The organism is Agromyces sp. H66 (assembly GCF_004959775.1).
Taxonomy (GTDB): domain Bacteria; phylum Actinomycetota; class Actinomycetes; order Actinomycetales; family Microbacteriaceae; genus Agromyces.
Window position 1 is genome coordinate 55148 of sequence record NZ_SJZG01000010.1, and the last position, 86501, is coordinate 141648.

General features: G+C 70.1%; 78 protein-coding genes and 3 pseudogenes. 59 read left to right on the forward strand and 22 right to left on the reverse strand.

The window, feature by feature from the left end; genetic code table 11:
- Positions 1-118: 118 nt before the first annotated feature.
- Entirely contained in the window at positions 119-235 is a 117-nt protein-coding gene (locus tag EZM51_RS15720; RefSeq protein ID WP_136709259.1) for an FAD-binding domain-containing protein, read from the reverse strand.
- Positions 236-347: 112 nt separating this feature from the next.
- Between EZM51_RS15720 and fdhA the strand changes: the two genes are divergently transcribed.
- On the forward strand, positions 348-1571 hold the full coding sequence (gene fdhA / locus EZM51_RS15725; RefSeq protein ID WP_136709260.1) for a formaldehyde dehydrogenase, glutathione-independent: 1224 nt from the start codon (positions 348-350) through the stop codon (positions 1569-1571).
- Between the two features lie 144 nt (positions 1572-1715).
- On the opposite strand, the gene EZM51_RS15730 is transcribed toward fdhA, so the two are convergent.
- Entirely contained in the window at positions 1716-3104 is a 1389-nt protein-coding gene (locus EZM51_RS15730; protein WP_136709261.1) for a deoxyribodipyrimidine photo-lyase, read from the reverse strand.
- A 25-nt stretch (positions 3105-3129) separates the two neighbouring features.
- Positions 3130-4575 (reverse strand): MFS transporter, encoded by a 1446-nt coding sequence (locus tag EZM51_RS15735; RefSeq protein ID WP_248305698.1) that lies wholly within the window; start codon positions 4573-4575, stop codon positions 3130-3132.
- Positions 4576-4631: 56 nt separating this feature from the next.
- Here EZM51_RS15735 and EZM51_RS15740 point away from each other — a divergent pair, with 56 nt between their 5' ends.
- The gene (locus EZM51_RS15740) at positions 4632-5591 is read left to right on the forward strand and encodes a DUF5937 family protein (protein ID WP_136709262.1); all 960 of its coding nucleotides are present in this window, start codon (positions 4632-4634) and stop codon (positions 5589-5591) included.
- Positions 5592-5600: 9 nt separating this feature from the next.
- Here EZM51_RS15740 and EZM51_RS15745 read toward each other — a convergent pair whose 3' ends face one another.
- A complete protein-coding gene (locus tag EZM51_RS15745) occupies positions 5601-6251 on the reverse strand; it encodes a GntR family transcriptional regulator (RefSeq protein WP_136709263.1) in 651 nt (216 codons plus the stop codon).
- A 151-nt stretch (positions 6252-6402) separates the two neighbouring features.
- On the opposite strand from EZM51_RS15745, the gene EZM51_RS15750 reads away from it, so the two are divergent.
- From EZM51_RS15750 to EZM51_RS15760, 3 genes are all read left to right on the forward strand, one after another.
- On the forward strand, positions 6403-7071 hold the full coding sequence (locus EZM51_RS15750) for a TRIC cation channel family protein (RefSeq protein ID WP_136709264.1): 669 nt from the start codon (positions 6403-6405) through the stop codon (positions 7069-7071).
- 92 nt (positions 7072-7163) lie between these two features.
- Complete coding sequence (locus EZM51_RS15755; protein ID WP_136709265.1) at positions 7164-7511, forward strand: hypothetical protein; 348 nt, start codon at positions 7164-7166, stop codon at positions 7509-7511.
- Positions 7508-7930, forward strand: a complete 423-nt coding sequence (locus EZM51_RS15760) for a MerR family transcriptional regulator (RefSeq protein WP_136709266.1) — start codon at positions 7508-7510, stop codon at positions 7928-7930. Before EZM51_RS15755 ends, EZM51_RS15760 begins: the two co-directional genes overlap by 4 nt.
- Positions 7931-8006: 76 nt before the next feature.
- Here EZM51_RS15760 and EZM51_RS15765 read toward each other — a convergent pair whose 3' ends face one another.
- Together EZM51_RS15765 and EZM51_RS15770 are read right to left on the reverse strand one after the other, a co-directional pair.
- A complete protein-coding gene (locus EZM51_RS15765) occupies positions 8007-8801 on the reverse strand; it encodes an alpha/beta hydrolase (protein ID WP_136709267.1) in 795 nt (264 codons plus the stop codon).
- A complete protein-coding gene (locus EZM51_RS15770) occupies positions 8798-9427 on the reverse strand; it encodes a YqaJ viral recombinase family protein (RefSeq protein ID WP_136709330.1) in 630 nt (209 codons plus the stop codon). Before EZM51_RS15770 ends, EZM51_RS15765 begins: the two co-directional genes overlap by 4 nt.
- A gap of 176 nt (positions 9428-9603) precedes the next feature.
- Here EZM51_RS15770 and EZM51_RS15775 point away from each other — a divergent pair, with 176 nt between their 5' ends.
- A complete protein-coding gene (locus EZM51_RS15775; protein WP_248305699.1) occupies positions 9604-10557 on the forward strand; it encodes a hypothetical protein in 954 nt (317 codons plus the stop codon).
- Positions 10558-10656: 99 nt separating this feature from the next.
- Here EZM51_RS15775 and EZM51_RS15780 read toward each other — a convergent pair whose 3' ends face one another.
- Complete coding sequence (locus tag EZM51_RS15780; RefSeq protein ID WP_211195944.1) at positions 10657-11844, reverse strand: ROK family protein; 1188 nt, start codon at positions 11842-11844, stop codon at positions 10657-10659.
- Positions 11845-11960: 116 nt separating this feature from the next.
- Here EZM51_RS15780 and EZM51_RS15785 point away from each other — a divergent pair, with 116 nt between their 5' ends.
- From EZM51_RS15785 to EZM51_RS15845, 13 genes and pseudogenes are all read left to right on the forward strand, one after another.
- A complete protein-coding gene (locus EZM51_RS15785; RefSeq protein WP_136709268.1) occupies positions 11961-13067 on the forward strand; it encodes a Gfo/Idh/MocA family oxidoreductase in 1107 nt (368 codons plus the stop codon).
- On the forward strand, positions 13064-14584 hold the full coding sequence (locus tag EZM51_RS15790) for a sugar ABC transporter ATP-binding protein (protein WP_248305700.1): 1521 nt from the start codon (positions 13064-13066) through the stop codon (positions 14582-14584). Before EZM51_RS15785 ends, EZM51_RS15790 begins: the two co-directional genes overlap by 4 nt.
- On the forward strand, positions 14581-15666 hold the full coding sequence (locus EZM51_RS15795; protein ID WP_136709269.1) for an ABC transporter permease: 1086 nt from the start codon (positions 14581-14583) through the stop codon (positions 15664-15666). Before EZM51_RS15790 ends, EZM51_RS15795 begins: the two co-directional genes overlap by 4 nt.
- Complete coding sequence (locus EZM51_RS15800; RefSeq protein ID WP_136709270.1) at positions 15663-16883, forward strand: ABC transporter permease; 1221 nt, start codon at positions 15663-15665, stop codon at positions 16881-16883. Before EZM51_RS15795 ends, EZM51_RS15800 begins: the two co-directional genes overlap by 4 nt.
- Positions 16883-18088, forward strand: a complete 1206-nt coding sequence (locus EZM51_RS15805) for a substrate-binding domain-containing protein (protein ID WP_136709271.1) — start codon at positions 16883-16885, stop codon at positions 18086-18088. Before EZM51_RS15800 ends, EZM51_RS15805 begins: the two co-directional genes overlap by 1 nt.
- 106 nt (positions 18089-18194) lie before the next feature.
- On the forward strand, positions 18195-19064 hold the full coding sequence (locus EZM51_RS15810) for a sugar phosphate isomerase/epimerase family protein (protein ID WP_136709272.1): 870 nt from the start codon (positions 18195-18197) through the stop codon (positions 19062-19064).
- Complete coding sequence (locus EZM51_RS15815; protein WP_136709273.1) at positions 19061-20092, forward strand: sugar phosphate isomerase/epimerase; 1032 nt, start codon at positions 19061-19063, stop codon at positions 20090-20092. The genes EZM51_RS15810 and EZM51_RS15815 overlap by 4 nt, the downstream gene beginning before the upstream one ends.
- A gap of 193 nt (positions 20093-20285) precedes the next feature.
- Positions 20286-20693, forward strand: a complete 408-nt coding sequence (locus EZM51_RS15820; RefSeq protein WP_136709274.1) for a hypothetical protein — start codon at positions 20286-20288, stop codon at positions 20691-20693.
- Positions 20694-20726: 33 nt separating this feature from the next.
- A complete protein-coding gene (locus EZM51_RS21120; protein WP_136709275.1) occupies positions 20727-21788 on the forward strand; it encodes an alpha/beta fold hydrolase in 1062 nt (353 codons plus the stop codon).
- A 185-nt stretch (positions 21789-21973) separates the two neighbouring features.
- A complete protein-coding gene (locus EZM51_RS15830) occupies positions 21974-23215 on the forward strand; it encodes a class I SAM-dependent methyltransferase (RefSeq protein WP_211195945.1) in 1242 nt (413 codons plus the stop codon).
- Between the two features lie 309 nt (positions 23216-23524).
- A pseudogene (locus tag EZM51_RS21250) lies at positions 23525-23860 on the forward strand (helix-turn-helix transcriptional regulator); the annotation flags it as partial.
- Positions 23861-23975: 115 nt separating this feature from the next.
- Positions 23976-24722, forward strand: coding sequence for a response regulator transcription factor (locus EZM51_RS15840; protein WP_136709276.1), 747 nt, complete (start codon positions 23976-23978; stop codon positions 24720-24722).
- The gene (locus EZM51_RS15845; RefSeq protein ID WP_248305701.1) at positions 24719-26263 is read left to right on the forward strand and encodes a HAMP domain-containing sensor histidine kinase; all 1545 of its coding nucleotides are present in this window, start codon (positions 24719-24721) and stop codon (positions 26261-26263) included. The genes EZM51_RS15840 and EZM51_RS15845 overlap by 4 nt, the downstream gene beginning before the upstream one ends.
- 136 nt (positions 26264-26399) lie before the next feature.
- Here EZM51_RS15845 and EZM51_RS15850 read toward each other — a convergent pair whose 3' ends face one another.
- The 4 genes from EZM51_RS15850 to EZM51_RS15865 form a co-directional block, all read right to left on the reverse strand.
- The gene (locus EZM51_RS15850; RefSeq protein WP_136709277.1) at positions 26400-26903 is read right to left on the reverse strand and encodes a MarR family winged helix-turn-helix transcriptional regulator; all 504 of its coding nucleotides are present in this window, start codon (positions 26901-26903) and stop codon (positions 26400-26402) included.
- Positions 26904-26912: 9 nt separating this feature from the next.
- Positions 26913-28643: an MDR family MFS transporter gene (locus tag EZM51_RS15855; protein WP_136709336.1), complete on the reverse strand. Its 1731-nt coding sequence runs from the start codon at positions 28641-28643 to the stop codon at positions 26913-26915.
- A gap of 198 nt (positions 28644-28841) precedes the next feature.
- Complete coding sequence (locus EZM51_RS15860; RefSeq protein WP_136709278.1) at positions 28842-29231, reverse strand: RidA family protein; 390 nt, start codon at positions 29229-29231, stop codon at positions 28842-28844.
- A 95-nt stretch (positions 29232-29326) separates the two neighbouring features.
- On the reverse strand, positions 29327-30460 hold the full coding sequence (locus tag EZM51_RS15865; RefSeq protein ID WP_136709279.1) for a M14 family zinc carboxypeptidase: 1134 nt from the start codon (positions 30458-30460) through the stop codon (positions 29327-29329).
- A gap of 417 nt (positions 30461-30877) precedes the next feature.
- Here EZM51_RS15865 and rplJ point away from each other — a divergent pair, with 417 nt between their 5' ends.
- The gene (rplJ, locus tag EZM51_RS15870; protein WP_136709337.1) at positions 30878-31393 is read left to right on the forward strand and encodes a 50S ribosomal protein L10; all 516 of its coding nucleotides are present in this window, start codon (positions 30878-30880) and stop codon (positions 31391-31393) included.
- A gap of 50 nt (positions 31394-31443) precedes the next feature.
- Entirely contained in the window at positions 31444-31833 is a 390-nt protein-coding gene (gene rplL, locus EZM51_RS15875) for a 50S ribosomal protein L7/L12 (RefSeq protein WP_067947898.1), read from the forward strand.
- A 116-nt stretch (positions 31834-31949) separates the two neighbouring features.
- On the opposite strand, the gene EZM51_RS15880 is transcribed toward rplL, so the two are convergent.
- Positions 31950-32978, reverse strand: coding sequence for a LacI family DNA-binding transcriptional regulator (locus tag EZM51_RS15880; RefSeq protein WP_136709280.1), 1029 nt, complete (start codon positions 32976-32978; stop codon positions 31950-31952).
- Positions 32979-33245: 267 nt separating this feature from the next.
- On the opposite strand from EZM51_RS15880, the gene EZM51_RS15885 reads away from it, so the two are divergent.
- The 6 genes from EZM51_RS15885 (at position 33246) to EZM51_RS15905 (ending at position 38279) form a co-directional block, all read left to right on the forward strand.
- Positions 33246-34604: an ABC transporter substrate-binding protein gene (locus EZM51_RS15885; protein WP_136709281.1), complete on the forward strand. Its 1359-nt coding sequence runs from the start codon at positions 33246-33248 to the stop codon at positions 34602-34604.
- A gap of 96 nt (positions 34605-34700) precedes the next feature.
- Positions 34701-35669, forward strand: coding sequence for a sugar ABC transporter permease (locus EZM51_RS15890; RefSeq protein ID WP_136709282.1), 969 nt, complete (start codon positions 34701-34703; stop codon positions 35667-35669).
- Positions 35666-36649, forward strand: a complete 984-nt coding sequence (locus EZM51_RS15895; RefSeq protein WP_136709283.1) for a carbohydrate ABC transporter permease — start codon at positions 35666-35668, stop codon at positions 36647-36649. Before EZM51_RS15890 ends, EZM51_RS15895 begins: the two co-directional genes overlap by 4 nt.
- A 170-nt stretch (positions 36650-36819) precedes the next feature.
- A complete protein-coding gene (locus tag EZM51_RS21255; protein WP_282568151.1) occupies positions 36820-36951 on the forward strand; it encodes a hypothetical protein in 132 nt (43 codons plus the stop codon).
- Positions 36952-37163: 212 nt separating this feature from the next.
- Positions 37164-37745, forward strand: a complete 582-nt coding sequence (locus EZM51_RS15900) for a hypothetical protein (RefSeq protein ID WP_136709284.1) — start codon at positions 37164-37166, stop codon at positions 37743-37745.
- Positions 37746-37754: 9 nt separating this feature from the next.
- Entirely contained in the window at positions 37755-38279 is a 525-nt protein-coding gene (locus tag EZM51_RS15905; protein WP_136709285.1) for a GNAT family N-acetyltransferase, read from the forward strand.
- 216 nt (positions 38280-38495) lie between these two features.
- Here the strand turns inward: EZM51_RS15905 and EZM51_RS15910 are convergent, their stop codons facing one another.
- Positions 38496-38783, reverse strand: a complete 288-nt coding sequence (locus tag EZM51_RS15910) for an LPXTG cell wall anchor domain-containing protein (protein ID WP_136709286.1) — start codon at positions 38781-38783, stop codon at positions 38496-38498.
- A 238-nt stretch (positions 38784-39021) separates the two neighbouring features.
- Between EZM51_RS15910 and EZM51_RS15915 the strand changes: the two genes are divergently transcribed.
- The 6 genes from EZM51_RS15915 to EZM51_RS15940 all read left to right on the forward strand — a co-directional run bounded on the left by EZM51_RS15915 (position 39022) and on the right by EZM51_RS15940 (position 47686).
- Complete coding sequence (locus tag EZM51_RS15915; RefSeq protein ID WP_248305706.1) at positions 39022-40974, forward strand: ABC transporter ATP-binding protein; 1953 nt, start codon at positions 39022-39024, stop codon at positions 40972-40974.
- Positions 40975-41056: 82 nt separating this feature from the next.
- Entirely contained in the window at positions 41057-42385 is a 1329-nt protein-coding gene (locus EZM51_RS15920; RefSeq protein ID WP_136709288.1) for an FAD-binding oxidoreductase, read from the forward strand.
- Positions 42386-42666: 281 nt separating this feature from the next.
- Positions 42667-44034, forward strand: coding sequence for a cystathionine beta-synthase (locus EZM51_RS15925; protein WP_136709289.1), 1368 nt, complete (start codon positions 42667-42669; stop codon positions 44032-44034).
- Positions 44035-44067: 33 nt separating this feature from the next.
- Complete coding sequence (locus tag EZM51_RS15930; protein WP_136709290.1) at positions 44068-45234, forward strand: cystathionine gamma-synthase; 1167 nt, start codon at positions 44068-44070, stop codon at positions 45232-45234.
- Positions 45235-45365: 131 nt separating this feature from the next.
- A complete protein-coding gene (locus EZM51_RS15935) occupies positions 45366-46745 on the forward strand; it encodes an amino acid permease (protein ID WP_248305702.1) in 1380 nt (459 codons plus the stop codon).
- On the forward strand, positions 46742-47686 hold the full coding sequence (locus EZM51_RS15940) for a cyclase family protein (RefSeq protein ID WP_136709292.1): 945 nt from the start codon (positions 46742-46744) through the stop codon (positions 47684-47686). Before EZM51_RS15935 ends, EZM51_RS15940 begins: the two co-directional genes overlap by 4 nt.
- A 27-nt stretch (positions 47687-47713) precedes the next feature.
- Here the strand turns inward: EZM51_RS15940 and soxR are convergent, their stop codons facing one another.
- The gene (soxR, locus tag EZM51_RS15945; protein WP_136709293.1) at positions 47714-48169 is read right to left on the reverse strand and encodes a redox-sensitive transcriptional activator SoxR; all 456 of its coding nucleotides are present in this window, start codon (positions 48167-48169) and stop codon (positions 47714-47716) included.
- A 95-nt stretch (positions 48170-48264) separates the two neighbouring features.
- Here soxR and EZM51_RS15950 point away from each other — a divergent pair, with 95 nt between their 5' ends.
- Positions 48265-49683, forward strand: coding sequence for an MFS transporter (locus EZM51_RS15950; RefSeq protein ID WP_136709294.1), 1419 nt, complete (start codon positions 48265-48267; stop codon positions 49681-49683).
- A 68-nt stretch (positions 49684-49751) separates the two neighbouring features.
- Entirely contained in the window at positions 49752-50582 is an 831-nt protein-coding gene (locus EZM51_RS15955; RefSeq protein ID WP_136709295.1) for an aldo/keto reductase, read from the forward strand.
- A gap of 301 nt (positions 50583-50883) precedes the next feature.
- Here the strand turns inward: EZM51_RS15955 and EZM51_RS15965 are convergent, their stop codons facing one another.
- Positions 50884-53463 carry a cation-transporting P-type ATPase gene (locus tag EZM51_RS15965; RefSeq protein WP_136709296.1) on the reverse strand — a complete coding sequence of 860 codons (2580 nt, stop codon included), beginning with the start codon at positions 53461-53463 and terminating at the stop codon, positions 50884-50886.
- 76 nt (positions 53464-53539) lie between these two features.
- Between EZM51_RS15965 and EZM51_RS15970 the strand changes: the two genes are divergently transcribed.
- The 8 genes from EZM51_RS15970 (at position 53540) to mmsB (ending at position 65226) form a co-directional block, all read left to right on the forward strand.
- A complete protein-coding gene (locus EZM51_RS15970; RefSeq protein WP_248305703.1) occupies positions 53540-55003 on the forward strand; it encodes an MFS transporter in 1464 nt (487 codons plus the stop codon).
- A 434-nt stretch (positions 55004-55437) separates the two neighbouring features.
- A complete protein-coding gene (locus EZM51_RS15975; RefSeq protein WP_248305707.1) occupies positions 55438-56457 on the forward strand; it encodes a LacI family DNA-binding transcriptional regulator in 1020 nt (339 codons plus the stop codon).
- Positions 56458-56754: 297 nt separating this feature from the next.
- A complete protein-coding gene (gene araB, locus EZM51_RS15980; RefSeq protein ID WP_136709298.1) occupies positions 56755-58644 on the forward strand; it encodes a ribulokinase in 1890 nt (629 codons plus the stop codon).
- On the forward strand, positions 58641-59381 hold the full coding sequence (locus EZM51_RS15985) for an L-ribulose-5-phosphate 4-epimerase (protein WP_136709299.1): 741 nt from the start codon (positions 58641-58643) through the stop codon (positions 59379-59381). Before araB ends, EZM51_RS15985 begins: the two co-directional genes overlap by 4 nt.
- Positions 59378-60901, forward strand: a complete 1524-nt coding sequence (araA, locus tag EZM51_RS15990) for an L-arabinose isomerase (RefSeq protein WP_136709300.1) — start codon at positions 59378-59380, stop codon at positions 60899-60901. The genes EZM51_RS15985 and araA overlap by 4 nt, the downstream gene beginning before the upstream one ends.
- A 291-nt stretch (positions 60902-61192) precedes the next feature.
- Positions 61193-62263 carry a multiple monosaccharide ABC transporter substrate-binding protein gene (chvE, locus tag EZM51_RS15995; RefSeq protein ID WP_211195951.1) on the forward strand — a complete coding sequence of 357 codons (1071 nt, stop codon included), beginning with the start codon at positions 61193-61195 and terminating at the stop codon, positions 62261-62263.
- Between the two features lie 146 nt (positions 62264-62409).
- Complete coding sequence (gene mmsA, locus EZM51_RS16000) at positions 62410-63939, forward strand: multiple monosaccharide ABC transporter ATP-binding protein (protein WP_136709302.1); 1530 nt, start codon at positions 62410-62412, stop codon at positions 63937-63939.
- 42 nt (positions 63940-63981) lie between these two features.
- The gene (mmsB, locus tag EZM51_RS16005) at positions 63982-65226 is read left to right on the forward strand and encodes a multiple monosaccharide ABC transporter permease (protein ID WP_136709303.1); all 1245 of its coding nucleotides are present in this window, start codon (positions 63982-63984) and stop codon (positions 65224-65226) included.
- Positions 65227-65389: 163 nt separating this feature from the next.
- On the opposite strand, the gene EZM51_RS16010 is transcribed toward mmsB, so the two are convergent.
- Positions 65390-65782, reverse strand: coding sequence for a VOC family protein (locus tag EZM51_RS16010; protein WP_136709304.1), 393 nt, complete (start codon positions 65780-65782; stop codon positions 65390-65392).
- Between the two features lie 137 nt (positions 65783-65919).
- Here EZM51_RS16010 and EZM51_RS16015 point away from each other — a divergent pair, with 137 nt between their 5' ends.
- Positions 65920-66807 carry an LLM class F420-dependent oxidoreductase gene (locus EZM51_RS16015; RefSeq protein WP_136709305.1) on the forward strand — a complete coding sequence of 296 codons (888 nt, stop codon included), beginning with the start codon at positions 65920-65922 and terminating at the stop codon, positions 66805-66807.
- A 103-nt stretch (positions 66808-66910) separates the two neighbouring features.
- Positions 66911-67495, forward strand: a complete 585-nt coding sequence (locus EZM51_RS16020) for an HhH-GPD-type base excision DNA repair protein (protein WP_136709306.1) — start codon at positions 66911-66913, stop codon at positions 67493-67495.
- A gap of 15 nt (positions 67496-67510) precedes the next feature.
- Here the strand turns inward: EZM51_RS16020 and EZM51_RS16025 are convergent, their stop codons facing one another.
- Entirely contained in the window at positions 67511-67831 is a 321-nt protein-coding gene (locus tag EZM51_RS16025; RefSeq protein WP_136709307.1) for a hypothetical protein, read from the reverse strand.
- A 393-nt stretch (positions 67832-68224) separates the two neighbouring features.
- On the opposite strand from EZM51_RS16025, the gene EZM51_RS16030 reads away from it, so the two are divergent.
- The 5 genes from EZM51_RS16030 (at position 68225) to EZM51_RS16050 (ending at position 74284) form a co-directional block, all read left to right on the forward strand.
- The gene (locus tag EZM51_RS16030) at positions 68225-69211 is read left to right on the forward strand and encodes an ABC transporter substrate-binding protein (RefSeq protein WP_211195946.1); all 987 of its coding nucleotides are present in this window, start codon (positions 68225-68227) and stop codon (positions 69209-69211) included.
- Positions 69212-69366: 155 nt separating this feature from the next.
- Positions 69367-70995: a sugar ABC transporter ATP-binding protein gene (locus EZM51_RS16035; protein ID WP_248305709.1), complete on the forward strand. Its 1629-nt coding sequence runs from the start codon at positions 69367-69369 to the stop codon at positions 70993-70995.
- The gene (locus tag EZM51_RS16040; RefSeq protein WP_136709309.1) at positions 70992-72038 is read left to right on the forward strand and encodes an ABC transporter permease; all 1047 of its coding nucleotides are present in this window, start codon (positions 70992-70994) and stop codon (positions 72036-72038) included. Before EZM51_RS16035 ends, EZM51_RS16040 begins: the two co-directional genes overlap by 4 nt.
- Positions 72039-72166: 128 nt before the next feature.
- Entirely contained in the window at positions 72167-73117 is a 951-nt protein-coding gene (yjfF, locus tag EZM51_RS16045; RefSeq protein WP_211195952.1) for a galactofuranose ABC transporter, permease protein YjfF, read from the forward strand.
- Positions 73118-73243: 126 nt separating this feature from the next.
- The gene (locus tag EZM51_RS16050) at positions 73244-74284 is read left to right on the forward strand and encodes a LacI family DNA-binding transcriptional regulator (protein WP_248305704.1); all 1041 of its coding nucleotides are present in this window, start codon (positions 73244-73246) and stop codon (positions 74282-74284) included.
- A gap of 124 nt (positions 74285-74408) precedes the next feature.
- Here EZM51_RS16050 and EZM51_RS16055 read toward each other — a convergent pair whose 3' ends face one another.
- Complete coding sequence (locus tag EZM51_RS16055; protein WP_169053942.1) at positions 74409-75206, reverse strand: alpha/beta hydrolase; 798 nt, start codon at positions 75204-75206, stop codon at positions 74409-74411.
- 507 nt (positions 75207-75713) lie between these two features.
- Between EZM51_RS16055 and nrdH the strand changes: the two genes are divergently transcribed.
- The 7 genes and pseudogenes from nrdH to EZM51_RS16090 all read left to right on the forward strand — a co-directional run.
- A complete protein-coding gene (gene nrdH, locus EZM51_RS16060) occupies positions 75714-75947 on the forward strand; it encodes a glutaredoxin-like protein NrdH (protein WP_136709313.1) in 234 nt (77 codons plus the stop codon).
- Positions 75948-76094: 147 nt separating this feature from the next.
- On the forward strand, positions 76095-76547 hold the full coding sequence (gene nrdI, locus EZM51_RS16065; protein WP_136709314.1) for a class Ib ribonucleoside-diphosphate reductase assembly flavoprotein NrdI: 453 nt from the start codon (positions 76095-76097) through the stop codon (positions 76545-76547).
- A 32-nt stretch (positions 76548-76579) separates the two neighbouring features.
- Positions 76580-78685 carry a class 1b ribonucleoside-diphosphate reductase subunit alpha gene (nrdE, locus tag EZM51_RS16070; protein WP_211195953.1) on the forward strand — a complete coding sequence of 702 codons (2106 nt, stop codon included), beginning with the start codon at positions 76580-76582 and terminating at the stop codon, positions 78683-78685.
- 45 nt (positions 78686-78730) lie between these two features.
- Positions 78731-79750 (forward strand): class 1b ribonucleoside-diphosphate reductase subunit beta, encoded by a 1020-nt coding sequence (gene nrdF, locus EZM51_RS16075; RefSeq protein WP_136709316.1) that lies wholly within the window; start codon positions 78731-78733, stop codon positions 79748-79750.
- A 260-nt stretch (positions 79751-80010) separates the two neighbouring features.
- A complete protein-coding gene (locus EZM51_RS16080; protein ID WP_136709317.1) occupies positions 80011-80964 on the forward strand; it encodes a hypothetical protein in 954 nt (317 codons plus the stop codon).
- On the forward strand, positions 80961-81488 hold the full coding sequence (locus tag EZM51_RS16085) for a Pycsar system effector family protein (protein WP_136709318.1): 528 nt from the start codon (positions 80961-80963) through the stop codon (positions 81486-81488). Before EZM51_RS16080 ends, EZM51_RS16085 begins: the two co-directional genes overlap by 4 nt.
- A gap of 117 nt (positions 81489-81605) precedes the next feature.
- Positions 81606-81974, forward strand: a pseudogene (locus EZM51_RS16090) (winged helix-turn-helix domain-containing protein); the annotation flags it as partial.
- 225 nt (positions 81975-82199) lie between these two features.
- On the opposite strand, the pseudogene EZM51_RS21130 reads toward EZM51_RS16090, so the two are convergent.
- Positions 82200-82417, reverse strand: a pseudogene (locus EZM51_RS21130) (GntR family transcriptional regulator); the annotation flags it as partial.
- A gap of 146 nt (positions 82418-82563) precedes the next feature.
- Between EZM51_RS21130 and EZM51_RS16105 the strand changes: the two are divergent.
- Together EZM51_RS16105 and EZM51_RS16110 are read left to right on the forward strand one after the other, a co-directional pair.
- A complete protein-coding gene (locus EZM51_RS16105) occupies positions 82564-83322 on the forward strand; it encodes an alpha/beta hydrolase (protein ID WP_136709319.1) in 759 nt (252 codons plus the stop codon).
- A complete protein-coding gene (locus tag EZM51_RS16110; protein ID WP_136709320.1) occupies positions 83309-83674 on the forward strand; it encodes a nuclear transport factor 2 family protein in 366 nt (121 codons plus the stop codon). The genes EZM51_RS16105 and EZM51_RS16110 overlap by 14 nt, the downstream gene beginning before the upstream one ends.
- 58 nt (positions 83675-83732) lie before the next feature.
- Here the strand turns inward: EZM51_RS16110 and EZM51_RS16115 are convergent, their stop codons facing one another.
- The 3 genes from EZM51_RS16115 to EZM51_RS16125 form a co-directional block, all read right to left on the reverse strand.
- Complete coding sequence (locus tag EZM51_RS16115; RefSeq protein ID WP_136709321.1) at positions 83733-84755, reverse strand: LLM class flavin-dependent oxidoreductase; 1023 nt, start codon at positions 84753-84755, stop codon at positions 83733-83735.
- Positions 84756-84874: 119 nt separating this feature from the next.
- Entirely contained in the window at positions 84875-85495 is a 621-nt protein-coding gene (locus EZM51_RS16120; RefSeq protein ID WP_169053943.1) for a DUF4328 domain-containing protein, read from the reverse strand.
- A 441-nt stretch (positions 85496-85936) separates the two neighbouring features.
- Positions 85937-86501 (reverse strand): VanZ family protein (locus tag EZM51_RS16125; RefSeq protein ID WP_211195947.1); only part of this gene is annotated, 565 nt, incomplete at its 5' end.

Sequence of the window (86501 nt, forward strand, 5' to 3'; positions counted from 1 at the left end):
CACGCTCGGAACGGCGTGCAGAAACTCGCCCCGGGCCGTGGTCAGAAACGGCGAAGGGCGGGAGGCGAGGGGAGTTGGAATTCAGGCAACCATGAGACCGATCGTGCACAGCATACCGTCACCCGGTGCCGACTTCGGGCACCCATCGCCGCAGTACTCGCCGCACGGCGAAACAGTCCTCGCCGCGCCGCCAGTCGATGAGCAGGTTCTTCGTGAGGAACGACGCGACGGTCATGCACGATCACGAGAATTGTCCGCAAGGCTCGCAGCCGTACCCCGTTCGGGGGTAGCGTCGTAACTCAATCAGGAAATCTGACCAGCACGAATGCGTTCGAGGGGGAGCAATTATGTCTGGAAACAGGGCGGTCGCCTATCAGGGGCCGGGCGTGGTCAAGGTCATCGACACCGACTACCCCGATTTCGAGCTTCACGACGGACCGGGTGTGAATCCCGCGAACATCGGCCGGAAGATCCCGCATGGGGTGATCCTCAAGACCGTCGCGACGAACATCTGCGGGTCCGACCAGCACATGGTGCGCGGTCGCACGACAGCGCCCGAAGGGTTGGTGCTCGGTCACGAGATCACCGGCGAGGTCGTGGAGGCCGGCCCCGACGTCGAGTTCATCAAGGTCGGCGACCTCGTGTCGGTGCCGTTCAACATCTCGTGCGGACGCTGCCGCAACTGCAAGGAGGGCAAGACGGGCATCTGCTTGAACGTCAACCCCGATCGGCCGGGCAGCGCCTACGGCTACGTCGACATGGGCGGATGGGTCGGCGGGCAGGCCGAGTACGTGCTCGTGCCCTACGCGGACTGGAACCTCTTGAAGTTCCCCGACCGCGATCAAGCGCTCGAGAAGATCCTCGACCTCGCGATGCTGTCCGACATCTTCCCGACCGGCTTCCACGGCGCGGTCACCGCCGGGGTCGGCGTGGGTTCCACCGTCTACATCGCCGGTGCAGGACCGGTCGGGCTGGCAGCGGCGGCCGGTGCGCAGTTGCTCGGCGCGGCCGTCGTCATCGTCGGCGACCTCAACGAAGACCGGCTCGCGCAGGCCCGCAGCTTCGGCTGCGAGACCGTCAACGTGGGCCAGGGATCCGTGCCCGACCAGCTCGAGCAACTCCTCGGTGTGCCCGAGGTGGATGCCGCGGTCGACGCCGTGGGATTCGAGGCGCGCAGCGAAGGTCACGGTGCCGACGCGAAGGAAGCACCGGCGACCGTGCTCAACTCGCTGATGACGGCGACCGCTGCGGGCGGGGCCATCGGGATTCCCGGACTCTACGTGACGGGTGACCCGGGGGCCGTCGACGAGGCCGCCAAGGTCGGATCGCTCTCGATCAGCCTTGGCACCGGGTGGGCGAAGTCACTGTCGTTCACCACTGGCCAGTGCCCCGTCATGCGCTACAACCGGCAGCTCATGATGGCGATCCTGCACGACAAGGTCCACATCGCCGACGCCGTCAACGCCAAGGCGATCAGCCTGGACGACGCGCCGCAGGGGTACGCCGAATTCGACGCCGGCGCCGCCACCAAGTACGTCCTCAATCCCAACGGGTACATCAAGGCAGCCTGACCCGGGTGCGCATGAACGCCCGGAGCAGCAGAGCGCTCCGGGCGTTCCCTCTGCGTGCAGTCGCGCGACGGTCAGGCGGTTGCCTGCCGGACGACGTCTCCCTGCCACGAATCATCCCGCTACTCCGGCCGGCGAACCGTGCACTCAATCGATCCCGGTGGTCTTCGTGCCTGCCCCGCGCGCGGCCTTCACGTGCTCGTAGGCCGCGAGCGCGGCGGCCCGACTCTCGCGCAGGTCGACGATCGGCTCGGGGTACGCGTCGGTGCCGACCTCGGTCACCCAGCGCCGCACGTATTCGCCGCGCGGGTCGAACTTGGTCGCCTGCAGCTCGGGGTTGAAGACGCGGAAGTACGGCGCGGCATCCGCCCCCGAACCGGCGACCCACTGCCAGTTGAACGCGTTCGCGGCGGCATCGGCGTCGACGAGGGTGTCCCAGAACCACTCCTCGCCGCGCCGCCAGTCGATGAGCAGGTTCTTCGTGAGGAACGACGCGACGACCATGCGCACCCGGTTGTGCATCGCACCCGTCGCCCACAGCTCGCGCATGCCCGCGTCGACGAGCGGCACGCCGGTGCGGCCCCGCTGCCACGCGCGAAGCGCAGCCTCGTCGAGCGGCGGCCACGGGAACGCGTCGAACTCCGGGCGCCAGTTGCGCGTGGCGAGGTCGGGCGCGTGGAACAGCACGTGCCACGCGAACTCCCGCCAGCCGAGCTCGGCGAGGAAGCGCGCGGCGCCCCCGCCGCCGGCCCGTCGCTCGCGAACCGCGTGCCAGACCTGGTATGGACTCAGCTCGCCCCAGCGCAGGTGCGGCGAGAGGCGGGAAGTCGCCGCGAGCGCCGGCCGGTCGCGGCCCTCGTCGTAGCCGTCCAAGTCGTCGGCGATGAACTCCTCGAGTCGGGCATGGGCGGCGTCGGCGCCCGGCGTCCACGTCCGGCGGAGCCCCTCGGCCCAGTCGGGTCGGGTGGGCAGCAGGCCCCAGTCGTCGAGCACGTCGCCCGCGGCATCCGTGCCCTCGATCGTCTCGGGAGGCGGGAGCGGATGTCGCGGCGCGGGCGCCGCGGTGCAGGCACGCCAGAACGGGGTGAACACCGAGAACGGCGTGCCCTGACCGGTGCGGATCGTCCACGGCTCGAACAGGAGGCTCGCCGCGAAGCTGCGCGCGTCGATGCCGCGGCCCGCGAGTTCGGCCTTCAGTGCAGTGTCGAGCTCGCGCTCGGCGCCGCCGTAGCGCCGGTTCCAGAACACCGCCCCGGCGCCGGTCTCGTCGACGAGCGAGCGGATGACGCCCGCCGCCGCTCCCCGACGCAGCACGAGCGTGCCGCCGATCCCCTCGAGCGACGCCGAGAGCGCGGTGAGGCTGCCGTGCAGCCACCACTTCGCCGCGCCGCCGAGCGCACGCACGCCGGGCGATTCCTCGTCGAGCACGTAGACGCACACGACGGGGTCGCCACGGAGGGCGGCGGCGGCCAGCGCCGGGTGATCGGCGACGCGCAGGTCGTCGCGGAACCAGACGATCGTCGGGGTATCCGCCATGCGGCGACCATAGCCGACGGCGCGGTCAGGCCGCAGCCGAGGCCGCCCCCGCGGCCGTCCCCGCCGCCGCAGGCCGCGCCGCCGCTCGTGCCGCAGCCCGGGCGATCGCCCACGTGCCGAGTCCCGACGCGAGGAAGATCGCGGCGAGGATCGCCCACCCGGCGAGCCCGTGCGCGAGCGCCGTCGACGTCACGACGAGCGGCGCCGCGAGGGCGCCGACCGAGTAGCCCATCCCGAACACGCCCTGGTAGGTGCCCGCCCGCACCGGGTCGGCGAGCTCGAAGCTGAGTCCCCAGCCGCCGGCCTGCGAGAGCACCTCGGCGAACGCGTGGGCGAGGGCCGCGACGACGATGACGGCGATCGCGAACCCCATCGGCAGTCCCGCGGCCGACGCGTACACGAGGCATGCGGCCGCCATGAGCCACGCGGCGATCGCCGACACGCGGCCTGCCGTGCGCAGATCGTGGGTGCCGCGCGAGAGCGGCACCTGGAACAGCACCACGATGCCCGTGTTGAGGATGATCACGGCGGCCACGAGCACCTCGGGCGCCGCGGTCTCGTTCGCGATCCAGAGCGGCACGCCGATCTCGCCGACGCCGAACTGCATGCCGAAGATCGCGCTGAGGGCGGTGAGGGCGAGGTAGCGCGGGTCGCGCCAGGGCGAGTGGGCGCGCAGGGCGCGCCGTTCGGCGCGGGCGGATGCCGCGACATCCGTCGATCCCGTCATCGTCGTCACGGGTGCGCTGAGCGGCCGGCTCGGCGCGTCGACCGAGGCGGGCAGGCGCATGAGCTGGATGACGCTGACGAGATACATCAGCCCGGCGCCGGCGATGGTCCACCGATAGGCGTCGGCGGTGCCCGCGACGAGGGCCAGCGCACCGATGCCCGAGCCCACCGCGATCGCCACATTCGTGACGGAGCGCAGCACCGCGCGGGCGTGAACGCGGCGCGCGCCGTCGAACGCGCGCGCGATGATCGCCATGCGCGTGGAGTTCGACGCCTGCCCGACGGCCCCGACGAGCACGGCGATGACGAGCGCGGTGACGAAGTCCTGCACGAAGACGTAGCAGACGAGGCCGATGCCGTCGAGCGTCGAGAGCACGACGAGCAGGCGCCGGGCGCTCAGGCGGTCGGCGAGCCATCCGCCCGCGAGCGAAGCCAGCACGCCCGCCCCGCTCGCGGCGGCGAGCACGAGGGCGACCTCGTGCGCCGCGAGCCCGACGATGAGCGTGAAGTAGAGCACCGTCACGGCGAGGAACACGCCGCGGCCGACCCGGCTGATCAAGGTCGCGATGACGAGGATGCGCAGCACGGGGTCGTCGACGGATGCCGCGAGGCGTCGCACGAAGCCTCGGGGTGCGGCCGGGGCATCCGCTTCGGTCGTGGCTCCGGCGGAGGCGACTGCGTCGTCGTCGGGCTCGGGATCGATGGCGGGGAAGGTGCCGGTGTCGGGGGAGGGTGGATGGCTCACGGATCCGTTCTCCCAGAACCGAATGACGCGTCGAAATCGATGTAGCGTAGTGCTACATGTTGCGCTACCTGCTCACCGAGGACGACGTCGGCGCCGTGCGATTCGGCATCTCGCCGCTGAACGAGCTCGCCCTCTCGTTGCGGGCCATCCATCAGCCTGAGCGGTTCCCGTTGCAGCTCGGCTGGCTGCGTCGCACCGAGCAGGCCCGGGCACGGCTCGACCTGGCCACCCTCTCCGCGCTCATCGACGAGCGCATGTGGACGCCCGACTTCCTGAACCCCCGGCCGTCGTCGCCGCTCACGAGACTCGACGACGAGTTCACGGCGCTCCTCGCGACCCCGCCAGAAGTATTCAGGGCCGACCTCGTCGCGGTGCACGGGCGCGTGCCCGAGCCGTTCCTCGGGTCGACGGACGCGGCGCTTCGAAGGATCGTGCGCGCCCTGCGGCAACTCTGGGAGACGTGCTTCGAACCGTACTGGCCGCGCATGCGCGCGGTGCTCGAAGCCGACGTGGTGTACCGCGGGCGTCAGGTGGCGCAGTCGGGCCTCGCTGCGATGCTGAACGGGCTGTCGTCGCGCATCTCCTACGAGCACGGCGTCGTCTCGGTGCGGCTCTCCGATCCGCGCGAGCGCACCTACGCGATCGACGGCAATGGGCTCACGCTCGTGCCGACCCTCTTCACGAGGCGGGTCTCCGTGCCCGTCGGCGAGGGCCCGCCCACGATCATGTACTCGGCGCGAGGCCAGGGCGCCCTGTGGGAGGCCGAACGGATCGCGAACCCAGCCGCCGTGGCCGCGGTGCTCGGCGAGACCCGGGCGCGCCTCCTCGCCGCGCTCGGCGACCCGGCGTCGTCGACCGAGCTGGGCGTGCGGCTCGGCGTCACCGCCTCGGCCGTCAACCAGCACCTGCGCGTGCTGCGCGACGCGGGGCTCCTCGTGAGCACGCGGTACGGACGCAGCGTGCTGTACCTGCGCAGCGAGCTCGGCACCGCGCTGCTCGAGGCCCGCACCGGGTAGGGCGCCCCGTCAGTCCGCGGAGACCGGGAGGCTGTGCCAGGTCTCGAACGCGACGGCCGCCGCCCCCTCGACGTCGCCCGCGGCGCACAGCCGGATCAGCTCATCATGGCGGTCGGGCGAGCGCCGGCCGTCGGCCGACGCGAACCGCACTCGCTCGATCCGTCGCAGCACGGGCATGAACTGCTCGAGGACCGTGGCGATCGCCCGGTTGCCGGCGACCGTCACCGGGATGTCGTGCAGCTCGTCGTCGGCACGGAGCGCCGCGTCGATGTCGCCGGCGTCGATGGCGGCGGCGAACCGGCGGGCCGCGTCGCGCATCGCATCGAGGTCCGCGGCGGTGAAGTGGTCGACGGCCTCCCGGACGGCGAGCTCGTGCATGGCGGCGACCACGTCTCGCGCGTCCCGCGTCGCACGCACGTCGAGCGAACTGACGACCGTCGACCGGCCGGGACGGGCGACCACGAGCCCGCCCTGGGCGAGGCGGAGGAGTGCTTCGCGCACGGGAGTGCGACTGACGCCGAGCCACGTCGCGAGCTCGCCGTCCTTCAGCTGTTCGCCGGGAGCGAAGGTGCCGTCCACGATCGCGTCGCGGAGGCGCGTGTAGACGTCGTCTCGCAGGAGAGAGCGGTCGACGGGTGGGCGATGCGTGGGAATGGGCACACCACATATTGCACACAAAATCAGGAGGATCGATAGTGAATGCAATATATTACATACGCGGAGCGTTACCAGTCGTCGGCCATGTGATCCGAAGCGGCGCACGCACCACGAAAGCGGGGCGTTCGCCACATCCACCCGGAAGGACCTCGCAATGACCGAGATCATGCCGTTCGTCATCCCGCTGTGGGCGGAACTCGCCGCCGTCGGGCTCGGCGCGCTGCAGGGCGCGCTCTTCGCCGGCGCGTTCACCGACCGCCGCATCGACGTGCTCGGCGTGGTGCTCATCGGCATCGGCGTCGCGCTCGGGGGAAGCCTGCTGCGCGACATCCTGCTCGGCGAGCCTCCGGTCGTCATCCGCGGTGAGTGGTACCTCCCCGTCGCTGCGGCGGTGGCGCTGATCGGGATGTCGCTGCAGCGGGCGTTCGCCCGCCTCGACACCGTGATCCTCGTGCTCGACGCCGTGACGATCGGCCTCTTCGGGGCGATCGGCACGTCGAAGGCCCTCGCGCTCGGCGTGCCCGCCGGCCCCGCGGTCTTCGTGGGCGCCGCGGCGGCGGTCGGCGGCTCCGTGTTGCGGGACGTGACGCTCAACGTGCCGGTTGCGCTCTTCCACGTCGGGTCGCTCTACGCCGTCGCCGCAGCCGCGGGCGCCGTGCTGCTCGTCGTGCTCGTGGCGGGCGGCGTCCCGGCGCTCTATGCCGCCATCGGGGGCGTCGTGGTCACGACTGTGATCCGACTCCTCGCCGTGCGGTTCGGTTGGAGCTTCCCCGAGCAGCAGGCGCTCGTCGTGCGGCGCCGTCGGCGCTCCCGCCTGGCGTAGGTGCACTCGAGGACGGGGCGGGCCCATCGGTCGCCCCGCCCGTGCGCCATCGAGTTGCATTCGGTACTCGGGTACAGGTTTACCGTGGAGTCATGAGTACGGAAACGCTGAACTGGGTCCCGTCGTCATGCACCCTGCCGACGGTCGAGCGGCCGCTCCGAGAGCGGGAGTTCGAGCGCCTCTTCGCGTCGGAGCTGCGCGACGTGACTCGAACCTCGGCGACGAGCGCGGAGTTCGCGCTCACGTCGCGGAGCGTCGCCGCGGCTCGCGACCTGGCCGGCCGCGAGACCTCCTGCTGCTCCTTCTTCACCTTCGACATCCGCGACGACGGCGTCGAGGCCGTCATGTCCATCGCCGTTCCACCGGCGCACACGGCGGTGCTCGAGGCGATCGTCGGCTCGGCGCTGCGCGCCCGCGATTCGAGAGCGGCCGGAGCATGACCCTCCGCGCCGGAGAGGTCGCCCAGCGCGCCGGTGTCAACCTGCAGACGCTGCGCTACTACGAACGCCGCGGCATCCTCTCGGAGCCCGACCGCAGCCTCGGCGGTCACCGCCGGTACGACGACGACACGGTGCTCGTGCTCCAGGTGGTCAAGGCCGCGCAGGCGCTCGGGTTCTCGCTCGACGAGATCGCCGAGCTCATGGACATCGGGTCGCATGCGCACCGCCGTCGCCCACGGCTCGCCGACCGGGCACGTGCGAAGCTGGTGCAGGTGCGCGAGAAGATCGCCGCCCTCCAGCAGATCGAGGCGACCCTCGAGCGTGCGATCGAGGCAGGGTGCGACGACCTTGCCGTGTGCGCCCTCGAGGAGGACTGCCCGATCCCGTTCCCATCCATCGCGGCGCGAAGCGCGAGTTGACCGCCGGTCGTCGGTCGCCGTGCGCCGGCCGCCGTGCGTCGTCCGCCGTCCGCGCGGACGCCCGGGAAGCGCGGGTTCAGCCGCGACGCAGCCAGCGCGCCACGCGCTCCCGCAGCGCCGCCGTCTGCGCGGCCGGCCCGTCGTCGCGGCCCGGGACGAGCTCCATGGGCGTGCGCAGGCCGCCCGCCCACTGCTCCGCGACGGCGACGGGATGCACGGGGTCGCGCATGGCGCCGACCACGAGCGAGCGGATGTCGCGGGCGCCGAGCTCTGCGAGCTCGGACTCGGCGTCGAACGCGCGGTTGCGCGGGATCTCGACGAGTCGCATGGCCCGGCGGGAGGCATCCGGTGCCTGGAACTGGGCGAGGAGCGCCCGCCCGCCCGCCGGCGACACGGCGGCGACCCGCTGGTAGACCTCGCGCTCCTGGAACTCGGCGGCCCCGGCGGGACCCGCGTCGGCGAGGATCTGCCCGATGACGGGGAACGGCCGCAGGTGCTCGGGAAGCGACCGGTCGTCGAACGACGGCCGCACGAACACCGCGCGCGCGACGGGCAGCAGGCCCGCGAGCGCGATGCGCAGCGCGATCGCCGCGCCCATCGAGATGCCGATGATCGTGACCGGCTCCGATGCCGAGCGCGTCCCGCGCCCCGCGTCGGCCATCGCCGCGGGCACCTGCTCGCAGACCTCGACGGCGAGACGGTCGATCGCGAAGTCCGCGGGTTCGCCGACCGCGAGGAAGCCGCCGTGCGCCCGCACGTCGGGGGCGATGACGATCTCGTCGCCGCCCGAGACCTCCTGCACCACCGGCTCGAAGAGCCCGAGCGGCTGGCGCCGGTCGGCCCCGAGCCCGTGCAGCAGCACGGTCGTCACGCGAGCGCTCCGGGGCGGTAGATCGCGCGGGGGTCGGGCACGGGATCGCCGGTCGGCCGCAGCGCGGCGAGCAGCTCGTTCGCGAGGTGCACGAGGATCGCGATCTGGTCGTCGTCGCGATCGACCCACCGGCACTGCGGTTCCGCGCCGACCGGCACGAAGTCCTCGTGGTGCTCCCACACGACGAGCGTGCGCTCGGCGCCGAGCACGTACTGCTGCCACCACACCTGACGCAGGTAGGTGCGCGGAATGGCGCGCCAGGGTCGCGACGTCGTCTTGATCTCGCACAGCTCGAGTGCGCCCTGCGCCGTCACGCGCAGGCCATCGGGCGTGGCGAGGTGACGGCGATCGCCCTCCGCGTGGAACAGCAGGGTCGACGGGGTGATGCCGTGCTCGCTGTTCGCCCACGCGGCGATCACCGGCTCCCGCGTGCGACCGTGGTCGGTGAAGCGGCTGCCGCCGAATCCGCGCGTGCCGTGCAGCTTCTCCCACGCCGCGCCGCGCACCGATGCCCGGGACGCCAGCTTCGCGGCATCCGTCGCCGTCACCCCTCGGGAGCGGGCCCGGAGCCACGCCACACGGTCGCTCGCATCCGCGACGATCCGCGTCTCGTGCGGATGCCGGATGGGCGTCGGCGGCCGGTGCGCCTCGGTCGCCGCGCCCTCCAGGTCGAAGAGGGCGAAGGGGGTATCGGGCACCCCCAGAGCGTACCGCGCACCGGCCCCGGCGCATGGGGCGACGCGGCGTTGTGCGACCCTTCGCCGCGGCCTCGGCGAGGATCATGGTGTGAGGGGGCGACGAGATGACGGATGCCGCGATGGATGCCGCGATGACGGATGCCGCGCTCCGGTGGCTGCTCGACGAGCACACCGACGTGGCGGTGCGGTACCAGGCGCACCGCGATCTTCTCGGGCACCATGACGCCTCGCTCCGTCGCCGGATCGCCGTGGAGGGGGAGGGTGCGGCGCTGCTCGCCGCGCGCGGACCGAACGGCCACTGGGGGCGCGGGTTCTACCAGCCGAAGTGGACGTCGAGCCACTACACGCTGCTGGAGCTGAGGAACCTCGGCCTGCCGCCCGAGACGCCCGCGCCGAGGGAGACGGGCGCCATGATCCTGGCCGAGGAGCGGGGGCGCGACGGCGGACTCAACCCGAGTCGTACCATCGGCCAGAGCGACGTCTGCATCAACGGCATGGCCCTGAACTACCTCAGCTACTTCGGTGCGGCCACGGGCGATCTCGCGAGCATCGTGGACTTCATCCTGTCGCAGCGCATGCCCGACGGCGGCTTCAACTGCCGTTCGAACCGGTCGGGCGCCACGCACTCGTCGGTGCACACCACCGTGAGCGTGATCGAGGGCATCACCGAGTACCTCCGCGGCGGGCATGGGCACCGCGCCGACGAGCTCGCCGCGGCCGCGGCATCCTCGGTCGGATTCCTGCTGCGGCACCGGCTCTTCCGGAGCGAGCACACCGGCGAGCCGATGCACCCGGAGTTCGTGCGGCTCCACCATCCGGCGCGCTGGCACTTCGACATCCTCCGCGGACTCGACGCACTGCGGGACGCCGGCGTCGCGTACGACCCGCGAATGGACGACGCGATCGAGATCCTTCGGCGCCGTCGGCGCGACGACGGGCGCTGGGCGGCGAGCAGCGCCTACCCCGGGGCGACGCACCTGCCGCCGGTCCGTGCCGGCCTGCCGCACCCGTGGGTGACGCTCGGCGCGCTGCGCGTGCTGGGCGCGTACGGCTCGTAGCCGCCCGCCGGATGTTCCCGTTCGCACCCCACGTCTCCGATGGGACGGCAACACCACGCGGGAACGGGAAGATGCGGCGGGAGGTGCGGTGCCTCGCCCTCAACGCGCGGCGAGCGCGTCGATGCCCTCGGGGGAGAGCGCGTGGTGGATGGCGAGCATGCTCGCACCGAGCACCGCGGCGTTCCCTGCGGCCGCGGACTGCACGATCGAGAGGTGCTCGGTCGCCAGCGGCATCGAGCGGGTGTACACGATCTCGCGAACGCCGGCGATGAGGTGCTCGCCCGCGCGGGCCATCGATCCGCCGATCGCGATGACCGACGGGTTGATGAGGCTCACGCAGGCGGTGAGCACCTCGCCGATGTCGCGTCCGGCCTGGCGCACCGCCTGAATGGCGTCGAGATCGCCGCGCTTCACGAGCTCGACGACGTCGCCGCCGGTCTGCACGTCGACACCCTGCTCCCGCAGCGAACGCGCGATGGCCGGGCCCGAGGCGAGCGCTTCGAGGCATCCACGGTTCCCGCAGTGGCAGGGCACGTCGGCGCCGCGCGCGACGCGCACGTGGCCGATGTCACCGGCGATGCCCTGCGCCCCCCGCTGCAGGAGACCGCCCGAGATGATGCCCGAGCCGATGCCGGTGGCCACCTTCACGAACACGAGGTGCTCCACGCTCGGCCAGGCGACCGCGCGTTCGCCCAGCGCCATGATGTTGACGTCGTTGTCGACGAGCACGGGGACCTCGAGGTGCTGCTGCACCCAGCCCGGCACGTCGAATCGATCCCAGCCGGGCATGATCGGCGGGTTCACCGGCCGGCCCGTGGAATGCTCGACCGGCCCGGGCACGCCGATGCCGATGGCGGCCAGGTCGTGGCGATCGCGACCGAGTTCGTCGATGAGGGCGAGGCCCACGTCGACCATCCAGCCGAGCACGGCCTCCGGTCCGAGTGCGATGTCCTTGCGTTCGCTCCGCTCGGCGAGCACCGATCCGGCCAGGTCGGTCACCGCGATGTGGGCGCGCGACGCGCCGAGGTCGGCCGCGAGCACGATGCGAGCGGCGGGGTTCAGGGCGAACTGCGACGGCGGCCGACCGCCCGTGGACGCGGCATCCGCCACCGGGGTGACGAGCCCGAGCCGCATGAGCTCGTCGACGCGGGCCGCGACCGTGGATCGGGCCAGCCCGGTGGACTGCGCGAGGGCGGCCCGGGTGCGGGGCACGCCGTCGCGGAGCAACTGGAACAGTTCGCTCGCCCCCGAGCTCCCGAGCGCCGATCCACGGCTGATGTCGACCATGCTCCGAGTAAAGCACACCGGCTTCCACGACACGGTGAGGAGTCGGATGTCACAGAACAGACATCTTTTGACGAACCACTAGCAAAAGTTGCCTCAGATGTGTCAGCATGGCGGGCATGACAACGGACGTCACCGCCCCGGTCCGCACGCTTCGTGCCGGCTTCGTCGGCGGCGGATTCATGGCCGCCGTGCACTCCAGGGCCGCTCGCGCCGCGCGCGCCGACCTCGCGGGCGCGGCATCCTCCTCACCGAGCCGTTCCCGAGAAGCGGCCGACCGACTCGGCCTCGACGCCGCGTTCGACTCGGTTGACGCCCTCGTCGCGGACCCCGACATCGACGTCGTCCATGTCTGCACCCCCAACGCCCTGCACGCTCCCATCGCGAAAGCGGCGCTCCTGGCCGGCAAGCACGTCATCTGCGAGAAGCCCCTCGCGACCAGGTCGACGGATGCCGCGGAGCTCGCCGCACTCGCCGCCGAGCGTGGACTCGTGGCGGCCGTGCCGTTCGTGTACCGCTTCCACCCGATGGCTCGCGAAGCGCGAGCGCGCGTCGCGCGCGGCGAGACCGGACGCCTCATCAGCGTGCACGGCGCCTACCTGCAGGACTGGCTGGCCGGCCCCCGCGACGACGACTGGCGCGTGGACGCGGAACTCGGCGGGCCGTCGCGGGCGTTCGCCGACATCGGGTCGCACCTCGTCGACCTCGTCGAGTTCGTCACGGGCGACCGCATCGTGCGCCTCAATGCGTCGACCCGCACGGTCTACGAGGCGCGCGCGACGCACGTCGACATCGCCACCGAGGACCTCGCCGCCGTCGTCATCGAACTGGGCTCGGGAGCGGTGGGCACGCTGCTCGTCTCGCAGGTCGCGCCGGGCCGCAAGAACGCCCTCTCCATCGAGCTGGCGGGCAGCGACGCGAGCGTGCGCTTCGAACAGGAACGCCCCGAACGGCTCTGGGTGGGCCGCAGCGGCGGCTCGGGCCTCGTCGACCGCGACCCGGCTCGTCTCGCGCCCGATGCCGCACGCCTGGCGATCGTGCCGGCGGGGCATCCGATGGGCTACCAGGACGCCTTCAACGCGTTCGTCGCCGACGCCTACGCGGCCATCGGCGGGTCGACCCCCGAAGGGCTGCCCGGATTCGACGACGGCCTGCGTGCGGTGCGCGTCACCGAGGCCGTGCTCGCGTCCGCGGCATCCGGCGACTGGACCGAGGTGGCGTCGTGAGCGCGAACCTGGCCGAGTCCGGGCCCGTGCTCGTGGCCGAGGGCCTCGAGAAGTCGTTCTTCGGCGTCACCGTGCTGCGCGGCGTCGGCCTCACGCTGCACCCGGGCGAGGTGCACGGGCTCGTCGGCGAGAACGGCGCGGGCAAGTCGACGTTCATGAAGATCCTCGCGGGCGTGTACGAGCGCGACGCGGGTACCGTCGTGCTCGGCGGCCGTGAGGTCGACTTCTCGCACCCCGTCGAGGCCGCTCGCTCCGGTCTCGCGACCGTGTTCCAGGAGTTCAACCTGCTGCCCGAGCGCACGGTCGCGCAGAACGTCTTCCTCGGCCGTGAGCCGCGGCGCGGCGGTCTCGTCGACCGCCGGGCCATGGTGCGCGAGACGCGCGCGCTCCTCGACGACCTCGGCGTCGAAGGCGTCGATCCGGATGCCCCGGTGCGCACGCTCACCGTCGCGGAGCAGCAGATCGTCGAGATCGTGAAGGCACTGTCGGTCGATGCCCGGGTCATCCAGATGGACGAGCCGACCGCGGCGCTCGCCGACCACGAGGTTGAGCTGCTCTACGCGATCGTGCGGCGGCTCGCCGAGCGCGGGGTGGCGATCCTCTACGTCTCGCACCGGCTCAAGGAGATCTTCGACCTGTGCGACACCATCACGGTGCTGAAGGACGGAGCGCTCGTCTCGAGCGGCCCGGCGTCGGAGCTCGACACCGACGAGCTGGTGCGCCGCATGGTCGGCCGGCCGATCTCGGCCTACTTCCCCGACCGCGAGGAGGGCACCGGGCTCGGCGCGTCGCGCCTCGAGCTCCGCGGCGCGGGCAACGCCTACGTCGACGACATCGACCTCGAGCTGCGCGCCGGCGAGATCGTCGGCGTCGCGGGGCTGCAGGGCTCGGGCCGCACCGAACTCGTCGAGGCGCTGTTCGGCATCACGCCGTTCACGCGCGGCGAGCTTCGGCTCGACGGGCGCCCGGTGCGCATGACCTCGCCGCGGCAGGCGGTCAGGGCCGGAGTCGCGCTCATCACCGAGGACCGCAAGGCCCAGGGCCTCGCGCTCAACCAGTCCGTCGCCGACAACGCGCTGCTCGTCATCCGGTCGGTCTTCGCCCGCCGCACGAGCGACGTGCGGCGGGAGCTGCCGGGCGTGCTCTCGTCGCTCGAGGTCGCCTCGCGCGGCATCGACCAGGAGGTGCAGTACCTCTCGGGCGGCAACCAGCAGAAGGTCGTGCTGGCGAAGTGGCTCGCCACGAAGCCCCGTGTCGTGCTCCTCGACGAGCCGACCCGCGGCATCGACGTCGGGGCCAAGGTCGCCGTGTACACGCTCATGCGCCGTCTCGCGAAGGAGGGAGTGGCGATCCTCATGATCTCGTCCGAGCTGCCCGAGGTGATCGGCATGTCCGACCGCATCGTCGTCATGCACGACGGGCGCGCATCCGCCGAACTCCCCGCGCGCAGCGACGAAGCGACGATCCTCTCGGCCGCGACCGGCACGCTCCGCGTGGGCGGGGAGGAGGCGCCATGAGCGGTCCGGCAGGCAACGCCACCCCGACGAGCGCCACGCCGACCGCACGTCCGCGTCGCCGACCCCTCGACGCGAGCCTCATCGTGGGCATCGCCCTCGTCGCGGTCATCGTGATCGGCGCCGTGCTCGTCGCGAGCGTCGGGCGCAACTTCTTCAGCCCCGGCAACATCCGCGACATCCTCACCGGCATGAGCGTGCTCGGCTTCGTTGCGATCGGGCAGACCCTCGTCATCCTGTGCGCGTCGCTCGACCTCTCGGTGCCCTACGTCGTGAGCCTGTCGAGCCTCATCGCCGCCGACCTCATGGCGGGCGACCCGGCGAACATCCCGCTCGCAGTGCTGGCCGTGCTCGCCGTCGCCGCCCTGATCGGGCTCGCGAACGGGCTCATCGTCACCGAGCTCAGGGTGAACGGCTTCATCGCCACGCTCGGCACCGGCCTCATCATCAAGGGCTACCTCGACTCGAGCTACAAGGGCACCAGCGGCGACGTGCCCTGGGAGTTCCAGCTCATCGGCGCGACGGGCCTCGGCCCCGTGCCGGTGTCGACGCTCATCATGCTCGCGGTCGCGCTCGGCGGGGCGTTCTTCCTCGCCCGCACCCGCACCGGCAACCACATGTTCGCGGTCGGCGGCAACGAGCAGGTGGCACGCCTGTCCGGCATCCGCACCGCACGACCGCTCATCGTCGCGCACGTGCTCTGCTCGGTCACGGCCGCGCTCGCCGGTCTCCTCCTCGCGAGCCGCCTCGGTGTCGGCAGCCCGACGGTCGGCACGCAGGGCGGCTACGACCTGCTCTCGATCGCGGCGGTCGTGCTCGGCGGCACGCTGCTGCTCGGCGGTCGCGGCTCCGTCTGGGGCACGATCGGCGGCGTCGCCATCTTCGCCGTCGTCGACAACGTCATGAGCGTCATGCAGGTGAACCCCTTCCTGAAGGACGTGGTGCGCGGCACCGTCATCGTCGCGGCCGTCGCCGTCTACACGAGCCGTTCGCTCGATCGGCGCAGGCCGAGGTTCGGCGGCGGTTCCGGCGCCACGACGGCCGCGAGTCCGCAGCGTGGCGACCGAGAGGAGGTGCAGGCATGACCGCCGTGACGCCGGAGCGCCCGAGCGCGGGGCGCCGCCTCGCCGGATTCGCGCGCCTGCTCGTGAGCCCGCGCGGTGCGGTGTTCCTGCTCCTGGCCGTGCTGCTCATCGCGATCACGGCACTCAACCCGTCGTTCGCCGAGCCGGGCCAGTTCATCCGGTTCATCCAGCGGGTGGCGCCCGTCGCGATCGTGGCGATCGGGCAGTACTTCGTGATCGTCGGGGGCGAGTTCGACCTGTCGATGGGATCGGTGGTCACCGCGCAGGTCGTCATCGCCGGCAACCTCATCGGGCAGGACGACGCGAGATCGGTGCCGGTGCTCGCGCTCATGCTCGCGTTCGGTGCGCTCGTGGGTCTCGTGAACGGCCTCATCGTGTCGTTCCTCAAGGTGCCGAGCTTCATCGTCACGCTCGGCATGATGCTGGCACTCCTCGGCGCCACGCTGTACTGGACCGGGGGCGCGGCGACCGGCAACCCGGCCGACGGGTTCCGGCAGATCGGCCGCGGCGGCATCGGCGACCTGCCGGTGATCGGCGTCCTGCCGTGGTCGGTCCTCATCCTCGCGGTCGTGCTCGCCGCCGCGATCTGGTTCGCGCGCCGCCCGTTCGGCCGCACGATCATCGCGCTCGGCGACAACCCGGTGACCGCCCGTTACTCGGGTACCCGCACCTGGTGGGTGAAGACGTCGACGTTCGTCCTCTCCTCGCTCTCGGCGACCGTCGCGGGGGTGCTCCTCGTCGGCTATGCGGGCGTGCACCCGAGCGTCGGCCGCGGCTACGAGTTCACGGCCATCACCGCGGTCGTGCTCGGCGGCGTCGTGCTCGGCGGCGGACGCGGCTGGGTGGTCGCCGCCGCGGCCGGCGCGTTCGCGCTCGAGGCCCTGTTCACGCTGCTCAACTTCGCGGGCGTGCCCTCGACGTATCGCGACGCGGTGCAGGGCGCGATCATCATCCTCGCCGTCGCGTACGCGGCGACCACCGTGAGCGCGCGCCGACGCGGGCGCGCCCTCGAGGCGCCGGCCGACGCGCCGTCGCCCGATACGGAACCGTCGCCCGATACGGAGCCGTCGCCCGACACCACGCCGGCCACCGGGCCGGCCCCAGAGACTTCGCCGGCGCCCACGGCGAAGGAGCCCGATCCGTCCCCGGATCCCGCTCGTCCTGCACCCATTCCCTCGACGCAGAGGGCTGACAACGAAACCAAGGGAGGTTCGTGATGCGACGCAGGTTCACTGTGGCATCCGCCATGGTCGGCGCTCTCGCGCTGATCGCGCTCGCCGGCTGTACCACCGACCCCAACGTGACGGCGCCGACGGATGACGCCGACGCCACGGAGGAGTCGGTCGAGTGGTTCGACCAGGAGCTCTACGACAAGCAGGACGCCGAACGCGGCGTCACGCCGGAGGGGCCGGAAGGCCAGCCGTGGCTCCAGTACATCAACGCCGAGTTCGTCGACACCTCGCAGCACGCGAGCGAGGGGGCGAAGAAGGCGTGCTTCGCGAACGCCTCGATCTCGAATCCGTGGCGGCAGACCGGTTGGATCACGATGAACGAGCAGCTGAAGGTGCTGCAGGAGCAGGGCGTGATCTCCGAGATGGAGACGCGCGACGCCCAGGACTCGGATGACACCCAGATCGCCGACATCGACTACTTCATCAACGAGGGGAACTGCGACGTCTTCGTCATCTCGCCGAACTCCACGGCGGCGATGACCCCGGCGGTCGAGCGTGCGTGCGACACCGGCAAGCCGGTCATCGTGTTCGACCGCGGCGTGCAGACCGACTGCCCGACCACGTTCATCCACCCGATCGGCGGCTTCGCGTGGGGGATCGACACGGCCGAGTTCCTCATCGACGAGCTCGACGAGGGCGCCAAGGTCGTGGCGCTGCGCATCCTGCCGGGCGTCGACGTGCTGGAGCAGCGCTGGGCCGCGGCCGAGAAGCTCTTCGACGAGGCGGGCATCGAGGCGGTCGACTACTTCACGGGCGCCGACCCGACCGAGATCAAGAAGATCATCTCCGACGAGCTCGCCAAGGGCGACGTGCACGGCGTGTGGATGGATGCCGGTGACGGCGCCGTCGCGGCTATCGAGGCGTTCGAGGACGCCGGCGTCGACTATCCCGTGATGACGGGTGAGGACGAGATGAGCTTCCTCCGCAAGTGGAAGGAGACCGGGCTCACGGGCCTCGCGCCGGTGTACTCGAACTTCCAGTGGCGCACGCCGCTGCTCGCGATCCAGAAGATCTTCGCGGGTGAGGAGGTGCCGAAGGAGTGGGTGCTCCCGCAGAGCCCGATCACCGCCGGAGAGGTCGACCAGTACCTCGAGGCGAACGACGGCATGCCCGACGGCCACTACGCGAAGTTCGGCGGCGAGGACCTGCCGGGCTACCCGCAGGTCTGGCAGGATCGCGTCATCCCGTAACCCTCAACGCCACCACCACCGAGAGTGCACTCCCAGCCCTTCCGAGGGCGAAGAGTGCACTCTCGGAACTCACTACTCGATCACTGGGCATTCGCGAGGAGGCCGCATGCGTCGCACCATCGGCGTGAACACCTGGGTGTGGACGTCGCCGCTCGACGACGCCGCGCTCGCCGCCATTGCGGCGAAGGCCGCTGGCATGGGCTTCGGGGCGATCGAGCTGCCGATCGAGCAGCCGGGGGACTGGGCTCCGGATGCCGCGGCCGACGTGCTCGCCGAGCACGGGCTCGCGCCCATCGTGATCGGCGCCATGGGGCCCGGCCGCAACCTCGTCGCCGCGCCCGGGTCCGAGATCGTGGCGACGCAGAACTATCTCGTGCACTGCCTCGGCGTCGCAGAGCGGCTCGGGTCCCCGGTGGTCGCCGGACCGTTCACCGCGGCCACCGGACGGGCCTGGCGCATGGACGCCGAGGAACGCGAGGCCCGCTACCGCGAGCTGCGCACGAGCCTCGCGCCCCTCGTCCGGCAGGCGGAGGCACGCGGCATCCGTCTCGCGATCGAGCCGCTGAACCGCTACGAGACCAGCCTCGTGAACACGGTCGAGCAGGCGCTCGAGGCGCTCGGACCGCTGCTCGGCCCGGGCCTCGGCCTGGCGCTCGACAGCTACCACCTCAACATCGAGGAGAAGCACGTCGGCGATGCGATCCGCGCGGCGGGCGAGCACCTCGCGCACGTGCAGGTCTGCGGCAACGACCGCGGGGCCGTGGGCGACGATCACCTCGACTGGCCCGGATTCCTCGACGCCCTCGACGAAACCGGCTATGCCGGTGTGCTCGGGCTCGAGAGTTTCACGGGCGAGAACGCGACGATCGCGGTCGCGGCGTCCGTGTGGCGGCCGCTCGCGGCATCCCAGGACGAACTCGCGGAGCGCAGCATCCGCTACCTGAACGCACTGCAGGACGAAAGGGACGTGACATGACCGCTTCGACGGGCTCGGCGACCGATTCCCACCCTGTAACTCTCTTCACCGGTCAGTGGGCCGACCTCTCGTTCGAGGAGGTCGCCCGGCTCGCCGCCGAATGGGGTTACGACGGGCTCGAGATCGCGTGCTCGGGCGACCATCTCGACCTGAAGCTCGCCGAGGAGGAGCCGGGCTACCTCGACGAGCGCCGCGAGATCCTGAAGCGGCACGGGCTCGAGGTGTACGCGATCTCGAACCACCTGACCGGACAGGCGGTGTGCGACGACCCTATCGACTTCCGGCACGAGGCGATCCTGCGCCCGTACACGTGGGGCGACGGCGACGCCGAGGGCGTCAGGCAGCGGGCCGCCGACGACATGAAGCGCTCGGCGCGCGTGGCGCGGGCGCTCGGGGTCGACACCGTCGTCGGCTTCACCGGGTCGAGCATCTGGCCGTACGTGGCGATGTTCCCGCCCGTGCCGGCGTCGGTGATCGAGGGCGGGTTCGAGGACTTCGCGAATCGGTGGAATCCGATCCTCGACGTGTTCGACGCCGAGGGCGTGCGGTTCGCGCACGAGGTGCACCCGTCGGAGATCGCGTACGACTACTGGAGCTCGGTGCGCACGCTCGAGGCGATCGACCACCGTGCGGCGTTCGGGTTCAACTGGGACCCGAGCCACATGATGTGGCAGGGCATCGACCCGGTCGGCTTCATCCTCGAGTTCCAGGACCGCATCTACCACGTCGACTGCAAGGACACCCGGCTTCGACCGCAGAACGGGCGCGCGGGCGTGCTCGGCTCGCACCTGCCGTGGGGCGATCCGCGACGCGGCTGGGACTTCGTCTCGACCGGGCACGGCGACGTGCCATGGGAGGACGCGTTCCGCGCGCTCGACGCGATCGGCTACACGGGCCCGATCTCGGTCGAGTGGGAGGACGCCGGCATGGACCGCCTGCACGGCGCCAGGGAGGCGGTCGGGTTCATCCGCTCGCTCCTCTGGCCGCGGCCCACCGTCTCGTTCGACGCGGCGTTCTCGAACCAGTAGCGGGCGGATGCCCCGCCGCGGGCGCTGCTCGGGAGGCCCACGCATCGCGAGAGCCGCCGAGCGAGTGGCCCGTTCGGGCCATCCGACGATGGCCCGAAGACGCGATGCCCCCGGGTGCCGCTTCGCGGTGGAATCGATGACAACCGACCGACCCCGTCATACCGGGGCGGGACAGCTACACCAGGGAGTCATCATGTCCGAGACCGTCACCGCCGACATCAGCCGCGCTCGCGCGTCGATCGCATTCGGCCGCGAGCACGGGTACTACCGCGTGCTCTTCGAGGCGGGTCCCGTGGACGCGGCCGGCTTCGCGGAACTCGCGGGGGTGTCCGAGCACCATGCTCGAGCCTGGCTCGACGAGCAGGTCGAGGCGGGCGTGCTCCGCGCCGTCGCCGCCCCGAGCGGCGACCGGGAGGAGCTGCTGCTCCCCGGCGAGCACGTGCCGATCCTCCTCGGCGACCGGGGCGGCCACGAACTCGACGGCGCCCGGGAGCTCCTGGACGAGCACCGCGACGAGCTGCCCGCGGTGCTCGGCGCCGAGCACGAACACCGGCGCGTGCGCGCCTTCGCCGACCACGCCCGCCTGATGCGCGTGGTCTAGGCCGAGCATCCCTCGCCTTCCTAGACTGGGGGCGTGCAGCCCGAGGACCAGGTCATCCGCTACGCGGAGTTCGACGGGACGTCGATCGCCTGGTCCGCGGTCGGCTCCGGGCCGCTCCTGATCGTCGGCGGGTGGTGGTCGAGCCACCTCGAGCTCGACTGGCGCAACCCCGGGTTCCGGCGGTTCGTCGGGGAACTGGCGCGGCATCGCACCGTCGTCCGCTACGACCGGCCCGGCGCGGGCGTGTCCGATCGCGGGGTGATGCCGGCACGCTCGCTCGACGAGGAGGTCGAGACGTTCGAGCGACTCGTCGAGGTCGCCTCGCCGGGTGCCGGGCCGATCTCGCTTTTCGGTGCGTCGTCGGGCGGCGGAGTGGCCTCGCTGTTCGCGGCGAGGCATCCCGAACGCGTCGATCGCATGGTGCTGTACGGCACGTACGCCCGCGGCGTCGATCTCGCGCCGCCCGCCGCGCGCGAGGCGATGCTCGGCGTCATCGAACAGCACTGGGGGCTCGGCTCGCGCGTGCTCGCCGACCTGTTCCTGCCCGATGCGACGGCCGAGGAACGCGACGAGTTCGTCGAGTTCCAGCGTCGCTCCGCCTCACGCGAGGTCGCACTCGCGTCGCTTCGCGCCGTCTACGCCTTCGACGCCTCGGGCCACCTCGGCGACGTGCTCGCGCCCACGCTCGTGCTGCACCGGCGTGCCGACCGCGCGATCCCGTTCGCGCTCGGCAAGGACGTGGCGGGCCGCATCCGCAACGCGCGCTTCGTCGCCCTCGAGGGCGACGACCACTTCCCCTGGCGCGGCGACGTCGACGCCGTCGTGCGCGAGACGCTCGACTTCCTCGGGGTGCCCGTCGAGACGCCCCGGCCGAATGCCGCGGGCGCGGCCGGCGCCGGCGCCGCGCGGCTCACCGAACGCGAACGCGAGGTGCTGCGCCTCGTCGCCCGCGGCGAGACCGACGCCGAGATCGCGGCGCGCCTCGTGCTGTCGGCGCACACCGTGCACCGGCACATCGCGAACATCCGCACCAAGCTGGGGGTGCCGTCGCGCACCGCCGCGGCCGCATGGGCGCTGCGCAACGAGCTCATCTGAACCCCTCGGGTGGGCGCACCTGCCGCCGCCCACCTGCTCAGGTGAGCGAACGGATGCCCCGGCCTGGCCGCTTCCGGCCATGGCGGGTTGGCCGGTTCGGGCGATTCCCCGGCCGCGCGCATCGGCGTTGACTGTGTCCCCGTGCCGGGGATCCGCCCGGCCGTATGACGATGCAAGGAATCACCATGTCCGACACCCTGACCACCGGCGGTGCAGCACGCCCCGAGGGCGACCCGCACGTCCTGGCCGAGGATCCGGCCGTCACCTCGTTCCCGGCCGACGTCACGACCTCGCCCGAGGCCGAGGCCGACGCCGCAGCCCGGGTCGGCGCCTACGCCCAGCAGCTCGTCGGCATGCTCGGCGGCGCCGCCGAACTGCTCACCATCGAGATCGGCCGGCGGTTCGGTCTCTACCGTGCGTTGCACGAGCACGGGCCCATGACCGCCGACCGACTCGCCGCGTCCGCCGGCATCGCCCCGCGCTACGCGCGCGAGTGGCTCGAGCAGCAGGCCGCCGCCGGCCACGTCGCCGTCGAGGTGTCGGGAGACTCCGGACTCGACCGCCGGTTCAGCCTGCCGCCCCTCCACGTGCCCGTGCTCGTCGGCGAGACGCACCCGGCGCACGTCGCCCCGGTCGCGAGCCTCGCCGCGGGCGTCGCACTGGCCTTCCACGAGGTCGTCGCCGACTTCGGCCAGGGCAACGGTGTCGCCTACGACGAATACGGCGCGGAGCTCCGTCGGGGACTCGGCGACCTGCACCGGCCCAGGTTCACGCACGAGATGCGCGGCTGGGTCGACGCGTTGCCCGACCGGGCCGCGGCACTCGACGCGGGTGGCGCGGTGCTCGACGCGGGCTGCGGCACGGGCTGGTCGACGATCTCCCTGGCGAACGCGTTCCCGAACGCGCACGTCGTGGGCCTCGACCTCGACGAGGCCTCCATCGAGGAGGCCAGGGAGAACGCCCTCGCTGCGGGCGTCGCCGACCGGGTCGCATTCGTGCTCGGCGACGCCGCCGACGCCGGGGCCGTGCAGCGTGCCGCCGCCTCGGCGCGAGGTGCGGGGGAGCGCGCCGACGGGGCATCCGGTTTCGACCTCGTCACCATCTTCGAGGCGTTGCACGACATGGGACGGCCGGTCGACGCGCTCGCCGGCATCCGCGCGCTGCTGCGACCGGGTGGCGCGCTCCTCGTCGCCGACGGGCGCGTCGCCGACGAGTTCCACGCGAATGCCGAACCGGTCGAGCGGATGCTGTACGCGCTCAGCGTGCTGCACTGCGTCCCTGCGACGACCGCCGAGTCCGACGCGGTCGCGAACGGCACGGTGCTGCGCGCGCCGACGCTGCGACGGTGGGCGGCAGAGGCGGGCTTCGGGCCGGTCGACGTGCTCGACATCGAGAACCCGTTCTGGCGCTTCTACCGCATCGGGTGAGTGCGCCCTTCCTCGCGTCCGACGGCGCTTCTGCACTGGGGCCGTGGAGCCCGGTGATCAGCTGATCCGCTACGCCGAGCTCGCCATCCTCGAGGCCCGCGTCGCCACCGCCGTCGGCGACGCCGAGGTCGCCGTGTTCGGCGTGTCGTCGGGTGGCGCGGTCTCGTCGTCGTTCGCGGCGAGGCATCACGGAGCGGGTGTCGGCGCTGATCCTGTACGGCTCGTTCGCGAACGGCACCGACCTCGGCCCGCCCGCGGTGCGCGAGGGGCTCGTCGACGTGATCCGCGCCCACGGGGGGTTCGGCTCCCGTGTGCTCGCCGACCTCTTCCTCCCCGACGCGAGCATCGACGATCGCGACGAGTTCGTCGACTCCACCCCGCACCTCGGGCTCATCCGCGCGCCCGCGCTCGTGCTGCACCGGCGCGAGGACCACGCGATCCGGTTCGCGCTCGCGGCGGACCTCGCGGCGCGGATTCCCGGCGCGCGGCGAGCTCACCGATCGGGAGAAGGAGGTGCTGCGCCTCGTCGCGCGGGGCGAGACCGACCAGGCCATCGCCGGCCTCCTCGTGCTGAGCCCGCACACCGTGCATCGGCACCTCGCGAACATCCGCACGAAGCTCGGCGTCCCGTCCCGTGCGGCCGCGGCGGCGTGGGCGCTTCGCCACGGACTCATCCGACGCGACCCGACGCGGCACGGGCGCGGAGCATCCGCCCACCCGGCTCATAGGAAACGCATAGGGCGGCGCGGATACTGGAGGCATGAGCACCACCGCGACATCCCAGCACCGCGCCCCGCAGCTCGCGAAGGGCGACGGCTCCATGGTGCGCGTCCTCGTCGTCGACGACGAGCAGTCGCTCACCGACCTGCTGAAGATGGCGCTGCGGTACGAGGGCTGGGACGTGCGCACCGCCGCCGACGGGCTCACCGCGGTCAAGGTCGCGCGCGAGTTCCGCCCCGACGCGATCGTGCTCGACATCATGCTCCCCGACATCGACGGGCTCGAGGTGCTGCAGCGGGTGCGCGCCGACGGAACCGAGACCCCCGTGCTCTTCCTCACCGCGAAGGACTCGCTCGACGACCGCATCGCCGGCCTCACCGCGGGCGGCGACGACTACGTCACCAAGCCGTTCAGCCTCGAAGAGGTGGTCGCGCGGCTGCGCGGACTCATCCGCCGATCCAGCCTGACGCTCGCCAAGGCGAAGGGCCCCGTGCTCGTCGTCGGCGATCTCACGCTCGACGAGGACTCCTACGAGGTCGCGCGCGGCGGCACGCCCATCGAGTTGACGGCCACGGAGTTCGAGCTGCTCCGCTTCCTCATGCGCAACCCACGCCGCGTGCTCTCCAAGGCGCAGATCCTCGACCGGGTCTGGAGCTACGACTTCGGCGGCCGTGAGTCGGTCGTCGAGCTCTACATCTCCTACCTGCGCAAGAAGATCGACGCCGGTCGCGAGCCGATGATCCACACCGTGCGCGGCGCCGGCTACCTGCTCAAGGCCGCTGGATGACCAGGCCGGGCGATCCCGGCCACGCCGCGGCGGCGCGCGAGGAGGCGACCTCGCACGTCCCGGCTCAGGTGACCGGGCCGATGGCGGATGCCGCGCTCCCGCGTCACCCGGTGACCCTGCACCGGCGACTCCTCGTCATCGTGGCCGCGTTGCTCGTCGCCGTGAGCGCCGTCATCGGCGTGGCGACCGTGGCCATCTTCCACGGCTCGTCGGTGGAGCGCCTCGACGCGAGTCTCCGCGCGACGACGACCCGTGCCGACCAGGTCGACGTCCCGGCGCTTCCGCCCGATCCGTCGGTGCGCGCCGAGGAGTTCCTGCGCGTTCCCGGCCAGCCCGTCGGCACGCTCGCGGCGTTCGTCAGCGACACCACGGTGTTCGCTCGGTACATCTCCGCGGGCGGCGAGGTTCCAGAGCTCGACGTCGCCGCCACCCGCGCCCTGACGGAGGTGCCACTCGACGGCAGGCCGCACACCATCACGGTGGGCTCGCTGGGCGAGTACCGCGCGCTGGCCCTCTCGCTGGAGGCCGCGCCCGAATTCCGTGCCGTGCTCGCCCTGCCCATGGCCGACCTGAATGCACAGACGACGCAACTGGCCTGGACGGTCGCGCTCGTGGCGCTCGCGGGCCTTGCCGTCGCACTCGCGATCGGTTCCGCCGTGGTGCGGCGCGCGCTGAGCCCGCTCGCCGACGTCACCAGCACGGCGCAGCGCGTGTCGGATCTGCCGCTCGACCGCGGCGACGTCGCGCTCGCCGAGCGCGTGCCGGTCGGCGACGAGCGCACCGAGGTCGGCCGCCTGGGCACGGCGTTCAACCGCATGCTCGGACACGTGGCATCCGCGCTCTCGGCCCGCGAGCAGAGCGAGCAGAAGGTGCGCCGCTTCGTCGCGGACGCGAGTCACGAGCTCCGCACGCCGCTCGCCTCGATCCGCGGCTACGCCGAGCTCACGCGGCTGCACGGCGGCGAGCTCCCGCCCGACGTGGTGCACGCGATCGGCCGGATCGAGGCGGAGTCGTTGCGCATGACCGAGCTCGTCGAGGACCTCCTGTTGCTCGCCCGTCTCGACGAGGGCCGCGAACTCGCCGCCCGGCCCGTGGACCTGCGTCAGCTCGTGGTCGACTCGGTCGGCGACGCGCAGGCTGCGGGCCCAGACCACGACTGGCGCGTCGCCGTGCCCGACGAGCCGGTGACCGTCATGGGCGACGCGTCGCGGCTGCACCAGGTGCTGGCGAACCTGCTCGCGAACGCGCGGGCGCACACGCCCGAGGGCACGGAGGTCGTGGTTCGCCTGCAGCGGGTGACGGATGCCGCGCCCGACCGGGTGCGCCTCACCGTGACCGATGACGGTCCGGGCATCGACGCCGGCGTGCGTGCGAACCTGTTCGAGCGATTCGTGCGCGGCGACGCCTCCCGGTCGCGCCGAGCGGGGAGCACCGGTCTCGGGCTCGCCATCGTGCGCGCCGTCGTCGAGGCGCATGGCGGCACGGTCGCCGTCGAGAGCGAGCCCGGTCGCACCGAGTTCACGGTCGACCTGCCCGCCTGATTCGCGGGTCGCGCGGGGAGGCGGAAGCGCGAGATGATGCCAAGTGCACCGTTCCCCGGCCAGCACGGTGCATTTGGCATCATCTCGGCGCCCGACCGGGTGAGGCGCCCGAGCAGGCCAGACGGGTGCTCGGGCGTCAGCCCTCGTCGCCCGAGCCGGGCGACGGCTCCTCGGCGACCATGACCTCGTTCGCGAGGCGGCCGAGCAGTCGCGCGAGCTGTTCGACGTCCTCGGCCGGCCAGGTTCGCAGCTTCGCGTGGGTCTGGCGCTGCATCCGGGAGGCCTTCTGGCCGACGCGCTCGATCGCCTGGGGCGTGGGCCGGATGATCCGGGCCCGGCCGTCCGTCGGGTCGGCCGCCCCCTCGGCGAGGCCGAGCGCCTGGAGGTGCCGGATCTGGCGGCTCACGACGCTCTTGTCGATCTCGAGCTCGGCGGCGATGGCCCCGGCGTGCATCGGCCCGCGACGCACGATCGCCGACAGGATCTTGTAGCCCACCGGTTGCAGGTCTGGATGCACGGCGGCGGCGGCCTCCTTCCACACGGCTCGCGCCCGCACGAAGAGCAGCCGGAGCTGCTCCTCGACCGAGGCGATCTCGTCGTCGGAGGCCGTGCGCGATGCGGCCGCGTCGGGGGCGGTCATGGGGCGATCCTATTGCCCGTCGGAACGTGGTCCGCGCGCGACGGATGCCTCGTCCACCACGTCGAGGGCATCGGTGGCGGGATCGTGCGCGAGACCCACCGGGGTGAGCGCGACGGATGCCGCGGCGGTGTCGATCACGGCGTCCGCAGCATCCTCGAATTCCCGGACGTGCTCCTCGTGTCGATCGGCCGGGGTCGCGGTCGCGGCATCCGCCCGCTCCTCGGCTTTCGCCCGCTGGATCGCGTTCTGGGTGCCCAGGGTCACGTTGGGGAGGAAGAGCACCGCGACGAGCGTGACGATCGCCAGCGGGACCGCGGTCAGGAACACGCTGCCCACGCCGGTGCCGTAGGCGGACTCGACGATGACCCGGAGGAACCCCGGCAGCTGGCTGATCTGGGGGATCGTGCCGCCGTCGAGCGTCCTGGCCGCCTCGAGCTGCTGCTCTGGTGAGAGCCCGCCGATTCCCGTGGCGATGTGCTCGGCCACCACGGTGCCGAGGATCGAGCCCATGACCGCGACGCCGACGGCGCCGCCGAGGCTGCGGAAGAACGTCACCGCACTGGTGGCGACGCCGAGGTTCCTCACCTCCGTCGTGTTCTGCACGATGAGCACGAGGTTCTGCATCAGCATTCCGACCCCGGCACCGAGCGCGAACATCGAGACGCCGACGTACCAGAAGTCGGTGTCGTACTCGAGTCGCGAGAGCAGGATGCTGCCGATGATCATGAGCACGCTTCCGGCGACCATGAAGCCCTTCCACCTGCCGCGCCGGCTCACGAGCGCGCCGATCACGGTGGAGGCGATGAGCAGGCCCGCCATCATGGGGATCGTGAGCAGACCGGACTCGGTCGGAGTGGCGCCGCGCGCGAGCTGCATGTACTGGCTGAGGAAGACCGCGGTGCCGAACATCGCAACCCCGACGGAGATCGAGGCGATCACGGCGAGCGTGAACGTGCGGTTCCGGAAGAGGCCGAGCGGGATGACCGGCTCCTTCACGCGGAGCTCGACCATGATCGCGATCGCGAGGAGGAGCACCGCGCCGCCCACCATGACGAGGCTCGGTACCGAGATCCACTCGAACTCGCTGCCCGCGAACGTCACCCAGAGCAGGAGGAGCGAGACGCCCGCCGAGATGAGCACGATGCCCACATAGTCGATGGAGACCTTCTGCCTCGGGCGCTTGGGCAGGTGCAGGGTGCGCTGGAGCAGCACGAGGGCGACAACGGCGATCGGCAGGGCGACGAAGAAGTTCCAGCGCCAGCCGAGGCCGTCGGTGAGGACGCCGCCGAGCAGCGGCCCACCGACGGTGGCCACCGCCATGACGGCGCCGAAGAGCCCGGCGTACTTCCCGCGTTCGCGCGGGCTGATGATGTCGGCCATGACGATCTGGCTGAGGGCCACGAGCCCGCCCGCGCCGATGCCCTGGAAGACGCGCATCGTGATGAGGGTTGCGGTGTCCTGCGAGAAGCCGGCGATCGCCGAGGCGAGCACGAACACCACGAGGGCCAGCTGCAGCAGTAGCTTGCGGTTGAACAGGTCGGCCAGCTTGCCCCACACGGGCGTCGACACGGTGGTCGCGAGCAGGGTCGCCGTGACGACCCAGGTGAAGGCCGACTGGTCGCCCTCGAGGTCGGAGATGATGACCGGGAGCGACGTGCCGACGACCGTGTTCGCGAGCATCGACACGAACATGCCGAGCAGCAGGCCCGAGAGCGCGGTGAGCACCTCCCGGTGGGTCATGCCGTTGTCGGAGAGCGCGGCGGGCGCGGAAAGCGCGGCGGGCGCGGCATCCGTCGGCTTCGGAGCGCGAACGCGGGAGGGCTTGGCCATATGACTCCAGAATTGATTGATTGGAGTCAACTATAAGGAACTAGTGGACTTACGTCAACTATCGAGGTCTCGGCAGCCCGGCCGGCGTGGGTCTGCGGACGTCGCGGCTCATCCCACCACGGCGACGGCCTCGATCTCGACCAGAGCCTCGGGCCGCCCGAGGCTCGCGACATTGAGCACGGTGACGGCGGTCGCGTGCCGGCCCCATACCCTCGCCGAGGCGGCATAGCCCGCGTTCGGGTCCTGACCGGCCGCGAGGTAGATCGCGAGCCGTACGACATTCGTCTGATCGGCCCCCGCCTCGGCGAGCACCGCGAGCACGTTCCGCAGCGCCTGCTCGGTCTGCGGGCCGAGTCCGCCCTCGACGATGGCGCCCGAGGCATCCGTGCCGTTCTGGCCGCCGACGTAGAGCGTGTCGTGGCCGCCGCGAACGAGCACCCCCTGGCTGAAGGCCGGGTTCGCAAACAGCGACGACGGGTTCAGGTGTGTGATCTCCATGCTGCGTTCCTATCCCGACCCGCCGACGCTCCGGTCGAACGCCGCCGGGGGCACTCGATCCACTCGAGTGCCCCCGGCTCAGTCGTGCGCCGTCGTCATTCGTGCTCGTGGGGGTTCGTCACGAAGTCCCCTCGCTCGCGGATGTCGTCTGCGGGTGCCGTGCTCGCCGTCCACAACGAGCCCTCGGCCGCGGCCGTGAGCACGGCCATGCCGGCGACCTCGGCGTGCTTGGCGAGGTGCCCGACGGACTTCTGGCCGATGCCGCCTCGGACTTCGAAGAGCACCGAGGCGGAGCCGAGCAGGCCATAGGCGTTGCGTGCAATACCGGGAGTCGTCGTGCTCGGATACCTCGTGATGTTCGCCCAGCCGTAGTCCTCGAGCGAGGTCAGCATGACCGACACCGCGCGCTTCGACGTCGTGATCGTCGACGCGAACTCATCGGCGATGCCGAGGCGTGCGGCCTCCTCGGTGGCGTTGGGCCACATGATCGAGCCGGTGATGAGTCGGCCGTCCTCGTCGACGTAGGACCCCTGGTGGTGGAAGTCCACGACCACCTGCGGCTGGCGTTCGTCCCAGAGCAGGCGCATGGCGACGGCCTCGTCGACCGGGTTGTTCGCGTCGAGTCCGGGCTGATACGAGTGGTCGTACGCGCTCTCCGTGTAGGAGTGGTACCGGTTGATGTCGTACCCGCGTCCGCCCTGGTAGAACGAGCAGAAGGCGGAGCAGGTCGGGTCGTAGTTCTGCCGCCACGGGGTGGTGAGACCCTGCGAGTCGACCACGTCGCCGTCGAACCCGTCGACATTGACCCGCGGCACGATCGTCACGGTGAGGGCCTCGCGAATCGCCTGCGCCTGCGTGGAGTTCCCGGCGAGCGCCCGGACGATCGAGAGCATCCCCTCGCTGACCACGTATTCGTTGCCGTGCTGGTTGGCGACGAACATGATGTCCACAGGACCGTCACCGACCGTGACGACGGGGATGTCGCGCCCGAGGTTGGACTGCAGCGGAGCGGGCGCGACATCGATCGTGCCGCCGGAGCTGCGCTCGATCGTGCGCAGCGTGTCCCAGAGCTGCTCGTATCCGTGGATCGCCTCGACGTTCTCTTCGCCGTCGTCCCAGGGCCCGCCGGGCACCGTGACCGGGTCGGCCAGCGCGGGACCGGCCAGACCCACGAGGGTCACGGCCACGAGGGATGTGCCGAGGGCTGATCCGATGGTTCGCAAACGCATACCGTCTCTCCTTCTGATGTGTCAGTGCACTGCACATGAAGGGGCGGGGGAGCGAGCGCAGGGGGCCCCGTTCGGTGCGTTCAGTCTGGCAAGCGAGTTCGAGCGAGGTCAAGGCCGACCTCAGCGGATGTCGGCGAGAAGGCGTCATCACCAGGGGGCTCCGATTTTGCGACGGATGCGGCATCCGCTACTGTGGATGGAGCCGAAGACCGCTGGTTGTCGTGCGCGCCGCAAGGCGAGCCGACCGAAGTCTTGCGAAAGCAAGTGCCCGCGCAGGTGTGACGAAGACTTCCCGATCGTTCGGGCCGAGCTCCGCGCAACTGCGCCGGAGCTCTTTTCTTTCTCCCATGAGTTTGCCCAGCGCTCCCAGGCCGTGCACCGCCTCCGCGGTGCGCGTTGAATTCACAAGGAGTGGCCATGGCGAACAAGGAAGCCTCGGTTGCCGAACTCACGAACCTGTTCGAGAGCTCGACCGCCGTTCTGCTGACCGAATACCGCGGCCTCACTGTTGCCCAGCTCAAGACGCTGCGCAAGTCCATCAGTGGGGACGCGAGCTACGCCGTGGTGAAGAACACGCTGACCAAGATCGCGGCGAACAACGCCGGCATCTCGTCGTTCGACGACGAGCTCGCCGGACCGTCGGCGATCGCGTTCGTGCACGGTGACCCGGTCGCCGTCGCGAAGGCGCTGCGTGACTTCGCCAAGGCGAACCCCCTCCTCGTGGTCAAGGGCGGCTATTTCGATGGCAAGCCCCTGACCGCCGAAGAGGTAGGCAAGCTCGCCGACCTCGAGTCCCGCGAAGTGCTGCTGGCGAAGCTCGCCGGCGCCTTCAAGGCCTCGCTGTTCGGAGCCGCATATCTGTTCAACGCACCGCTCTCGAAGGCCGTTCGCACGGTCGACGCGCTGCGTGAGAAGCAGGAGTCCGCTGCGTAGGCGCGAGCCTCTCAAGCGGTGAGTAACCAGGAAATCTAAGGAGAAGAATCATGGCGAAGCTGTCCACTGAGGAACTGCTCGAGCAGTTCAAGGGCCTGACCCTCATCGAGCTCTCGGAGTTCGTCAAGGCGTTCGAGGAGACCTTCGAGGTCACCGCGGCCGCCCCGGTCGCCGTTGCCGGCCCCGCTGCCGCAGGCGGCGGCGCCGCTGCCGAAGAGGTCGAGGAGAAGGACTCCTTCGACGTCATCCTCGAGGCTGCCGGCGACAAGAAGATCCAGGTCATCAAGGTCGTGCGCGAGCTCACCTCGCTCGGCCTCGGCGAGGCCAAGGCCGTCGTCGACGGTGCTCCCAAGGCCGTGCTCGAGGGCGCGAACAAGGAGACCGCCGACAAGGCGAAGGCTTCCCTCGAGGAGGCCGGCGCGACCGTCACCCTCAAGTAGTCGCCGCCCGCGAGAGCGGGAACGCAGCTTGAGGTGACCTGCGTCACCTGAATGAACGGATGCCCCGTGGCCGATCATCGGCCGCGGGGCATCCGTCGTATTGGGCGCGGCCGCCTTCAGCGCGGCGCAGACGTCGTGCTCGAACGCACCACCAGCCGGGTCTTGAGCGGCGTGTCGTCGTGCTCGGGGGCGCCGTCGTCGGACACCTCGCCGAGGAGGCGCATGACGCGGGCGACGGCGATCCGACCCTGCTCGCCGGGGTACTGCTCGACCGTCGTCAGCCCGAACAGCTCGGCGTACTCGTGCCCGTCGATGCCGACGATCGAGAGCTGGCTCGGCATCGCGATGCCGAGCCGCTCGGCCGCGCGCATCGCACCGAACGCGACCTCGTCGGATGCCGCGAAGATCGCGGTCGGGCGATCGCCGGGATGCCCGAGCAGTTGGAGGGCCGCCGCGTAGCCGCCCGGGAGGCTCATCTCGGCCTCGACGACGCCACCCGAATTGCCGGCCGGTGCGAGGCCCGCGGCATCCATCGACTCGAGGAATCCCGAGCGGCGGAGCCCCTGGACGCTCCGCGCCGCGGCACCCGAGCCGGCGCCCGCGAGATGCGCGATGCGCGTGTGACCGAGCTTCAGGAGATGCTCGGTGGCGAGGGATGCCGCGGCGCGATCGTCGATGGCGAGCCGTGGCGCGCCGGGCGCCGTGCCGCCGAGCGCGAGGATGGGCTTGGCTCGCCGCGTGATGACCTCGACCTCGCGTTCGGTCAGGTCGACGCCGACCGCCATCACCGCATCGACGCGCTTGCGGGCGAGGAAGAAGTCGAACACGCGGTCGCGCTCGGGTCCCGCCTGGGCGAGGTTGTAGAGGGTGAGGTCGTAGCCCGCCGAGAGCAGCGCGCGCTCGATGCCCTCGAGCACCTCGCCGAAGAACCAGCGGTTGACGAACGGGATGACGACGCCGACGTTCTTCGTGCGTCCGGTCACGAGGCTCGCGGCGTCGGGAGAGGCGATGTAGCCGATGCGCGCCGCGGCCGCCTGGACGCGTCGTCGGGTGTCCTCCGCGACGTAGCCGCGCCCGCTGAGCGCGCGTGAGGCCGTGGCTTTGGAGACGCCCGCCAGGCGTGCGACGTCGCCGATCGCTGGCATGTGCGCCTCCCTCCATCGGGCAGCTCCGTTGCCGAGTGTAATGCGAATCCCGTGCAATGTGGAACCGTTTCCCTATGTCATGAGGCATCTCGAGTCCGCGGCATCTCGCGCAGGTGAGAGCGCTCTCGCCCTGTCATTCCACGGCCCGTTCGGCCGGTGTCCGAACCGTGACCTGACATCACTTGTGAGGATCCGTGTGGTGTCCTACCGTGGACGCTGGAACCGGTTCCCGGCTTCGCCTTGCACCATACTCAACGAGGAGAAGACATGAGACTCACACGGCATCGCCGTTGGATGGCCCCGGTCGTGGGCGCCGCGGCGATCGGATTGGCACTCACGGCCTGCACCGGCGACATCGCCGACCAGGAGGCGGGCGACGTCGACTGCGCCGATTACGAGGAGTACGGCACGTTCGACGGCGCCGAGGTCACCATCGGGGGCACGATCCTCGACCTCGAGGCCGACCGGCTCGTCGAGTCGTGGTCCGACTTCGAGACCTGCACCGGCATCTCGGTCGACTACCAGGGCTCCAGCGAGTTCGAGGCGCAGATCGCGGTGCTCGCCGAGGGCGGCAACGCGCCCGACGTCGGCATCGTGCCGCAGCCCGGGTTGCTCCAGCGACTCGCCGACGGCGGCTGGCTCATCCCGGCCTCCGAGGCCGTCGAGGCCAACGTCGACGAATGGTGGTCGGAGGACTGGAAGCAGTACGGCACCTACGACGGAACGTTCTACGCCGCGCCGCTCATGGCCAGCATCAAGGGCTACGTCTGGTACTCGCCGGCCGAGTTCGACGAGAAGGGCTACGAGACTCCCGAGACGCTCGACGAGCTGAAGGACCTGTCGGAACAGATCGCGGCCGACGGTGAGCACAAGCCGTGGTGCGTGGGTCTCGAGTCGGGCGATGCCACCGGATGGCCGGGCACGGACTGGATCGAGGACTACATGCTCCGTCTGCACGGCCCCGACGTCTACGACCAGTGGGTGAACCACGAGATCCCGTTCAACGACCCGCGCGTCTTCGAGGCGTTCGAAGCCGTCGGGCAGTACCTGAAGAACGACCGCATGGTCAACGGCGGCATCGGCGACGTGTCGACGCAGATCACGGAGGCCTTCCAGACGGCCGGCCTGCCGATCCTCGACGGCGAGTGCTCGCTGCACCACCAGGCCTCGTTCTACGAGACCTTCTGGAACCCCGAGGGCGGCGATGAGAACACCGTCGCTCCCGATGGCACCGTGTGGGCGTTCCTGCTGCCGCCCGTCGAGGCCGGTGGCGGACTCAACGTGACCGGTGGCGGCGAGTTCCCCGTCGCGTTCCGCGACGCCGAAGAGGTCGAGGCGTTCCGCGCCTACCTCTCGAGCGACACCTGGGCGAACAACCGGGTGGGTCTCGGCGGCGTCATCAGCGCGAACAAGGGGCTCGACCCCGAGGTCGCGTCGAGCGAGCTGCTGACCCAGTCCATCGAGATCCTTCAGGACCCCGAGACGACGTTCCGCTTCGACGGATCCGACCTGATGCCCGGTGCCGTCGGCGCCGATTCCTTCTGGAAGGGCATCGTCTCCTGGGTGAGCGGGCAGGGCACGCAACAGGTCCTCGACACGATCGAGGCGAGCTGGCCGTCGAGCTAGTAGCGGTCGACTCGCAACAGACGGCATGATCGAGGGGCGGGGTTCGAAGACCCCGCCCCTCGGCACCCCTGATTCAACGACGAACGGGAGGCACAGATGACCACGGCCGATCTGCTCGGCAAGCTTCTGCAGGTGGTGATGGGGCTCGCGGTCTTCGCCGCGGTCGTCGGCCTCCTCATCTTCTTCATCGACAAGGCGCCGAAGAGGGGGCGCGACTACTGGCAGCTCGTCGGGTTCCTCGCACCGGCGATGATCTTCGTCGCGATCGGGCTCGTGTACCCGGCGATCCGCACGAGCATCCTCGCATTCCAGGACTCGAGCGGTGCCTTCACGTGGGACCACTTCATCTGGACGTTCACGCAGCCGACGGCGGTGCGCACGCTCATCAACACGATCATCTGGGTCGCCCTCGTTCCCACGGTGGCGACCGCGGTCGGACTCGCCTACGCGGTGTTCATCGACAAGTCGCGCGGCGAGCGCTACTACAAGGCGATCCTGTTCATGCCCATGGCGATCTCGTTCGTCGGCGCGGGCATCATCTGGAAGTTCGTCTACGAGTACCGTTCGGGCGATCGCGAGCAGATCGGCCTGCTCAACGCGATCGTCACCGGGTTCGGCGGCGATCCGGTGCAGTGGCTGCAGACCGACCCGATCAACACCTTCCTGCTGATCGTCGTCATGATCTGGATCCAGACGGGCTTCGCGATGGTCGTGCTCAGCGCGGCGATCAAGGGCATCCCCACGGAACAGATCGAGGCCGCCCAGCTCGACGGCACGAACGGCTGGCAGCGTTTCACCAACGTCACGGTGCCCGGCATCCGCGGTTCCCTCGTGGTCGTGCTCACCACGATCTCGATCGCGACGCTGAAGGTCTTCGACATCGTGCGCACGATGACGGCGGGCAACTTCAACACGAGCGTCATCGCCAACGAGATGTACACGCAGGCGTTCCGTGCGAGCGAAGTCGGCCGGGGGTCGGCGCTCGCGTTGATCCTGTTCGTGCTCGTGCTCCCGATCATCATCTACAACGTGAACGTGCTCCGTAAGCAGAGGGAGATCCGATGAGCAGCGTCGCCCCGGCAGACCTTCCCGTCGCCAAGGACCTCGGTGCGATCGAGGCCGCCGAGATCGCCACGACGAAGACCGCGCGCGTGAAGCGGCGCCTGACGTCGCGAACGGCCACGGTCGTCTCCCTCATCATCGCGGTCGCCTGGACGATTCCCACCTTCGGGCTGTTCATCTCGTCGTTCCGGCCGGCGGAGCTCATCCGCACCACCGGCTGGTGGACCATCTTCCAGAACCCCGGCTTCACGCTCGACAACTACCGCGACGTGCTGTTCTCCACGTCGCAGTCGTCGCCGCAGCTCGGCGCCTACTTCGTGAACTCCATCGCGATCGCGTTGCTCGGCACGCTCATCCCGCTGGTGTTCGCGTCGATGGCCGCCTACGCGTTCGCGTGGATCAAGTTCAAGGGCGCGAACGTGCTGTTCATCTTCGTGTTCGCCCTGCAGATCATTCCGCTGCAGATGGCGCTGGTGCCGCTGCTGCAGATCTTCTCGACGTGGTTGCGGCCCATGCAGGCGTGGCTGCACGACGTGATCCCGATCATCCCCGAGCAGAACTACGCGCCCGTGTGGCTGGCCCACGCCATGTTCGGTCTGCCGCTCGCCATCTTCCTGCTGCACAACTTCATCTCGGAGATCCCGAACGATGTCGTGGAAGCGGCGCGGGTCGACGGCGCGACCCACGGGCAGATCTTCTTCCGCATCGTGCTGCCGCTCGCCGTTCCGGCCATCGCATCGTTCGCGATCTTCCAGTTCCTCTGGGTCTGGAACGACCTGCTCGTCGCCCTGATCTTCTCGGGCGGCACGCAAGACGTGGCTCCGTTGACGCAGCGATTGGCCGAGCTCACCGGTACGAGGGGCCAGGACTGGCAACGCCTGACGGCTGCCGCGTTCGTGTCGCTCGTCATTCCGCTCATCGTGTTCTTCAGCCTGCAGCGCTACTTCGTGCGCGGCCTCCTCGCGGGGTCGACGAAGGGGTAGCGCCGGCCTGGGAGCGGGCAGGGGGAGAGGGATGCCACGAGCCGACGCTCGTGGCATCCGCTCTGCCTCCCAGCCGCAGCCGTGACCTGCGACGGGGCGCGGGTCCACCGTCGCAACCGAACACGGACCCGACCTCGCCGTCTGTCGCCGAGTTCGGAGGTCGAGCCCACGTGGCCCACGCGTCGGGCCCGTCCGGCGACGGCCGCGGCTACGAGGGTCGGGTCGGACTGCCGAACCTCGACCCGTCGGCGGCGGGGAGCGGCAAGCTCGTGGCGACCTGCCTCATCGTCACCGGAGGCTGACCGCCGCAGCATCGGCGTGACGCACATGGCGTGTCAGCGATCACTCGCTGTGGTGGATCCTTCCCTCACGACGCGCTCGTGCGACAAGCACGACACCGCCACACCTTGACCCGGTCGCGCTGAACTCGTACATTAGCGTTCGAGTAAAGGAGAGGCGTGGCGCACCGCATCCACCCGAGCCGAGATGCCGACGCCGGTATCGAGGAGCAGGCATGACCGTCACCGACGCCGCCGGTCCCCAGCTGGGCATTCGGATGCTTCGACGCTGGCCCACCGCGTTCGGGCTCGTCTTCGGGGCATCCCTCGTCGTCGCGTACTGGTTCGGATTCGCCGACACCGAACGCATGTCCCAGGTCCTCATTGCTGCCGGCCTCGTCTACCTGGGATCGGCGGCCCTCCGCCTGCGGACCGCGGCCTGGCCCGTGTTCGCCGCGACGGTCGTGCTGATCACGACCGGATTCCTCGTGCCGTCGTTCGACCCGTTCTGGTGGATGCTCGGCATCGCCGGCCTGCTGGTCGTCGTCGGGCTGGTGCGCGGTGCGCTGCGGCCGCCGTGGGGCATGCCGCTCGCGTTCGGCGCGATGGCGCTGATCGTCGTCGTCGCCCTCGCGGCATCCAGACTCGACGGGCCGTGGGCGGCTCTGCTCGTGGCCGGGGGGCTCCTGGCGCACGCCGTGTGGGATGTGGTCCACCACCGCACCGGGCGCGTCGTCGTGCGATCGATGGCCGAGTTCTGCGCCGTGCTCGACACGCTCCTGGCGTTCGGGATCGTCGCCGTGACCTTCCTGGGGTAGGGGTTGGCGATGACCGAGTCGCACCACTCGGAACCGGTGATCCGGGCGGCGAGATCGACGGATGTCCCCGCGATCGCGCGGATCTGGCGTGACGGGTGGGCCGACGGTCACGCGGGCCACGTCCCCGAGGAGCTGTATCGGCACCGGACCGCCGACACGTATCCGGCGCGGGTGCGCGATCGCCTCGACCGGACATGGCTGGCCGAACGCGACGGGATCATCACGGGTTTCGTCGTGGTCGTCGGCGACGAGGTCGAGCAGGTCTACGTCGATGCGGCCGCGCGCGGCACCGGCGTGGCGGCGATGCTGCTCGAGCACGCCGAGCGGGTGGTGGCTGGCGCCGGGCACCAGCTGGCGTGGCTCGCCGTCGTCGCGGGCAACGCGCGAGCGCGGGCGTTCTACGAACGCTCGGGATGGCGCGACACGGGCCTACTCGACTACGAGGCCGAGACCGCCACGGGGTTCGTGATCGTGCCGTGCCGCCGCTACGAGAAGGTGCTCGCCGAGACGGATGCCGCGCCGCGGCGTGCGTAGGGTGCGCGCCCGTGCCCGTGCCCGTGCCCGTGCCGCACGCACGCTCGCCGAGTGCGAGTTGTTGCCATCTGCACCGCTGGCATCGTGTTGCGGTGCATCCGGCATCAACTCGTCCGGGCCACCCCGAACACGTGGACAGCACACCGCCGGGACGCCCGCCCGCGCAGGCGGCGGGCGCCCGACCGGACGCCCGCCACTCGACCCCTGCGGTGCGGATCAGTTCAGATCGCGTGCCCCGCCTCGACGCCGCCGCCGCGCGATGAGGAGTGCGCCGCCGCCCAGGCCGAGCAGCACGACCGCTCCCGTGACGAGTGCGGCGACGCCGTCGACGCCGGTCGCCGCGAGCTTGGCGGGCGTGGGTGCGAACGGCGGCTCCTCCCACGGACCGGTCGTCCAGACGCCGTCGACCCACGCCGTGTACACGCGATTCGCGGGCAGCTTCGACACCGACACCCGCGCGGTCCCGTCGGCGTCGGCCGTCACGGTGTGGGTGCCGCCCGGCATCAGCGGGAACGCCGCGGTCGGTGACCTTCACGCTGTACCGCACCCCGGCGACGAGCGCCACCGCGCGGCCGAGTATCGTGTTTGAGAGGTGGGGTGACGCATGGTGCACTACCTTCGGGCACGGTGGAATCCGAGCGTCCCTCAACCTGGGCCGTCACGCCCTGCGCGAACGTCCCCGGTTCGGGCCGGCGAGCGCGGCGGGCGCGTCACCCGCGCCGCTTAGGGTGAAGGCATGAGCATGCACGGTGGTGGGGGGATGCCGCCGCCAGGGGCCAGGCCCGGCGGCGCGCGCGGCGGCGGTCCACGGGGTCGCATCTCCAGCGCCGACATCGAGGCCCAGCGCGCCGAGAACGCCGAGGCGCCGAAGATTCCTCACCTGCTCCGTCGCATCGTCGAGCTGTTCGCGCCGCACAAGGCGGCCCTCGTCACCACCGTCGTGCTCGTGCTCGTGGGCGCCGCGCTCAGCGTCATCCCGCCGCTGCTCACCCAGCGCGCGTTCGATGACGGCCTGTTCCCGGCCGGGCCCGACGGTGTGCCGACGGGTCCGAACCTCCCGGTGCTCGGCACGGTCGTCGCGGCCATGATCCTCGTCTTCGTGGCATCCGCCCTGCTCGGCGTCTGGCAGACGTGGCTCACCGCGACCATCGGCAACAAGGTCATGGGTGCCCTGCGGGTTCGTCTCTTCACGCACCTGCAGGCGATGGAGCTCAGCTTCTTCACGCGCACGAAGACCGGCGTCATCCAGTCGCGCCTGCAGAACGACGTGGGCGGCGTGGCATCCGTGCTCACCAACACCGTCTCGAGCGTGCTCGGCAACACCGTCACCGTGCTCGCGGCGTTCGTCGCGATGCTCCTCCTCAACTGGCAGCTCACGATCATCGCGCTCGTGCTGATGCCCTTCATGGTCATCGCGCAGCGGCGCGTGGGGCAGGTGCGCGCGCGCATCGCCGCGAAGACGCAGGAGTCGCTTTCGGAGATGACGGCGATCACGCAGGAGACCCTGTCGGTGAGCGGCATCCTGCTCTCGAAGAGCTTCACCCGCCAGCGCAGCGAGATCGAGCGCTACGCCGACGAGAACCGCAACCAGATCCGGCTGCAGGTGAAGCAGCAGATGACCGGCCAGTGGTTCTTCGCCATGGTGTCGATCTTCATGTCGTCGATCCCCGCCATCGTCTATCTCGTGGCGGGGTGGCTCATCGGCGGCGGCGGCGCCGACATCACGGCCGGCACGATCGTGGCGTTCACCACCGTGCAGGCGCGGCTGCTCTTCCCGCTGATGGGGCTCATGCGCGTCGCGCTCGACCTGCAGACCTCGAGCGCCCTGTTCGCGCGGATCTTCGAGTACCTCGACCTGAAACCGGCGATCACGGATGCCCCCGGCGCCCGCCCGGTGCGTGAGCGTGTCGACGGGACATCCGCGTCCGCCCTCGGCCGTGTCGAGTTCGAGGACGTGACCTTCCGCTACCCCGACGCCGACGGCGACTCGCGGCCGACGCTCGACGGCGTGAGCTTCACGATCGAGCCCGGCCAGTACGCCGCCTTCGTGGGGCCCTCCGGAGCCGGCAAGACGACGGTGTCATACCTGGTGCCGCGGCTCTACGAGGCGTCGGGCGGCGTCGTGCGGTTCGCGGGCGACGACGTGCGGGAGCTCCAGCAGGAGTCGCTCATCTCGCACATCGGCATCGTCAGCCAGGAGACGTACCTCTTCCATGCGTCGATCGCCGAGAACCTGCGATATGCGAAGCCGGATGCCACCGACGCCGAGCTCGAGGCCGCGGCGCGTGCGGCGAACATCCACGAGACCATCGCGTCGTTCCCCGATGGGTACGACACCGTGGTGGGGGAGCGCGGCTATCGACTCTCCGGCGGCGAGAAGCAGCGCATCGCCATCGCGCGGGTGCTGCTCAAGGACCCCGCGGTGCTCGTGCTCGACGAGGCGACGAGCGCGCTCGACACCATCAGCGAGCGGGTCGTGCAGCAGGCGCTCGACGACGCGTCGCGCGGGCGCACCACCATCGCCATCGCACACCGACTGTCGACGGTGGTCGGCGCCGACGTGATCTTCGTGATCGTCGGCGGGCGCATCGTCGAGCAGGGCACGCACGCCGACCTCATCAACGCCGGTGGCGTGTACGCGTCGCTGTACCGGCAGCAGGAGGAGCGCCCGGAGGTGCCCGCAAGCCCGCTCTAGCGTGCTGGGTTGCCCGAACGCCATGCCGCGCTCGGCGGCTGCAGGGGGCGGCGGGGGGTCGGGTCGTCGTAGTCTGCGGGTCATGACCGATGTGGCCGCGCTCCGGGAGTCACTCGACGGCGAGGTGTTCAACCCCGACTCGCCCGGGTATGAAGAGGTGCGACGCCCGGTCAATCCCAACTACGCGGATGCGCATCCGCAGCTCCTAATCGGGTGCCGCTCGACTTCGGACGTCGTTCGCGCCCTCGGTCACGCGAGAGCCACCGGAATGCGCATCGTGCCGCGCGGCGGCGGCCACTGCTTCGCGGGGCGATCGAGCACCGACGGGATCGTGCTCGACCTGGCTCCGATGGACGCCATCGTCGTGGACGACGACGGCGTCGCCACGGTCGGGGCCGGCGCGCGACTGGCGCAGGTGTACTCCGCGTTGCATGAGCACGGGCGGACCATTCCGGCCGGCTGCGGAGCGACGGTCGGGATCGCGGGTCTCACGCTCGGCGGCGGGATCGGCCTGCTCGGTCGCACCCACGGTCTCACGTGCGACCGCCTGGTCGGCGCCCGGGTCGTGCTCGCGGACGGGCGCGTCTTGGATTGCGACCGCGACCACGAGCCCGACCTCTTCTGGGCGCTCCGCGGGGCAGGTGGCGGCCAGTTCGGGGTGGTCACCTCGCTGCGCTTCGAGACCGTGGAGGAACCGATGTCCATCCGGTTCGAGGGCCTATGGCCGGACACCGAACCCGAGGACGTGGTCGCGGCATGGCAGGAATGGGCGCCGGATGCTCCCGCCGGCATCACCGCGAACCTGAGCGTCGTGGCAGAACCCGGCCGGCCCATCGAGGTCGCGCTCCTCGGCGCCTCGCTGCTGGGTGAAACAGCGACGCGTGACGTGCTCGACGAGTTCAGCGCCGCCGCGGGTGTCGCCCGCGTGAGCGACGTCCACAGCCCTCAGCCCTACTCGGCGCTGAAGGACGCCCTCGCCCGCCAGGACCCCGGGGAGGACGGCGCGGTCGGGCTCCGCATCAGGTCGGAGTTCTTCTCCCGCTCGATGCGGTCGAGCACCATCGCGAGCCTGCTGGCCGAGCTCCAGGACGACGCGAGCGTCGCGCGACGACAGCTCAACTTCACGGCAATGGGTGGCGCCTACAACCGGGTCGCCGAGGACGCGACGGCCTTCGCCCATCGCGACGAGCGCTTCCTGCTCGAGCACATCGAGGCGGCCCCGGGCGCGTGGGTCGACCGCTCCTGGGCGATCGCGCATGCCGACGGATCGGGGGGCGTGTATCCCAACTTCCCAGACCCGCGACTGGGCGACTGGTCCACGGCCTACCACGGCGGCAACCATGACCGGCTGGCGGCGATCAAGCGCGACTACGATCCCGAGCGGTTCTTCGACTTCCCGCAGGCGGTCTAGAAGACGCGTCACACGCGGCGAGTACCGTGCACCGGCGCACGTTTGCGCCGGAACGGGCTCCGTGCGGCGGCATCGGCCGGTATGCAGCATCTGCGACGACGGCCGAGGTCGTCGAACGTGCTGCATCCCCGAATCGTCGCGCCTGCGGCATCCGCGCGACTAGGCTTGGCGCGTGAACCCTTGCATGTTGTGTTGTCGTCGCTGAGACGGGCGACCCCTTTTCCAGCGTCGCGCACCGCATCCGGCGCCCAAGACGCACTGACACGAGGAACGAACACGGCATGAAGTACGCAGAGACCATCGTCGATCTCGTCGGCAACACCCCGCTCGTCAAGCTGCACAAGGTCACCGAGGGGGTGACGGATGCCACGGTGCTGGTGAAGCTCGAGTACCTGAACCCCGGCGGCTCCTCGAAGGACCGAATCGCGGGGCGCATCATCGATGCGGCCGAGGCGGAGGGCAAGCTCAAGCCGGGCGGCACCATCGTGGAACCCACGTCGGGCAACACCGGCGTCGGGCTCGCGCTCGTCGCCCAGCAGCGCGGTTATCGCTGCATCTTCGTGTGCCCCGACAAGGTCGGCGAGGACAAGCGCAACGTGCTCACCGCGTACGGCGCCGAGGTCGTCGTGACGCCGACCGCCGTGGCCCCCGACAGCCCCGAGTCGTACTACGGAGTATCCGACCGCCTCGCCCGCGAGATCCCGGGCGCCTACAAGCCCGACCAGTACTCCAACCCCAACGGCCCGCGCTCGCACTACGAGACCACCGGCCCCGAGATCTGGCGCGACACCGAGGGCAAAATCACGCACTTCGTCGCCGGCGTCGGCACCGGGGGCACCATCACGGGCACCGGCCGGTACCTCCGCGAGGTGTCGGGCGATCGGGTGCGCATCATCGGCGCCGACCCCGAGGGCTCGGTCTACTCCGGCGGCACCGGCCGACCCTACCTCGTCGAGGGCGTGGGCGAGGACTTCTGGCCGACGGCCTACGACCCGTCGGTGCCGCACGAGGTCATCGCGGTGAGCGACGCCGAGTCGTTCGCGATGACCCGGCGACTGGCCCGCGAGGAGGGCATCCTCGTCGGCGGGTCGAGCGGCATGGCCGTGGTCGCGGCGCTCAAGGCCGCGGCATCCGCGGGCCCCGACGACGTGTTCGTGGTGCTGCTGCCCGACGGCGGCCGGGGCTACCTCGGCAAGATCTTCAACGACAAGTGGATGCGCGCCTACGGCTTCTCGAACGCCCCCGAGGGCGACACCGTCGCCGAGCTGCTCGCCGCCAAGGCCGACCGTACGCCGCCGCTGCTCTACGTGCGCCCGAACGACACGATCCGCGACGCCATCGACACCATGACGAACGCGGGCGTGTCGCAGCTGCTCGTGCTCACCACCGAGCCGCCGGTCGTGCTCGGCGAGGTCGTCGGCGCACTGCACGAGGAGGAGCTCCTCGACCTCGTGTTCTCGGGCAGGGCGAAGCTCACCGACAAGGTCACCACCGTCATCGGCGAGCCGCTGCCCCAGATCGGCGTGAACGAGCCCGTGGCATCGGCGCGCGCGGCGTTCGCGACCGCGCCCGCGATGCTCGTGACGGGCGGCGGCAAGGCGCTCGGCGTCATCAGCCGCTCCGACCTGCTCAGCTACCTCTCGGCCTGACGGCCGACTCGCTCCTCGCACCGGAAGGCCACCATGCACGACGACGCACGCTTCGACACCCGCGCCATCCACGCGGGGCAGGAGTTCGACCCGACCACCGGCGCGGTCATCCCGCCGATCTACCAGACCTCGACGTTCGTGCAGGACGGCATCGGCGGCCTGCGCGGCGGCTACGAGTACTCCCGCGCCGGCAACCCCACGCGCACCGCGCTCGAGACGCAGCTCGCGGCGCTCGAGGGCGGCATCCGCGGCCTCTCGTTCGCGTCCGGCCTCGCCGCCGAGGACGCCCTGCTGCGCACCGTGCTCGCGCCCGGCGACCACGTCGTGATCGGCAACGACGTCTACGGGGGCACGCACCGGCTCGTGCGTCGCATTCACGGGGCCTGGGGAATCCGTCACACCACGGTGGACACGAGCGACATCGGTGCCGTGCGCGACGCGATCGAGCTGGGCACCACCAAGGTGCTCTGGGTGGAGACGCCGTCGAATCCGCTCATGAAGATCTCCGACATCGCGGCGCTCGCCGAGCTCGGCGACGAGGCCGGCGTGCTCGTCGTCGTCGACAACACGTTCGCCTCGCCCGCGCTGCAGCAGCCGCTCGCGCTCGGCGCCGCGGTGGTCGTGCACTCGACGACGAAGTACCTCGGCGGACACTCCGACGTGGTCGGCGGTGGCCTCGTGTTCGCGGCCGGGCAGGAGGAGCTCGCCGAGCGCGTCACGTTCACGCAGTTCGCGGCGGGCGCGATCTCGGGTCCGTTCGACGCCTTCCTCACGTCGCGCGGCATCAAGACCCTCGGCATCCGGATGCAGCGGCACAGCCAGAACGCCCTGGCCATCGCGCGCCGCCTCGACGAGCACCCGGCCGTCGAGCGCGTGTACTACCCGGGGCTGGAGTCGCACCCCGGACACGAGCTCGCCGGGCGCCAGATGTCGGGATTCGGCGGCATGCTCTCGATCGCGTTCGCCGGGGGCGCGCCGGCCGCCAGGCGGTTCGCCCAGTCGACCTCGCTGTTCCAGCTCGCCGAGTCGCTCGGCGGCGTCGAGTCGCTCGTGAACTATCCGTCGGAGATGACCCACGCGTCGGTGAAGGGCACCGAGGCGGAGGTGCCCGATTCGATCGTGCGACTGTCGGTGGGCATCGAGGACGTCGACGACCTCCTCGACGACATCGACCAGACGCTCGTGCGCATCGCGGGTTGAGGAGGCCGCGCCGCGCCGCGGGTTGAGGAGTGCGCGCCTCCTCGACCCGCCGGATGCATCGTGGCAGGATCTTGACGCAAGCTGTCAATCTGCCAGCGGTGCGTGTCGGTCGGATGGCTGAGAATGAGCGGGTGACTTCGAACCAGCCCGCCACCCGGGCGGCCCCGCAACGCCACGGCGGCACCCTCGGCCTCGGCCAGGGCACGGCCCTCTACATCGGGAGCGTCCTCGGCACCGGCATCCTCGTGCTGCCCGGGCTCGCCGCCTCGGCGGCCGGCCCGGCGTCGATCATCGCGGTGGCCGCCGTGCTCGTGCTCTCCATCCCGCTCGCGGGCACGTTCGCCGCGCTCGCCGCCCGCTACCCCGACGCCGGGGGAGTGGCGAGCTTCGTGCGCCGCGCCCTCGGCGGCACGGCCGCGCGCATGACCGGGTACTGGTTCTACTTCGGCGTGTGCGTCGGTGCGCCGGTGCTCGCGATCCTCGGCGGCGAGTACGTCGTCGCTGTGCTCGGCGTCGACCGCGCCGCCGTGCCGGTGATCGGCTTCGCGGTCTTCGTGCCGCCGTTCATCGCCAACTGGTTCGGTGTCCGCGTGGCCGGATGGGTGCAGTTCGCGCTCACGGGCCTGCTGCTCACGGTCGTCGTAGGAGTGGTGGCCGTCACGTTCCCGGCCGTCGACGCCTCGAACTTCGAGCCGTTCCTGCCGAACGGCTGGGCCGGCGTGGGCCTCGCCATCAGCCTGTTCGTCTGGGCCTTCGCCGGATGGGAGGTCGGCACCCACATCGCGGGCGAGTTCAAGAATCCGCGGCGCACCATCCCGCTCGCGACCGGCATCGCCATCGTCGTCGTCGGCGCCGGCTACCTCGCGCTGCAGGCCGTCACCGTCGCCGTGCTCGGCGACCGTGCCGGCGACGGACAGGCACCGCTCGTCGACCTCGTCGAGACGACGCTGCCCGGCGTCGGCCCGGTGTTCGTCGCGATCATCGCCGCCATCGTCACGTTCGGCGTGATGAACGCCTACCTGCCGGCATTCGGCAAGCTCGGGGCCGCGCTCGGCCGCGACGGCGACCTTCCGAAGTTCTTCGCGAAGGGGGCGGCCGACGGCGAGATCCCGCGTCGCTCCCTCGCGCTGACCGGTGTGCTGATCGTCGTGTACTTCGGCCTCATGCTCCTCAACAACCTCGACCTCACCGGGTTCATCCTGATCCACACGAGCAACATGGTCGCGATCTACGCCCTCGGCATGGTCGCCGCGACGCTGCTGCTCGAGCGCTGGAGCCTCGACTGGTGGCTCGCGGTCGTCGCGACGATCATGACGGCCGGCCTGCTGGTGCTCGCCGGCGCGAACCTCGTCGTGCCGCTCGTGCTCGCCGTCGCGGCGGTGCTCGTCACGGTCGTGCGCAGGTGGCGACGCGGCCCCGCGGATGTCGCGGCGGCACCCGTCGATCTCGAACGCGAGCCCGAGCCCGCCCTCGTCGCCACGAACGCCACCTCACGACAGGACACCGAGTGACCGAGTACCGCGCCCACTTCGACGCCGAGATCGAGTTCGTGAACGGAGGTGGGCTGCGGGCCGAGGGGTTCCGCCTCGACCTCCCGGCGGCCGACCTCGACGAGGCCGCGATCGGCGAGCTCCTCGTGCGACACCTCGGACTCGCGCTGGTCGGGCGGGTCGCGCTCTCGAACCTCGCGATCGTCGAGGAACCGCACCGCGGGTCGCGCGGCATGGCCGAGGCGGGTACGGCCGGCGTCGCGGCATCCGCAGCGCCAGGCACCGTCGCCGCGCGCGGCGAGCTCGTCGACCTCAGCCACGCCATCCGGGCCGGACTCGTGACCTATCCGGGCATCCCGGCGCCGACCGTGACCCCGCACCTGACCCGCGAGGCGTCACGCGAGCACTATGCGCCGGGCACCGAGTTCGCGATCGACCTCATCACCATGGCCGGCAACACGGGCACCTACCTGGACAGTCCGTACCACCGGTACGCCGACGGCGGCGACCTGGCAAGCCTGTCGCTCGAGACGCTCGTCGGGCTGCCGGCCGAGGTGTTCCATCTCGAGGATGCCTCGGGCCGCGGCATCCCCGCCGAGGTCTTCTTCGACCGCGAGCTCGCGGGCACCGCGGTGCTGCTGCACACGGGCTGGAGCCGTCACTTCGGCACGCCCGAGTACGCGCACGGAGCGCCGTTCCTCACCGAGGCGGGCGCGCGGCACCTCGTCGACGCGGGCGTCGCGCTCGTGGGCATCGACTCGCTCAACATCGACGACGCCGAGTCGGGGGGCACGCGGCCTGCGCATTCGATCCTGCTCGCGGGGGGCGTGCACGTGGTCGAGCACCTCACGGCGCTCGACCGGCTCCCCGCCCGCGGCGCCCGGTTCACGGCGGTGCCGCCTCGCGTCGAGCGCTTCGGCACTTTCCCGGTGCGGGCCTTCGCGGAGCTGCCGGCGCGATGAGGGCGCGGGGTCCGGCCGGGCGGCGCGTCAGCGCTGCCAGCGGCGCGGTCCCGTGCCGGTCGCGCCCAGCGCGTCGTCGGGATTGCGCAGCCGGCACGTCCTGAGGCTCAGGCAGCCGCAGCCGATGCAGCCGTCGAGATCGTCGCGCAGGTGCTCGAGGTCGGCGATGCGGGCATCGAGGGCGGTTCGCCAGAGGCGGGAGAGACGCGTCCAGTCCGCCTTGGTGGGAGTGCGCCCGGCCGGCAGCGACTCGAGCGCATCGCGGATCTCGGCGAGCGGGATGCCCACCCGCTGCGCCACGCGGATGAACGTGACCCGGCGCAGCGCGTCGCGGCGGTAGCGGCGATGGTTGCGATCGTCGCGCTCCGACGCGATCAGTCCCTCGCGTTCGTAGAAGTGCAGCGCCGAGATCGAGACTCCGCTCCGCGCCGACAGCTCGCCGACGGTGAGCAGGGTATGACCGATGGTCTCCAGTTGCGGCATCCGCTCTCCTTCACCGTGGCGCCGACGTCACCCGAGCGTTGTCGACGCCGTTCGACATTGACCTCAACATTACTTGAGGTCATACGCTCGGGCGCATGACTGTTGACGGAGCGAACCTCACCGGCGAGATCCCGGTGCCGGTTCGAGAACGGGTGCTGGGTCCCACCTACCGGTGGATCAGCATCGGCATGTTCACCCTGGTGTTCCTCGCCGCCTTCGAGTCGATGGCCGTGACCGCCGTGATGCCGGCCGTCGCCGCCGACCTCGACGGGCAGTCGCTGTACGCGCTCGCGTTCGCCGGGCCGCTCGCCGTGAGCGTGATCGGCATGATCGTCGCGGGCAACGCGGCCGACCGCGGCGGCCCGCGCCTCGCCCTGTACACGTCGGTCGCGCTGTTCGTCGCAGGGCTCCTCATCGCCGGCACCGCGACCGGCATGTGGCAGCTCGTCATCGGCCGGCTCGTGCACGGACTCGGCGGCGGCGGTCTCACGGTCGCCCTCTACGTCATCGTCGCGCGCGTCATCCCGGCGGCACTCCAGCCGAGCCTGTTCGCCGGGTTCGCCGCGGCCTGGGTGGTGCCCTCGCTCGTCGGGCCGTTCATCTCGGGTGTCGTCGCCGACGGCGTCGGCTGGGAGTGGGTCTTCCTCGGCGTCGTCGGGCTCGTGGTGCCGGCGCTCGTGATGGTCGTGCCGAGCCTTCGCCGCATGAACATGGACGCGGCCGAACAGCGGCCGCCGTGGCGCATCTCGCGCATCGCATGGGCGACGCTCGCGGGCGTCGCCGTGCTCGTGCTGAACCTGTCGAGCGAGGCATCCGGATGGGCCGGCTGGGCGCTGCCCCTCGCCGCGATCGTCGTGATCGCGGTCGCCGTGCGACCCATGGTGCCGCGCGGCACGCTCCGTGCGGTACGTGGACTGCCCGCCACGGTGCTCACACGTGCCACGCTCTCGGGAGCGTTCTTCGGCGCCCAGGTGTACCTGCCGCTGCTCCTCACGGGCGAGCCGTATCACCTCAGCACGGCGATGGCGGGGCTCGTGCTCACGCTGAGCGGCGTCGCCTGGGCGATCGCATCGCAGGTGCAGGGACGCAACCCCGAGCGCCTCAGCCACGAGCTGTGCCTTCGCATCGGGCTCGGCCTCCTCGGCGCGGCGATCGCCGGTTCGCTCGTCGCGACGCTGCTGGGATCGCCGCCGTACGTGTTCATGATCACGTGGGCGCTCGCCGGCGCGGGCATGGGCATCATGTACCCGCGCACGACGGTGATGGGACTGCAGTCCTCGAGCCTCGAGAACCAGGGCTTCATCAGTTCGGCGATGACGGTCGCCGACGCGCTCGGCGCGGCCGTGACCATCGCCCTCACCGCCATCGTGTTCGCGCTCCTCATGCCGCTCGGCACCGTTCCCGCGGTGGCCGGGGCGATCGCCGTCGCCCTCGGCGTGTGGGCGGCGGGCCTGTTCACTGGCCTGCGCGCTCACGTCGAAGCTCCGGAGGCGGCGGCCGTCGAGATCGACTGAGCACCGTCGCCGCCGACCCGCGGCGCGTGGCAGTGGCATCCGTCGCCGCCGTGCGTGAGGATGGAGGAATGACCGCTCCCGAGTACGCGCTCCGTGACGGCAACCGGATCCCGGCCATCGGGCTGGGCACCTACGGGCTCAACGAGCAGGCCGGGGTCGACGCCATCGTCTCGGGCATCGCCGACGGGTATCGGCTCATCGACACGGCGTACAACTACGGCAACGAGGATGTCGTGGGTGAGGCCATCAAGCGCTGCGACGTCGATCGCAGCGACCTCGTGATCACCACGAAACTGCCGGGTCGGCACCACGGATTCGACGAGACGCTCGCGAGCCTCGACGAGTCCCGCCACCGCCTCGGCCTCGACTGGGTCGACCTCTACCTCATCCACTGGCCGAACCCGCGCATCGACAAGTACGTCGACAGTTGGCGCGCGATGATCCGCCTGCGCGAGAAGGGGCTCGTGCGCTCCATCGGCGTGTCGAACTTCACGCCCGACATGCTCGACCGGCTCGAACGGGAGACGAGCGTGGTGCCCGTCGTGAACCAGGTGGAGCTGCATCCGTACTTCCCGCAGGAGGAGCTGCGCGCCTACCACGACGAGCACGAGATCCGCACCGAGAGCTGGAGCCCACTCGCCAAGCGCACCGAGCTGCTGCAGGAACCCGTGATCACGGCGATCGCCGCGGAGCACGGCGTCTCGCCCGCGCAGGTCGTGTTGCGCTGGCACGTCGAGCTCGAATCGGTGCCGATCCCGAAGTCGGCGCACGCCGAACGTCGGCGCGAGAACTTCGACGTCTTCTCGTTCAGCCTCTCGGGCGACGAGGTCGAGGCGATCTCCGCGCTCTCGCGCGGCCGGCTCTGGGGCGGCGATCCCGAATCGCACGAGGAGTTCTAGGGGCTCGCGATGCGGATGCGGGCCTGGCAGACCACCGGCGACGGTGAGCTCCACCGGGTCACGCTGCCCAGGCCCGAGCCGGCCCCGGCGAGATCCTCGTGCGGGTGACGGCGTGCGGCGTGTGCCGCACGGACCTGCACGTGCGCGACGGCGACCTGCCGCCGCACCGCTCGCCGGTCGTGCCGGGTCACGAGGTCGTCGGGCTGGTCGACGCGGTCGGCGACGGGGTGGGCGGATGTCGCACTCCGCGACCTCGCGGCCGATCGCGTGCACGGCGCAGCGGTGCTGACTCCGGCCTGAGTCACGAGTGCGGCCGACGAGGTCGCCGTGCGCGCAGCTGCTTGTCGAACGCGTCGACCCCGATCAGGATCGGCATCGACGCGAGGGCGACCACCCATCCCCAGAGCGGCGGGTTCTGGTGTCCGATCGCCATCGCGATCGGCGGCACCCAGAGCACCACGAGCGAGAACGTCACCTCGACGGCGGCCGCGGGGATGAGCAGCCGGTTGGTCGTCCAACCGAGGGCGCCCGGCCACTTCGTCGACGAGCGGCAGGAGAACGCGTTGGCGGTCTGCGCGGCCACGACCGTCATGAACGCGGCGCCGGACGCGGCCATCAGGTCGGCCCCGGTGGGGAACGAGTCGCCCGGCCGCCAGCCGAGCGCCACCAGCGACACGACGAACGCCACCATGGTGAGTGCCGCCTCGAGCGGCCCGAGCACGCCGAACGCGCGCCGCAGCACGGTGCCGTTCATCAGCCGGCCCCGCACGGGCGGGCCGTCGAGCAGGTGCTTCGCCGGCGGCTCGGCGCCGAGCGCCACCGCCGACAGCGTGTCGGTTCCGAGGTCGAGCGCGATGATCTGGAGCACGCCGAGTGCGAGCGGGAACTGTCCCCCCGAGAGCGCCCACACGAGGAAGGGCGTGAGCTCGGCGACGTTGTCGGTGAGGTGGTACGTGAGGAAGCGGCGGATGTTCACGAACGTCGCTCGCCCGTGCTCGATGCCCGCGACGATGCCGGCGAACGAGTCGTCCAGCAGCACGAGGTCGGCCGCCTCCCTCGCCACGTCGGTGCCCGAGCGACCCATCGCGACCCCGATGTCGGCCTCGTGCAGGGCGGGGGCGTCGTTCACGCCGTCGCCCGTCATCGCCACCACGTGCCCGCGCGAACGGAGTGCGCGGGCGATGCGGAGCTTGTCCTCGGGCGAGACGCGCGCGATCACGACGCCGTCGTGGTCGAGCAGGGCGGCGAGGTGCTGGTCGTCCGGGGGCAGTTCGTCGCCCAGGAGCACCGGTGCCCCCGGGAGCCGGAGCCCGACCTCCTCGGCGATGGCCGTGGCCGTCACCGGGTGGTCGCCCGTCACCATGGCGACCTTGACGCCCGCGCGTCGGCAGGCCTCGAGCGACTCCCGCACGTCGTCCCGCGGCGGATCCTCGAGCCCGACGAGGCCGACGAGGCGGAGGCCCTGCTCGCATTCCTCGAGCGTCTGCGGCGTCCGGCCCGCTCGAGGGGCGGATGCCACCGCGAGCACGCGCAGCCCACGTGCCGTGAGCTCGTCCAGCGCCCGGTCGGCTGCGGGGTCGTCGCCGCAGAGGGAGAGCACGCCGTCGGGGGAGCCCTTCACGACGACCTCGTCAGCGAGCACCACCGCCATCCGGCGCCGGCGTGGATCGAACGGGAACCGCAGCTCCGCCGAGACGTCGGCCCGGTCGTCGGGGGTATCGAAGCCGAGGCGTCGCGCGAACGTGTCGAGCGCCGCCTCCATGGGGTCGCCGTGGGCGCGCCACTGCCCGCCGACCTCCTCGGCGTACCCGGTCGAGCATCGGGTGCCGGCGATGGCGAGCGCACGGATCGGCTCCGAGGCATCCGGATTCGACCATCGCAGCTCGGCCGTCGGCTGGTAGCCCGCACCATCGATCGAGAGGGAGCCCGCCGGCGACCACGCCTCGACGACCGCCATCTCGTTGCGGGTGAGCGTACCGGTCTTGTCGGTGCAGATGAAGGTCGTCGAGCCGAGCGTCTCGACGGCCTCGAGGTTGCGCACCAGGATCTGGCGCTTCGCCATCTGCTCCGATCCCCACGCGAGCGACAGCGTGACCGTGGGCAGCAGCGCCTCGGGCACGAGGGCGACCGTGACGCCGATGGCGAAGACGAGGGCATCCTGGATCGGACTGCCGATGAGCACCGAGATGAGCAGGAACACTGCGCCGACGGTCACGGCGATCGCGGCGGTGAGGCGCACGACGCCGTGCAGTCCGCGTGTGAGCGGCGTGTCGGGCTTGCTGACGGAGGTGGTGAGGCGTGCGATGCCCGCGAGCCGGGTCGCCGTGCCGATCGCCGTGGTGACGGCGCGCGCGTCGCCTTCCACCACGAACGTGCCGGCGAAGAGGCGTTCGCCCGCGCCGACCGTGGCGGCCGCGCTCTCGCCCGTGAGCAGGGACGTGTCGACGAGCAGCCGGTTCGCCATCACGACCGTCGCGTCGGCCGGCACTCGATCGCCGGCCTCGAGCAACAGGAGGTCGCCGACCACCACGTCCTCGGCCTCGATGACCCGCCGCCGCCGGTCTCGCCAGACCGACACGCGCGTGGGCAGCATCGCCTGCAGCCGGTCGGCCGCACGATCGGCGCGAGCCTGCTGCAGCGCGGCGAAGACGGCGTTGAGCACGATGACCGCGACGATCGCGATCGAGAGTTCCGGCAGCCCGGCGAAGAACGCGAGGACACCGGCGATCCAGAGCATGATCGCGAAGAAGTGGGTCAGCTCGCCGAGCAGTCGCCGGACCGCCGACGGGCGCCGCACGGCGGGCAGCCGATTGGGCCCGCCCCGCTCGCGTCGGTCGCCGGCCTCCGCCGTGGTCAGCCCCGTCGCCATGCTCCCCGACATGGTCCCCCCTCGGGAACAGCGTAGAGCCGCGGACCTTCCGTCGCGGGTGTCGGCGGTCGGGTCTAGGGTCGAACGAGTGAGTGATCCGATGACGACCCCCGGCGCCGACACCGCGGGGCTGCCCGTGGCTGCCGGCCGCGACCGGCCGGCCGCGGCCGGGGCATCCGCTCATCCCGAGCTCGCCGACGGCGCCCGGAGCCCGCTCTCGAGGCCGTTCCGCTGGCTCTCGATCGGCATGTTCTCGCTGGTCTTCCTCGCTGCGTTCGAGAACATGGCGGTCACCACGATCATGCCGCTCGTCGCGCGCGACCTCGACGGCGTGGCGCTGTTCGCGCTCGCGTTCGCGGTGCCCCTCGCGGCAGGTGTCATCGGCATGGTGCTCGCCGGCAACTGGACCGATCGGGCCGGTCCGCTGCCGTCGCTCGTCACGTCCGCCGTGCTCTTCGTCGTCGGACTGCTCATCGCCGGCACCGCGCCGAACATGATCGTGTTCATCGTGGGCCGCTTCGTGCACGGGATCGCCGGGGCCGCGGTCATCGTGCCGCTCTACGTGATCGTGGCGCGGGTGTATCCTGAAGCACTGCGCGCCCGGGTCTTCGCCGGGTTCGCGGCGGCGTGGGTCATCCCCTCGATCGTCGGTCCGGCGATCGCCGGCGTGGTGGCCGAGGCCCTCAGCTGGCACTGGGTGTTCCTCGGGGTCATCGGGTTGATGCTGCCCGCGGCGGCGATGATGCTGCCGCCGATCCTCCGCGTGCGCGATCTCGTGCAGGGCGACCCCGGGGTGCGCTGGAGCCTCGCACGCGCCGGCTGGGCGGTGCTCACGGCCGCGGCCGCGCTCGGGGTGTCGCTGTCGAAGGAGCTCGGGGAGCCGTGGCGTTGGCTCGTCGCGGTCGCATGCGTCGCGGTCGTCGTGGTCGCGGTGCGCCCGCTCCTGCCTCCGGGCACGTTGCGCGGCGAGCGTGGCCTGCCGGCGACCGTGCTGCTCAGGCTCATCGTGGCCGGGGCGTTCTTCGGCAGCGAGATCTACCTTCCGTACCTCTTCATCGAACGATACGAGTTCTCGCCGAGCCTCGCCGGCGCGGTGCTCACCGGCGCCGGCGTCAGCTGGGCCGCCGCGTCGTGGCTCCAGGGGCGCATGGGCGACCGGGTGTCGAACACGCAGGCGGTGCAGGTGGGCGCGGGTCTGCTCGCGGTGTCGCTCGGCGTCGTGCTCGCGGTGGCGGCCTTCACCCTGTCACCCTGGATCGCGTTCGTCGCGTGGACGTTCGCCGGCGCCGCGATGGGCTTCATGTACCCCCGATTCTCGGTGGCGGTGCTCAAGCTGTCGCCGAAGTCGGCGCAGGGGTTCAACAGTGCGGCGCTCTCGATCGGCGAATCCCTCGGCGCCGCAGTCGCACTGGCCGTCACCGCGCTCGTGGCGAGCGCGCTCGCCGTCGGGGCGTTCACGGCGGAGTTCGCGGTGACGGTCGTGATCGCCGTGGTCGCGGTGGTGCTCGCGCCGCGCGTAGGGCCTCGCGGCGAGGCATCCGCTCGCTCCTGATCGCGGCTGAGCATTCCGGGCCCGCGGGTCCTCGGGCCCTCGGGTTCCGTGCGCTCGGCCTCGGAACTCTCGGGCTCGGGGCTCCGCGCTCCGTGCTCTCGGGCTCCGCGCTCCCGGGCTCGGGGTGACGACGCAGACGCGTCGCGTACCTCCCCCATGTGTCACGTTTCGCGGATATACGATCCGGCGCGCCGCGCCGGCAGGCTCTGGAGCGGCGCGGCGGATCGTATATCCGCCAGAACGTGCTGATACGCGTGGCAGCGTGCAGAGGGGCGGATGCCTCGGCGTGTGACGGCACACCCCGACGGGAATACGGGGCGAGACTCGCGATGTGACGTCACATGTGTGACCGTCACATTCCCGCGGAGTTGTGCATAATGGGAGGCGACGGCGTGTGTGACCGTGAACATGCCGAGAGTCCGATCGAGGTCGCCGTGCCAGAGGAGCCGCAGCGGGGCCGAGCCCCGAGCATTCGCGATGTCGCGCGTCTGGCGGGCGTCTCGCACCAGACCGTCTCGCGCGTGCTGAACAACCATCCGAGCATCCGCCCGGAGACGAAGCAGCGCGTGCTCGACGTGATGGCCGAGCTCCAGTACAAGCCGAACCGGGCCGCCCGCGCGCTCGTCACGAGCCGGTCGCGCACCATCGGCATCCTCTCGGCGTCGAGCACGCAGTACGGCCCGGCGTCGAGCATCGCCGCGATCGAGGCGGCCGCCCGCGCGTCGGGCTACTGGGTGAGCACCGCGAACATCGAGTCGTCCGACGCGCGTTCGATCGCCGACGGTCTCGCCCACCTGCGCGCCCAGGGCATCGAGGGACTCGTCGTCATCGCGCCGCAGGTGCGGGTGTTCGACACGCTCGCGCAGCTGTCGATCGACGTGCCGTACGTCACGCTGCAGTCCACGGGCCGGGATGCCGGCCATGCGCTGTCGGTCGACCAGATGGCCGGCGCACGCATGGCGACGCGGCACCTCATCGAGCTCGGACACCGCAACATCTACCACCTCGCCGGGCCGCAGGACTGGATCGAGGCCGAGGCGCGCATGCGCGGATTCCTCGACGAGATGGGCGCCCACGACGTGCCGACCACCGCGCCGATCCTCGGCGACTGGACGGCCGACTTCGGCTACTACGCCGGACGCGAGCTCCTCACGGTGCGCGACTTCACGGCGATCTTCTCGTCGAACGACCAGATGGCACTCGGCCTCATGCACGCCATCCGCGACGCGGGTCTCGAGATCCCGCGCGACATCTCGATCATCGGGTTCGACGACATCCCCGAGGCCGCGCACTTCTGGCCGCCGCTCACCACCGTGCGCCAGGATTTCGCCGAGCTCGGGCGTCGCTGCGTGGCGCTGCTGCTCGGCGACCTCGACCCGGCAGCGCCCGACTACCGCGGCACGATCGTGCCCGAGCTCATTGTGCGGGCGTCGACCGGTCCGGCCGCGTTCTGACGCGCCGCCCGCACGCCGCTCGCGACGGCGGCCCCACGATCGACCGAGACGGCGACCGGGCGGATGTCCCGGCCGGCCGCGTTCCGACGCGCCGCGCGACCGTGATCGGCCACATCAGGGCAGAGGGGATGCCGCAGGCGCACGCCAGCGGCACCCGTCGCCGTTATCGTTCCGTGACCTTCGTGAGTTGACAGCCCTCGGAAACGTGTGGCTAACATGAGACCTCGTGTGAACGGTCACATTGCGAGCGTCACATGATCCCGCCAAGAGCTGCCGCCCGACGAAGGAGTCCACGCCGTGAGCGTCCCGCCCGCCGATGAGAGCCCGCGCACCGAGCACGCTGCCGCGCACGAGGCGACCGCCGCGTCCGGCTCGACTGCCGCGTCCGGCTCGAGTGCCGCGACCGGCTCGACCGCCGCGTCTGGCACCTCCAGCGCGGCCCCCGGCGCGTCCGCCGACTCCGAGCGCTACGTCGTCGGCATCGACTACGGCACGCTCTCGGGCCGCGCCCTCGTGGTGCGCGTGAGCGACGGCGCCGAGCTCGGCAGCGCCGTGCACGAGTACGAGCACGCCGTCATGGACACGACCCTCACCGCGGGGCCGGCCGCGGCATCCGGAAACCCGGCGAAGCTCGCGCCCGACTGGGCGCTGCAGGACCCGGCCGACTACGTGAGCGTGCTGAAGCACGCCGTGCCCGCCGCCGTCGAGGCCGCGGGCATCGACCCGGCGCACGTCATCGGCATCGGCACCGACTTCACCGCCTGCACCATGGTGCCGACGCTCGCCGACGGCACGCCGCTCAGCGACCTCGACGAGTTCGCCGACACCCCGCACGCCTACGTGAAGCTCTGGAAGCACCACGCCGCCCAGCCGCACGCCGACCGCATCAACGAACTCGCCCACGACCGCCGCGAGCCGTGGATCAACCGCTACGGCGGCCTGATCTCCTCGGAGTGGGAGTTCGCCAAGGGCCTCCAGCTCCTCGAGGAGGCGCCCGAGGTCTACGGCCGCATGGAGCGCTGGGTCGAGGCCGCCGACTGGATCGTCTGGCAGCTCACCGGCCGGTACGTGCGGAACGCCTGCACGGCCGGCTACAAGGGCATCCGCCAGGACGGCCTCTACCCGAGCCGCGAGTTCCTCGAGGCGCTGAACCCCGGCTTCGGCGGCTTCGTGGCCGAGAAGCTCGACCAGCCCATCGGCGAGCTCGGCGACGCCGCCGGCCGGCTCACCGCCGAGGCCGCGGCCTGGACCGGGCTGCCCGAGGGCATCGCCGTCGCGGTCGGCAACGTCGACGCGCACGTCACCGCCCCGGCCGCGCAGGCCACCCAGCCCGGCCAGATGGTCGCGATCATGGGCACGTCGACCTGCCACGTCATGAACGACGACCGGCTCGCCGAGGTGCCGGGCATGTGCGGCGTCGTCGACGGCGGCATCGTCTCGGGGCTCTACGGCTACGAGGCCGGCCAGTCGGGTGTCGGCGACATCTTCGCCTGGTACGTCGACAACCAGGTGCCCGCCCGGTACTTCGAGGCAGCGGATGCCGCGGGCCTCAGCGTGCACCAGTACCTCACGAACCTCGCCTACGCCGAGCCCGTCGGCGCGCACGGACTCGTCGCGCTCGACTGGCACTCGGGCAACCGCTCGGTGCTCGTCGACCACGAGCTCTCGGGGCTCGTGCTCGGCACGACGCTCACCACGCGCCCCGAGCAGGTGTACCGCGCGCTCCTCGAGGCCACGGCCTTCGGAACGCGCGTGATCGTCGAGACCTTCGCCGAGTCGGGCGTGCCCGTGACCGAGTTCATCGTCGCCGGCGGGCTGCTGAAGAACCCGCAGCTCATGCAGACCTACGCCGACGTGCTGCGCCTGCCGATCTCGACCATCGCGAGCGAGCAGGGTCCGGCCCTCGGGTCGGCCATCCACGCCGCGGTCGCCGCGGGCGCCTACCCCGACGTGCGCGCCGCGGGTGCGGCCATGGGCGCCGTGAACCGTGGGGTGTACATGCCCGACGAGGCATCCGCTCGGGTCTATGACCGGCTCTACGCCGAGTACCGGCTGCTGCACGACCTGTTCGGCCGCGGCGGCAACGACGTCATGCGCCGGCTGCGCGCCCTGAAGCGCGAGGCGCACGGCGCGGCCGAGCCCGCGCCGGCCGAACCGGAGCAGCTCGCCGAGGAGGTCTCGGCATGAGCAGCTACGGGCCCCAGATCGAGGTCGCGATCGCCCGCGTGCGCGCCGACGTCGCGAAGCTGCACGCGGAGCTCACCCGCTACGGCCTCGTCGTGTGGACGGGCGGCAACGTCTCGGGCCGGGTGCCCGGGGCAGACCTGTTCGTCATCAAGCCCTCGGGCGTGAGCTACGACGACCTCGCGCCCGAGAACATGATCCTCTGCGACCTCGACGGCAACGTGATCCCGGGCACGCCGGGCAGCGAGCGTGCGCCGTCCTCCGACACCGCCGCGCACGCGTACGTGTACCGGAATATGCCCGACGTCGGGGGAGTGGTGCACACGCATTCCACCTACGCGACGGCCTGGGCCGCCCGCGGCGAGGAGATCCCGTGCGTCATCACGGCGATGGCCGACGAATTCGGCGGGCCGATCCCCGTCGGACCGTTCGCGATCATCGGTGACGACTCGATCGGACGCGGCATCGTCGAGACCCTCACGGGGCACCGCTCGCGTGCCGTGCTCATGCGCAACCACGGGCCGTTCACGATCGGCGCGAACGCCCGCGACGCGGTGAAGGCCGCGGTGATGGTCGAGGATGTCGCGCGCACCGTGCACCTCGCCCGCGAGGCCGGGCCGCTCGTGCCGCTGCCGCAGGACGCGATCGACCGGCTCTACGACCGCTACCAGAACGTGTACGGGCAGGCGTCGGATGCCCGCCGGACCACCCCCATCACCGAGGAGACGACCGCACGATGAGCCGCACCCCGCTCCAGACGAGCCTCGACGCCGCCGAGGTCTGGTTCCTCACCGGGAGCCAGAACCTCTACGGCGAGGAGACCCTGCGACAGGTCGCAGCCCAGTCGCAGGCGATCGCCGAACAGCTCGACGCGGCATCCGACGTGCCCGTCAAGGTCGTGTGGAAGCCCGTGCTGAAGGACTCGGACTCGATCCGCCGCACGATGCTCGAGGCCAATGCGGCCGACGAGGTCATCGGCGTCGTCGCGTGGATGCACACCTTCAGCCCCGCGAAGATGTGGATCGCCGGCCTCGACGCGCTGCAGAAGCCGCTCGCCCACCTGCACACGCAGGCGAACGTGGAGCTGCCCTGGGGCGAGATCGACTTCGACTTCATGAACCTCAACCAGGCCGCGCACGGCGACCGCGAGTTCGGGTACATCCAGACCCGCCTGGGCGTGCCGCGCAAGACGATCGTCGGCCACGCGAGCGACCCGCGCGTGCAGCGGGAGCTCGGCACGTGGCAGCGCGCGGCGGCCGGCCTCGCGGCATCCCGTTCACTGAAGCTCGCCCGCTTCGGCGACAACATGCGCTACGTCGCGGTCACCGAGGGCGACAAGACCGAGGCCGAGCTGCGCTTCGGCGTGCAGGTGAACACGTGGGGCGTGAACGAGCTCGCCGACGCCGTGCACGCGGCATCCGACGCCGACATCGACGTGCTGGTCTCCGAGTACGAGGACCTCTACGACGTCGTGCCCGCGCTCCGGAAGGGCGGCGACCGGCACGAGAGCCTGCGCTACGGCGCCGCGATCGAGCTCGGCCTGCGCGCGTTCCTCGAGGAGGGCGGCTTCGGCGCGTTCACCACGAGCTTCGAAGACCTCGGCGCGCTGCGGCAGCTCCCCGGCCTCGCGGTGCAGCGGCTCATGGCCGACGGCTACGGCTTCGGCGCCGAGGGCGACTGGAAGACCGCCGTGCTCGTGCGCATCGCCAACGTCATGGGCGCGGGCCTGGCCGGCGGCGCCAGCCTCATGGAGGACTACACCTACGACCTCACGCCCGGCGACGAGCTGATCCTCGGCGCGCACATGCTCGAGGTGTCGCCGTCGCTCACCACCGCGAAGCCGTCGCTCGAGATCCACCCGCTCGGCATCGGCGGCAAAGAGGACCCGGTGCGCCTCGTCTTCACCGCCGACCCGGGTCCCGCCGTCGTGGTCGCCATGAGCGACCTGCGCGACCGGTTCCGCCTCACCGCGAACGTCGTCGAGAACGTCGCGCCGCGGCATCCGTTGCCGAACCTCCCCGTCGGCCGCGCGGTGTGGAAGCCCGCCCCCGACTTCCAGACCAGTGCCGCGGCGTGGCTCACGGCCGGCGCCGCCCACCACACCGTCATGTCGACCGCGGTCGGCGTGGACGTGTTCCGCGACTTCGCCGAGATGGCGAAGGTGGAGCTCCTCGTCATCGACGAGTCGACCACCCTCCCCGACTTCCAGCGCGAGGTGCGCTGGAACCAGGCCTACCACCGCCTCGCGCAGGGCCTGTAGCCCCGGCGGCCGCGAGGCCCGCCACCCACGGCCGGCCGCGAGGCCCGCCACCCCCGGGCGGCCGCGAGGCCCGCCACCCACGGCCGGCCGAACGGCCGACCACTCCACAACTCAACAGCTTGCGGCATCCGGTACCCCCTCGGATGCCGCGGGGGATCGGCGTTCATGGACGACGCCCATCCGACGGTCACCACGACAACGACGTCCAGACGGACACAGATGGACACAGCGAAAGGAAACACCGTGAAGAACACGAAGAAGGTGCTGCTCGCGACGATCGCGGCCGGCTCCATGCTCGCGCTCAGCGCGTGCGCCGGAACGGGCGCCAGCGGAGAAGGCGGCGGCGACGGCGGCCTCATCGGCGTCGCCATGCCCACCAAGAGCTCGGAGCGCTGGATCCAGGACGGCGACGCCGTCAAGGAGCAGCTCGAGGAGCAGGGCTTCACCGTCGACCTGCAGTACGCCGAGGACGACATCCCCACCCAGGTCAACCAGATCGAGAACATGATCACGAAGGGCGCCGAGGCCCTGATCATCGCGTCGATCGACGGCACCACGCTGTCGCAGGTGCTGCAGGACGCGGCCGACGCCGACATCCCCGTGATCGCGTACGACCGGCTCATCCGCGACTCCGAGAACGTCGACTACTACGCGTCGTTCGACAACTACATCGTCGGCGTGCAGCAGGCCACCTCGCTCCTCGCGGGCCTCGGGCTGACCGACCTCGACGGTGAGCCTGCGGCGGATGCCCCGGCCGGACCGTTCAACATCGAACTGTTCGCCGGTTCGCCCGACGACAACAACGCCACGTTCTTCTGGAACGGCGCCATCGACACCCTGCAGCCGTTCATCGATGAGGGCACGCTCGTGGTGAAGTCGGGCCAGACCGACTTCGAGCAGGCCGCCATCCTCCGCTGGGACGGCGAGGTCGCGCAGGAGCGCATGGAGAACCTCCTCACCTCGACGTACTCCGACGGCTCGACGGTCAACGCGGTGCTCTCGCCCTACGACGGCCTGTCGCGCGGCATCATCTCGGCGCTCACCGACGCGGGCTACTCGGTCGGCGAGGGCTGGCCGATCATCTCGGGCCAGGACGCCGAGCTCGACTCGGTGAAGGCCATCAAGGCTGGCGAGCAGTACTCGACCATCTTCAAGGACACCCGCAACCTCGCCGCGGTGGCCGTCGACATGGCGACCGCCCTGCTCAACGGTGAGGAGCCCGAGGTCAACAACACGAAGGACTACGACAACGGCGTGAAGGTCGTGCCGTCGTACCTCCTCGAGTCGCAGATCGTGGTCACGGACAACATCACCGAGGTCCTCGTCGACAGCGGCTACTGGACCGAAGCGGAGATCGGCTAGCCGTCGATCGTCGCGACCGGCCGGTGGGGGACTACGCTTCCCCCACCGGCGGGTCCCGTCACCGGCGGTGAGGTCGCCGGCAAGTCCCGTCACCGGCGGGTCCCGTCACCGGCGGTCAGGACGCCGGCAACGAAGCAGGAGCAAGGATGACCACCAACATTCTCGAGATGCGCGGCATCACGAAGACGTTCCCCGGTGTCAAGGCGCTCGCGAACGTCACCCTGTCGGTCGGACGCGGCGAGGTGCACGCCATCTGCGGCGAGAACGGCGCCGGCAAGTCCACCCTCATGAAGGTGCTCTCGGGCGTCTATCCGCACGGCACCTACACCGGCGACATCGTCTTCGAGAACGAGACGGTGGAGTTCAGGGACCTCACCGACAGCGAGGCCAAGGGCATCGTCATCATCCACCAGGAGTTGGCGCTCAGCCCGTACCTGTCGATCGCCGAGAACATCTTCCTCAACAACGAGTTGAAGGGTCGCGGCGGCCTCATCGACTGGAACAAGACCAACTTCGAGGCATCCAAACTCCTCGCGCGGGTCGGCCTGCGCGAGAACCCGACGACGAGGATCATGGACATCGGCGTCGGCAAGCAGCAGTTGGTCGAGATCGCGAAGGCGCTCTCGAAGGAGGTGAAGCTCCTCATCCTCGACGAGCCCACCGCCGCACTCAACGACGAGGACTCCGATCACCTGCTCGACCTGATCCTGCACCTCAAGGAGCAGGGCATCACGTCGATCATCATCAGTCACAAGCTGAACGAGATCAAGAAGGTCGCCGATTCGGTGACCGTCATCCGCGACGGCAAGACGATCGAGACGATCGCGAAGCAGGATGTCACGGAAGACCGCATCATCAAGGACATGGTCGGTCGCGACCTCGAGCACCGCTATCCCGACCACACGCCGCACATCGGCGAGGAGCTGCTCCGGGTCGAGGACTGGACCGCGCATCACCCGCAGGACACGTCGCGGGTCATGGTCGACCACGTGAACCTGCACGTGCGCGCGGGCGAGATCGTCGGCATCGCGGGCCTCATGGGCGCGGGCCGCACCGAGTTCGCGATGAGCCTGTTCGGGCAGTCGTACGGCTCGCGCATCTCGGGCCGCGTGTTCCTGCGCGGCACGGAGATCAAGACCCGCACGGTCGCCGAGGCGATCGAGCACGGCATCGCCTACGCCACCGAGGATCGCAAGACCTACGGACTCAACCTCATCGAGGACATCAAGCGCAACATCTCGATGGCCTCGCTGAAGAAGCTCGAGAAGTACGGCCTCGTGCACGACAACGAGGAGTACGCGGTCGCCAACGAGTACCGCACGTCGATGAACATCAAGGCGCCGAGCGTGCTCGTGAAGACGGGCAAGCTCTCTGGCGGCAACCAGCAGAAGGTCGTGCTGTCGAAGTGGATCTACTCCGACCCCGAGGTGCTCATCCTCGACGAGCCCACCCGTGGCATCGACGTCGGTGCGAAGTACGAGATCTACTCGATCATCAACCGCCTCGCGGCGCAGGGGAAGGGCATCATCGTCATCTCGTCGGAGCTGCCCGAGCTCCTCGGCATCTGCGACCGCGTCTACGCCCTCTCCGAGGGCCGCATCACCGGTGAGCTCCCCGTGGAGGAAGCGACACCCGAGGCGATGCTCAAGCTCATGACCATGGAGAAGCCCCGCTAGCGCCGGCGCTGACGGAATCCACCGTTCCCACCAGGAGACACCATGACGAACCCGAACCCACCGCTCACCGAGGAGACGCACGCCGTCGGCGGCAACATCAACCCGGTGCAGAACCGCTTCACCGACCGCCTGAGCCACGTGCTCGCCGACCTCGGCAAGAACGGCATCTTCATCGCGCTCATCGCGGTGGTCGTGCTCTTCTCCATCCTCACCAACGGCATCCTCCTGCGGCCGCAGAACATCTCGAACCTCGTCGTGCAGAACGGGTACATCCTCGTGCTCGCGATCGGCATGGTGATGGTCATCATCGCCGGCCACATCGACCTCTCGGTCGGGTCGGTCGCCGCGTTCGTCGGGGCCGTCTCGGGCGTGTTCGCGGTGCAATGGGGGCTGCCGTGGTGGCTCGCCGTCATCCTCTCGCTCGGCATCGGCGCGCTCGTCGGCGTGTGGCAGGGGTTCTGGATCGCCTTCGTCGGCATCCCCGCGTTCATCGTGACCTTGGCGGGCATGCTCATCTTCCGAGGGCTCGCCCTCGTCGTGCTCGGCAACGCGAACATCGGCTCGTTCCCGGCGGAGTACCGCGCGCTCGGCAACGGCTTCCTCTCCGACGTGTTCGGCGACCTCGAGATCGACCCGCTCACGATCGGCGTCGGCGCGCTCGCGATCATCGCGCTCGTCGTGCAGCAGGTGCGCACCCGCCGCGGTCGCCAGAAGTACGGGCAGGACGTCGAGCCGATCCTGTGGTTCGTCACCAAGCTCGTGCTCGTGTCGGCCGCGATCGCCTTCTTCGCCTACTCGCTCGCGTCGTACAAGGGCATCCCGGTGACGCTCATCATCCTCGCCGTGCTGGTGCTCGTGTACGGCATCGTGATGAACCGCACGGTGTTCGGCCGCCACATCTACGCGATCGGCGGCAACCGGCACGCGGCAGAGCTCTCGGGCATCAAGACGCGTCGCGTCGACTTCTGGCTGTTCGTCAACATGGGCGTGCTCGCCGCGCTCGCCGGCCTCATCTTCACCGCGCGACTGAACCTCGCGGGGCCGAAGGCCGGCGACGGCTTCGAGCTCGAGGCGATCTCGGCGGCGTTCATCGGCGGCGCGGCCGTGCAGGGCGGCGTCGGCACCATCGGCGGCGCGATCATCGGCGGCCTCATCATCGGCGTGCTGAACAACGGCATGTCGATCCTCGGCATCGGCATCGAGTGGCAGCAGGCCGTGAAGGGCCTCGTGCTGCTCCTCGCAGTGGCGTTCGACGTGTACAACAAGCGGCGGTCGGGCGGGCAGTAGGGCGCGGCAGCGTCTCACGGGCGGATGCCGCGGCTTCGGCTCGCGGCATCCGCCCTCGTGTCACATATTGCGGATATACGATCCGGCGCGCCGCGGCGGGGGTCGATTCGCCGGGGTGTCGGATCGTATATCCGCAGAAATAGACGGATGCCGCGGGGGTGCGTCAGCTCGGCGACGCGCCCGCGGCGTAGTCGGGGAGCTGCTGCAGCGTCCAGCGGTTGCCGTCGGGGTCCTTCAGCGTGACGAACCTGCCCCACTCCTGCTCGTCGACGCCCTCGGCCTCGACGCCCTTGGCACGAAGCTCGGCCAACGCGGCGTCGGCGTCGGGGATCACCACCTGGATCACGTCGAGCGTGCCGGGCTCGACCATGCTGCCGAGTCCCTTGCCGATGGCGATCGAGCACGCCGAACCGGGCGGAGTGAGCTGCACGAAGCGCAGCCCCTCGTGCACCGTGGTGTCGTGGTCGGCGTTGAAGCCGAGCTTCTCGATGTAGAACTCCTTCGCGCGGTCGACGTCGGTGACGGGGACGAAGATGAGTTCGATCTTCCAGTCCATGGGATGCTCCTCGATACTGTGTGCGGGCGACCCGGTTCTCGTCGGATCGCGTACTGCCAGCATCCCGCACCATCCGGTCAGTTCCCGTCCGGATGGCGAAATCACCCGGCAACACCATTCACGCAGACGGAGGCGCCATGGATCTCGGCATCCACTACTGGAATTTCACCCACCCCGACGGCGACGCCGTCATCGCGCCGCACCTCGCCGACACGGCCAGAGCGGCGGATGACGCGGGGCTCGCGCTCTTCTCCGTCATGGACCACTTCTTCCAGATGGACCAGGTGCGCCCGGCGGAGGAGCCGATGCTCGAGGGGTACACGGCGCTCGGCTTCGTCGCCGCGCACACCTCGCGGATCCCGCTCTCGACCGTCGTCACCGGGGTCACGTACCGGCATCCCGGGCTGCTGGCGAAGACCGTCACCACGCTCGACGTGCTGTCGGGCGGGCGGGCCTGGCTCGGCCTCGGTGCCGCCTGGTACGAGCGCGAGCACGTCGGCCTCGGCGTGCCGTTCCCGTCGCTGGCCGAGCGGTTCGAGCGCCTCGAGGAGACGCTGCGCATCTGCCTGCAGATGTGGAGCGACGATGACGGCGCGTTCGAAGGCACCCACTACCGGCTCGGCGAGACCCTCAATCGCTCCCGGCCCCTCGGACGGCCGCACCCGCCGATCCTCATCGGCGGGACCGGCGAGCGGAAGACGCTCCGCCTCGTCGCGAAGTACGCCGACGTGTGGAATGTCAACGTGACCGAGCCCGACGAGATCCGGCACAAGATCGACGTGCTTCGCGCGCACTGCGAACGCGAGGGCCGCGACATCCGGGACATCCGCGTCACCGCCCAGGGCGGGCCGCTCGACCCCACGGCAGATCCCGACGCGTTCCTGCGCCACGCCGAGGAGCTCGCGAAGCTGGGCGTGCAGCACATCCAGGTGCGCGTGCAGCAGCCCGATCCCGTCGGCTTCGTCGGGCGCGTGGCCGACGACGTGCTGCCGCGGCTGCGCGACATCCGACCCGTCGCCCTGTAGCCGGACGGTCGCCGGATGTTTCCGCTCGCGCCGGATGTTCCCGGCCCAACAGGCGCACCACGCGCGAACGGAAACATTCGGCGGCGGCGCGTCGGGTGCGAGGATGGGATGCATGGACCTGCATATCACCGGGGATGCCGCGGCCGACCGGCTTCTCAGCGACGACGCGTTCGCCCTGCTCGTGGGCATGCTGCTCGACCAGCAGGTCGCGATGGAGACGGCGTTCGCGGGGCCCGAGAAGATCCGCGAGCGCACCGGATCGATCGAGCCGGCGTCGATCGCGGCGCACGACCCCGAGGCACTCGTCGAGGCGTTCAAGCAGACGCCGGCCGTGCACCGGTATCCGGGGTCGATGGCCGGGCGCGTGCAGGCGCTCGCCGCTGCCGTGCGCGACGACTGGGGCGGCGAGGCATCCGCCATCTGGACCCAGGGCGACCCCGACGGCGCCGAGGTGCTCAAGCGGCTGAAGGCGCTGCCGGGCTTCGGCGAGCAGAAGGCCAAGATCTTCCTGGCGCTGCTCGGCAAGCAGTGCGGCCTCGAGGCGCCGGGCTGGCGCGAGGCGGCCGGGCACTACGGGGCCGACGGCACGTTCGCGTCGGTGGCCGACATCGTGGACCCCGAGTCGCTGGCCAAGGTGCGAGCCACGAAGCAGGCGGCGAAGGCCGCCGCGAAGGCCGCGAACGGCTGAGCCCGCACGCCGCGCTCAGCCCAACCGGGTGAGCGCGGTGATCGACATCGTCGACGACTGGCCGTTCAGGCAGGTCTGGTAGAGCAGGTCGTACCCGCGAGGGAGGTCGTCGGTCGTCGCCGCGTCCTGATCCAGCATGCGCACGATGCCCTCGACGCGGTAGACGCCCTCGTGCACTCCGGTGAGGCGGATGACGGTGCCGGCGTCGTCGGGGAAGTCCTTGCCGCGGCACGACCAGTGCTCGGCGATGGTCGGGTGTGCCGGTGTACCGCTCGGTGAGGTCGACGGAGCAGCGGCACGCGTCGAGCTCGGGATACCAGCCCGAGGCCCAGACATGGTTGACGTACCCGGCGCTCGCGAAAAGCGTCTGGTGCTCGTTCCAGGCGGTCACGGCCTCCGCGAGTGCGTCGACGGGACCGCCGAGGGCGCGCACGCTCTCCTCGAGACGGGCCAGGTCGTCGAACTCGAGCGTCTCGAGCGCGGCGGCCGATTCGAGCTGCGGGGCGCCGAACCGGATGAGCGAGCGGTCGGTGCGCCGCCCGCCCGAGCCCGCATGGGTGAGCCGAACAGGACGCGCTGTCGGAGCGTCTCCGAAATGCCACTTGTGAGCGCTAACAAGTGAGCGCTAACATCCTGAGTGCAGCAGGACGACCTGACTGCCCGGCGCACCAGGAATCCCAGCAACGACGCACTTTCGCCGGCACCACTGAACAAGGAGGTTCACCCCTGATGAAGAAGCTCATCGGTCTCGCCGCGGCCGGCGCCATGCTCGTCGCCCTGGCCGGCTGCGCAAGCGAGGGCGGCGGCGCCGCCGCCGAGAGCGGCCCCAAGCCCCTCGACGAACTCGTGGTCGGCTTCGCGCAGGTCGGCGCGGAGAGCGGCTGGCGCACCGCCAACACCAAGGACATCCAGGCCGCCTTCGAGGAGGCCGGCATCGAGCTCAAGTTCTCCGATGCGCAGCAGAAGCAGGAGAACCAGATCAAGGCGATCCGCTCGTACATCCAGCAGCAGGTCGACGTGATCGCGTTCTCACCGGTCGTCGAGACCGGTTGGGACGCCGTGCTCAACGAGGCGAAGGCCGCGGGCATCCCGGTCGTGCTCACCGACCGCGCGGTCGACTCGAAGGACGAGTCGCTCTACGTGTCGTTCCTCGGCTCCGATTTCGTGAAGGAGGGCGAGAAGGCCGGCCAGTGGGTGCTCGACGAGTACGCCGACGCGACCGAGCCCGTCGAGATCATCCAGCTCGAGGGCACCACGGGCGCCGCGCCCGCGATCGACCGTGCCGAGGGCTTCGCCGAGGTCATCTCCGAGAACCCGAACCTCGAGGTGGTCGCCAGCCAGACCGGCGACTTCACGCGGGCCGGCGGCAAGCAGGTCACCGAGGCGCTGCTGAAGTCGAACCCGGGCGTCGACCTCATCTACGCGCACAACGACGACATGGGCCTCGGCGCGATCGAGGCGATCGAGGCGGCGGGCCTGAAGCCCGGCGAGGACATCAAGATCGTCACGGTCGACGCGGTGAAGGACGGCATGCAGGCCCTCGCCGACGGCAAGATCAACTTCATCGTCGAGTGCTCGCCCTTGCTCGGCAAGCAGTTGATCGAGATCATCAAGCAGATCAACGACGGTGAGACTCCCCAGAAGCGCATCATCACCGAGGAGACCACCTTCACGCAGGAGCAGGCGATCGAGGCGCTTCCCGACCGCCAGTACTGAGTTCCAGTGAGCGGATGTCGCAGCCGCGGCATCCGCTCACCCGAACGCCTCGGCGGGTGCGCGGCCGTCCATGCCGCGCACCCGCCTCCCCACGCTTCACCACCAGCTCGATGGAGAGACACGTGAACCAGGCACCCCCGGCCCCGGTCGTCGAGATGCGCGACATCTCGATCAGCTTCCCGGGCGTGAAGGCGCTCGACGGCGTCGACTTCCGCATGTTCCCCGGCGAGGTGCACTCGCTCATGGGCGAGAACGGCGCCGGCAAGTCCACGCTCATCAAGGCGCTCACGGGCGTCTACGGCATCGACGCCGGCACGATCACGCTCGCCGGCGACCGGGTGTCGTTCTCCGGCCCGGCGCAGGCGCAGGCCGCCGGCATCTCGACGGTGTACCAGGAGGTGAACCTCCTGCCGAACCTGTCGGTCGCCGAGAACATCATGCTCGGCCGCGAGCCGCGCCGCCTCGGCTCGATCGGCTGGCGCGCGATGCGCCGCCGCGCGGCCGAGCTGCTCGCCGGCCTCAACCTCGACATCGACCCCGGGTCGCTGCTCGGCGACCACTCGCTCGCGGTGCAGCAGCTCGTCGCCATCGCGCGCGCGATCGACGTGCAGGCGAAGGTGCTCATCCTCGACGAGCCAACGTCGAGCCTCGACGCCGACGAGGTCGCCGAGCTCTTCCGGGTCATCCGCTCGCTGAAGGAACAGGGCGTCGCGATCCTGTTCGTCTCGCACTTCCTCGACCAGGTCTACGAGATCTGCGACCGCCTCACGGTGCTGCGCAACGGCAAGCTCGTGGGGGAGTACCTCGTCGACGAGCTGCTGCGCATCGACCTCGTGCAGAAGATGATCGGCAAGGAGCTCACGACGCTCGACGACCTCGAGCAGCGCGCCCGTTCGGTCGTCGTCGACGATTCGGATGCCGCGGTGTTCGTGAATGCGGCGGGGCTCGGGCGTCGCGGCGCCATCAACCCGGCCGACCTGCCCATCGCGGCCGGCGAGGTCGTGGGCCTCGCGGGCCTGCTCGGATCGGGCCGCACCGAGTTCGCCCGGCTCCTCGGCGGCATCGACCGCGCGGATGCCGGCGAGCTCACGATCGGCGGCCGGCCGACGAAGCTCCGCACGCCGCGCCAGGCCATCGCACACCGCATCGCGTTCTCATCCGAGAATCGCCGCGACGAGGGCATCGTCGGCGACCTCACCGTGCGCGACAACATCGTGCTCGCGCTGCAGGCCGACCGCGGCTGGTTCCGGCCCATCCCGAAGAAGCGGCAGGACGAGCTCGCGCAGAGCTACATCCAGGCGCTGAACATCCGCCCGGGCAATCCCGACGCGCTCGTGCGCAACCTCTCGGGCGGCAACCAGCAGAAGGTGCTGCTCGCCCGCTGGCTCGCGATCGCCCCGCGCCTCCTCATCCTCGACGAGCCGACGCGCGGCATCGACATCGGCGCGAAGGCCGAGATCCAGAAGCTCGTCTTCAACCTCGCCGAGAACGGCATGAGCGTGCTGTTCATCTCGGCCGAGCTCGAGGAGGTGCTGCGCCTCAGCCACCGCATCGTCGTGCTCCGCGACCGGCACGTGGTCGCCGACCTCGAGAACGACGGGCTCACCGTCGATTCGCTGCTCGCCCTCATCGCCGACGGCTCGGTCGAGAGCGATGAGCCGGTTCGGGATGTCGCGGCCGCGGCATCCGTCACCGCTGCATCGGTCACCGGCCACACGGAAGACCCGACCGCCGACCACCCCGCCCCCACCACCGCCGACCACACCGAAGGAGGCCGCCGATGAGCGCCCTGCTCGCCCGCATCGTCGCGCACCGGCTGTTCTGGCCGGTCGTCATGCTCGTGGTGCTGCTCGTGATCAACCTGGTCGCGTTCCCCGGATTCTTCACGATCAGCGTGCGCGACGGGCACCTGTTCGGCAGCCTCATCGACATCCTGCGCAACGGCGCGCCGACGCTCATCATCGCGGTCGGCATGACGCTCGTGATCGCCACGCGAGGCATCGACCTGTCGGTGGGCGCGGTCGCCGCGATCTCGGGGGCGGTCGCGTGCTCGATCATCCTCGGATCGCCCGAGCCCGGCAGCCTCGCGACGGTCGCCGTGGCCGTGACGGTGGCGCTCGTCATCTCGCTCGTGCTCGGCGTGTGGAACGGATTCCTCGTCGCGGTCATCGGCATCCAGCCGATCATCGCGACGCTCATCCTCATGACGGCGGGCCGCGGCGTGGCGATGCTCATCACCGAAGGCCAGATCCTCACCGTGAACAGCCCGCCGTTCAAGTTCCTCGGCTCGGGCTTCTGGTTCGGCGTTCCGATCGCCGTCATCATCGCGGCCGTCGTGTTCGGCGTCGCGGCGCTCGTGACCCGGCGCACGGCGCTCGGCATGTTCATCGAGTCGGTCGGCATCAACCCCGAGGCGAGCCGCCAGTCGGGCGTGCGGGCGCGTGGGCTGCTCGTCGTCGTGTACACGTTCTGCGCGTTCTGCGCGGCGATCGCCGGGCTCATCCTCACGGCCAACACGGCGGCAGCCGACGCGAACAACACGGGCCTGTTCATCGAGCTCGACGCGATCCTCGCCGTGGTGATCGGCGGCACGTCGCTCGCCGGCGGCCGCTACTCGCTGCTCGGCACGCTCGTCGGCGCCCTGGTCATCCAGACGCTCGTGACCACGGTGTACACGGTCGGCATCCCGCCGATCGCGACCATGGTGTTCAAGGCGGCGGTCGTCACCGTGGTGTGCCTGTTGCAGTCGCCCACCACGGCAGAGGCGTTCAGCGGGTTCCGCCGAAGGCTCGCCATCCGGGCCGGGAAGGGGGCGGCGGCCTCATGACGAAGCTCATCGACGCACCCGCACGCCCCGGCCGGCCGGCCGGCCCCGGCCGCGGCGGACCAGCCGGCGGCACCGGCCCCGGCGGCGGCGGCACTCGCCGCAACGTCGGCAGCGGCATCCGGAACCTGATGACCAGCCCGAAGTACGGCCCGGTCATGGTGACCGCCGTGCTGTTCGTCGCCGTGTTCGTGATCGGCGGCGTGCGCTACCGCGGGTTCTTCTCGGGGCAGGTGTTCCTCAACCTGCTCGTCGACAACTCGTACCTCATCGTGCTCGCGGTGGGCATGACGTTCGTGATCCTCACGGGCGGCATCGACCTCTCGGTGGGCGCGGTCGTCGCGCTCAGCGGCATGATTGCGGCGAGCCTGCTGCAGACCGGCTGGTCGCCCGGCGCGGTGATCCCGCTGATCCTGGTGCTCACGAGCGTGCTCGGCCTGCTCGTGGGGCTCATGATCCACGTGTTCAAGGTGCAGCCGTTCATCGCGACGCTCGCGGCGATGTTCCTCGCGCGCGGCCTCTGCTACGTGATCAGCCAGAGCTCGATCGCGATCACCGACCCGACGTTCGTGCAGCTCGCGGTCGCGCGCATCCCGCTCGGCGGCGGCCTGTCGATCACCGCGAGCGTCATCATCGCGCTCGTGGTCGTCGCGCTCGCCGTGTGGGTGCTGCACGCGACGCGGTTCGGGCGAACCGTGTACGCGATCGGTGGCGGCGAGACATCCGGCCTGCTCATGGGCCTTCCGGTGGCGCGCACCAAGGTGCTCGTCTACGTCATCTCGGGGTTCTGCTCGGGCCTCGCGGGCGTGCTGTTCACCTTCTACACGCTCTCGGGCTACCCGCTCACGGCGATCGGCACCGAGCTCGACGCCATCGCCGCGGTCGTGATCGGCGGCACGCTGCTCACCGGCGGCTACGGGTTCGTGCTCGGGTCGGTGCTCGGCGTGCTGGTGCTCGGGGTCATCCAGACGATCATCACGTTCGAGGGCACCCTCTCGTCGTGGTGGACGCGGATCTTCATCGGCGTGCTGCTGCTCGTCTTCATCATCCTGCAGAAGGTGCTCACGGCCAGGCGGCGGTGAGGGATGCCACGTGGCCGAGGGTCCGGCGCCGAGCCGGGCCTTCCGCCTCCCGGCCGGAGCATCACCGGGCGGGATAATCGACGGAGAACGATCGCGCCGGCGGCGCGAGACAGGAGCGCGGCGCGAGTGGGCGACCGAGACGACAAGGCGCGGGTCGCGACGATCTTCGACGTCGCGAGGCTGGCCGGGGTGTCGCACCAGACGGTCTCGCGCGTGCTCAACGACCTGCCGAACGTGCGGCCCGCGACGCGAGCGCGCGTCGAGCAGGCGATCGCGCAGCTCAGGTACGTGCCGTCGCCCGCGGCCCGCGCGCTCGTCACCCGTCGCACCCGCACCCTCGGCCTCATCGTCACCGGGGCACCCGACTACGGCCCGTCGTCGACGGCGCTGCACTTCAACGAGGCCGCGCGCGACGCCCGGTATTCGGTCATCACCGCGAGCATGCTCGAGACGGATGCCCCGAGCCTCCGTTCCGCGGCCGAACTCCTCGTGCGCCAGAACGTCGAGGCCATCGTGCTCATCGCCGCGCAGCGGGAGGCGCTCGACGCGCTCGACGGCATCGAGCTGGGCGTGCCGATCGTGGCCGTCGCCTCGGAGGATCGCGGCGGCATGCATCGCGTCTGGCTCGACCAGTACGCGGGGGCCCGGCTCGCGGTCGAGCACCTCATCGCGCTCGGGCACCGCGAGATCCGGCACGTCAGCGGCCCGGTCAACTCGATGGACGGTGCCGAACGCGTGCGCGGTTGGACGGCCGCGCTCGCCGAGCACGGCCTTGCCGCTCGCGAGCCGCTCGTGGGGGACTGGTCGCCCGGCAGCGGGTACGTGCACGGTCGGGCGCTCGCGCGCGACGCCGAGATGACCGCCGTGTTCGTGTCGAACGACCAGATGGCACTCGGCGTGATGCATGCGCTCACCGAGGCGGGGCTCTCGGTGCCCGGCGACGTGAGCGTGGTCGGCTTCGACGACATCCCCGAGGCGGCGTACTTCGCCCCGCCGCTCACGACCGTGCGCCAGGACTTCGACGCGCTCGGTCGTGACGCGATGGCCGGCGTGCTCGCCGTGCTCGGCGACGACGAGCGGCTCATGCCGGCGCCGCGAGTGCCCGACCTCGTCGTGCGCGTGAGCACGGCGGTGCCGGCCCGCGACCGGGCGGCGCTCGAGCGCTGAGGCGCGGGGCGCCCGCGCGGGTACGTGGCGCATGCGCCTGCGCGCCACGTGCGCGCCCTCCGCGCCACTTCGGCTGGCGCACAGGCCGCAGAAGTGGCGCGCAGCGGCGCGGCGCGGCGGGAGGTCAGCCGACGAGGAACTCCGCGATCGCGAGCGCCATGGTGCGCGGCTCCCAGCGGTGGTCGGCGGCGGCGATGGTGCGGGTCTCGGCGTTCGGCATGGTCGCGACGAGGGATGCCGCGGCCGACGTCATGATCGGCAGTGTCTCGTCGCCAACCAGCGCGAGGGTCGGCTGCACGATGCTCGCGAAGAGCTCGGCGCGCGGCGCGGACTGCGTCCAGGCGAGGGACTCGGCGTCGGGCTCGAGGCTCGGCGCGATGTCGAGCATCGTCTGCCAGGCAGGGCTCTGCTTGGCGCCCTCGAGCCACTCGGGCGGCATGTCGGCCATGTAGACCTCGAGCGTGCCCTCGCGGTCGCCGGCGGCGATGCGTTCGCGGAGCTCCTCGAGGAACACGCCGCCCTCGCGGCCCTCCTCGGGGTCGAGCGGCACCTCGAAGAAGACGAGCTTCGACACGGGCAGCCCCGCCGCCGCGGCCGCGAGCGCGATCGACCCGCCCGACGAGTTGCCGAACAGCGCGACCGCGTCGTCGGCCCCCTCGGTGAGCTCGTCGGCGAGCGCCCGCAGGTCATCGATCGTCTGGGCGAGCGTGATCGGGGCATCCGCCGGGCTCTCGCCGCGGCCGCGGCGGTCGTAGTCGACGACCGTGAACCCGTGCTCGGCGAGGTGCTGCGCCATTTCCACCGTCGCGGGATCGAAGCCGCGGAACTGCATCGCACCGCCGATGAGGATCACGGGCGGGCCCGAGCCCTCGATGTCGTACGCGATGCGCGTGCCGTCGGCGGATGTCACGAACTCGGTCATGCGGCCCCCTTGCGTCGGCCACAGGCTACGCGCGCCGCCCGACATCCTCCAGCGCCGCGAGGACTTGACGAGCGAATGTCGCGGCCCCCCGATCTGGGGCGTTCGCCGGTCCTCCGACACGCACCCGCCCGCCCCGGCGATGTCGGTGGGTGGTGGCAGGGTTGAAGGCACAACACCATATGTAGGGGTCGGTGGGGCGCTACGCCCCAAGGGTTCGTGCCGCGGCATCCGTGCGACACGCCGCGACACGCCCGACATCCGTCCACAGGCCCACGAGATTCCGATCTCACAGGCTGTGGATAACACGGGTGTCATTCGCGAGAATCCGCCGATCGCCGCGACATCCGTCATCCACAGCCGGTGGAAAGACCGGTGGATAACTACACGGATGTAACTACATCATCTTGTGGCGGTTCAGTTCCGCAGCCACTAGATGTAGTATTGAAGAACCGAATCAGCAACACCGGGGGCGGGCTCCTCCGAGCTCGAGAACAACGAGGGGAAACCATGACGGTCACGGTCTACACCAAGCCTTCCTGCGTCCAGTGCAACGCCACCTACCGGGCGCTCGACAGCAAGGGCATCGAGTACGAAGTGCTCGACGTCACCGCCGACGAGCACGCCCTCGCGCAGGTCAAAGAGCTCGGGTACCTCCAGGCCCCGGTCGTCATCACCGACGAAGACCACTGGTCGGGCTTTCGCCCCGACAAGATCGCCGAGCTCGCCTCGCGCCTCGCCTGATGGCAACCCCGGCCTGACCTCGAGCGGAACCGTCCTCGAGATCAGGCCGGCGGTCATCAGGAGCACCACCCCGGTCCCTGAGCGTGTCGAAGGGACTCGCACCCGCTTCGACAAGCTCAGCGAGCGACCTCCGGCGAAGGATGCACCATGACGAATCTCGTCTACTTCTCGAGCGTCTCGGGCAACACCGAGCGCTTCATCGAGAAGCTCGGCCGGCCGGCCGTGCGCATCCCGCTGTACGCGCGTGACGAGCCGCTGCACGTCGAAGATCCGTACGTGCTCGTCGTTCCCACCTACGGTGGCGGCGAGGGCAAGGGCGCGGTTCCCAAGCAGGTCATCAAGTTCCTGAACGACCCGCACAACCGCTCACTCATCCGCGGCGTGATCAGCGCCGGCAACACCAACTTCGGTACGGCCTTCGGTCTCGCCGGCGACATCATCGCCGGGAAGACCGGGGTGCCGCACCTCTACCGCTTCGAAGTATTCGGCACACCCGACGACGTTCGCGCCGTCGACGAGGGATTGGACGCATTTTGGCGAACACAGCAGGAACCATGGCACGCGACGCAGGCGGGGCATCCGCAGCACCTGACGGCGTAGCGCTCATGGACGCTCCGCGCACCAGCGTGGCGATGGACTACCACTCGCTCAACGCGATGCTGAACCTGTACGGCCCGAACGGAGAGATCCAGTTCGAGAAAGACAAGGAGGCCGCGCGCGAGTACTTCCTGCAGCACGTCAACCAGAACACGGTCTTCTTCCACTCGCTGCGTGAGCGCCTCGACTACCTCGTCGAGAAGGAGTACTACGAGAAGGAAGTTCTCGACATGTACTCCTTCGAGTTCATCCAGAAGCTCAACGACCTGGCGTACTCGAAGAAGTTCCGCTTCGAGACCTTCCTCGGCGCGTTCAAGTACTACACGAGCTACACGCTGAAGACCTTCGACGGCAAGCGCTACCTCGAGCGCTTCGAGGACCGCGTCGTGATGACCGCGCTCGGCCTCGCCCAGGGCGACGAGCAGCTCGCGACCGACCTCGTCGAGGAGATCATCGGCGGCCGCTTCCAGCCGGCCACGCCCACGTTCCTCAACACCGGCAAGGCGCAGCGCGGCGAGCTCGTCTCGTGCTTCCTGCTGCGCATCGAAGACAACATGGAGTCGATCGCCCGCGGCATCAACTCGGCGCTGCAGCTGTCGAAGCGCGGTGGCGGGGTGGCGCTCTCGCTCTCGAACATCCGCGAGTCGGGTGCGCCCATCAAGCAGATCGAGAACCAGTCGTCGGGCATCATCCCCGTGATGAAGCTCCTCGAAGACAGCTTCTCGTACGCCAACCAGCTCGGCGCACGCCAGGGCGCCGGCGCCGTGTACCTCAGCGCGCACCACCCCGACATCATGCGGTTCCTCGACACCAAGCGCGAGAACGCCGACGAGAAGATCCGCATCAAGACCCTATCGCTCGGCGTCGTCATCCCCGACATCACGTTCGAGCTCGCGAAGAACAACGAGGACATGTACCTGTTCTCGCCGTACGACGTCGAGCGCGTCTACGGCAAGCCGTTCGGCGACGTGCCGCTCACCGAGAACTACCGCGCCATGGTCGACGACCCGCGCATCAAGAAGACCAAGATCAACGCCCGCCAGTTCTTCCAGACCCTCGCCGAGATCCAGTTCGAGAGCGGATACCCCTACATCGTGTTCGAGGACACGGTGAACAAGGCCAACCCCATCAAGGGCCGCATCAACATGTCGAACCTCTGCAGCGAGATCCTGCAGGTGAACACGCCGACGACGTACAACGAAGACCTGTCGTACAACCAGATCGGCAAGGACATCAGCTGCAACCTCGGTTCGCTGAACATCGCCCTCACCATGGACGGCCCCGACTTCGGCAAGACCGTCGAGACCGCGATCCGCGGACTCACCGCGGTGTCGAACATGTCGCACATCTCGTCGGTGCGGTCGATCGAAGACGGCAACGACAAGTCGCACGCCATCGGCCTCGGCCAGATGAACCTGCACGGCTACCTCGCCCGCGAGCGCATCTTCTACGGCAGCGAAGAGGGCATCGACTTCACGAACATGTACTTCTACACGGTGCTGTTCCACGCGCTGCGCGCCTCCAACAAGATCGCCATCGAGCGCGGCGAGACCTTCGAGGGCTTCGAGGACTCGAAGTACGCGTCGGGTGAGTTCTTCGACAAGTACACGGATGCTCCGTGGGTGCCCGCTACCGCGAAGGTCACCGAGCTCTTCGCCGACGCCGGCGTGCACATCCCGACCCAGCACGACTGGCAGCAGCTGAAGGCCTCCATCATGGAGCACGGCATCTACAACCAGAACCTGCAGGCGGTGCCGCCCACCGGCTCGATCTCGTACATCAACAACTCGACGGCCTCGATCCACCCGATCGCGTCGAAGATCGAGATCCGCAAGGAAGGCAAGATCGGCCGCGTGTACTACCCGGCGGCGTTCATGACGAACGACAACCTCGAGTACTACCAGGACGCCTACGAGATCGGCTACGAGAAGGTCATCGACACCTACGCCGCGGCGACGCAGCACGTCGACCAGGGCCTCTCGCTCACGCTCTTCTTCAAGGACACGGCGACGACCCGCGACATCAACCGGGCGCAGATCTACGCGTGGAAGAAGGGGATCAAGACGATCTACTACATTCGCCTCCGGCAGCTCGCGCTCGAAGGCACGAACTTGGATGAGTGCGTCAGCTGCATGCTCTAGTGAGTATTTCTCACTTTCGGATGTCTCGAACGAAGGATTAGACGGATGACCCTCACCGACCCGGTCAACTCGGCCCAGAACGACCCCGCCCACGGCGGCAAGCTCAAGCTCGTCGATCACGTCAACGCGATCAACTGGAACCGCATCCAGGACGACAAGGACCTCGAGGTGTGGAACCGCCTCGTGAACAACTTCTGGTTGCCCGAGAAGGTGCCGCTGTCGAACGACGTGCAGTCGTGGAACACGCTCACCCCCGAGGAGCAGACCCTCACGATGCGCGTGTTCACGGGTCTGACCCTGCTCGACACGATCCAGGGCACCGTGGGCGCGGTCTCGCTCATTCCCGACTCGCTGACCCCGCACGAGGAGGCGGTGTACACCAACATCGCGTTCATGGAGTCGGTGCACGCCAAGAGCTACTCGTCGATCTTCTCGACCCTGTGCTCGACGAAGGAAATCGACGACGCCTTCCGCTGGTCGGTCGAGAACGAGAACCTGCAGAAGAAGGCCGCGATCGTCATGGAGTACTACCGTGGCGACGAGCCCCTGAAGCGCAAGGTCGCATCGACGCTCCTCGAGTCGTTCCTCTTCTACTCGGGCTTCTACCTGCCCATGTACTGGTCGTCGCGCGCGAAGCTCACCAACACGGCCGACCTCATTCGCCTCATCATCCGCGACGAGGCCGTGCACGGGTACTACATTGGCTACAAGTTCCAGCGGGGACTCGAGCTCGTCGACCAGGCCAAGCGCGACGAGATCAAGGACTACACGTTCTCGCTGCTCTACGAGCTCTATGACAACGAGGCGCAGTACACGCAGGACCTCTACGACGGCGTCGGCCTCACCGAAGACGTCAAGAAGTTCCTGCACTACAACGCGAACAAGGCCCTCATGAACCTCGGCTACGAGCCGATGTTCCCGAAGTCCGTCACCGACGTGAACCCGGCCATCCTCTCGGCCCTCTCACCGAATGCCGACGAGAACCACGACTTCTTCTCGGGGTCGGGGTCGAGCTACGTGATCGGCAAGGCCGTGAATACCGAGGACGAGGACTGGGACTTCTGAGGGACCTGTAGGTTCGCAGAACTGCACCGTGAGCTGCCTCGCACACGTTCTCTACTCACGATCGGATAACACTTCTGCCCATGTTCTGACGTCTTCGCGCGTTCGCGTGGATTGGCCCCTTCGTAGGCGACGGGTGGATCCGGGGTTTTGCCGCGGCCCGGTGGCGAGACGTTCGATTCGGCGAGCATGGTTGCGAGGGACCAAGCGAGGCCCTCAGCGCGGACTGCGACGGAACTGGCCGCAGTTCCCAAAACGATGGAGTGATCATTCAACTCAACGCCCTTCTGGCACACCTGGAGCAGCGGTCCCACGAGAAGATCGACGTCGAGCCGTCGGTCGTCTTGAAGGACGTCGATTCGTTCTCGATCGACTCGCTTGAGATCGGCCCAACTTGGCACCGGCTGACGGACATCGTCGCAGTCGTTTTCGACCTGAAATCGTCTACCAATCTCGAGAAGGGGCGTTCGCCGGAAGGCACTGCGAGCATTTACGACGCCGGAATTGGTGGTGTCGTTCGGACGCTCAATGATTTCGGCGCCCGGTTCGTGGACATCCAGGGCGACGGTGGATTCGGGCTTTTCTGGGGACCGGGTGCGTACCTTCAAGCGATGTGTGCGGCGATCACGATCAGGACTTTTAGCTACGAGTTCGAGGCGATTCTCAAGGACAAGTGGGCGAACGCGCCGTCGACCGGATTCAAGGTGGGGCTGTCCAGCGGACCTGTGATGGTCAAGCGTGTGGGTCTCGAACGCCACATGGACATGCAGGAGCCCGTCTGGGTTGGCCGGCCTGTCAACTACGCCACGAAAGCGGCGCAGCAGACCGAGCCCTATTTCATCTACGTCACCGGCTCGATTTGGGATGTGATCGCTGAGAACGACTATCTGGCATATTCGTGCGGGTGCGACGGCGGCCTGCCAAAGAGTTCACCGCCGAGCTTTCTCTGGCACAACGTCGAGCTCCAGAAGATCCCCGACGCGCAGAGGTACGGACTCGCACTCGGTAGTAGCTGGTGCCAACGACACGGCGAGGAGTTCTGCAATCTCATCCTCAGCGGTGCATCGAGGCGGACGGACATTCCCATTGAGGCTCGGCAGAAGCGCGAATCGTTGAAGCACGGATTGAACATGGATTCGGCGTTTGCGGAGCGTCGTGTAGAGCGGGAAGCGCGCTTCGCCGAACTCCGAGAGATGCGAAAGGCGGCGCAGCGATGACCTTTCGCAAGTCTCGCCCCCACGTCGCCGAAATGATCGATAGGGCGGCGGTCGCGAAGGCGATGTTGGCGGAGTCTCGCGCTGAGGTCGTTCAGGCGGATCAGAAGGCTTCAATGCTCCTTGCGGCTCTAGGTATCGGCTTCGGCCTCGTCCTGAGCGGGCAACTGGCCGGTGACTGGGACCCGAGCCGCCTAAGCGTTGCGGGCGAATCTGCGTGGTGGGTCGGTGCCGCCTTTGCAGCCGCATCTGTCGTTGTAGCAGCAGCGGCCGTTTGGCCCCGATACCACGCGGACGATCTCGAAAGCGGTATTGCGTATTGGGGCCACGCTGCAAGCTTTGACTCAGCCGAGGAGTTCAAGCGGGCGTTCACTTCCCGCGCCATGAGTTCTTCCGACCGAATCAATCATCAGCTTTGGCATCTCGCGCGTCTGGTTAACAAGAAATACTCGCTGGTCCGATGGGCGATGCGGCTCGCTGCGGCTGCGGCCGCTGCTATCGCCGTTGCGGTTCTTGTTCTCCGATAGGGTTGCGGCGGCTCATGATGAGACGCCTGTAGACGGTAGACCGGTCCACTCCGGGCACGCCCGCGGTGGTTGCCGCGGAGAGGTATCCGCGGCCGCGGCTTACGGGCCGGTTCGCTGCTCAGGCTCAGGGCGCTCGACCGCCGGCGCGCGCACAGCCGGCCGCCCGTGCGCGAGCTGGCCGGCCTGCGGCTGGATCCGTTCCGGCGCGAGGTCTACCGCGACGGCCGCTACGTCGCGCTGACCCGGAAGCAGTTCGCTGTGCTCGAAGTGCTCGTCGCCGCCGAGGGCGGGGTCATCAGCGCCGAGGAGCTGCTGGAACGGGCGTGGGACGAGAACGCCGACCCGTTCACGAACGCTGTACGCATCACGGTGTCGGCATTGCGCAAGCGGCTCGGCGAACCATGGGTGACCGCCACGGTGCCCGGCGTCGGCTACCGCATCGATGCCGGACCTCGTGCTGGAGCGGCGGGCGACGAGTGTGGCTAGGGCTCCTGGGCTGAGCGTTCGTCTCAAGCTCACCCTCAGCTACGCGGGGTTCCTCATGGCCGCGGGCGTGCTCTGCTCGTGGTCGTGTGGTTGTTCCTCCCGCGCTTTGTGCCCGCCAGTGTGATCGACACGCCCCTTGGATTCATCCCCGGCCGTGACGACCTTGGGCTGACCCCGTTTCGTAGGTCCAGTCGTTCTGAGAGTTGTCCTGTTGCCCGAGTGTTCGGGCACCGCGACCACGAGTTCGCTCGTACCGAGACGGAGGAGTGCTTCCCGAATCGGGGTCCGACTGAAGCCGAGCCACTCCGCAGGTCCGCATCCTTCAGCTGCTCTCCGGGCAGGAACGTGCGGTCGACGATCGCGTCGCGGAGCCCGCGGAACACGTCGTCGCGCAGCAGCGACCGGTCGACACCGGGGACACTCCGGGGGAATCGGCATGCAATACATTGCCCTCACTCCAGCCCCAGGATGCAAGTCGGCCCGAGATCTGTTGCCGCGCTTCGCATCATGCAATATATTGCATATCGTTGATGTTACACCTACATGACCGCAACCCACCGGCCGACCGGCCGCCACGGAAGGAAGAGATATGAACACCGAACACGACATCACCAACGTCGTCCTCGTGCACGGGGCGTTCGCCGATGGATCCGGATGGCGCCGCGTCCACGACCTGCTGACCGCGCGCGGCTACCGGGTCTCGATCGTGCAGAATCCGCTCACCTCGCTCGAGGCCGACGTGGCGGCCACCAACCGGGTGCTCGATCTCCAGGACGGGCCGACGATCCTCGTCGGCCACTCGTGGGGCGGCACCGTCATCACCGAGGCGGGCGTGCACCCAAAGGTCGCCGGCCTGGTGTACGTGTCCGCGCTGGCGCCCGACGCCGGCGAGACCACCGCTCAGCAGTACGAGGGGTTCGCGCCTACGCCCGAATTCGTCATCGACGTCGGCGACGACGGGTACGGCTACCTCAACCGCGACGCCTTCCACGCCGGATTCGCCGCAGACGTCAGCGCCGCCGACGCTGCCTTCCTCGCCGACAGCCAGGTGCCCATCGACATGAGCGTGTTCGGAACCCCGGTGACCGTGGCCGCCTGGCGGGACAAGCCGAGCTGGGCCGTCATCGCGACCGAGGACAAGGCCTTCGACCAGGCCATGCTTCAGCACATGGCCACGCGCATCGGCGCCGACATCACCAATGTCCCGGGCAGCCACGCTGCGTTCATCACCCAGGCCGAGGCGGTCGCCGACGTCATCGTCACCGCAGCCGAGCGCAGCGCGACGCGTCGTGCGGCGCCCATGTCGATGGAACTCGCGGAATCGGAGGACACCCGTGTCTCACGCTGACGGATTCGACCCGTACAACACCGAGACCGTGCCCCCGGTCGTCGCCCGGTACTTGAGCGCTCAAGGTGACGACGAGCGGAGGCAGGAGGTCGCCGAGGCCTTCACCGCGGACGCCCGCGTCACCGACGAGGGAATCGACTACGACGGCCGGGACCGCATCCGCGCCTGGGTCGACAAGACCGGCAGCGAGTACACGTACACGACGGCGCTCATCGGTCAGCGTCAGGAGGGGCCTGACCAGTGGACGGTCGTGGCGCACCTGGAGGGCGACTTCCCCGGGGGCGTCGTCGACCTGCGCTATCGGTTCAGCCTCGAGCAGGACAGGATCTCGAGGCTGGTCATCGCACCCTGAGCCGACGGGGGCGGCGCCGCGGCGTCGCCCCTGCCGTGTTGGGTCGAGCAGCCACCGCTCACCGCCACCCCAACGCCGGCGCGACGTGGGTCAGGATCGACTCGAGGACGTGCGCGTTGTACTCGACGCCCAACTGGTTCGGCACCGTGAGCAGCAGGGTGTCGGCGGCTGCGATCGCCTCGTCTTCGCGCAACTGCTCGATGAGAACGTCGGGTTCGGCGGCGTAGCTGCGGCCGAAGACGGCGCGGAAGTCGTCGATCACGCCGAACTGGTCCGACCGGTCGCCACCTCCGACGAAGTACCGGCGGTCCATGTCGTTCACGATGGCGAAGATCGACCGGCTCACCGAGACCCGCGGTTCGCGCTCGTGCCCTGCCTCGGCCCAGGCGGCGCGGAACGCCTCGATCTGCTTGCGCTGCTGCACGTGGAACGGCTCGCCCGACTCGTCCTCCTTGAGCGTCGAACTCATGAGGTTCATGCCCTGCTCGGCCGCCCACACGGCGGTCGAGTCGGAGCCGGCGCCCCACCAGATGCGGTCGCGCAGGCCCGGTGACTGCGGCTGGATGCCGAGCGGCCCCGGATGCGGGTTCGGGAACATCGGGCGCGGATTCGGCTCAGCGAACCGCGCCCCGTCGATGACTTTCAGGAAGACCGTGGCGTTGTTGCGGGCGACGTCGGCCATGGTCGAGCCCTCGGGCGCCTCGTAGCCGAAGTAGCGGTAGCCGTCGATGACCTGCTCGGGCGACCCGCGCGAGATGCCCAGCTGCAGGCGGCCGCCCGCGATGAGGTCGGCGGCGCCGGCATCCTCGGCCATGTACAGCGGATTCTCGTAGCGCATGTCGATCACGCCCGTACCGAGCTCGATGCGACTCGTCTTCGCGCCGGCCGCCGCGAGCAGCGGGAACGGGCTCGCGAGCTGGTTCGCGTAGTGGTGCACCCGGAAGTAGGCGCCGTCGGCACCGACCTCCTCGGCCGCCACCGCCAGGTCGATCGACTGCATCAGTACGTCGGACGCCGAGCGCGTCTGCGAGCCGGGGGAATTCGACCAGTGTCCGAAAGAGAGGAAACCGATGCGCTTCATACAGGGCTTCAACGCCAGGCGCCGCGGCGCATTCCGGGAGGGGTGCCGTTGCGGCGCGCATGGCCCGCGGCCCGACGGGGCCGACCACAATGAGCCGAAGATGGCGCGGCGGGAGCCCCCTATGCGGGAGGAGCCGCGACGTCCTCTGCGCTCGTGGCGTCGACGAGCCGGGCGCGATCGAGGATGCCGCGCGTGATACCGCGGACGACCATCCACGCGAAAGGCGCAGCTGCCAGGAGGAGGACCTCGCCGGCGAGGCTCATCCACATTGCATTGCGGAACTGTTCGAGCGTCTCCGCGGCCAGGTAGACGCGACTCGAGATCCCAATGACGAAGTTGCTGCCCAGGAAGAGCAGCCACCAGACGATCTGCCACGAGGGCCGCGAGAGACCGATGGCACGCCAGAGATCCGAGACGTTCTGGTAGGGGAACCAGAAGCTGACGATCGGGATGAACCAGGAGCTCGCGTGCCGGCCGGGCGAACGTCGTGTCCGGCCGACGACCTGCTTGGCGGCGCGGTACTGCCAGATGGCCCACAGCACACCCGTCACGATGAAGGCGATACTCGACAGAACGCTGACGAGCGCTGTCGACTGGTCGTAGGCCTCGATCGAGCCGATGGCCGCCCCGTCACCAGCGAGGTAGCCCGACACCGCGCCGATACCGAACAGCTCGATTCCGATGGTGACGAGGGACAGGCCGCTGCAGACGATCAAGAGCACCTGGGTCGCAGATGCCATCTTGGAAAGTGCATGCGCTGCGGCCGCGTGCTGGACGGCTTGCTCGGGCTGTGCCGATGTTGCGTCCGGGCCAGACTGCGAGCCCGCAGCGGGCGTCGTCGACGGCGGAGGAGTTGTGGTCATCGGGTGTGGCTTCCTTGAGTGGGGGTCGTCGAGGGGTTCGCGATCCGGACAGCCCTCTACGGTTGGGTCGTGAGTCACTGTAGCGATGCGTCGACGCCGTCGGGATCACGATTGAGCCACACCTCTCGGAGTCGCACCGAGGTGTGTCGGGTGAACATGACGTGCGTGGTGTTGCACTCAATTGTTCAGCGGTGGGTTCGTCGTTCCGCCGCCCTTTGGGAGCGTCTGTCAGCGGATGTCGGCAAGCGGATCCGGTGTGAGACGCGAGGCGATCTCATCGTTCGCGAGATGTGAGCCGTCTCCGGCCGGAAGGACGCGCTATGGCGTCGAGCTGAGCCGGATGTCGACGTCCCGAAGTGGCGCGTAGTGCACTGGAGAAGTGATGAAGATCCCAACTGCGAGAAGTGAGAGCACGGTGCCGATGGAACACACTCGAGTCATGACGGTGCCGGCCCTGTCCCGAAGGCGACGGCTCGCCAAGATGAGCAGGCCGAGCCCGGCCAGGCCGCCGGCAGTGTTGACGATGAGATCGGTGACGTCGCAGCTCCCGATCGACAGGACCCACTGGGTGACCTCGAGGGCGAGGCTCGACCCGGCGACCACGGACGCGAGCTTCCACCGGGGCCACGACGGCGCGAGGAGGCCGAGGTAGAGGCCGAAGGGAACGAAGAGCACGACGTTCGCGACGACCTCGAACGGTTCGCTGGCGCCGTCCTCCGCGGTGGGGGCGAACGGGACGAGCTTGATGTGGCGCAGCTCGCCGTTGCCGGTGTACGGCGGCTCGAGCTTCCACAGCACGAGCCAGACAAGCAAGGCGAGGTAGACCAGGAACAGCGCGACTAGGTGTACTGACCTGGATCGTTGTTGACGTAGGAGAGACCTC

What these genes read in the sequence shown, in the direction of transcription:
- EZM51_RS15720 (WP_136709259.1), bottom strand. Translation starts at nt 235, where the DNA reads ATGACCGTCGCGTCGTTCCTCACGAAGAACCTGCTCATCGACTGGCGG.
- fdhA (WP_136709260.1), top strand. Translation starts at nt 348, where the DNA reads ATGTCTGGAAACAGGGCGGTCGCCTATCAGGGGCCGGGCGTGGTCAAG.
- EZM51_RS15730 (WP_136709261.1), bottom strand. Translation starts at nt 3,104, where the DNA reads ATGGCGGATACCCCGACGATCGTCTGGTTCCGCGACGACCTGCGCGTC.
- EZM51_RS15740 (WP_136709262.1), top strand. Translation starts at nt 4,632, where the DNA reads ATGTTGCGCTACCTGCTCACCGAGGACGACGTCGGCGCCGTGCGATTC.
- EZM51_RS15750 (WP_136709264.1), top strand. Translation starts at nt 6,403, where the DNA reads ATGACCGAGATCATGCCGTTCGTCATCCCGCTGTGGGCGGAACTCGCC.
- EZM51_RS15755 (WP_136709265.1), top strand. Translation starts at nt 7,164, where the DNA reads ATGAGTACGGAAACGCTGAACTGGGTCCCGTCGTCATGCACCCTGCCG.
- EZM51_RS15760 (WP_136709266.1), top strand. Translation starts at nt 7,508, where the DNA reads ATGACCCTCCGCGCCGGAGAGGTCGCCCAGCGCGCCGGTGTCAACCTG.
- EZM51_RS15775 (WP_248305699.1), top strand. Translation starts at nt 9,604, where the DNA reads ATGACGGATGCCGCGATGGATGCCGCGATGACGGATGCCGCGCTCCGG.
- EZM51_RS15780 (WP_211195944.1), bottom strand. Translation starts at nt 11,844, where the DNA reads ATGGTCGACATCAGCCGTGGATCGGCGCTCGGGAGCTCGGGGGCGAGC.
- EZM51_RS15785 (WP_136709268.1), top strand. Translation starts at nt 11,961, where the DNA reads ATGACAACGGACGTCACCGCCCCGGTCCGCACGCTTCGTGCCGGCTTC.
- EZM51_RS15795 (WP_136709269.1), top strand. Translation starts at nt 14,581, where the DNA reads ATGAGCGGTCCGGCAGGCAACGCCACCCCGACGAGCGCCACGCCGACC.
- EZM51_RS15800 (WP_136709270.1), top strand. Translation starts at nt 15,663, where the DNA reads ATGACCGCCGTGACGCCGGAGCGCCCGAGCGCGGGGCGCCGCCTCGCC.
- EZM51_RS15805 (WP_136709271.1), top strand. Translation starts at nt 16,883, where the DNA reads ATGCGACGCAGGTTCACTGTGGCATCCGCCATGGTCGGCGCTCTCGCG.
- EZM51_RS15810 (WP_136709272.1), top strand. Translation starts at nt 18,195, where the DNA reads ATGCGTCGCACCATCGGCGTGAACACCTGGGTGTGGACGTCGCCGCTC.
- EZM51_RS15815 (WP_136709273.1), top strand. Translation starts at nt 19,061, where the DNA reads ATGACCGCTTCGACGGGCTCGGCGACCGATTCCCACCCTGTAACTCTC.
- EZM51_RS15820 (WP_136709274.1), top strand. Translation starts at nt 20,286, where the DNA reads ATGTCCGAGACCGTCACCGCCGACATCAGCCGCGCTCGCGCGTCGATC.
- EZM51_RS15830 (WP_211195945.1), top strand. Translation starts at nt 21,974, where the DNA reads ATGTCCGACACCCTGACCACCGGCGGTGCAGCACGCCCCGAGGGCGAC.
- EZM51_RS15840 (WP_136709276.1), top strand. Translation starts at nt 23,976, where the DNA reads ATGAGCACCACCGCGACATCCCAGCACCGCGCCCCGCAGCTCGCGAAG.
- EZM51_RS15845 (WP_248305701.1), top strand. Translation starts at nt 24,719, where the DNA reads ATGACCAGGCCGGGCGATCCCGGCCACGCCGCGGCGGCGCGCGAGGAG.
- EZM51_RS15850 (WP_136709277.1), bottom strand. Translation starts at nt 26,903, where the DNA reads ATGACCGCCCCCGACGCGGCCGCATCGCGCACGGCCTCCGACGACGAG.
- EZM51_RS15855 (WP_136709336.1), bottom strand. Translation starts at nt 28,643, where the DNA reads ATGACCCACCGGGAGGTGCTCACCGCGCTCTCGGGCCTGCTGCTCGGC.
- EZM51_RS15860 (WP_136709278.1), bottom strand. Translation starts at nt 29,231, where the DNA reads ATGGAGATCACACACCTGAACCCGTCGTCGCTGTTTGCGAACCCGGCC.
- EZM51_RS15865 (WP_136709279.1), bottom strand. Translation starts at nt 30,460, where the DNA reads ATGCGTTTGCGAACCATCGGATCAGCCCTCGGCACATCCCTCGTGGCC.
- rplJ (WP_136709337.1), top strand. Translation starts at nt 30,878, where the DNA reads ATGGCGAACAAGGAAGCCTCGGTTGCCGAACTCACGAACCTGTTCGAG.
- rplL (WP_067947898.1), top strand. Translation starts at nt 31,444, where the DNA reads ATGGCGAAGCTGTCCACTGAGGAACTGCTCGAGCAGTTCAAGGGCCTG.
- EZM51_RS15880 (WP_136709280.1), bottom strand. Translation starts at nt 32,978, where the DNA reads ATGCCAGCGATCGGCGACGTCGCACGCCTGGCGGGCGTCTCCAAAGCC.
- EZM51_RS15885 (WP_136709281.1), top strand. Translation starts at nt 33,246, where the DNA reads ATGAGACTCACACGGCATCGCCGTTGGATGGCCCCGGTCGTGGGCGCC.
- EZM51_RS15890 (WP_136709282.1), top strand. Translation starts at nt 34,701, where the DNA reads ATGACCACGGCCGATCTGCTCGGCAAGCTTCTGCAGGTGGTGATGGGG.
- EZM51_RS15895 (WP_136709283.1), top strand. Translation starts at nt 35,666, where the DNA reads ATGAGCAGCGTCGCCCCGGCAGACCTTCCCGTCGCCAAGGACCTCGGT.
- EZM51_RS15900 (WP_136709284.1), top strand. Translation starts at nt 37,164, where the DNA reads ATGACCGTCACCGACGCCGCCGGTCCCCAGCTGGGCATTCGGATGCTT.
- EZM51_RS15905 (WP_136709285.1), top strand. Translation starts at nt 37,755, where the DNA reads ATGACCGAGTCGCACCACTCGGAACCGGTGATCCGGGCGGCGAGATCG.
- EZM51_RS15910 (WP_136709286.1), bottom strand. Translation starts at nt 38,783, where the DNA reads ATGCCGGGCGGCACCCACACCGTGACGGCCGACGCCGACGGGACCGCG.
- EZM51_RS15915 (WP_248305706.1), top strand. Translation starts at nt 39,022, where the DNA reads ATGCACGGTGGTGGGGGGATGCCGCCGCCAGGGGCCAGGCCCGGCGGC.
- EZM51_RS15920 (WP_136709288.1), top strand. Translation starts at nt 41,057, where the DNA reads ATGACCGATGTGGCCGCGCTCCGGGAGTCACTCGACGGCGAGGTGTTC.
- EZM51_RS15925 (WP_136709289.1), top strand. Translation starts at nt 42,667, where the DNA reads ATGAAGTACGCAGAGACCATCGTCGATCTCGTCGGCAACACCCCGCTC.
- EZM51_RS15930 (WP_136709290.1), top strand. Translation starts at nt 44,068, where the DNA reads ATGCACGACGACGCACGCTTCGACACCCGCGCCATCCACGCGGGGCAG.
- soxR (WP_136709293.1), bottom strand. Translation starts at nt 48,169, where the DNA reads ATGCCGCAACTGGAGACCATCGGTCATACCCTGCTCACCGTCGGCGAG.
- EZM51_RS15950 (WP_136709294.1), top strand. Translation starts at nt 48,265, where the DNA reads ATGACTGTTGACGGAGCGAACCTCACCGGCGAGATCCCGGTGCCGGTT.
- EZM51_RS15955 (WP_136709295.1), top strand. Translation starts at nt 49,752, where the DNA reads ATGACCGCTCCCGAGTACGCGCTCCGTGACGGCAACCGGATCCCGGCC.
- EZM51_RS15965 (WP_136709296.1), bottom strand. Translation starts at nt 53,463, where the DNA reads ATGTCGGGGAGCATGGCGACGGGGCTGACCACGGCGGAGGCCGGCGAC.
- EZM51_RS15985 (WP_136709299.1), top strand. Translation starts at nt 58,641, where the DNA reads ATGAGCAGCTACGGGCCCCAGATCGAGGTCGCGATCGCCCGCGTGCGC.
- araA (WP_136709300.1), top strand. Translation starts at nt 59,378, where the DNA reads ATGAGCCGCACCCCGCTCCAGACGAGCCTCGACGCCGCCGAGGTCTGG.
- chvE (WP_211195951.1), top strand. Translation starts at nt 61,193, where the DNA reads ATGCTCGCGCTCAGCGCGTGCGCCGGAACGGGCGCCAGCGGAGAAGGC.
- mmsA (WP_136709302.1), top strand. Translation starts at nt 62,410, where the DNA reads ATGACCACCAACATTCTCGAGATGCGCGGCATCACGAAGACGTTCCCC.
- mmsB (WP_136709303.1), top strand. Translation starts at nt 63,982, where the DNA reads ATGACGAACCCGAACCCACCGCTCACCGAGGAGACGCACGCCGTCGGC.
- EZM51_RS16010 (WP_136709304.1), bottom strand. Translation starts at nt 65,782, where the DNA reads ATGGACTGGAAGATCGAACTCATCTTCGTCCCCGTCACCGACGTCGAC.
- EZM51_RS16015 (WP_136709305.1), top strand. Translation starts at nt 65,920, where the DNA reads ATGGATCTCGGCATCCACTACTGGAATTTCACCCACCCCGACGGCGAC.
- EZM51_RS16020 (WP_136709306.1), top strand. Translation starts at nt 66,911, where the DNA reads ATGGGATGCATGGACCTGCATATCACCGGGGATGCCGCGGCCGACCGG.
- EZM51_RS16025 (WP_136709307.1), bottom strand. Translation starts at nt 67,831, where the DNA reads ATGTCTGGGCCTCGGGCTGGTATCCCGAGCTCGACGCGTGCCGCTGCT.
- EZM51_RS16030 (WP_211195946.1), top strand. Translation starts at nt 68,225, where the DNA reads ATGAAGAAGCTCATCGGTCTCGCCGCGGCCGGCGCCATGCTCGTCGCC.
- EZM51_RS16035 (WP_248305709.1), top strand. Translation starts at nt 69,367, where the DNA reads ATGCGCGACATCTCGATCAGCTTCCCGGGCGTGAAGGCGCTCGACGGC.
- EZM51_RS16040 (WP_136709309.1), top strand. Translation starts at nt 70,992, where the DNA reads ATGAGCGCCCTGCTCGCCCGCATCGTCGCGCACCGGCTGTTCTGGCCG.
- yjfF (WP_211195952.1), top strand. Translation starts at nt 72,167, where the DNA reads ATGACCAGCCCGAAGTACGGCCCGGTCATGGTGACCGCCGTGCTGTTC.
- EZM51_RS16055 (WP_169053942.1), bottom strand. Translation starts at nt 75,206, where the DNA reads ATGACCGAGTTCGTGACATCCGCCGACGGCACGCGCATCGCGTACGAC.
- nrdH (WP_136709313.1), top strand. Translation starts at nt 75,714, where the DNA reads ATGACGGTCACGGTCTACACCAAGCCTTCCTGCGTCCAGTGCAACGCC.
- nrdI (WP_136709314.1), top strand. Translation starts at nt 76,095, where the DNA reads ATGACGAATCTCGTCTACTTCTCGAGCGTCTCGGGCAACACCGAGCGC.
- nrdE (WP_211195953.1), top strand. Translation starts at nt 76,580, where the DNA reads ATGGACTACCACTCGCTCAACGCGATGCTGAACCTGTACGGCCCGAAC.
- nrdF (WP_136709316.1), top strand. Translation starts at nt 78,731, where the DNA reads ATGACCCTCACCGACCCGGTCAACTCGGCCCAGAACGACCCCGCCCAC.
- EZM51_RS16085 (WP_136709318.1), top strand. Translation starts at nt 80,961, where the DNA reads ATGACCTTTCGCAAGTCTCGCCCCCACGTCGCCGAAATGATCGATAGG.
- EZM51_RS16105 (WP_136709319.1), top strand. Translation starts at nt 82,564, where the DNA reads ATGAACACCGAACACGACATCACCAACGTCGTCCTCGTGCACGGGGCG.
- EZM51_RS16115 (WP_136709321.1), bottom strand. Translation starts at nt 84,755, where the DNA reads ATGAAGCGCATCGGTTTCCTCTCTTTCGGACACTGGTCGAATTCCCCC.
- EZM51_RS16120 (WP_169053943.1), bottom strand. Translation starts at nt 85,495, where the DNA reads ATGGCATCTGCGACCCAGGTGCTCTTGATCGTCTGCAGCGGCCTGTCC.